General features: G+C 38.7%; 104 protein-coding genes, 2 tRNA genes, 1 other RNA gene and 1 pseudogene (2 of these 108 running past the window's edge). 40 read left to right on the forward strand and 68 right to left on the reverse strand.

Going from position 1 to position 115,343, the window contains the following annotated elements; genetic code table 11:
• From R3F25_01570 to R3F25_01585, 4 genes are all read left to right on the forward strand, one after another.
• A protein-coding gene (locus R3F25_01570) for an FHA domain-containing protein (protein ID MEZ5495514.1) crosses the window boundary here: on the forward strand, positions 1-363 show its end. The gene continues 438 nt to the left of window position 1, outside the view; the window shows 363 of its 801 coding nt (coding positions 439-801); its start codon lies beyond the left edge, outside the window; it ends in the stop codon at positions 361-363.
• 47 nt (positions 364-410) lie between these two features.
• Positions 411-2,513: a prolyl oligopeptidase family serine peptidase gene (locus R3F25_01575; protein MEZ5495515.1), complete on the forward strand. Its 2,103-nt coding sequence runs from the start codon at positions 411-413 to the stop codon at positions 2,511-2,513.
• Entirely contained in the window at positions 2,495-3,025 is a 531-nt protein-coding gene (locus R3F25_01580) for a peroxiredoxin (protein ID MEZ5495516.1), read from the forward strand. Before R3F25_01575 ends, R3F25_01580 begins: the two co-directional genes overlap by 19 nt.
• Before the next feature lie 274 nt (positions 3,026-3,299).
• Positions 3,300-5,576, forward strand: a complete 2,277-nt coding sequence (locus R3F25_01585) for an ATP-binding protein (protein ID MEZ5495517.1) — start codon at positions 3,300-3,302, stop codon at positions 5,574-5,576.
• Here the strand turns inward: R3F25_01585 and R3F25_01590 are convergent.
• From R3F25_01590 to R3F25_01600, 3 genes are read right to left on the reverse strand one after another with little or no spacing between them, the layout of a single operon-like run.
• The gene (locus R3F25_01590; GenBank protein ID MEZ5495518.1) at positions 5,568-6,041 is read right to left on the reverse strand and encodes a chorismate pyruvate-lyase family protein; all 474 of its coding nucleotides are present in this window, start codon (positions 6,039-6,041) and stop codon (positions 5,568-5,570) included. The genes R3F25_01585 and R3F25_01590 overlap by 9 nt on opposite strands.
• Positions 6,042-6,045: 4 nt before the next feature.
• Positions 6,046-8,265 (reverse strand): patatin-like phospholipase family protein, encoded by a 2,220-nt coding sequence (locus tag R3F25_01595; GenBank protein MEZ5495519.1) that lies wholly within the window; start codon positions 8,263-8,265, stop codon positions 6,046-6,048.
• Positions 8,262-9,596, reverse strand: coding sequence for an MATE family efflux transporter (locus tag R3F25_01600; protein MEZ5495520.1), 1,335 nt, complete (start codon positions 9,594-9,596; stop codon positions 8,262-8,264). Before R3F25_01600 ends, R3F25_01595 begins: the two co-directional genes overlap by 4 nt.
• 128 nt (positions 9,597-9,724) lie before the next feature.
• On the opposite strand from R3F25_01600, the gene R3F25_01605 reads away from it, so the two are divergent.
• The 3 genes from R3F25_01605 (at position 9,725) to R3F25_01615 (ending at position 13,464) form a co-directional block, all read left to right on the forward strand.
• Entirely contained in the window at positions 9,725-10,693 is a 969-nt protein-coding gene (locus R3F25_01605; protein ID MEZ5495521.1) for a DUF2333 family protein, read from the forward strand.
• Positions 10,694-10,713: 20 nt separating this feature from the next.
• A complete protein-coding gene (locus R3F25_01610; protein MEZ5495522.1) occupies positions 10,714-12,186 on the forward strand; it encodes a S8 family serine peptidase in 1,473 nt (490 codons plus the stop codon).
• An 87-nt stretch (positions 12,187-12,273) separates the two neighbouring features.
• On the forward strand, positions 12,274-13,464 hold the full coding sequence (locus R3F25_01615; protein MEZ5495523.1) for a PQQ-dependent sugar dehydrogenase: 1,191 nt from the start codon (positions 12,274-12,276) through the stop codon (positions 13,462-13,464).
• Between the two features lie 384 nt (positions 13,465-13,848).
• Here the strand turns inward: R3F25_01615 and R3F25_01620 are convergent.
• From R3F25_01620 to R3F25_01665, 10 genes are all read right to left on the reverse strand, one after another.
• Positions 13,849-13,924 (reverse strand) — tRNA-Lys (locus R3F25_01620).
• Positions 13,925-14,024: 100 nt separating this feature from the next.
• Positions 14,025-14,834, reverse strand: a complete 810-nt coding sequence (locus tag R3F25_01625) for an MOSC domain-containing protein (protein MEZ5495524.1) — start codon at positions 14,832-14,834, stop codon at positions 14,025-14,027.
• Positions 14,827-15,510 (reverse strand): 7-cyano-7-deazaguanine synthase QueC, encoded by a 684-nt coding sequence (queC, locus tag R3F25_01630; protein ID MEZ5495525.1) that lies wholly within the window; start codon positions 15,508-15,510, stop codon positions 14,827-14,829. The genes R3F25_01625 and queC overlap by 8 nt, the downstream gene beginning before the upstream one ends.
• Before the next feature lie 3 nt (positions 15,511-15,513).
• Entirely contained in the window at positions 15,514-16,161 is a 648-nt protein-coding gene (gene queE, locus R3F25_01635) for a 7-carboxy-7-deazaguanine synthase QueE (GenBank protein ID MEZ5495526.1), read from the reverse strand.
• Entirely contained in the window at positions 16,162-16,992 is an 831-nt protein-coding gene (gene ybgF / locus R3F25_01640; GenBank protein MEZ5495527.1) for a tol-pal system protein YbgF, read from the reverse strand. It abuts the gene before it with no gap.
• 159 nt (positions 16,993-17,151) lie between these two features.
• Positions 17,152-17,700 (reverse strand): peptidoglycan-associated lipoprotein Pal, encoded by a 549-nt coding sequence (gene pal / locus R3F25_01645; protein MEZ5495528.1) that lies wholly within the window; start codon positions 17,698-17,700, stop codon positions 17,152-17,154.
• Between the two features lie 171 nt (positions 17,701-17,871).
• Positions 17,872-19,647: a hypothetical protein gene (locus R3F25_01650; protein ID MEZ5495529.1), complete on the reverse strand. Its 1,776-nt coding sequence runs from the start codon at positions 19,645-19,647 to the stop codon at positions 17,872-17,874.
• Between the two features lie 51 nt (positions 19,648-19,698).
• Positions 19,699-20,142, reverse strand: a complete 444-nt coding sequence (locus tag R3F25_01655; protein ID MEZ5495530.1) for an NfeD family protein — start codon at positions 20,140-20,142, stop codon at positions 19,699-19,701.
• A 1-nt stretch (position 20,143) separates the two neighbouring features.
• Positions 20,144-21,085: an SPFH domain-containing protein gene (locus R3F25_01660; GenBank protein ID MEZ5495531.1), complete on the reverse strand. Its 942-nt coding sequence runs from the start codon at positions 21,083-21,085 to the stop codon at positions 20,144-20,146.
• Positions 21,086-21,169: 84 nt separating this feature from the next.
• A complete protein-coding gene (locus R3F25_01665) occupies positions 21,170-22,297 on the reverse strand; it encodes a GGDEF domain-containing protein (protein ID MEZ5495532.1) in 1,128 nt (375 codons plus the stop codon).
• Positions 22,298-22,507: 210 nt separating this feature from the next.
• Here R3F25_01665 and R3F25_01670 point away from each other — a divergent pair, with 210 nt between their 5' ends.
• The 6 genes from R3F25_01670 to R3F25_01695 all read left to right on the forward strand — a co-directional run bounded on the left by R3F25_01670 (position 22,508) and on the right by R3F25_01695 (position 29,247).
• Positions 22,508-23,161, forward strand: a complete 654-nt coding sequence (locus R3F25_01670; GenBank protein MEZ5495533.1) for a hemolysin III family protein — start codon at positions 22,508-22,510, stop codon at positions 23,159-23,161.
• A gap of 1 nt (position 23,162) precedes the next feature.
• Positions 23,163-23,735, forward strand: coding sequence for a TetR/AcrR family transcriptional regulator (locus R3F25_01675; GenBank protein MEZ5495534.1), 573 nt, complete (start codon positions 23,163-23,165; stop codon positions 23,733-23,735).
• Positions 23,732-24,781, forward strand: a complete 1,050-nt coding sequence (locus tag R3F25_01680) for an efflux RND transporter periplasmic adaptor subunit (GenBank protein ID MEZ5495535.1) — start codon at positions 23,732-23,734, stop codon at positions 24,779-24,781. Before R3F25_01675 ends, R3F25_01680 begins: the two co-directional genes overlap by 4 nt.
• 2 nt (positions 24,782-24,783) lie before the next feature.
• Positions 24,784-27,813 (forward strand): efflux RND transporter permease subunit, encoded by a 3,030-nt coding sequence (locus tag R3F25_01685; GenBank protein ID MEZ5495536.1) that lies wholly within the window; start codon positions 24,784-24,786, stop codon positions 27,811-27,813.
• A 90-nt stretch (positions 27,814-27,903) separates the two neighbouring features.
• Positions 27,904-28,107, forward strand: coding sequence for a hypothetical protein (locus R3F25_01690; GenBank protein ID MEZ5495537.1), 204 nt, complete (start codon positions 27,904-27,906; stop codon positions 28,105-28,107).
• Between the two features lie 48 nt (positions 28,108-28,155).
• The gene (locus R3F25_01695; protein MEZ5495538.1) at positions 28,156-29,247 is read left to right on the forward strand and encodes an alkane 1-monooxygenase; all 1,092 of its coding nucleotides are present in this window, start codon (positions 28,156-28,158) and stop codon (positions 29,245-29,247) included.
• Here R3F25_01695 and R3F25_01700 read toward each other — a convergent pair.
• From R3F25_01700 to tpiA, 20 genes and pseudogenes are all read right to left on the reverse strand, one after another.
• Positions 29,241-32,972: an HsdR family type I site-specific deoxyribonuclease gene (locus tag R3F25_01700; GenBank protein ID MEZ5495539.1), complete on the reverse strand. Its 3,732-nt coding sequence runs from the start codon at positions 32,970-32,972 to the stop codon at positions 29,241-29,243. The genes R3F25_01695 and R3F25_01700 overlap by 7 nt on opposite strands.
• A complete protein-coding gene (locus R3F25_01705; protein MEZ5495540.1) occupies positions 32,969-33,409 on the reverse strand; it encodes a GxxExxY protein in 441 nt (146 codons plus the stop codon). The genes R3F25_01700 and R3F25_01705 overlap by 4 nt, the downstream gene beginning before the upstream one ends.
• Positions 33,410-34,573: 1,164 nt before the next feature.
• Positions 34,574-36,144: pseudogene (locus R3F25_01710) on the reverse strand (class I SAM-dependent DNA methyltransferase).
• Between the two features lie 172 nt (positions 36,145-36,316).
• Complete coding sequence (gene nuoN, locus R3F25_01715) at positions 36,317-37,762, reverse strand: NADH-quinone oxidoreductase subunit NuoN (protein ID MEZ5495541.1); 1,446 nt, start codon at positions 37,760-37,762, stop codon at positions 36,317-36,319.
• Positions 37,763-37,764: 2 nt separating this feature from the next.
• A complete protein-coding gene (locus R3F25_01720; protein MEZ5495542.1) occupies positions 37,765-39,270 on the reverse strand; it encodes an NADH-quinone oxidoreductase subunit M in 1,506 nt (501 codons plus the stop codon).
• Positions 39,264-41,219, reverse strand: coding sequence for an NADH-quinone oxidoreductase subunit L (gene nuoL / locus R3F25_01725; GenBank protein ID MEZ5495543.1), 1,956 nt, complete (start codon positions 41,217-41,219; stop codon positions 39,264-39,266). Before nuoL ends, R3F25_01720 begins: the two co-directional genes overlap by 7 nt.
• Before the next feature lie 5 nt (positions 41,220-41,224).
• Positions 41,225-41,527, reverse strand: coding sequence for an NADH-quinone oxidoreductase subunit NuoK (gene nuoK, locus R3F25_01730; protein MEZ5495544.1), 303 nt, complete (start codon positions 41,525-41,527; stop codon positions 41,225-41,227).
• Positions 41,524-42,171, reverse strand: a complete 648-nt coding sequence (locus R3F25_01735; GenBank protein ID MEZ5495545.1) for an NADH-quinone oxidoreductase subunit J — start codon at positions 42,169-42,171, stop codon at positions 41,524-41,526. The genes nuoK and R3F25_01735 overlap by 4 nt, the downstream gene beginning before the upstream one ends.
• The gene (nuoI, locus tag R3F25_01740; protein ID MEZ5495546.1) at positions 42,171-42,656 is read right to left on the reverse strand and encodes an NADH-quinone oxidoreductase subunit NuoI; all 486 of its coding nucleotides are present in this window, start codon (positions 42,654-42,656) and stop codon (positions 42,171-42,173) included. Before nuoI ends, R3F25_01735 begins: the two co-directional genes overlap by 1 nt.
• Before the next feature lies 1 nt (position 42,657).
• A complete protein-coding gene (gene nuoH / locus R3F25_01745) occupies positions 42,658-43,680 on the reverse strand; it encodes an NADH-quinone oxidoreductase subunit NuoH (protein ID MEZ5495547.1) in 1,023 nt (340 codons plus the stop codon).
• Positions 43,680-46,025 (reverse strand): NADH-quinone oxidoreductase subunit NuoG, encoded by a 2,346-nt coding sequence (gene nuoG, locus R3F25_01750; protein MEZ5495548.1) that lies wholly within the window; start codon positions 46,023-46,025, stop codon positions 43,680-43,682. Before nuoG ends, nuoH begins: the two co-directional genes overlap by 1 nt.
• On the reverse strand, positions 46,025-47,305 hold the full coding sequence (gene nuoF / locus R3F25_01755) for an NADH-quinone oxidoreductase subunit NuoF (protein ID MEZ5495549.1): 1,281 nt from the start codon (positions 47,303-47,305) through the stop codon (positions 46,025-46,027). The genes nuoG and nuoF overlap by 1 nt, the downstream gene beginning before the upstream one ends.
• Positions 47,305-47,838, reverse strand: coding sequence for an NADH-quinone oxidoreductase subunit NuoE (gene nuoE / locus R3F25_01760; protein ID MEZ5495550.1), 534 nt, complete (start codon positions 47,836-47,838; stop codon positions 47,305-47,307). Before nuoE ends, nuoF begins: the two co-directional genes overlap by 1 nt.
• Positions 47,838-49,091, reverse strand: a complete 1,254-nt coding sequence (locus R3F25_01765; protein ID MEZ5495551.1) for an NADH-quinone oxidoreductase subunit D — start codon at positions 49,089-49,091, stop codon at positions 47,838-47,840. The genes nuoE and R3F25_01765 overlap by 1 nt, the downstream gene beginning before the upstream one ends.
• Positions 49,091-49,804, reverse strand: a complete 714-nt coding sequence (locus R3F25_01770; GenBank protein MEZ5495552.1) for an NADH-quinone oxidoreductase subunit C — start codon at positions 49,802-49,804, stop codon at positions 49,091-49,093. Before R3F25_01770 ends, R3F25_01765 begins: the two co-directional genes overlap by 1 nt.
• Positions 49,805-49,809: 5 nt before the next feature.
• Positions 49,810-50,382 carry an NADH-quinone oxidoreductase subunit B family protein gene (locus R3F25_01775; GenBank protein MEZ5495553.1) on the reverse strand — a complete coding sequence of 191 codons (573 nt, stop codon included), beginning with the start codon at positions 50,380-50,382 and terminating at the stop codon, positions 49,810-49,812.
• Positions 50,352-50,708: an NADH-quinone oxidoreductase subunit A gene (locus R3F25_01780; GenBank protein MEZ5495554.1), complete on the reverse strand. Its 357-nt coding sequence runs from the start codon at positions 50,706-50,708 to the stop codon at positions 50,352-50,354. Before R3F25_01780 ends, R3F25_01775 begins: the two co-directional genes overlap by 31 nt.
• A gap of 120 nt (positions 50,709-50,828) precedes the next feature.
• Positions 50,829-50,914 (reverse strand) — tRNA-Leu (locus tag R3F25_01785).
• 64 nt (positions 50,915-50,978) lie between these two features.
• Entirely contained in the window at positions 50,979-51,461 is a 483-nt protein-coding gene (gene secG, locus R3F25_01790) for a preprotein translocase subunit SecG (protein MEZ5495555.1), read from the reverse strand.
• A 30-nt stretch (positions 51,462-51,491) separates the two neighbouring features.
• Positions 51,492-52,259, reverse strand: a complete 768-nt coding sequence (tpiA, locus tag R3F25_01795) for a triose-phosphate isomerase (GenBank protein MEZ5495556.1) — start codon at positions 52,257-52,259, stop codon at positions 51,492-51,494.
• 236 nt (positions 52,260-52,495) lie between these two features.
• Here tpiA and R3F25_01800 point away from each other — a divergent pair, with 236 nt between their 5' ends.
• The 3 genes from R3F25_01800 to R3F25_01810 are packed head-to-tail and all read left to right on the forward strand — an operon-like array spanning position 52,496 to position 56,099.
• Positions 52,496-53,794 (forward strand): glycosyltransferase family 1 protein, encoded by a 1,299-nt coding sequence (locus R3F25_01800; protein MEZ5495557.1) that lies wholly within the window; start codon positions 52,496-52,498, stop codon positions 53,792-53,794.
• On the forward strand, positions 53,794-55,107 hold the full coding sequence (locus tag R3F25_01805; protein MEZ5495558.1) for a sulfotransferase family 2 domain-containing protein: 1,314 nt from the start codon (positions 53,794-53,796) through the stop codon (positions 55,105-55,107). The genes R3F25_01800 and R3F25_01805 overlap by 1 nt, the downstream gene beginning before the upstream one ends.
• Positions 55,104-56,099: a sulfotransferase gene (locus R3F25_01810; protein MEZ5495559.1), complete on the forward strand. Its 996-nt coding sequence runs from the start codon at positions 55,104-55,106 to the stop codon at positions 56,097-56,099. Before R3F25_01805 ends, R3F25_01810 begins: the two co-directional genes overlap by 4 nt.
• A gap of 15 nt (positions 56,100-56,114) precedes the next feature.
• On the opposite strand, the gene R3F25_01815 is transcribed toward R3F25_01810, so the two are convergent.
• From R3F25_01815 to R3F25_01825, 3 genes are read right to left on the reverse strand one after another with little or no spacing between them, the layout of a single operon-like run.
• Positions 56,115-56,681: an ECF-type sigma factor gene (locus R3F25_01815; GenBank protein ID MEZ5495560.1), complete on the reverse strand. Its 567-nt coding sequence runs from the start codon at positions 56,679-56,681 to the stop codon at positions 56,115-56,117.
• A 9-nt stretch (positions 56,682-56,690) separates the two neighbouring features.
• Entirely contained in the window at positions 56,691-59,237 is a 2,547-nt protein-coding gene (locus R3F25_01820; protein MEZ5495561.1) for a protein kinase, read from the reverse strand.
• A 34-nt stretch (positions 59,238-59,271) separates the two neighbouring features.
• Positions 59,272-59,499, reverse strand: coding sequence for a hypothetical protein (locus tag R3F25_01825; protein MEZ5495562.1), 228 nt, complete (start codon positions 59,497-59,499; stop codon positions 59,272-59,274).
• Between the two features lie 166 nt (positions 59,500-59,665).
• Between R3F25_01825 and R3F25_01830 the strand changes: the two genes are divergently transcribed.
• The 4 genes from R3F25_01830 to R3F25_01845 all read left to right on the forward strand — a co-directional run bounded on the left by R3F25_01830 (position 59,666) and on the right by R3F25_01845 (position 63,933).
• The gene (locus tag R3F25_01830; GenBank protein ID MEZ5495563.1) at positions 59,666-60,832 is read left to right on the forward strand and encodes an acyl-CoA dehydrogenase family protein; all 1,167 of its coding nucleotides are present in this window, start codon (positions 59,666-59,668) and stop codon (positions 60,830-60,832) included.
• A gap of 114 nt (positions 60,833-60,946) precedes the next feature.
• Positions 60,947-61,855 (forward strand): adenylate/guanylate cyclase domain-containing protein, encoded by a 909-nt coding sequence (locus R3F25_01835; GenBank protein MEZ5495564.1) that lies wholly within the window; start codon positions 60,947-60,949, stop codon positions 61,853-61,855.
• 76 nt (positions 61,856-61,931) lie between these two features.
• Complete coding sequence (locus tag R3F25_01840; GenBank protein ID MEZ5495565.1) at positions 61,932-62,768, forward strand: 5-bromo-4-chloroindolyl phosphate hydrolysis family protein; 837 nt, start codon at positions 61,932-61,934, stop codon at positions 62,766-62,768.
• 16 nt (positions 62,769-62,784) lie between these two features.
• On the forward strand, positions 62,785-63,933 hold the full coding sequence (locus tag R3F25_01845; protein ID MEZ5495566.1) for a toxic anion resistance protein: 1,149 nt from the start codon (positions 62,785-62,787) through the stop codon (positions 63,931-63,933).
• Positions 63,934-64,022: 89 nt separating this feature from the next.
• Here the strand turns inward: R3F25_01845 and R3F25_01850 are convergent, their stop codons facing one another.
• Positions 64,023-64,409: a hypothetical protein gene (locus R3F25_01850; GenBank protein ID MEZ5495567.1), complete on the reverse strand. Its 387-nt coding sequence runs from the start codon at positions 64,407-64,409 to the stop codon at positions 64,023-64,025.
• A gap of 75 nt (positions 64,410-64,484) precedes the next feature.
• A complete protein-coding gene (gene ssb / locus R3F25_01855) occupies positions 64,485-64,937 on the reverse strand; it encodes a single-stranded DNA-binding protein (protein MEZ5495568.1) in 453 nt (150 codons plus the stop codon).
• A gap of 204 nt (positions 64,938-65,141) precedes the next feature.
• On the opposite strand from ssb, the gene R3F25_01860 reads away from it, so the two are divergent.
• From R3F25_01860 to hutH, 3 genes are all read left to right on the forward strand, one after another.
• A complete protein-coding gene (locus tag R3F25_01860) occupies positions 65,142-65,627 on the forward strand; it encodes a winged helix DNA-binding protein (protein MEZ5495569.1) in 486 nt (161 codons plus the stop codon).
• Complete coding sequence (gene hutU, locus R3F25_01865) at positions 65,624-67,288, forward strand: urocanate hydratase (protein ID MEZ5495570.1); 1,665 nt, start codon at positions 65,624-65,626, stop codon at positions 67,286-67,288. Before R3F25_01860 ends, hutU begins: the two co-directional genes overlap by 4 nt.
• Positions 67,289-67,446: 158 nt before the next feature.
• Positions 67,447-68,973, forward strand: coding sequence for a histidine ammonia-lyase (gene hutH / locus R3F25_01870; GenBank protein ID MEZ5495571.1), 1,527 nt, complete (start codon positions 67,447-67,449; stop codon positions 68,971-68,973).
• Between the two features lie 49 nt (positions 68,974-69,022).
• Here hutH and R3F25_01875 read toward each other — a convergent pair whose 3' ends face one another.
• The 7 genes from R3F25_01875 to R3F25_01905 form a co-directional block, all read right to left on the reverse strand.
• Positions 69,023-69,940, reverse strand: coding sequence for a DnaJ C-terminal domain-containing protein (locus R3F25_01875; GenBank protein MEZ5495572.1), 918 nt, complete (start codon positions 69,938-69,940; stop codon positions 69,023-69,025).
• Between the two features lie 72 nt (positions 69,941-70,012).
• Positions 70,013-70,273 carry a DUF4404 family protein gene (locus tag R3F25_01880; GenBank protein MEZ5495573.1) on the reverse strand — a complete coding sequence of 87 codons (261 nt, stop codon included), beginning with the start codon at positions 70,271-70,273 and terminating at the stop codon, positions 70,013-70,015.
• A gap of 31 nt (positions 70,274-70,304) precedes the next feature.
• Positions 70,305-70,652 carry a histidine triad nucleotide-binding protein gene (locus R3F25_01885; GenBank protein ID MEZ5495574.1) on the reverse strand — a complete coding sequence of 116 codons (348 nt, stop codon included), beginning with the start codon at positions 70,650-70,652 and terminating at the stop codon, positions 70,305-70,307.
• Complete coding sequence (gene recR / locus R3F25_01890; GenBank protein ID MEZ5495575.1) at positions 70,649-71,236, reverse strand: recombination mediator RecR; 588 nt, start codon at positions 71,234-71,236, stop codon at positions 70,649-70,651. The genes R3F25_01885 and recR overlap by 4 nt, the downstream gene beginning before the upstream one ends.
• Positions 71,237-71,246: 10 nt before the next feature.
• Positions 71,247-71,570 carry a YbaB/EbfC family nucleoid-associated protein gene (locus tag R3F25_01895; protein MEZ5495576.1) on the reverse strand — a complete coding sequence of 108 codons (324 nt, stop codon included), beginning with the start codon at positions 71,568-71,570 and terminating at the stop codon, positions 71,247-71,249.
• A 7-nt stretch (positions 71,571-71,577) separates the two neighbouring features.
• Complete coding sequence (gene dnaX / locus R3F25_01900) at positions 71,578-73,212, reverse strand: DNA polymerase III subunit gamma/tau (GenBank protein ID MEZ5495577.1); 1,635 nt, start codon at positions 73,210-73,212, stop codon at positions 71,578-71,580.
• A 95-nt stretch (positions 73,213-73,307) separates the two neighbouring features.
• Positions 73,308-75,374, reverse strand: a complete 2,067-nt coding sequence (locus tag R3F25_01905) for a S9 family peptidase (GenBank protein MEZ5495578.1) — start codon at positions 75,372-75,374, stop codon at positions 73,308-73,310.
• 168 nt (positions 75,375-75,542) lie between these two features.
• Between R3F25_01905 and R3F25_01910 the strand changes: the two genes are divergently transcribed.
• From R3F25_01910 to R3F25_01920, 3 genes are all read left to right on the forward strand, one after another.
• Entirely contained in the window at positions 75,543-77,198 is a 1,656-nt protein-coding gene (locus R3F25_01910; GenBank protein ID MEZ5495579.1) for an amidohydrolase, read from the forward strand.
• 4 nt (positions 77,199-77,202) lie between these two features.
• Positions 77,203-78,804, forward strand: a complete 1,602-nt coding sequence (locus R3F25_01915) for an amidohydrolase family protein (protein ID MEZ5495580.1) — start codon at positions 77,203-77,205, stop codon at positions 78,802-78,804.
• 109 nt (positions 78,805-78,913) lie between these two features.
• Positions 78,914-79,408 carry an Hsp20 family protein gene (locus tag R3F25_01920; GenBank protein MEZ5495581.1) on the forward strand — a complete coding sequence of 165 codons (495 nt, stop codon included), beginning with the start codon at positions 78,914-78,916 and terminating at the stop codon, positions 79,406-79,408.
• Positions 79,409-79,465: 57 nt separating this feature from the next.
• Here R3F25_01920 and R3F25_01925 read toward each other — a convergent pair whose 3' ends face one another.
• Positions 79,466-80,053 (reverse strand): lytic transglycosylase domain-containing protein, encoded by a 588-nt coding sequence (locus R3F25_01925; protein ID MEZ5495582.1) that lies wholly within the window; start codon positions 80,051-80,053, stop codon positions 79,466-79,468.
• A 112-nt stretch (positions 80,054-80,165) separates the two neighbouring features.
• Between R3F25_01925 and R3F25_01930 the strand changes: the two genes are divergently transcribed.
• The 5 genes from R3F25_01930 to R3F25_01950 all read left to right on the forward strand — a co-directional run bounded on the left by R3F25_01930 (position 80,166) and on the right by R3F25_01950 (position 84,731).
• The gene (locus R3F25_01930) at positions 80,166-80,540 is read left to right on the forward strand and encodes a hypothetical protein (GenBank protein MEZ5495583.1); all 375 of its coding nucleotides are present in this window, start codon (positions 80,166-80,168) and stop codon (positions 80,538-80,540) included.
• The gene (locus R3F25_01935) at positions 80,537-81,523 is read left to right on the forward strand and encodes an OmpA family protein (GenBank protein MEZ5495584.1); all 987 of its coding nucleotides are present in this window, start codon (positions 80,537-80,539) and stop codon (positions 81,521-81,523) included. Before R3F25_01930 ends, R3F25_01935 begins: the two co-directional genes overlap by 4 nt.
• Before the next feature lie 27 nt (positions 81,524-81,550).
• Positions 81,551-82,930 carry a pyridoxal-phosphate dependent enzyme gene (locus tag R3F25_01940; GenBank protein MEZ5495585.1) on the forward strand — a complete coding sequence of 460 codons (1,380 nt, stop codon included), beginning with the start codon at positions 81,551-81,553 and terminating at the stop codon, positions 82,928-82,930.
• Complete coding sequence (locus R3F25_01945) at positions 82,927-84,093, forward strand: PLP-dependent aspartate aminotransferase family protein (protein MEZ5495586.1); 1,167 nt, start codon at positions 82,927-82,929, stop codon at positions 84,091-84,093. The genes R3F25_01940 and R3F25_01945 overlap by 4 nt, the downstream gene beginning before the upstream one ends.
• Before the next feature lie 263 nt (positions 84,094-84,356).
• Positions 84,357-84,731, forward strand: coding sequence for a hypothetical protein (locus R3F25_01950; protein ID MEZ5495587.1), 375 nt, complete (start codon positions 84,357-84,359; stop codon positions 84,729-84,731).
• Between the two features lie 262 nt (positions 84,732-84,993).
• Here the strand turns inward: R3F25_01950 and ssrA are convergent.
• The 3 genes from ssrA to pmbA form a co-directional block, all read right to left on the reverse strand.
• Positions 84,994-85,345: a transfer-messenger RNA gene (ssrA, locus tag R3F25_01955) on the reverse strand.
• A 115-nt stretch (positions 85,346-85,460) separates the two neighbouring features.
• Entirely contained in the window at positions 85,461-86,003 is a 543-nt protein-coding gene (locus R3F25_01960; protein MEZ5495588.1) for a cytochrome b, read from the reverse strand.
• Positions 86,004-86,049: 46 nt separating this feature from the next.
• Positions 86,050-87,369, reverse strand: coding sequence for a metalloprotease PmbA (gene pmbA / locus R3F25_01965; GenBank protein MEZ5495589.1), 1,320 nt, complete (start codon positions 87,367-87,369; stop codon positions 86,050-86,052).
• An 11-nt stretch (positions 87,370-87,380) separates the two neighbouring features.
• Between pmbA and yjgA the strand changes: the two genes are divergently transcribed.
• The gene (gene yjgA / locus R3F25_01970) at positions 87,381-87,890 is read left to right on the forward strand and encodes a ribosome biogenesis factor YjgA (GenBank protein MEZ5495590.1); all 510 of its coding nucleotides are present in this window, start codon (positions 87,381-87,383) and stop codon (positions 87,888-87,890) included.
• Here the strand turns inward: yjgA and R3F25_01975 are convergent, their stop codons facing one another.
• Entirely contained in the window at positions 87,891-88,379 is a 489-nt protein-coding gene (locus tag R3F25_01975) for an N-acetyltransferase family protein (protein ID MEZ5495591.1), read from the reverse strand.
• A gap of 157 nt (positions 88,380-88,536) precedes the next feature.
• Between R3F25_01975 and R3F25_01980 the strand changes: the two genes are divergently transcribed.
• The gene (locus R3F25_01980) at positions 88,537-90,084 is read left to right on the forward strand and encodes a SulP family inorganic anion transporter (protein ID MEZ5495592.1); all 1,548 of its coding nucleotides are present in this window, start codon (positions 88,537-88,539) and stop codon (positions 90,082-90,084) included.
• A gap of 3 nt (positions 90,085-90,087) precedes the next feature.
• Here the strand turns inward: R3F25_01980 and R3F25_01985 are convergent, their stop codons facing one another.
• Genes R3F25_01985 through R3F25_01995 form a run of 3 tightly spaced genes read right to left on the reverse strand, consistent with a single transcriptional unit; the run spans position 90,088 to position 91,479 of the window.
• Positions 90,088-90,555, reverse strand: coding sequence for a nucleoside deaminase (locus R3F25_01985; protein ID MEZ5495593.1), 468 nt, complete (start codon positions 90,553-90,555; stop codon positions 90,088-90,090).
• Between the two features lie 27 nt (positions 90,556-90,582).
• Positions 90,583-91,209, reverse strand: a complete 627-nt coding sequence (locus R3F25_01990) for a TetR/AcrR family transcriptional regulator (GenBank protein MEZ5495594.1) — start codon at positions 91,207-91,209, stop codon at positions 90,583-90,585.
• A gap of 12 nt (positions 91,210-91,221) precedes the next feature.
• Positions 91,222-91,479 carry an acyl-CoA-binding protein gene (locus R3F25_01995; protein MEZ5495595.1) on the reverse strand — a complete coding sequence of 86 codons (258 nt, stop codon included), beginning with the start codon at positions 91,477-91,479 and terminating at the stop codon, positions 91,222-91,224.
• 86 nt (positions 91,480-91,565) lie between these two features.
• On the opposite strand from R3F25_01995, the gene R3F25_02000 reads away from it, so the two are divergent.
• Positions 91,566-93,548 (forward strand): SDR family oxidoreductase, encoded by a 1,983-nt coding sequence (locus tag R3F25_02000; GenBank protein MEZ5495596.1) that lies wholly within the window; start codon positions 91,566-91,568, stop codon positions 93,546-93,548.
• Between the two features lie 65 nt (positions 93,549-93,613).
• Here R3F25_02000 and R3F25_02005 read toward each other — a convergent pair whose 3' ends face one another.
• Both R3F25_02005 and R3F25_02010 read right to left on the reverse strand, forming a co-directional pair.
• Complete coding sequence (locus R3F25_02005) at positions 93,614-94,915, reverse strand: choice-of-anchor O protein (GenBank protein ID MEZ5495597.1); 1,302 nt, start codon at positions 94,913-94,915, stop codon at positions 93,614-93,616.
• Between the two features lie 27 nt (positions 94,916-94,942).
• Positions 94,943-95,776, reverse strand: coding sequence for a choice-of-anchor O protein (locus tag R3F25_02010; protein MEZ5495598.1), 834 nt, complete (start codon positions 95,774-95,776; stop codon positions 94,943-94,945).
• A 323-nt stretch (positions 95,777-96,099) separates the two neighbouring features.
• Between R3F25_02010 and R3F25_02015 the strand changes: the two genes are divergently transcribed.
• Together R3F25_02015 and R3F25_02020 are read left to right on the forward strand one after the other, a co-directional pair.
• Complete coding sequence (locus tag R3F25_02015; GenBank protein MEZ5495599.1) at positions 96,100-97,305, forward strand: efflux RND transporter periplasmic adaptor subunit; 1,206 nt, start codon at positions 96,100-96,102, stop codon at positions 97,303-97,305.
• A 5-nt stretch (positions 97,306-97,310) separates the two neighbouring features.
• Positions 97,311-100,448 (forward strand): efflux RND transporter permease subunit, encoded by a 3,138-nt coding sequence (locus R3F25_02020; protein ID MEZ5495600.1) that lies wholly within the window; start codon positions 97,311-97,313, stop codon positions 100,446-100,448.
• A gap of 58 nt (positions 100,449-100,506) precedes the next feature.
• Here the strand turns inward: R3F25_02020 and R3F25_02025 are convergent, their stop codons facing one another.
• The 5 genes from R3F25_02025 to R3F25_02045 form a co-directional block, all read right to left on the reverse strand.
• Positions 100,507-101,226 carry a hypothetical protein gene (locus R3F25_02025; protein ID MEZ5495601.1) on the reverse strand — a complete coding sequence of 240 codons (720 nt, stop codon included), beginning with the start codon at positions 101,224-101,226 and terminating at the stop codon, positions 100,507-100,509.
• Between the two features lie 325 nt (positions 101,227-101,551).
• Positions 101,552-102,055, reverse strand: coding sequence for a hypothetical protein (locus R3F25_02030; GenBank protein ID MEZ5495602.1), 504 nt, complete (start codon positions 102,053-102,055; stop codon positions 101,552-101,554).
• Positions 102,056-102,067: 12 nt separating this feature from the next.
• Complete coding sequence (locus R3F25_02035; protein MEZ5495603.1) at positions 102,068-105,115, reverse strand: C25 family cysteine peptidase; 3,048 nt, start codon at positions 105,113-105,115, stop codon at positions 102,068-102,070.
• Between the two features lie 152 nt (positions 105,116-105,267).
• Positions 105,268-105,897: an orotate phosphoribosyltransferase gene (gene pyrE, locus R3F25_02040; protein ID MEZ5495604.1), complete on the reverse strand. Its 630-nt coding sequence runs from the start codon at positions 105,895-105,897 to the stop codon at positions 105,268-105,270.
• Position 105,898: 1 nt separating this feature from the next.
• A complete protein-coding gene (locus tag R3F25_02045; protein ID MEZ5495605.1) occupies positions 105,899-106,552 on the reverse strand; it encodes a site-2 protease family protein in 654 nt (217 codons plus the stop codon).
• A gap of 90 nt (positions 106,553-106,642) precedes the next feature.
• Here R3F25_02045 and R3F25_02050 point away from each other — a divergent pair, with 90 nt between their 5' ends.
• The gene (locus tag R3F25_02050; GenBank protein ID MEZ5495606.1) at positions 106,643-107,410 is read left to right on the forward strand and encodes an exodeoxyribonuclease III; all 768 of its coding nucleotides are present in this window, start codon (positions 106,643-106,645) and stop codon (positions 107,408-107,410) included.
• 27 nt (positions 107,411-107,437) lie between these two features.
• Here R3F25_02050 and R3F25_02055 read toward each other — a convergent pair whose 3' ends face one another.
• The 7 genes from R3F25_02055 to R3F25_02085 all read right to left on the reverse strand — a co-directional run bounded on the left by R3F25_02055 (position 107,438) and on the right by R3F25_02085 (position 112,635).
• Positions 107,438-107,881 (reverse strand): hypothetical protein, encoded by a 444-nt coding sequence (locus tag R3F25_02055; protein ID MEZ5495607.1) that lies wholly within the window; start codon positions 107,879-107,881, stop codon positions 107,438-107,440.
• Positions 107,882-108,083: 202 nt separating this feature from the next.
• The gene (gene fabG / locus R3F25_02060) at positions 108,084-108,818 is read right to left on the reverse strand and encodes a 3-oxoacyl-ACP reductase FabG (protein MEZ5495608.1); all 735 of its coding nucleotides are present in this window, start codon (positions 108,816-108,818) and stop codon (positions 108,084-108,086) included.
• Positions 108,819-108,820: 2 nt separating this feature from the next.
• Complete coding sequence (gene fabD / locus R3F25_02065) at positions 108,821-109,765, reverse strand: ACP S-malonyltransferase (protein MEZ5495609.1); 945 nt, start codon at positions 109,763-109,765, stop codon at positions 108,821-108,823.
• A 42-nt stretch (positions 109,766-109,807) separates the two neighbouring features.
• Entirely contained in the window at positions 109,808-110,767 is a 960-nt protein-coding gene (locus R3F25_02070; protein ID MEZ5495610.1) for a beta-ketoacyl-ACP synthase III, read from the reverse strand.
• 3 nt (positions 110,768-110,770) lie between these two features.
• Positions 110,771-111,769 carry a phosphate acyltransferase PlsX gene (plsX, locus tag R3F25_02075; protein ID MEZ5495611.1) on the reverse strand — a complete coding sequence of 333 codons (999 nt, stop codon included), beginning with the start codon at positions 111,767-111,769 and terminating at the stop codon, positions 110,771-110,773.
• A 141-nt stretch (positions 111,770-111,910) separates the two neighbouring features.
• A complete protein-coding gene (gene rpmF, locus R3F25_02080) occupies positions 111,911-112,108 on the reverse strand; it encodes a 50S ribosomal protein L32 (GenBank protein MEZ5495612.1) in 198 nt (65 codons plus the stop codon).
• Positions 112,109-112,122: 14 nt separating this feature from the next.
• Complete coding sequence (locus R3F25_02085; GenBank protein MEZ5495613.1) at positions 112,123-112,635, reverse strand: hypothetical protein; 513 nt, start codon at positions 112,633-112,635, stop codon at positions 112,123-112,125.
• Positions 112,636-112,818: 183 nt separating this feature from the next.
• On the opposite strand from R3F25_02085, the gene R3F25_02090 reads away from it, so the two are divergent.
• Both R3F25_02090 and R3F25_02095 read left to right on the forward strand, forming a co-directional pair.
• The gene (locus R3F25_02090; protein ID MEZ5495614.1) at positions 112,819-113,382 is read left to right on the forward strand and encodes an N-acetylmuramoyl-L-alanine amidase; all 564 of its coding nucleotides are present in this window, start codon (positions 112,819-112,821) and stop codon (positions 113,380-113,382) included.
• A 20-nt stretch (positions 113,383-113,402) separates the two neighbouring features.
• Positions 113,403-114,278 (forward strand): acyl-CoA thioesterase II, encoded by an 876-nt coding sequence (locus R3F25_02095; protein MEZ5495615.1) that lies wholly within the window; start codon positions 113,403-113,405, stop codon positions 114,276-114,278.
• Positions 114,279-114,298: 20 nt separating this feature from the next.
• Here R3F25_02095 and R3F25_02100 read toward each other — a convergent pair whose 3' ends face one another.
• Positions 114,299-114,760 carry a GNAT family N-acetyltransferase gene (locus R3F25_02100; protein ID MEZ5495616.1) on the reverse strand — a complete coding sequence of 154 codons (462 nt, stop codon included), beginning with the start codon at positions 114,758-114,760 and terminating at the stop codon, positions 114,299-114,301.
• A 449-nt stretch (positions 114,761-115,209) separates the two neighbouring features.
• Here R3F25_02100 and gcvA point away from each other — a divergent pair, with 449 nt between their 5' ends.
• Positions 115,210-115,343, forward strand: partial view of a transcriptional regulator GcvA gene (gcvA, locus tag R3F25_02105; protein ID MEZ5495617.1) — the beginning only. The gene runs 805 nt beyond the window's last position; 134 of the gene's 939 nt are visible here — the first part of the coding sequence; it begins with the start codon at positions 115,210-115,212; its stop codon lies beyond the right edge, outside the window.

Here is a 115,343-nt window from a genome sequence, read left to right on the forward strand (position 1 = left end):
CAGGGTGACAGTGATGCATTTCGTGTCTCTTATGTTGAGGATAATCTGGCAATTCGATGTGCTAAAGGCAGCAATATTAAAATAAATGGTCATTCAACCAACAATGCAATCCTCAGAAACGGCGATTTTATCTCGACAGAACATTTAAAATACTGTGTTGAATCTCCCGGAACTTCTTCTTTTTCAAAATATAGTCCTTCTCACCCCAGAAACATTCAACTATCTGAAGAATATGTTTCAGGAATAGAAAAGAATAAACAATCTTCAAACACAAGTTTTATTAAAAATAATTTATGGTGGATAACACTGCTTGGTGGTCTTTGCATTATAATCATAGCAATGTATATTATTAAAAACTCTTAATCACCACACCAAATTCTAATATCAATAATTAATTCGGAGATGTTCGTATGAATAAATTCATGTTTTTACCTTTTTTGTTTCTCAGTTTAATAAGTACAACAATAAGAGCAGAAGAGGATGATAAATACCTTTGGCTCGAAGACATTGATGGTAAAGAATCCATGCAATGGGTCAACGACATGAACAAAGTGACTGAAGATAAACTTGCCACAACGGATTTGTATCAAAGCCTTTATCAGCAAGCATTAAAAGTTCTGAATAATGAATCCAGAATTCCTGATGTTTCACAAAATGGCAAGTGGTTGTACAACTTTTGGCAAGATAGTGAACATCCAAGAGGAATCTATCGCCGAACCACTTTAAAACAATTCAAAAAAAATAATCCAAAGTGGGAAACAATTCTGGATATGGATCAATATTCCAAAGACCATAATCAAAACTATGATTTTCATGGATTGTCCTGTGCCACAGAAAAACAAAAAAAATGCTTCGTCAGATTATCACCGGGTGGAACCGATGCTGTTGAAATCAGAGAGTTCAACCTCAAAAACAAACAATTTGTAGAAAACGGAATCTATATTCCATTAGCAAAAACTCGGACTTCATGGAAAGATGAAAACACTTTATTTGTTAGTACAGAATTTGGTGATGATTCGTTAACCGATTCCGGCTACCCTCGCATCATCAAGGTTTGGGATATAAACCAACCTCTGGAATCTGCAAAAACTATTTTCACCGCCGATAAAAAGTCCATGATGGCGACCGCTTTTTCAATGAAGGACGATGATGAAAATAACATTAATTTGATTTATGAGCTAACAAGCTTTTGGGCCAGCAACAAATATCAGTACATCAATGGAGAAAAGCATCTGTTAAACATTCCCCAAAGTGCTAATGTTTCAGGGCTTTATAAAAACAAACTGGTTTTATCACTGAAAGAAGATTGGGAAATTAATGGTAAGAAATTTGTTCAAGGAGAAGTTGTAATTGCTGATATTTCAGAACTCAATGGAGGAAAAGGAGATATACAGAGCGTTATCAAACCAACAAAACAAGCAATCATTGAAAATATAAACACGTCCAAACATGGAATACTCATCACCGTTTTGGAAGATGTAAAAGCAAGACTGTATAAATACGAGTTCAAAAAAGGTCAGTGGAAAGTTAAAAGTGTGAAATTCCCGGATAATGGAGCTTTACAAGTCACAAGCATTAATGATGAAAGCGGGGATTTCTTTGTCAAATTTGAATCATTTGTGACACCACCCAGCTTATTTCATGTAAAAAACAAATCGCTAAAACCAAAATTAATGAAACAACAAGACGAAAGTTTTGATGGTTCCAAATTTATGGTTCAGCAATTTTTCACTCAATCAGATGATGGAACAAAAGTCCCTTACTTTGTGGTGATGAATAAGAAAACCGAGTTCAATGGTAAAAATCCGACTCATATCTTTTCGTATGGCGGTTTCAGAAACTCACTGACTCCCTCGTACTCCGGGAGCTACGAAGCACTATCCGGAGCTTATGGAAAACTATGGTTGGAGCGTGGTGGTGTATTCGTACTCGCTAACATTCGTGGTGGAGGAGAATACGGCCCGGCATGGCACAGTGCTGCACTATTAAAAAACAGACATAAAGCTTTTGAGGACTTCGAAGCTGTAGCCAAAGATTTATTTGCCAGAAAAATCACCTCATCTGAACATTTAGGCATTGAAGGTCGTTCCAACGGTGGATTGTTAGTAACAGCAACAATGACCAGAAATCCTCAACTTTACTCAGCAGTTGTCTGTGGTGCTCCTTTGATTGATATGAAAAGGTACAATAAACTTCTGGCCGGAGCCAGTTGGATGGGAGAGTACGGCAATCCGGATGAACCTGAAGTGTGGGAATATATCAAGACCTATTCGCCCTATCAAAATCTGAAAACAAATGTGAAATATCCACCGGTGTTCTTTTATACTTCAACAAGAGATGATAGAGTGCATCCGGGACACGCAAGAAAAATGGCAGCAAAGATGTTGGAGAATGGATATAGCGTTGATTATTTTGAAAATATCGAAGGCGGACATCACGGATATAGCACCAATGAGCAGCTTGCGCACAGAATCGCTTTATCGTATACACATTTATGGCAAAACTTAAAATAATACTATTTTTACATTTAATTTCATTAAGCAATTACAATCTATATGCTGAATCAATCCGGGAGGGACAAACGGCTCCCGGGTTTGATTTACCGGATCAACAAGGTCTGTTTCACAATCTCAATGATTATAAAGATCGTTGGCTGATTATTTACTTTTATCCTAAAGATGATACACCCGGATGCACGACTGAGGCACAAAATTTCACCGAAAAATATACAGAGTTTAAGAACCTAAATACAGAAATTCTTGGGGTTTCAATGGACTCAATAGAATCTCATAAAGAGTTTGCAGAAAAATATAATATACCTTATCCATTGTTGTCAGATAAGGATGAAATCATGTCAACAGCCTATGATGTGGTCCGAGAAATTCCGTTTATGCATCATTCAAAAAGACAATCGTTTATCATCAACCCCAGTGGAGTGATTGTTAAACATTACCCGGATGTTTCTCCCTCGAGTCATACTTCTGAAGTTTTAAGTGATTTAGTAACTCTTCAATCAAGTTTATGACCATCAAAGACCCCACTAATTCACAAGTTCAAGCCAATCTACTCCAACTAGCATATCGTTCCTTACCAACGAGCCAGATTGGAATGGTTCTTGCGGGTATAGTTTTAGTTTTTCTTTTGAAAGGCCAAGTTGATGGGACAATTTCGGCAATCTGGATTCTATTGCTAATTGTCACAGTCGTTTTTCGTTTGATTACATTCCAGATATCAATTACAAAAACCATTCAACGGAATATCTCAAAAAGATATTCTTAATTGGTTCTATCTTATCAGCAATGGTTTGGGGAGGCGCTGGTTATGTCCTTTTTCCGCAAGATTCGGCTATCCACCAATCATTCCTAACAATTACAATAGTCGGCATTGCAACTGCAACGGTTGGTACCTTGACGCCTTATCTTGCCGCACTCAATAGTTTTATTCTAATCACAATACCTCCAATCTTATTTAAATATGTAACACTGGAGGATAGCATTGGACAACTGATGTCATTTGGACTTGCAATTTACACTAGTGTGTTGTTAATTGGCTCGAGAAGATTTCATGACTACTTATCCGAAAATACCATACTGAGAATTGTCGCCAGACAAAGAGAGATGCTCATTCAGGAAAATGAAAAGCGCTATCGCTTACTTTATGAAAAGTCTGAAGACGCAATGCTTCTGGTAAGTAATTATCAAATCACGATGGCAAATTTAGCTGCAATAAACATGTTGGGTTATGAAAATGAAAATGAAATCATAGGTACATCAACATGGGAACACATGCCACTCAGTCAGAAAAACGGTGTTTCTTCGGAATACAAAGTCAAGTTGATTAAACACGATTTAAAGATGTCCGGTTTTGGAAGGTTTGAATGGATTTGTAAACGTAAGAATGGTGAAATTTTTCCTGTTGAAATGGCAGTAACATTAGTTACATTGAATAACCAACAATCTCTATTTTGCGTTATCAGGGACATTTCAAGGACAAAGAAAATTCAACACCAGCTTATTAAAGCTCAAAGAAAAGCAGATGCTGCTAACAAAGCAAAGTCAGATTTTCTGGCAAATATCAGTCACGAAATCAGAACGCCTATGCATGCTGTGATTGGATTAACAAAAGTACTTTTGTTGAATCCACTTTCAATAAAGCAGCTTGTGCGTGCGCAGTCGATAAAATCGAATGCGGAACTGACATTATCCATACTTAATGACATCTTAGATTTTTCCAAAATTGAAGCCGGGAAGCTAGAGTTAAGAAAACAAAATTTTAACTTAAAGTCTTTAATGGATAGTTTAGGTAGTTCTCTTCATAGTCGGTTCAACGCCAAAAAGTTATTCTTACATATAAACGCTCCCGATGAAATCAATCAGAATCTTTCAGGTGATCAAAACAGAGTCAGACAAATTCTGAATAATTTAATAGACAATGCATACAAATACACAGATTCCGGCGGCATCACCATCAATTGTAGAATCATTGAATCAGATGAATATTATTCAAAAATAGGTTTTGAAGTCATTGATACCGGTATTGGAATTAACAGAGAAGACGCTAAGAAACTATTCCATAGATTTAGTCAGGCAGATGACTCTACAACTAAAAGATACAAAGGTGTGGGTTTAGGACTCAGCATTTGTAAGCAACTCATTAGTTTGATGGATGGGGATATTAGTTTTACCAGCGAACCGGGGAAAGGCTCTGTTTTCAGCTTCTATATAAAACTTGAAAATGCTCAGGTAATATCTCAAACAGAACCAAGTGAATTTATAAGCGTAGAAACTATTAAAAAGATTAGTGCCAAAGCATTAGTCGTCGATGATATTGAAACCAATCAATATGTCACAAAGGAAATGCTGGAAATTTTCGGCGTAGAAGTCGTTACCGTCGGTAGTGGATTTAAAGCTCTTGAAAAATTGCAAAATGAGGATTTTGATATTGTTTTCATGGATTGTCAGATGCCTGATATGGATGGATTTGAAAAAACACTGAGAATCCGGCAATTAGAGAAACATGAAAACATTCCAATTATTGCTCTCACAGCAAATGCATTATCAGAAGCCAGAGATAAGTGCATAGTCTCAGGAATGAACGATTATCTTTCTAAACCAATCAGCTTAGAATTACTACAAAATGTACTTCATCAATACATCAGAAATCAAGATTATTCCAAATTAACAACATCACCAAAACAAAGCAAGCTCAGTTTGATAACTAACAAATATCCCATAAAGAAATATTTTAATTTTTCAACTCTTTATGAGAGGCTGGGTGGTAATCTGGAAGTGATTCATAAAATCATTAATCAATTCAAGTACAGTATGAAATCTCATATTCAAAATATTTCTGACAGTTTTGAAAAGTCAGAAATATCAAACGTCATTAGTATTTCACATAAACTCAAAGGCTCTGCCGCTAATTTAAGCTGTGAAAACTTATCAGAATTAGCGCATCGGATCGAAACGTCATTAAAGGATGGAAATATTGATGATGCTTCTGAAATGATTAAGGATTTATATCCATGTTATGATGACACTATTTCACAAATTGAAAAAATCATGTCCTCAAAATAGCAACTGATTATAAAGCTCGCATGGAAAGTTTTCAGTAATTCTCATAATTCGCTTTTTATTGTTGAAAACATCATAAGTTCGGCTCAGAACTTCCATTCCTTTGATAAATCCTGTCGATTCCAGCGAATCAGAAATTAACATCTCCTGCTTAACCATTTCTTTAAATGTTTCCATTTTATAATCTAACCATAAGGTTCCGATTGGCTTTGATTTTTCTAATAAATCACTGACAAACTCTTCAGAAAGATGATTCAAATAAACTTTAGAATTTGCAAACAGCCAATTTTTATTGCTATGTTCACCTTGTAAATAAATTTGTCGGATTAAGAGGCTGTCACTGACTTCGCTGTGAATTTTAACAACTTTAATAGATTCGCCTGCTAGAAGTTTTATTAGCTCTGTAACTGTTCCATCAGTTTGCATCAAAAGCTGTAAGGCTTTGGGGTATTCAGAAAGTGAAATCATATATTTAGAATCCGGTTCCTAACCTAAAGTAGAACCTGAAATCACCACCATCTGTGTAACCACTGCCTAAAAACAGCACTGTATTAACCACGTCAAGCGAAACTCCGGCAGAATAACCATAGAGCATATCTTCGACTTGTATGTGGTGTTGCCAAACATTTCCGTAATGCCCTTTGATAATAAACTTTGGCGATCCAAAGATTGGTAAATTAATTCTATCCAAGTCGGTAAATGCTCCCAGTTCAAAAACCACTGCATTTAATCCAAGTAAAGAGTGTTGCGGATAACCGGCAAAGTTATCCAAGCCACCATAGGCAAATAAAACCTCTCCGTCTTCCGCATGATTTGTAAAATCACCTTGGAAACCCAAATGAATGGCAGTATTGTCTGAAATAGGAATCCTTTTAAAAACATCAACTTTGGCAATTTGAACATTATCGAACAAACCAATCTCGGCTTTTAAATCCATACCTGAACGCGAATAAACAGCTTTGTTTAATGTATCAAGACCATATCTCAAACGTAAACCGGCTGAACGATCAATAGCTGTTTCAAATTCTGAATCATTAATAACTGATACCACATTTTGATCGAGAAACCATAAGCCGGCTCTGAATTCACTGTTTTCAGTAATATTTGCACCCCAATCAATCCCAAAACCAAAATCCTTGATATCGTACTCTCCGGTTGCTTCGATATCAAATTCATCTTCAATATCTTGCCCGGCTAAAGAGGGGTTGTAAATATTTCCATAAAATCTGCGACTATCTTTTGCCATCAGAAGGTTGGCGCTGAGAAAATACTTATCAACAAAATCAATAGGCTGATTAAGCTCTGATTTCCACTGCAATAAACTTCCAACACTGACATCGTTAATCCACTCTCCCCCTTTTCGGTTGATATTGTAGCGATGATGTCTGGCCAGCATCGAAATCCTTGTGTTGGAATCAAAATCTCCGGCGACTTTTAAACCAAATTTCAGATAGTCCGGCCCCCAGTTTTTTTCCTGAATGTGAAAATCAATTCCTTGCTGATTGGTTTCATTGCTTATCACTTTATAAGTTACAGTCAATATATCATTATCTACCGCTAACTCATCGGCTAAATCTTGAATCTCCGAAACCACAAAAGGGCGATTTAAGATATGTTTGGTTTTATTAGTTAGACGCTCAAGCGATGTTCTTTTGTTGCCGGAGAAACTGACAAACTCAATCACTTTGGGAATTTCTTGTATCAGTAGTTTTCTGGAATCTATACTGGTCAGATAATCCTCATCTGATAAACTCAAATGTTCAAGGACTAATGACTTACTCTTAACCCCATCAATTCCGGCACTGACAAATTCTTCATATTTCTCAAAATCCGATGCTGTTAATTCGCCAAGCTCAGGTGCTATAACAATATCTGCCAAGCCTAAAGAACGAATTGTATTTTGTACCAAAGCTACGTCCACACTTTGATAAGAAACAGTGATAATTGATGAATCTTCATTAATTTCACTGAGCGGTGATGAAATATTAACCGCTATCACAATATCCGCTCCCATATCTTTCACAACATCGACAGGTAGGTTATTCAGAATTCCACCGTCCGCCAGAAACTTACCTTGGTGACGTACCGGGCCAAAGACTAAGGGAACTGCCATTGAAGCTCTTAATGCCATTGCTAAATCACCATGATCAATGACATACGGTTCAGCAGCATTCAAATCAGTAGCAACAGCACGAAAAGGAATCGGAAAATCATCAAACTTCTCAGTTTTAATCGAGCCTACAATTCTTTGTAACTCCAACATCAATTGCTGACCACCGGCAAAACCTTTACCACTCTTTGGTCCTGATTTGGATATACCTAACTCCAAATCAACAAAATAATCTTTATCCGCTTGTCTGGCACTGTATTGTTGTTTTTTCCTGTCCGTCGATGGTCTGAACACCCTCTTCCAATCAATGGATCTGACAACCCAATCCAAATCATCAGTGCTCATTCCAGTCGAATATAAACCACCTACGATCGCACCCATAGAAGTTCCTGCGATATAGTCAATCGGGATTTTTTTCTCTTCCAATGCTTTTAATACACCAATATGAGCCAAACCTCTGGCTCCTCCACCGGAAAGTACCAATCCAATTTTAGGACGATTGGAATTATAGGCATTGAGATTGACAGAGATAAAAGTCAAAATTATCAATACAAACAATTGAGTTTTTAATAAGGGCTTCATTTAAGTTCTTGTCGCCAATTCTTAATCCAAATTCGGTAATAAAAATATATAACTGAGGTTCTGACCACGAAAAATCCTAAGAATGCCATCCACAATCCATGATTATCATAAGGTCTAAGCAAATACCATAAAGGAATATAACAAAAAACGGTCGCTATCACCATAGAATTTCGCATTATTTTCGCTTCTGTAACCGCCACAAACAAGCCGTCATAAACAAAGCTAGGCATTGCAACGATTGGCACAATAATTAACCAGATCATATAATCGCTTGAATAATCCCTGACTGCTGGCAAAGAGGTTAACAATGAAACTATTCCATCACCATAAAGCAGGTATAGCAAAGTGAAAAGAACCGCAATTACAAAAGAAATCATAAAAACGCGCCTCAAAATACTTGAGAGTTCCTTTTCATTTTTCGCTCCAAAGGATTTCCCGCATAATGACTCGACAGCATGAGCAAATCCATCTAAGCCATAAGACATTAAATAGAAAAAGTTTAATAACACGGCATTTGCTGCTAATGCTAATTCTCCGAGTCGGGCACTTCCTTTCGTCATCATTGCAAATACAGCCATCAAAGCCAATGTACGAATAAAAATATCACGGTTGAGTGAAAAAAACTGTTTAATATTTGCCTCACTCAACAACCAATCTTTAAACTCGAAAAATTTGGGAATACTGTATTTTCCTTTTAATAAATAGAATGATCCCAACGCTAATGCGGCATACTCTGAAATAATTGAACCATAGGCAACACCTGCAACTCCCCAATGAAATTGCATGACAAAAATATAATCAAGGATCATGTTTCCAACCTGATTCAACAGCATTAAAGCCAGCACCTTTCGAGTTTCCTGAATCGCCAGAAAGTAGCCAAACATTACATAGAGAATAAGAGTAGCAGGCGCAGACAAAATACGAATCGAAAAGTATTGCTGTGCCAACTGGGACGACTCGCCACCCTCACCTACCAAATTCACAGCAAATTCTCCAATCCAAGGACTGAAAACAACCAAAATCAAAGAAATACTGAGTGCAATCAACAAAGACAAACTAAGTTGCTGATTGATTTTATTGAGATTGTTCTCGCCGAATGCTTGGGCGACTAAGCCGGTTGTACTCATTTTTAAGAAGGCAAAGCCCCAAAACAGCACATTAAATATCGTGGCTCCTATATTGATAGATGCCAAATAAACCGGAGAATCCAAATGCCCTAAAATTGCTGTATCAACAATTCCAAGCATAGGAATACTAATAGCAGACAGAATCATTGGAACTGCTATTGCAAAAATTCTTTGATACGAATCTGTTTTTATATTTTCCTGCATCCTGACTTTTAGCACATGCTTTTACTATTGAGCTTTGCTACAATGATTTAGTGTTTTTTGAGATGAGAATCATGACAGATAACAGATACCCTGTAAACAAACAAGCAAAGAAATTCGGCAAATTGAAAATGATTAAATGGTCACTGATAGTCTTCCTATTGCTGAATGTTGTTTTGATGTTTTATTACGACCGTGAACCTGAATTATTCGATGTCAAGAAGGTGGCAGCTAAACGAGCTGATCTGCACGGACATAGAATGGTTACCGGCTTTACAACCACAGTCACACTCATTGAAGTCGCTGATAAGTTAATTAACAAGCCCGGAGGTTATTTGACTAATGACAAACTTCCTCCCTCTGTATTTATGGACAACATTCCCAATTGGGAGTATGGTGTTTTGGTTCAAACACGTGATTTGGCTCGGGCCCTTCGTAATGATTTTAGTCGCTCACAAAGTCAGTCATTGGAAGATGATGACTTGAAACAATCTGAACCTTTATTCCATTATGACAACAATCATTGGATACTGCCACGAACAGAATCTCAATACCGTGATGCGATTCATTATATGCATAATTATCTGCAAAGATTGGGCGATGAAAACGATGAAGATGCTCAATTCTATGCCCGAACCGACAATTTAGTCGCATGGCTGAATCTGGTTGAAAAAAGGCTGGGTGGATTGTCACAAAAACTCAGTGCCAGTGTCGAAAGAGAAAGATTGAATACTGACTTGAGCGGCGATACCGCAGCCACTCAATCAACCTACAAACCCAGCGAACTGAAAGTCAAAACCAGTTGGTTTAAAATTGACGACAACTTTTATGAAGCCAGAGGTTCAACATGGGCTTTAATTCACTTCCTTAAAGCGATTGAAGTAGATTTTGCTCAAGTGCTAGAGAAAAAGAATGCACTTATTAGCTTGCGTCAGATTATTCGTGAATTGGAAGCCACTCAGGAGCCAATCTGGACACCGATGATATTGAATGGTTCAGGATTTGGATTTTTTGCCAATCACTCTCTGGTCATGGCATCCTATATTTCCAGAGCCAATGCCGGAATTATCGACCTCAGACAACTCTTGGAAAATGGCTAACTCAGTATTATAATCCGCTAATGAAAAAGACAATTAGCCTATTTTTTGTGATGACATCACAACTTTCATTAGCGGATGATATTCGGATTTCTTCTCAGCTCGAAAAAGATTTATCCGAAAAACAAACTGTAGAATTGTATGTGCTTTTAAAAAATCACAACAAAACAAATACATACAAATCCTCCGGTTCTTTGGAAAAACGTCAGAATCATATCCGGTTTTTGAAAGAAAACTCGACATACTCACGCCAACAAATAGAACAAACGCTTAAAAACTTTACTGAAAATTATAAGTTTTACTGGATAAACAATTCGCTCTGGGCACGAATGGAAAGCTCAAAAGCCAGAGAGTTTTTGAAAAGTGAATTTATCGAAAAAGCCTACAGTGATGAAAAGCAAAAGTTAAAATTACCAAACCCAGAACCTGAAACCAAACAAATTCAAGCAACTGAATGGGGAATTGATAAAGTTAATGCTCCTGATGTTTGGGCACTTGGTATTACCGGTCAAGGAATCCTCATTGCCGGGCAGGATACCGGTTATCAATGGGATCACCCGGCAATTAAGGACAAATATGCCGGTTGGGACGGAGTCAATGTTGATCATAATTATCATTGGCATGATGCTATCTCCAATCCTTTTGTTGTATGTGAAGATGCCCAAAATAATCCTGCAAGTTGTGATGATCATGGTCATGGAACTCATACCATGGGAACTATGGTTGGTGATGATGGAGCAGGAAATCAAGTGGGCGTTGCACCGGGAGCTAAATGGATTGGTTGTCGGAATATGAATCAGGGAGACGGACACCCATCTACATACGCAGAATGTTTTCAATTTTTTCTTGCACCGACAGATTTGAATAATCAAAATCCCGATGTTAGCAAAGCTCCTCATGTTATTAACAATTCGTGGGGATGTCCTGAATCAGAAGGTTGTACACAACCGGATGTGCTTGAAACCGTGGTCAACAATGTTGTTGATGCCGGAATTCTAGTCGTTGCATCTGCCGGCAACAGTGGTTCTGGATGTAATTCCGTTAATACTCCGATTGCAATTTACAACAACACACTAACTATAGGCTCAACGACATCGACAGATTCTATTTCTGGATTTAGCTCTCGTGGTGGTGTTTCAATTGATGGAAGCAATCGTTTAAAGCCTGATTTAGTTGCTCCCGGAAGTTCAATACGCTCAGCAAGATTAGGTGGAGGATATTCCCTCTCTAGTGGAACCAGCATGGCATCTCCGCATGTTGCAGGAGTCGCTGCACTTATGATGTCAGCAAATCCCGATATGATTGGCAAGCCCAAAATCCTAAAACATGTTTTGCAAAGAACAACAGCTCAATTAACCACAACATCACAGTCATGCAGTGGTGTTTCGGGTTCTGAAGTACCAAATAATACATTTGGATATGGCAGAATTGATGCTTTAGCCGCCGTCAATTTGATTCAGGATATAATTTATTTGGATAATTTTGAGGACTTCTAACTTCAAACTTTTGAAGCATTTAACATTAATATAATGCTAACATTGTATAATTGCTATCAAATATAATAAAAGCTCCCGAGAACAATTATGAAAAAGTCATTCATTTTATTGCTAATTATTGCATCATTTTCACAGGCACAAATCCCTGCAAACTTAGATTTACAACAGTTATACACATTAACTGACCCGTTGACTGTGAGACATGCAGGAGACGGAAGTGGCAGAATCTTCACTATCACCAAAGCTGGGACAATTCGAATTTATGATGGTTCTTCACTTCTTGCCACACCTTTTTTAGATATTACATCGAAAGTCAGAAGTGGCAACGAGCGCGGTTTATTAGGCTTGGATTTTGATCCGAATTATTCCAGTAATGGATATTTTTATGTCTATTACACACAAGAAACTCCGAATACCGGTGATACAATTATTGAAAGATATCAAGTGAGTTCAGGAGATCCAAATGTTGCAGATGCTAATAGCGGGCATATCATACTCAGAATAGACCAACCTGCATCCAACCATAATGGAGGTGACATCCACTTCGGACCAGACGGTTATTTATACATAGGAATGGGGGATGGCGGTTCTGGAAATGATCCATGGAATAATGCTCAAACACTTGATAACTTACTGGGCAAAATGTTGCGTATCAATGTCAATCCCGATATTATTTTTACAGATTCCATCGAACTGAATGAGACCTGTGGTTTGGATCAAGGACATTATTTTGTTCCATCTGACAATCCTTTTATCTCTAATAGTGGAGAATGTTCAGAAATTTGGACTTATGGTTGGCGTAACCCTTGGCGTTGGAGCTTTGATAGTCAAACCGGAGACATGATTGTCGGTGATGTTGGACAAAATGCCTATGAGGAAGTCAGCTTTCAGTCTGTATCCAGTCCTGGTGGTGAAAATTATGGTTGGAGTTGTCGGGAAGGTGCACACGACAACCCCAATACTAGTGAACCCAATTGCAATGATGGACGAGTATTTATTGAACCTGTAATAGATATAGATCGTACAATTAATGGTGACTGTTCTGTCATGGGTGGTTATGTCTATCGTGGACCAATCTCCGGATTGCAAGGACTATATGTTTTCTCAGATTATTGCGGTGGAAATATCAATTTTGCCACTCCTAACGGTCAAAACACCTGGTCATTCACAACATGGCAAGATGTTGGTTTTGGCATCCAAAGTTTTGGAGAAGACGAAGACGGCAATATTTATGTCTTACAAAACAGTTCGGTTTATAAATTTATTTTAACGCCTTAAATGAAATCCTTCGTTTTCACACTTTTTGAACGATGCAATCAAATTTGAAAATGTTATTCTTTAGATTGCCTGAGAAATGTGAAAGGTTAGTTTTTAAAAATATGAGCCTATAAAGGCATAAATGATTATTTTAGAACCCGTTTTTTGTGAGTTAGTTTTTTTCTTTAGATTGCATTAGAAATGCGAAAGGTTAGTTTTTAAAAATACGAGTTTATAAATGCATAAATGATTATTTTAGAACCCGTTTTTTGTGAGTTGTTTTTTTCTTTAGATTGCATTAGAAATGCGAAAGGTTGGTTTTTAAAAATATGAGTTTATAAATGCATAAATGATTATTTTTAAGAGCCAAGATTGAGCATTTATAAGGTAATATAAAGAAAAAAATGGTGGGTCGTGAAGGATTCGAACCTTCGACCAATGGATTAAAAGTCCACTGCTCTACCGACTGAGCTAACGACCCATTGTCTTTCTGTGAAACGAAACCAGAACAGTACCGCTTCAAAATAACGAGGTTGCGAATTTTAGGGCAACTTGGGCATTATGACAAGATTTTTTTATAATTATTTAAGATTTATTAAATCTCCGCATGAAATACTTGGACAAGATATTTTTTCAACATTCTGACAAATAACATTCTGTCCAAAATATATCTTTTTATCGACTTTTCTGTATTGATTTAACACTGCAATAATTTCTTTTCGATCTTGCACACCTGATGTTTGGTTAATACTGGGAATGATGCAACGAGAGCATTTTTTAACGGCTCTAAAATTTAACTCATTGACACTAAATTCTGACCAATCATCTTCTGCGTAAGCATTTGTTCCGGTCACAACTATGTTTGGGCGAAAACGATTAATGTTGACTTTGTGAGTTAATCTTGAGTTTAAATCATCGAGACTTTCCTGTGAAACCAATAATATCGGATAACCATCTGCAAAACTGACAAATTGATTTTTCTCAGCAAAATCCATATTAATTTGACGTTGTGTATTTTCCGGCATATAAACCAATCTGCAACTCATATTCAATCTTTCAGAAAGCCATGAGTCAACTTCATGACTTACCAGACTAGCTTTAAAGCTATCTTTCCAAATTGTAACTTCTATTTGTTCAGCATTTTTCTCATCAACATCTGGTACTTGTATTTCTAAGTTTTGATAGGAAAGAATCAGTTGATTATCCTGAATTTGAGTTTGAATTGTCGCTAAATCTGCATTTTCACGTTGAGTTATGAACCTTCCGTTGGCATCAACCAACATCCAGCGCCGATCATATTTTAGTCCAAATGGGGTGAGTTCTGAAGTTTGAATTTGAATCCCGGATAATGACTTAACCGGATAAATGTATAACTCTGATATCTTAATCATGTAAATATCGGGTTGGATCTTTTACATTGGCATCCTTAAATCCCTGCTTACGATAATAACAGGAATCACAGACTCCACAGGCTTGGCCGTCTTCATCCGCATTGTAGCAAGAAACAGTAATACCATAATCAACACAAAGCTCGACGCCCAGTTTGATGATTTCCGCTTTGGTTAAATCAATCAAAGGAGTATGAATGGTAAATTTCTGCCCTTCAACCTGAGCTTTCGTCGCCAGATTCGCCATTTTTTCATAAGCCTGAATAAATTCCTTACGACAATCCGGATAACCGGAATAATCAACCGCATTCACACCGATAAACATATCGTTTGCACCGATGGTTTCGGCATATCCCAAAGCGATACTCATAAACATAGTATTACGAGCAGGAACGTAGGTTACAGGAATTTCACTTTGCTTGTTCATATCATGCTCAGGCACCTCAATATCTGCCGTCAATGCAGAGCCACCAATCGCTCTCAAGTCAATATTTATCACCTTATGATCTTTGGCATTGAAGTACTCAGAAACTCTCTGAGAAGACAACAATTCAGAGCGATGTCTTTGCCCATAGTCGATTGCCAATGTGTAGCAATCATAACCTTGAGATTTAGCAACTGCCAAACAAGTTGTTGAATCCAGTCCACCGGACAACAATACGATACATTTTTTTTTCATGATTTAACGACCTTGACTGTCATTCCATAGTATTTTGTGCATTTGTAATTGCAACCGTGCCAAAACATTATCATCCAGCATCCATTGTGCCAGATTTGCAGGGTCAATTTCTCCGGCAACCGGTGAGAATAAAATTTCACACATATCGGTGAGATTATAGCGTTCAATAATTTCTAACGCCCAATGATAATCCGTACGATCTTTGATGACAAATTTCACTTGGTCTTTAGAATCCAGATAATTGATATTCTCAAAATTGTTACTCTGTAATTCACCGGATCCAGGCGCTTTCAGATCCATGACAATAACAACTTTATCATTCACTTCAGAAACTGGTAATGCACCGGAGGTTTCCAACGACACGGTAAAACCGTGTTCTACCAGCAAATCCAACAAGTTTAAACAACGCTTTTGCGATAAGGGTTCGCCACCGGTTACGCATACATAGGGTGTTTTGTACTTTCTGACTTCTTGTAAGATTTCTTCAATCTCAAACCACTTTCCGCCACTAAAAGAATACTCGGTATCACACCATGTACATCGTAAAGGACATCCTGTTAATCTGATAAATACTGTTGGCAATCCCGAAAAAGTGGATTCGCCCTGAATTGAATGAAAGATTTCAGTAATTTTAAGTCCGGTTCTTTCCACTTAATGATCTCTTTGAATTTGTCTCAAACGATTTTTTGCTAATACGGCAATACTGCTTTGTGGATAAGAGGAAATGACTTTTTGCAAGTTTTCTTCGGCCTGAATTAAATCATCCATCTCGTAATAACTGTATCCGATTTTTAACCATGAATCAGGTGCTTTGCGACTTTGAGGAAACTTCTCTTTCAGCGTTTTAAAAGCAGCCAATGCCTGAGGATATTGGCGTTTGACATAATAGGACTCGCCCAGCCAATAATAGGCATTATCTGTCAATTCACTCTCAGGATGTTTTTGGATAAAGTCTTCAAATGCTCTGGCAGACTCTGTGAAACGCCCTGCTCTTAAATGTGTAAATGCCACATCATAATCATCCTGAAAGGATGAAATCTGAGGCTCATCTTCAACTTGAGAAGTCGTTGCCTGAGAGTTTCCATAGTTTTCATCAACCTCAACTGTCATATTGCTTATATCCACATCTTGAGAGGTACTAGTGTTATTTTGAGTGGTTGCAGCAGGTTTTGTTGATGCTTTAGTTCCTCCTTCCAACTCTGTCAGACGTGAATCCACATCCATATACAGAAGCTTTTGCTTCTCCTGCAAATTGTTGATTTTAAAGTTTTGTTCTTCAATAACACCTTTCAATTCAGCAATTTGTTGCTGGAGTTTTTGATTCTGGATTACTAAATCGGCAACATTGCTTCGTTCTTGTGATGTTTGTTCGACAATTTTTTCCAGTTTTGCCAGTCTTTGTTGAATAGACAAGTCTTTCTGAGCATATACATTGGCTGATAAAAAGCTCAAAACTATTAGGGTTAATATTCGATATTGCATAAAACTCTCCTGTATTTTGGGTTGCCTTTAATAGTTATAGATTATTTTAAATTTAAACCCGATATAACGACATTCGCATTTTCAGCATAAAAAACCCGACTTTGAGCCGGGTTTTTCAGATTTTGACAAACTATCAGTTTGATAGTTCGGTTTTGTCACTTATTTGGCAGTGTAAACGATTCTGACTCTTCTGTTTTCTGACCAGCAAGATTCATCGTTACAAAGAGCAACCGGCTTCTCTTCACCAAAACTCACCACTGAAATTTGGCTGTCAGAAGCACCTTGTGCTTTCATCAAATTAGCAACGGATTGACCACGTCTTTCACCCAAAGCCAAGTTATATTCCGGCGTACCACGTTCATCAGCATGACCTTCCAGAACCATTTTGGCAGTTGGATTCGCACTTAAATAACGTGCATGGATGTTAATCAAGTCTTGGTACTCAGCTTCAACCGTTGATTGATCATAAGCAAATTTGATAATTCTTTGTGAGAGCAAACTTTCAGCATTGTTTAAATCTTCAGGATCGCAACAAATATCTTTAAACGATTGACCATTAAACATATAGGTTGTTAGATTATCAGTATCATCTGTTTCAATCACTTCCGGCTTATCAGTAGGATCTTCAGGCTTGACTGTATCTTGTTTACATGCCGTTAAAGTCATGCCTAACAATGCCAACAGAGCTAACTTATTTATTAATTTCATTATTTTCTTCTCCAGGGAGTTTTCTTTTATTGCAGGTTAAGCGGATAGTTTACAATATTATTTTCCACTAAGAAAATGGTTTATATAAATTTTTTAAATATGCAACAAAAAAGGCTATCTTTAGGTTTAAAGACAGCCTTTTTTAATAAAAATGCTATTTATCAGCTGTATTTAGTACTTAATTTCCGCACTAATTTCCAGACCTTTATCATTGAAACCAATGCTCGCATCTTCTCTTTGCCACCAAATCAAATCTGACATCAGAGTCTTTTGAATTCTGAGTTGCTTCTGCGCATCCGGTGGTAATTTATCCGAAACCGTATCAATTCCGGCAAACATTTTTTGATAAAAATCGGCATTGATACCTATAGTGAATAAACTGGCTTGTCCACCTTCTTTGACGTCTTGGGTCAGCACTTTATCAGTTCCTTCACCTAAAGAAGCACCAATCGTTTCTTTACCCATTGCCATAAATACATGGTCTAAATTCACAGGAATTTGTGTCCCTGAAACCGGCATCATACTGGAAATGTTAACTGCTTCTCCACCAATATCCAATCCTAAATTATTCAATTCTGGCAGAGCCATAGTAGCCATTCCTTTGATTGCTTCTGGATTATCAACTGCCAACAATACTTTTGCTTTCAAATCTTTTATCATTTTATCCGGATCGGTTTGTGTGAAATCCAAATCCAATGTATCAATAATCAAATTAAAGCCTTTGAAGTTTGAAACAAAAGGTGGCAATGGTTGGCTTAACTGAGCTTTCAAGCCGGCTGCTTGGTCATTGAGTGATTGCAACATATCACACTTGTATGGGTCTTGCTCGATATTAGTTACAAATTCCAAAGCTAATGTTTTTGCAGCTTCAATATCAAAACTAAAACCATAAGACAAGGATGATGGAGAACTACTTGCAGGAATTCTTCCGGTCATTTTAGATAGTTTGCTACCCAAACCATCAGTCATTTCAAGAACCAGATTGGATGCCATCATCGTATCTGTCAACTGAGTAGTACCACCAACCATTCTTGGGAATTTATCAAACATGCCCAAAATTTCAGCTTTACATTCCTGAGACATTTGCTTGTCTTGGACTTTCATCAAATCAAGCATTGGCGAGTTGTACTGCGCCGGATTGATGAAATAGTCAGCAATCTGACGAATATCAAACCAGTACATGCTATTGCCCATGTAGTTGTATTTTGCGATGGTATCGTGATACTCATTGGATTGAGTGATGTTTTTCACCGGTTTCTCAAAACCTAACAACTTAGGCATTAAATTATCAATTTCTCTGGTTGGAGATAAACTCACAACAAGTTCATTGCCATCAAGGGATACCAGAATTTTCATTTCTTTGTCACCGAAGAAATAAACCATCCTGCCATTTATACTCTTAAATTCAGCAGTATCTGCTTTGGAGTCATTCGCTTTGTGCATTAACTCTGTTAAAAGCTCATCAAAAGAATGTCCTTTCGCCAATGTCATTCTCAACACAGGAAATAAATCAACTGCATAAAGAGCAAATTCGTTTTCTTCAATGGATAACCCTAATTTCTTAATTCCATCTTGCGAAAACCATTTATCGAAAAATGCATCAACTTTTTCTGTATCTGAACCAGGATCTGCTTTGTCATGATATTTCTTGAAAGAATCGGTAAACATCTCTGACAGTAAAGTACCAACACTGGCATAAACTTTTTCAGTAATTTCAACCAATCTTTGTGGTAACGGATATCTGTCATCTTTGACATAAATCGCCAAAATTGCTGTGTCTGCCGGAATATAGCTCAATACGTTTGACTTCGTTTGAGCCTGTGTCACTTTTTGCACAACTGTATTTTCAGTTGAGCTTTGCTGGGCATTCTTTTCATCACCACCGCAGGATGTCAAAGCTAATGACATTCCAAGGGCAATTGCCAAACTTAATTTATTTTTTTTCATGATTTTCCTCATACTTCTAATTTTTGATTTTTAATTTATTTAAGAATTTATTTATGCTTTTTCTACTTTGAGAACAGTTCCTTCAATCGCTATGACTTTCACTCTGGCCCCTTGTGGCAAATCTTCTTCGCCTTCTACTTTCCAAGAACTGTCATTGACGTTAATTTTTCCGACACCGTTCTCTATAGCATGTGAAAGGTTAAAAGTTCTTCCAATATGCTGATGGCCTCGTCGATTCAAATTTGGCAAAGGATCTTTATCCGGGTTGTTCTTGGCGTAATAATGCCAAGCAACTACAGAAACCAGTGATAATACGAAAAACACAACCATTTGAACCTGCCAACTAATACCAAGAACCGCTTGAACCAATGCTGTCGTTGCTGCTGCAAACCCAACCCAAAGCAGGAAGTAAGTTCCCATCGTCATCTCAATGACAATTAGGACAACTGCAAATGTCAGCCAATGCCAAGGTGTTAAAACTTCAAACCAACTCATATTATTTCCCCTTATTATCGGATTCTTTTAGAGCTTCTTTGGCAATTTCAGTAATACCGGCGAGCGAACTCAATACACCAGTGGCTTCCATCGGAATGAATAATGTCTTCGTGTTCTCAGATTTGGCAAATTGTCCGAAAGCCTCTAAGTATTTCGTTGCCACAAAATAGTTAATTGCATGTGTACTACCGGATTCAATCGCTTTGGAAACCATGTGTGTCGCCTTAGCTTCTGCTTCTGCCAGCCTTTCACGGGCTTCTGCTTCAAGGTAAGCCGCCTCTTTTTTACCTTCTGCTTCCAAGATATTAGATCTTTTATCACCTTCTGCTCTCAGAACCATAGATTGTCTCACACCTTCTGCCTCCAGAATTTCTGCACGTTTGTCCCTTTCGGCTTTCATCTGTCTTGCCATTGATTGAACCAAATCATGCGGAGGCTTTATATCTTTAATTTCTATCCGTGTGACTTTTACACCCCAAGGTGATGTGGCTTCATCAACAACTGCCAGTAATCGATGGTTAATCTGATCTCGTTTGGATAAAGATTCATCTAAATCCAAACCACCAAGGACCGTACGAATATTAGTCATAGTTAAATTTAAAATCGCATATTCAAGATTATTAACCTCATAAGCGGCCTGTGGAGCATTCAGAATCTGGAAAAACACAACTCCATCAACAGTCACTACCGCATTATCTTTGGTAATAACTTCCTGAGACGGAACATTTAAAACCTGTTCCATCATGTTTATTTTGCGTCCGATGGATTCAATCCATGGCACTTTCATTCCCAAACCGGGATCAAATGTTTTTTTGTATTTTCCGAATCTTTCAACTGTGTATTGATAGCCTTGTGGTACAAAACTGAATGTTTTCTTAATAGTTAAAATTGCAAGAATTCCGATAACTAAAAAGAAAATATTTTGTGGATTGTCTAAAAACATGGGTTCTCCTCCAATTGGTTATTTCAATGACTACATATTTTAATTCAAATGATGTCAATATGTCATGTGCCAGAAGTTATAAAACTAAAACACCACACAGTTTCTGCCTTTTTGCTTGGCTTTGTATAACGCTTTATCCGCTTTTTTAAGGACATCTGTCGAAGAATTTATCTGAACTGAATCTGCGGCTCCTATTGAAATTGTAATTGGAACACTTTTTTTAGCTTTAGAGTCTTTTCCTCTATTCACAATAAATTTGGATTGTTCAATCTGTTGTCTGACATTTTCCAAAATTTCTTTAACTAAAGATAAATCTTTATTTCCAAATACAATACAAAACTCTTCTCCTCCAAATCGATAAACTATTCCACCATTGATTGAAGACTTCAATTTGGAAGCCACCATTTTTAACGCATCATCGCCAACGTCATGTCCGTATTTATCATTAAACTTCTTAAAAAAGTCGATATCCACCATTGCAATGGTGTAAATTCCCACCAAACCGGCTAGTTTCTCGTTTAAAGCTCTACGACCAGGCAATTGTGTGAGTTCATCCAGATACGCCATGCTCCATGAGTCTTTCAGAATACTAAAAAGATTCAGCAACATCGTACCACTCATAAAGATGACTATATCTTTGCCTTGTGACTGCATGTAAATTGCGAGTAGCAAAAAGATATAAATCCCCAAAGCATTTGCAAAAAGCGTATCTTGTTTGTATATCCAGATTGAAAAAACAAATAGAAAAACAAAAAGATGTAGAATAACTAATAATTGTGGAAGAATACTCCAATCAAAATATTTTTCAGGCAATATCGAAGTTTGAATAAACTCTGTAACCCACATTGGAGAATTCTTATCAATCCACATAAATGCAAGTACCGAAACCAGATAAATCACATAAAGCGGAATTGATTTCACCGAAAATATTCCGTAAACCGGCAACAAAACAATTGTAAGAATCAATACCGGAATCAATAAAGACAATAAAACCAATTGCTGAGATGAACCATTGATATAAGGTTGCGAAAAAAGATATAAAGCGACTGTGAAAGTCAAAAGTAAAACTTTTGCCTTATTAAAATACACAGAAACCAAAATTGTGATACCAATTAACAAAACCGGCAAATATGGCAAGGCGTTTTTCAAATCTTCTGAAACTAACTCGTAATTCATCCTCGAATAAGTCATCAAAGCAGTGACAAATAACATTGGAATTGATGATTTGAATAGTTTCAAAGTTTTAATTGGACTGAACTGTTCCGGATTATAACCAAATCATCCGAATATTTTTGTGAGCTATCTGAAAAAAACCAATTCTCTATCTATTTTCTCATCATAAAAATCAAAAGAAATAAACTTTTATTGACCGAACGGTCAGTCAGTGTATAATTTCGGAAAATCTAACAACTTGAGATTGCCATGACAAAAGATTTAACAGTCAAATACTATTCACCTGTAGAGGAAAGAATCAACATCACTTCACATGCAATTGGTTTCATACTTGCAATTTGGGCATTAGTTTATCTTGTGATTAAAGCCTCGATTCATGGTAATGCATGGCATATTGTCAGTTTTAGTATTTATGGTACCAGCATGATGCTTTTGTATGCGGCTTCGACTTTTTATCACATGTCAAAAAAGCCGATTGTACGCAAACGATTGAAAGTGTTTGATCATGCAGCAATTTATCTGTTGATTGCCGGAACATACACACCTTTTACTTTGGTGACATTGAATGGAGCTATGGGCTGGACTTTATTTGGAATTGCTTGGGGTCTGGCTGTTGTGGGTATTATTCTGAAATTATTTTATACCGGGAGATTCACTTTAATTTCAACATTAGCCTATGTGATTATGGGTTGGTTGATTGTTATTGCCATTAAACCGCTAGCAAACAATTTACCCGAAGGTGGATTGTTCTGGTTGATGGCAGGAGGAATATCTTACACAGTCGGCGCAGCTCTTTATGCGATTCATAAATTGAAGTTCAATCACGCCATATTTCACATATTTGTTCTGATAGGCAGCGTATGCCATTTTATTACTGTGTATTTCTACGTTTTGGAGAAATAATATGATTTCAAATAAAGAAAAGATATTAAATTCAGCATTCGAACTTTTTGCCGATAAGGGTTTTAGCCACGTTTCAATTGCTCAGATTGCCAAACATGCTGATGTTGCAAAAAGTCTTATTTTTCATCATTTTGCGAATAAGCAAGATCTCTGGGAAGAAGTCAAAGATACTGTCTTTATGGATTATGCCTCACAGCAAATGGATTTGTTTGAACAAGCTGAAAACCCAGTAGAATTGATTAGCCAATCTATATACAAATATTTTGAATTCCTTAAAAATAATCCGAAAATGCTCAGAATGTATTCCTGGAGCAACCTTGACAATGATACAAACTGTGGGCTTCATGACAAACCGCTTATCGACAGAGGAACTGAATTGATACGTCAAGCCCAAAAAGCAGGAATCTTTCGTGATGATTTCGAACCGGTAAACCTGATTGTTTCATTTATTTCAGCGATAAATTCATACCTCAATGCTCAATCTCATTTTTGCCAATGGCATGACGAGCTCTATAAAAACGAAAAGTTTGTCGATGATTTTGTCAGTTTCATTATTAACGGAGTCAAAGCATGAACATCACAAAAAGCATTTTGATTTTTACTTCGGTATTTCTACTTAATAGTTGCACAAACAATCCATCGGAAGAGCAGAAAAATATAGCTACAAAAGTGACAACAACCATTGCCACTTCCCACGAAATCACACGTTTTCATAACGTTCCGGCAGTTTTAAAAGCTCAGAATCGTGCCGATTTATCTTTTCAGTTATCCGGGACCATTAAAAGCATCAATGTGAAAATTGGTGATTCTGTTGAAAAAGATGACGAATTAATTCATTTGTACAACCCAAATATCGACCCTGCTCTGGCAGCCAACGAAGCCAAACTCGAATCCATTCTCACTCAAATCAGACAGGTTGAAAAGGATTTGGAGAATTTAAAAACTCTGAGAAAGAACAACTCCGTCAGCAAAACAACTTATGAACATAAAGAAACGGAATTGAAAAATCTTTTGGCACAACAGAAATCTGTTGAGTCTGAAATGACTCTCTCACAAGCCAACCAACAAGAAACGATTATCAAGGCACCTTTCACCGGAATAATTTCACAATTCAGCAAGCAACCCGGAGAATTTGTCTCGGCCGGTCAGCCGGTGATTTCTATCTATCAAAACAAAATATTGGAAGTTGAAACAGAAATCACCAAAGAACTTTGGTCAAATCTCAAGTTGGGCGATGTTATAGAGGGGTATCTTGGAGATGAAAAACTTGAGTTTGAGTTGGTTGAATTAGCACAAAGTGCAAATCCTCTGACACATTTGTTACCTGTAGTTTTACAGCTGAAGAATAGTCTACCGGAAGCCATTGGACAAAACGTAAACCTCTCTTTTCCACAGAAATATCAAAACGTCTATCAATTACCTCTGCAAACTGTTATTGACGATGGAATCAACCAGCCTTATGTGTTTGTAACTGAGAGAAAAAAGGCTCAAAAACACATCATTAAACCATTATTTATCAATGGAAATGACATTATCTTTGAAGTTGATAATGTCATTGATAATCCCGTGATTATTGAGGGGCAAAGTAAAGTCGCATCAGGAACTCCGATTGAGGAATAGTCATGAATTTAGTCAATTTGCTGGTCCATCAAAAAAGATTAATTCTCACAACTGCGATTTTATTTGCAATTGCAGGCGTTTATTCATGGCTCAACATGAATCGCCAGGAAGATCCTTTTTTTCCCTATCGTAATGGTTTTATTCTGACCCAATATCCGGGAGCCAGTGTCGAAAACATCGAGAATCTGGTTCTTGAACCATTGGAAAAAGAAATCTCCCAAGTTGAAGTAGTTGATGAAATCAGGGGAATAGCCAGAGCCGGCTTTTGTCAGATTACAGTCAGAATGAAAGAATATGTTTATGATACCGATTCAGCGTGGAACCGTATCCGAGATGCTGTTGAACGAGCAAAAACTCAGTTTCCTGAAGGTGTAATGACTCCTCTGGTCGAAGACAGAGTGATTGATACACCGCTGGTTGTTTATTCTTTATCCGGTCATAATGATGTGATGTATATGCGAAAAGTCGCTGAGGAAGTCAAATTAAAACTTCTTTCAGTTCCCGAGCTTTCTAAAATCAAACTTTACGCCCAAGCCGAAGAGGAAATCTCCATTGAACCGGATTCAGATAAGTTAAAACAATTGGAAATCAATTCCGATTATTTGGTTAAACAAATCACTTCGAAAACTAAAGTCGTTCCATTACAAACCTTACAAGCAGACAGCAGACAAATCATCCTGAATGCAAAAACCGAATATCAATCCATTGATGAAATCAAATCGACACTGATTATGCTTCCTGACGGCACAAATATGCCTTTGGAACTATTGGCAAAAGTCAAATACGGAGCCAAACAAGATGCCGGTTCAGTATTTTGGAAAGATGGAAAAAGAGCCATAGGCATTGGAATGTTTATTCCCGAAAATCAGCTTAATGTGGTTACCTTTGGTGAAAAAATCAAATCCATCATGAATGAAATTGACAAGCAATATCCTGACATTGAATTTGAACCGATATTTTTTCAACCGAATCGAGTTTCTGCCAGAATATCAGAACTCGGCAACTCTTTGCTGATGGGAATGATATTGGTTAGTATCGTTCTGACGGTTTTTCTGGGAATGCGTCCCGGGTTGGTTGTTGCCAGTATTATTCCTCTAGTGACATTCACATCACTGGCAATTTATAACTTTTCCGGGAATGTGCTGCACCAAATGGCGATTTCAGGTATGGTGATTGCCTTAGGAATGCTAGTGGATAACGCCATCGTCATGGTTGAAAACATCCAATATCATATCGACAAAGGCATGCGTAAATCTGAGGCATCAATCACCGCTGTCAAACAATTATCATTTTCATTGTTTTCTGCTACCGGTACGACTTTAGCGGCTTTTATTCCAATGCTGATGTCGAAAGGCAATACGGGCGATTTTACTCACGCAATTCCGGTAGTCATTATGCTATCTATTGCTATCAGCTATGTCTATTCTATCTTTGTCACACCGGCATTCAGCCACTTGTTTTTGAAACCAATTGATACATACAAGGATTCAAAAATAATGACTATGGGAGAGAAGTTTGGCAAACTCGCGACTCAATCACCAAAGAATATTCTTCTCATGGCATTTGTCTTTGTGATTTTATCGATGTCTTTATTTACACTGGTTAAAAAAGATTTTTTCCCTAGTACAGACCGCAATCAGGTAATTATTGATCTCACTTTTTCGGAAGGAACCAACCTGCGTTACAACTCAGCAATAGCCAAAGAAATATCGCTAAAAGTGTTAAAACAACCGAATGTCACTCATGCGTATTCGTTTAGTGGCAATTCAGGACCGAATTTTTATTACAACTTAATTGAAAAACCACAGTCTCCGAATATCAGCCGAATTGATGTCGAACTCACATCATCAGAACACAATGATGCTTTTATCGAATGGGTCAATACTGAAATTAAGCCCAAATATAAAAATGTCGAAATTATTGCTAATAAACTCGGGCAAGGACCACCTGTAGCAGCACCTATTGAAATCAAAATATTTTCACAGGATCGTGAAAAACTCAGCCAGGCCATTCATGACATTCAACAAATTGTGACTGAAACTGATGGAACTAGAGATGTAAGAAACAATCTGGGAATTGGATTGCCAAGCTATCAAATTTCATTCAAAGATGAAATTCTCAACAAATACAATGTCACCCGAGAAGACATTGCAAAATCCATTGGATTAGCGAGTGGAGGGCTGATTATCGGTCAGTATCGAAAAGCTAAAGACCCGATAAATATCGTGGTTCGCAATGAAAATGGCATCAATTATCCTTTGCAACAATTTGAAAACATCACTTTGCATGTTGCAGATAAAAGCATTCCAATCAAACAACTTGCGGATATTAGTTTGCAATGGTTACCGGCTTCCATTCATCATTATGATTTACAACGGACGGCTTCTGTGTTTTCAGAAACACAGTCTGATACCACATACAGTAAAATTCTAGAAACATTAAGACCGAAACTTGAAGAAATGCAACTTCCACAAGGAGTAAAAATAAAAGTCGCAGGCACCTCACAAGAATCAGAAAAAGCCAATAAATCTCTCGGAGGTGCATTGCCTATTGGAATTATTTTGTTGTTGGTATTCTTGCTGATTGAATTTAATTCATTTACTAAAGTTGGAATTATATTGATTACCATTCCTTTGGCATTTGCCGGAGTTCCAATTGGGTTATTGCTGACCAATACCACGTTCGGTTTTACTGCAATACTTGGCACATTGGCATTAGTTGGAATTGTTGTCAACAATGCCATTGTTTTGCTTGATCTAATTCAAAAAAATCTAAATGATAATTTTGATTTTGACAAAGCGATTATTGAAGCGGTCAAGAGAAGAGCCCGTCCAATTCTTTTAACCACAATCACCACAGTTGCAGGACTATTTCCATTGGTCATGACTAAGAGTACATTGTGGCCACCGCTGGCATGGACTATTATTTCAGGTTTAATCGTTTCAACCTTTTTATCTCTGATAATTGTTCCCGCGTTATACAAAATTTTACTCAAAAACAAGGAATGTAAACTTTGTGAACCCGACCAATGAAAACATGATGACAGTCACATTTTTGTATCTGACAGGATAATAAAATAAGCACATGGTTAGCTAATATTATGTATTTTGAGGTCAATAATCGTGAACAACGCACTCTCCCAAGCACAAAAAATTCATAGTAGAAAAATCATAGATGCTGATAAAAACGCCTTGATTAAAGAGTATCAAAAGCGTTTAGTGGAACTCAGTTTTGCCAGAAAAAATAAGGACGATGTTTCTGAAGAATACGACCAAATCGTTAAGAAAATCCAAATTCTCCGACATGGCGTTGATGAGATTCATTAAATTCTAACAATTGTTTCATTGGGTTTGTCCATGCTAGAATAAATCCAAATGCAAACATATAAAGACAAAAAAAAGTATTTATGGGTCTTATCAGCTCTGCTTCCGCTGGTTTCAATCACGGGAGTTATCGCCTTTCAAATCACTTCTAATGCTTTATCGCTATTCATTCCACTGATTTTTATATACGTCTTTATCCCGCTTCTGGATCTGATATTTGCTGAAGACAAATCCAACCCACCCGAATCCGAAGTTCCGAATCTGGAAAAAGACTCGTATTATTCATACGTTTGTTATTTATTGTTACCGGTGCACATATTCATTTTTTTGTACCTGATTCACTTCATTGTCACCACAGATTTGAGTGTATGGATGTATATTTGCCTGATTCTCACTATGGGAATCTTTGGTGGTTTGGCAGTAAATCTAGGTCATGAACTCGGTCATAAAACCAAATCTTTGGATAAAAATCTGGCTAAATTTGCATTAGCATTTTCAGGCTATGGGCATTTTAATATTGAACATAATATCGGACATCATAGAGACGTTGCTACACCTGAAGATTCAGCCAGTTCGCGTTTTGGAGAAAGCATTTATAAGTTTGCTCTGAGAGAAATCCCCGGAGGTTTAATCCGGGCATTCAAGATTGAAAAGCGTCGCTTATACCGAAAAGGATTATCATTCTGGTCCATTAACAACCAAATCCTACATTCGTATTTCATGACTCTGATTATTTATACCTCTGTCACAATATGGTTGGGATGGGAAGCCTTGTTGGTTTTAGTTTTACACATTCCAATTGTATGGTGGCAGTTGACAAGTGCGAATTACGTCGAGCATTATGGTTTGTTACGACAAAGGCTGGACAACGGGAACTATGAAAGATGCAAGCCTCATCATTCATGGAACTCCAATCATCTGGCATCTAATCTGGTGCTTTATCATTTACAAAGACACTCCGATCATCACGCCAATCCTGCCAGACATTTCCAAAGCCTGCGACACTTCGATGATGCTCCTCAACTTCCAAATGGTTATATGGGACTGTTTGTCATCGCATACTTCCCTCCTTTATGGAGGAAAGTTATGGATCACAGAGTTTTAAAACTTGCCGATAATAATTTTGATTTAATCAATCAATAATCATTTAATTCCTTCGCAATTATTTCCGCTTGTTTCAATACCGTTTCTGTTGCCAGTTTTTGCATATCTGGTGGATAACCGAATTGTCTCAATGTCCGCTTGATGATTACTTTCAATTTTGCTCTAACACTTTCCTTAATTGTCCAGTCGATAGATGCATTTTGCTTTACACGTTCAGTCAATATCACCGCCAGTTCTCTCAGCTTGTCTTGCTGCATGAGTTGTTTGGCTGAATCGTTGTTCGCCACTGCGGTGTAGAAAGCATATTCAAAGTCAGACAATCCAAGTTTTTTGGCTTCACTGTCCATGTTCACGATTTCCTTACTCAACTTGATGAGTTCTTCCATCACTTCGGCAGCCGTCAAAATCTTGTTGAGGTATTTCTTGATGGAATTCTCCAACATTTCTTTGAGTGACTTACTCTTGACCAAGTTCTTTTTGGAACGTGCTTTTATCTCGTCATTGAGTAATTTTTTCAAAACTTCTAAAGCCACATTTTTGTGCTCCATTCCTTTGAGTTCCATCAGGAAGTCTTCTGAAAGAATGGAAATGTCTGGTTTCTTGATTCCTGCGGCATCAAAAACGTCAATTACTTGTTCAGAAACCAAAGCTTGGTCTATGACCTGACGAATTGTTGTTTCAATTTCTTCATCGGTTCTACCTGAACCGGTACCATCAAACTTAGCTAAGCGTGCTTTTACGGCTTGAAAAAATGAAACTTCATCTTTCACGTCCATGGCCTGCTCATGCGGAACGGCAATCGCAAAGGCTTTGGATAGGGCAGTTACTTCATTGATGTATCGTTTCTTGCCATCTTCCAGTCCGAGAATATGTTCTTCGGCTGCCAGAATCATAGATAGTTTTTGACCCGTTTCGGCTTGGAAATAGTCTTCATAAGGAAATCCGCTGTACATCTGAGAAACCACTTCCAGTTTTTCGAGCATCAATTCAACTGCTTGGGCTTGGGCAATGGTTGGGTCGCCTTTTCCACCTGCATCTGAATAGAACGAAAGTGCTTTTTTCAAATCCGAAGCAATGCCCAAATAATCGACGACTAAACCACCTGGCTTGTCTTTGTACACTCGATTTACCCTTGCAATAGCTTGCATCAGGTTATGACCTTTCATCGGTTTGTCGATGTAAAGCGTATGCATGCTTGGTGCATCAAAACCTGTAAGCCACATATCCCGAACAATCACAAGTTTCAGTTCATCATCCGGGTCTTTCATTCGGTCGGCAAGCGTTCTTCTTTGTTGCTTGGTGGTGTGGTGTTTGGCGATTTTCGGGCCATCCGAAGAGGACGAAGTCATCACGACTTTAATCACGCCTTTGTCTAAATCATCTGAATGCCACTCGGGTTTTAGCTTGATGATTTCCTCATACAAGTCAGCGGCAATCCTTCTGGACATGGCGACAATCATTCCTTTGCCTTCAAAAACTTCTTGGCGTTGGTCAAAATGCTGAATGATGTCATTGGCTACATTCTTGATTCTGTTTTCACTGCCGATTAAGGCTTCCAACTGAGTCCATTTGGCTTTGGCTTTTTGAGTTTCAGTGAGTTCTTCGCCGTCCAACTCATCATCCAGTTCCTCAACCAGCTTTTTGCCTTCTTCACTCAGGTTCACTTTCGCCAATCGGCTTTCGTAATAAATGCGAACCGTTGCTCCGTCTTCTACTGCTTGAGCAATGTCATAAACATCAATGTAGTTTCCGAAAACGGCAGGGGTGTTTACATCCGTGCTTTCAATGGGTGTTCCTGTAAAACCAATGTAGGTGGCATTGGGCAAGGCATCACGCATGTACTTGGCAAATCCATACACCGTTTTCTTACCAATCACATTTCCATGCTCATCCTTTTCATCAACTGTTTTGGCTTTGAAACCGTATTGCGTTCGGTGGGCTTCATCGGCAATCACCACAATGTTTTCTCGTTCCGAAAGCGTTTCATACACATTGCCTTCTTCGGGTGAGAATTTTTGAATGGTGGTAAAAATCACACCTCCTGAAGCAACTTTTAGTTTTTCCTTTAAGTCGTTTCGGTTTTCTATCTGCTTCGGTTCTTGTCGTAATAGCTGTGTGGAAGAAGCAAAGGTGTCAAAGAGTTGGTCGTCCAAATCGTTTCTGTCGGTAATGACAACAACGGTGGGGTTGTCCAAGGCCAACACAATTTTACCAGTGAAGAACACCATGGAAAGCGATTTACCGCTTCCTTGGGTATGCCAAACCACACCGCCTTTACGGTCACCTTTCGGTTGAGACTTCACACCTGCCACACCATAACTTTCAGGCGATTCCTGCACAAAATTCCCCTCCTCTGGAGGGGTGCCTGAAAGGCGGGGTGGTTCTTCTACTTGTAATGCAGGATGTCTATCAAGCATCTCCATCACCTCATCCATCCGTTTCATAACATCATTTACGAGAATGTGTATGACCGTCAATCCGAGTGATTCCAAATAAGCATCTCGCTCCGCATCATATTCCACTTTATCATCATGACTACTGCCATCAATTTCAATGACTACATTACAATTGGCACAGTAGAAGTCTACGATATAATTACCGATTATTTTTTGACGGTCAAAGTCATAGCCTTTGAATTGTTGACGTTTAACCTGATTCCAGAACAGCACCTCGGAAAGGTTTCCAGCCTTTCTCAGTTCTTTGGCGCGTTCTTTCAATTTGGGGTTGTAAGGAAGGCTTAAGTAGTTCTTGGAGTTTCGAGATATTTCTTGGACTCTTGGGTTTGGGACCACCCCGGTCTGCGACCACCCCTCCTTGGGAGGGGAATTGACTACACCGTCAGACTGCGTCTTCCACCCCTTCAAAGAAGGGGAATAACCTGTCGCTCTCATAGCAGATTCCACCGCTCGGTTCACGGCATAGTATTGATGATAAGCGGCTAATTTTTTGACTGTTGAAATGGTGGTTACGCCAGTTTTCGCATCTTCCTTTTTCGATTTTTCAAACACAATAAAATGCCGAATCAAATCCAGCAAGGTTTCTTTGTTGAGCATGCCATTGATGAGCGTTTCCATTTGGCTCACCAAGTGTGATGCTTCTTCTTTGCCGTCTGCCGATTTCCAGGCCATAAAACGGCTCATGCCCGAAGAGAGTGTTCCTGCTCTGGCTTCTAATCCGTCTGAGATAATCGTAAATGCATTATAAGTAAACAGACTTGGAATGACTGCTTTGTAGGTTTCTATCTGACGGAAAGCCGATTTGATGGTAGCGTTTTCATCGGCTGCATTTTTGAGTTCGATGACCACCAAAGGAATACCGTTGACAAACAGAATCACATCAGGACGTTTGTTTACGCCATCTTCTACTACCGTAAACTGGTTGGCTACAATAAAATCGTTGTTTTCGGGTGTATTGAAGTCGATTAACCACACCAAATCACCTCTTTGCTGTCCGTCTTTCTGATAGCTGACTTTGATGCCTTCGGTCAATAGGCGATGAAAGCTTTCATTGTTGGTTAATAACTCTGGCGAATGGATACGCTGAATCTCTTTGATAGCTTCTTCCTGTACAGCGGGTGGTACGGTGGGGTTGATTCTTCGCACTGCTTCTGCCATGCGATGAGTGAGCAGGATTTCTTCGTATGAACTCCGCTCGGGATTTTCGCCATCATGGGCAATGCTTGGGGCATAGATGTATTCATAGCCCAAATGCTCCAACAATTTAATGGCAAAATCTTCTATGGTATTTTCGGTTATTCTTGTCATTTGTCTGAACTATGATTTTTTTTGATTTTGGGATTGCCTTGATTTTGCTGTTTGAATGATTTATTGCTTAGCCTTTTAAACTGTAGCGACTTAGCACCAAAATTGATGAGCAAACCCACCTCTAAATCATAGGCTTCAAGATAATTAATGGCTTGTGCTAAGTGTACATCTTCTAATTGTATGATGGCTTTTAGCTCTACAGATACTATTCCTTCCACCAAAAAATCAACACGCCTAGTACCTATTTGCTGCTCTTTATAAAATACAGGCATTTCATACTCACGGCTAAAAGAGATGCCTTGAAACGCCATTTCAATCTCCAATGCCCGTTGATAAATAACCTCTTGAAATCCATTACCCAATTGCCGATGCACTTCCATTGCAGAGCCAATGATTTTGCTGGTCAGGTCTGAATATTTGTATTGCTCCTTAATCATAGCGAATCATTTAATCATAAAAATCATAGTTCAGACACTTTAACCTCACCACTCATCAACTTCGGCAGCAGCGTATCTCTCATTTTGGTATGCGGATTTGGGTTTGCTTGGTTTATTTTTTTAAATATGTCTTAAGAGCTTTCTTTCGTTGCAATTCATTGGCGTATAAGTATTTCACTTTTATTGATGCTGTTGACAAATTAACTTGAACTCCACTGTTGGCTTTGCTCTGTAATTCAGCAATAAAATCGGGTCTTTAAGTTGCACATAAACAGATACTATTTAGTTGTCTCTTTTTTAAATAGATTGCCACACGTTGATTAAGAACGTATCTGTCACTCTCTCATCAATCATGGTGGCACCTATATGACAACATTATCTTTCATGTCAGTCATTCCATAATGTCCCCTTTATCTAAAATATACCTTCAAGTCGTTCTTCTGGGATAATCTCTTTGGGCAGTCCGCAATCTCCACCTCTTTCGATAAGGTCCCATTTTTAATACTTCTAAATGCTCAGTGAATAATCATGATTTGCTACTGAACAAAGCCATTTTTCACTTCTGCAATTCTTGTAACGCCTTTCTTCCAATCTCATCCGCTTCTCCACAAACCACTGCCGAAACAGCGTCTCTGCCATTTGCTCCAGGGTTTGGTTTTGGCGGTGCAGCAGGTCTATTTTGTCGTCTAAGCTGGAAAGGACTTCGTTATTGCGTTTTGTTCTAAACTGGGTAATAAGTCAATTAATCCTAACTGTTTTGCATTGTTCCAGGCTGTCTGAACCTCCAGCAATCATCTACATAATCGCTCCAACTAGAACGAGTAAAGATCTGGCCGATAAAAAATGGGTTGGCTATTGTTTTATCATCTATAACGAATTAATAATGCATACACCACTTTCTTCGGGTTTTCTTTGATTGCATAATTTGCTCCAGTTGTCCAGTTCTGCAATTACTATGTCGCCTTGGAATAATTGGTATTTCTTGAAATTGTCTTCTCGTGATTGGACAATATGGAACCGAATCCCAGTTTAATCTGCCAGGTGATATCAGTGATACGTAAGAACTTTGGTGACCTTTGCCAGTTTAACACTTTCTGTATAGCCATAGGAAATATCAGTGCATAGTTCAGCCAATGTTGTTTCCTTCCACTCACTCATCAATTTTCACTTTTTGAAGGTTAGCGGCAATGTGTCGTTGAGTTCAGCTTCTTCTTTGAGTTGGGCTTCAAACTCGGCTTTCAGGCTGGTAAAGCGTTCGGCAAAGTCAAAGTCATCTTCTTCCTCCGCAAGACCCACATAACGGCCTGGGGTGAGTACATAGTCCAGTTCGGCCACCCGTTCTTTAGTGGCAGAAGCACAGAAGCCTTTTATGTCTTCATAACCACCCCGCCCTTCGGGCACCCCTCCATCGGAGGGGAATTTGTTGCGCCAGTTGTGGTAGGTGTTCGCAATGGTTTGGATGTCTTCTTCAGAAAGCACTTTGGTTCTACGGTTTATCAAGTGTCCTAAGTTGCGGGCATCAATAAAGAGAATTTCGCCTGTTCGGTTTCGTTGACCACCCCGCCCTTCGGGCACCCCTCCAGTGGAGGGGACTTTTCCCGTTTTGTCGCGGCTCATAAACCACAGCGAAGCAGGAATTTGGGTATTCAAAAACAACTTGGCAGGCAGGTTTACAATGCAGTCAATCAAATCGGCTTCCACCAGTTCTTTCTAATGTCGCCTTCACCGCCACTTTTGGAAGTCAAAGCTCCTTTGCCAAAACGAATCCCGCTTGTCCGCTTGGTGCTAAGTGGTACATGAAATGTTGAATCCAAGCATAATTGGCATTTCCTGTGGGTGGTGTGCCGTATTTCCAACGGCCATCGGTACGCAGCAAATCACCGCTCCAATCGCTCACGTTAAAGGGTGGGTTGGCAATGATGTAATCGGCTTTCAGGTCTTTGTGGGCATCATTCAAAAATGAGCCTTCGTTGTTCCATTTCACTTGCGAACTGTCAATGCCTCTAATGGCCAAATTCATTTTTGCCAGTCGCCAGGTGGTTTGGTTGCTTTCCTGTCCGTAAATGGAAATATCATTGATGTGTCCTTGGTGCTGGTTACAAATTCCTCAGATTGCACGAACATTCCACCAGAGCCACAGCAAGGGTCAAAAACTCGCCCTTGTAGGGCTCGAGCATTTTCTACCAAAAGTTCAACAACGCTTCTTGGCGTGTAGAACTGTCCGCCCTTTTTACCTTCTGCCAAGGCAAATTCACCCAAGAAATATTCAAATACATGACCCAAAATATCGGCGCTTCTGGCTTTGGCATCACCTAAGGCGATGTTTCCAATCATGTCTATGAGTTCTCCCAAACTGGTTGGGTCAAGGTTTTGTCGGGCATATACTTTGGGTAAAACACCTTCAGCGAAACGTTTTCTGCTTCAATGAAGTCCATGGCTTCATCTACCGACTTTCCAATGGTGGGTTGCTTGGCTTGTGAGAGCAAGTAAGACCAACGGGCTTTCTCTGGTACGAAGAAGACGTTCTCGGCTTTGTATTCGTCTTTGTCCTCTGGGTCGGCTCCTGCATATTCACCTTCGCCAGCTTTTAGTTTGTCGTAGAGTTCTTCAAACGCATCTGAAATGTATTTCAGGAAGATTAGTCCAAGAACTACGTGTTTGTATTCCGCAGCATCAATGTTTTTTCTCAGTTTGTCAGCCGATTTCCAGAGTTGTTTTTCTAGTGGTTCCTGCATTAGTGTTTTCTTTCTTGAGTGTGTTTTTCAAAATCTTAACAATGTTACAATAGTTTTAAATTTCTTTCTAGCAATTGTCAAGTTGTATATAGACTAACTGAATGATATTTTTTGCAATAAAAAAGCCTCTGTAAGTCAGAGGCTTTTTTTAATAAAGATTTAGTTATCGTAATTACAACAACTCAACAGCTTTGATACAGAAACTCAGAATTGACGGTACAAACAATAATAAAGCCAGTTGTAATAAAGCATTAAAGCTCAGAATGGATTTGACGTCATAACCGGCTGTGATTTCTTGATCGCTTTCGGATTCATCAAAATACATGGTTTTAATCACGCGCAAATAATAGAACGAACCGATAACTGCAAAAACGACTGCAATCCCTGCTAACACATAGAAACCTTGATCAACAACTGCTTTAATTACATACAGTTTTGAGAAGAAACCAATTAACGGAGGGAAGCCTGCCATTGAAGCAATAATCAGCAACATCATGAATGCGAACCAACCATTGCGTTGATTTAAGCCTTTGAAGTCAGAAATCTTTTCAGCTTCAAAACCTTTGCAGGATAACACAATAATCATTCCAAAACCGGCAACACTCATTATTGCGTAAGTGATAATGTAAAACATAGATGCCGAATATCCTTCGTTTCCACCAAGAAAGCCAAGTAGCATAAATCCAATGTGTGAAATTGTGGAATATGCGAAAAGACGTTTGATATTGTCTTGTTGAAGTGCAAACAAATTACCGATAATAATTGAAAGCATTGCCAATACAGCGACGATGTGCTGCCAGTTGACAAACAAACCGTCCAAACTTTGTCCTAAAATTCTCACCGCAAATGCAAACGCCGCGATTTTCGGAGCTGATGCAATGAATAAAGTTGTTGCTGTTGGAGCACCTTGATAAACATCCGGTACCCACATGTGAAATGGAGCTGCACCTAATTTAAAAGCAACCCCAACCATGATAAACACCAAACCTAAAACAAGTAGCATTGAGCTTTGAGTGTTGGCAATTTGAGTTGAAATAGCATCGAGTTGCAATGAACCAGTCGCACCATAAACCATTGACATCCCGTACAATAACATACCTGATGCAATCGCTCCGAGAACAAAGTATTTGATTGCCGATTCATTGGAAGTCATGTTTTCTCTGTCATAGGCAACTAAGGCATAAGAGGACAAAGCTAATAATTCCAAACCCAAGTAAAGCGTGATGTAATTATTTCCGGAAATCATTATCATGATTCCAAGCATTCCAAACAGAGCCAGAGCGTAAAACTCGCCTTTGAATATTTTTTTATTACGCAAATATTGTTTGGAATAAACGATAACAAATATCATCGTCAGATAAACAGCAATTTTAAGAATATCACCCATGTAATCACGGACAAAATTACCGTTGAATAAGACTAATTTTGAATAGTCATGTGCACCCATGTGGCTCTTTGCCGTAGCAATTGCAGCAAACGCGATACCAACAATGGAAAGCATAACCAACAGTCCGCCTTTCTCATTCGAAAGAAATAAACTTAAAATCAGTACCAAACATGCTGTACCAAGAATAATCAGTTCCGGTAAAACCGGAGTTAATTCAGACCATCCAAACATAGTTAAACCTTAATTATTTTAATTTGTTCGATAAGATTTTCCACAGAAGCTCTCATCACATCTATCAATGGCTCGGGATAAATACCCACAAATAAAACCATAATTACCAGAATTGCTAAAATAAAGCCTTCTCGTTTATTCACATCATTCAATTGAGAAACCGCTTCGCTTTTGACTTCCCCAAAAACAACTCTCTTAACCATCCATAACGAATAAGCAGCGCCAAGAATCAACGTCATAGCAGCCAGAAATGCAAACCAGAAACTCGCTTGGAAACTGCTGAGAATAACCATAAACTCCCCAACAAATCCTGAAGTGCCCGGCAACCCGGCATTACTCATGGCAAAAAATACAAAGAAAGCACCAAAAAACGGCATTGTGTTAATCACACCGCCATAATCTCTTATCATTCTTGTATGCATGCGATCGTACAAAACACCAACGCACAAGAATAAAGCCGCTGAAATGAAACCATGAGAAATCATTTGCATCATCGCTCCTTCCAGAGCCATATTGGTATCTCCGGAATTCATCACCAATACGAATGCAACAAAAATACCCAAAGTCACAAAACCCATGTGTGAAATTGATGAGTAAGCAATGAGTTTCTTCATATCTTTCTGTACCATCGCAATCAATCCAATATAGGCAATTGCAATCAATGAAAGAACAATGACGAATGTCGCTAATTCACGACTGGCATCCGGTAAGATTGGTAATGAGAATCTTAAAAATCCATAACCACCAATTTTCAACATTATTGCTGCCAACACCACTGAACCGGCTGTCGGGGCTTCAACGTGAGCATCCGGCAACCATGTATGAACCGGAAACATTGGAATTTTTACGGCGAAAGCCAAGAAGAATGCGAAGAATATCCAGACTTGTTCTTTCATCGTCAATGGCATTGCCACCATATCGGCAATGGCAAAACTTCCGCCTTTGAAATACAAGTAAATCAAGGCAATCAGCATGAAGACTGAACCGAAGAATGTGTAAATAAAGAATTTGATTGTTGCGTAAACACGATTCGGACCACCCCAAATACCGATAATTAAAAACATCGGAATCAACATAGCTTCAAAGAACACATAAAACAATATTGCATCCTGAGCACAGAAAACACCTATCATCATCGCTTCAAGCATCAAAAATGCCGCCATAAACTGATGGACGTTTTTCTTAATCACTTTCCAAGCCGATAATATCGTCAGAACGGAAATAAATGTCGTCAACACAACCAAAGGCATGGCAATCCCATCAACTCCCAGATGATAGTTGATATTTAACGATGGAATCCATGCAATTTTTTCTTCAAACTGCATGCTCGCTGTCGTTTTATCAAAATGCATCCAAAGCGGTAAACTGATGACAAACGTAACAATAGAAGTAACGATTGCCAATAATCTTGCCAATCCGGCTTTCTGAGAACCTAATGCCAATATTGCAAAGGCTGCAACAATTGGAAGCCAAATGAGTAAACTTAATAAAGACCAATCATTCATAATACATAAGTTCCTATAAAGAAGATGACAGCTACTGCCATGACCAGGGCATAGTGATAAATATATCCTGATTGCATGCCACGAATCGCTTTTGAAATCTTATTCACAAATTTCGCAGAGCCATTGACAACGAGTCCATCTATAAATTTGCTGTCGCTCCATTTCCACAAAGCATTTCCGAGTTTAACAAATCCTCCGGCAATGTATTTCTGGTTGAAATCATCAAAGCCATATTTATTGACTAATAATTTGTGAATTGGAGCAAAAGTTTTCTTGGCATTCTCAGCAATTGAAATTTTCTTTAGATAAATCCAACTCGCCAGAATGAAACCGCCCAATGCTAAAAAGAATGGTAATTGTGTTAAACCATGTAAAGCAAAACTTCCGGCACCATGAAATTCGTATTCACCGATATGCGCCACAACATCATTCGTTGATTTGACGTGAATCGCATCCTTCATAAAATCACCAAATAGCATCGGTTCAATCGTCATCCAGCCAATTACAATTGATGGAATTGCCAATAAAACTAATGGTAAAGTCACAACCCAAGGCGATTCATGCAAATGTTGTTTGGTGTGATTATCCATGCGCTCTTTTCCGTGGAAAGTCAGGTACAACAATCTAAAACTATAGAGAGCTGTTACAAAAACACCAAGCAATACCGCAGCATAAGCTACTGATGAACCCCATCTTTCAGAAAGGTGGGTCGCTTCGATAATAATATCTTTTGAGAAAAATCCTGAGAAACCCGGCAAACCGGTCAAGGCAAAGGTGCCTATCCACATCGTGATAAATGTGATTGGCATATATTTTTTCAAACCGCCCATTTCACTCATATCCTGCTTGTGATGCATTGCGATAATCACCGAACCGGCACCCAAGAACAATAACGCTTTAAAGAACGCATGAGTCATTAAATGGAATATCGCTGCTGAATAAGCTGAGACTCCGAGTGCAACTGTCATATATCCCAACTGTGACAATGTAGAATAAGCAACAACTCGCTTGATATCGTTTTGCACCAAACCAATCAATCCCATAAAGAATGCTGTAAATGCACCCACCAACATTACGAAACTCAAAGCTGTATCTGACATTTCAAAAATTGGTGACATTCTTGAAACCATAAAAATACCGGCTGTAACCATGGTTGCAGCATGAATCAATGCAGAAATTGGTGTCGGACCTTCCATCGAATCAGGCAACCACACATGTAAAGGTGCTTGTGCTGATTTACCCATTGCTCCAATAAACAGACAAATCGCAATGAACGTCAATAACGACCACTCAACTCCAGGGAAAATAGAAATCGTGTTTTCAGAAAAATTCGGAAGCTGATTAAATACTTCAACATAATCCAATGTTCCGAAAAACATCAAAACGGCAGCAATTCCTAATAAAAATCCAAAATCACCAACACGATTGACCAAGAATGCTTTCATGTTTGCAAAAATTGCGGTTTCTTTTTTATACCAAAAACCAATCAACAAATAAGACACCAAACCAACAGCTTCCCAACCAAAGAACAGTTGTAAAAAGTTATTCGACATTACCAGCATCAGCATTGCAAAAGTGAATAAGCTGATATATGCAAAGAATCTTTGATATCCCGGATCATCATGCATATAACCAATTGTATAAATATGCACCATCAGTGATACAAAAGTGACCACAGACATCATCACCGCAGTCAGTGAATCCACCATAAAACCAACATTCAATGTGACTTTACCGCTCACCATCCAGGTATAAACATTTTCGTTAAAAGCCTGATATTCGCCGTTTACCAAGCCCATCAACACCATAATTGACAGAACACACGAGACAGCAACTGCAGCAATTGTTACCAAATGAGAACCAACACGACCGATTTTTCTTCCAAAAAAACCTGCTATGATTGCTCCCAATAAAGGTGATAATGCAATTATCAATAAAGTATTCATTTCCATCATCTTTACCCCTGTAACTCGCTTAAATTATCAGTTTCAAGAGTCTTACGCTGTCTGAATATAACAACCAAAATTGCCAGACCAATCGCTGCTTCAGCAGCGGCAACCGTAAGAATAAAGAACACAAAGACTTGTCCCTGAATATCATTGAGATAAGTTGAAAACGCAATGAAGTTAATATTCACCGATAACAACATCAGCTCAATCGACATGAGTAAAATCAAGATATTGCGACGATTGATAAAGATACCGGCAATACTAATGACAAATAAAATTCCGGCAACAACCAAATAGTGAGCTAGACTCATTGTTCTCCTCCTATTTCGTTCCCTTTTTCCGCTTTCATTTTTACAATTCTCATTCTGTTTTTATCAGCTTTCACATGAACCTGAGACTCAGGATCAACGTGTTTGTAATCTTTTCTCTTTCTCAGAGTCAGTAAAATAGCTGCAACAATCGCAACTAATAGAATCACCGATGCCAATTCAAACGGCAATACATATTGAATATAAATACTTTCCGCAACTTCTCTGACGTTGCTATAACCCTGCTCATGTCTGATTAAGTCATCTTGTGGCAATGAATCATGCAATTTGCTACCAAACAACATGACCATTTCCAAAGCCATCAGTAAAGCAACAAAAAGACCTGTTTTGGTATAAAGACTCATTCCTGATTTTGGTTTGACTTTGATATCCAGCATCATCACCACAAACAGGAATAACACCATAACCGCTCCGACGTAAACCAGAACTAGAGTTAATGCGAGGAATTCAGCTTCAAGCAACATCCACAATGCCGCAGCACTAAAAAAGGACAATATCAAAAACAAAGCCGAATAAACTGAATTACGCATTGTGACAACTAACAATGCGGCTCCCAGTAAAACCCCGGAGAACACATAAAACAACATCACTTGATAAAATTCAGCTGATAACAAATACTCTAACATTATCTATACTCCGCATCATTTTCACGACATTCAGCGATTTCCTTTTCACGCATATCACCAATAGCCAGTAATTGTTGTTTATCCAATACGTTTTTGCCTTCACTTTCAAAGTGAAATTCATGGATATCTGTCAAAACAATCGAATCAACAGGACAGGATTCCTCACAAAAACCACAATAAATACACTTGAATAAATCAATTTCATATTTTGTTGTTCTGCGACTGCCATCTTCTCTTTGCTCGGAGTCAATAGTAATTGCCAAAGCCGGACAAACGGCTTCGCACAATTTACAAGCAATACAACGCTCTTCACCATTGGGATAACGTCTTAATGCATGCAGACCTCTGAATCTGTCAGATTTAGGAGTTTTTTCTTCAGGATAACGTATGGTAAATTTACGTTTGAAGAAGTATTTCCCCGTTACGGACATGCCTTTGAGAAGTTCCCAAAGAGCTAAACTTTTGAAATATCTAAATATTTTCATATTAACTAAACCAAGGTCCGATGTTATAAACTTTCAGCACTGCAACAACCATAATCCAGACGATTGTTATCGGAATAAACACTTTCCAGCCCAGACGCATAATCTGGTCGTAACGATAACGAGGGAAAGTCGCACGGAACCATAAATACAACAACATAAAAATTGAAGTTTTAGCCAGGAACCAGATAATACTTGGCTGACCCCACCATGATTCCGACGGGAATAATGGCAACCAGCCACCCATGAACATGACTGTCGATAACACCGAAATCATAATCATGTTGGCGTATTCACCAAGGAAAAATAGTGCAAATGCCGAACCGGAGTATTCCACGTGGAAACCGGCAACAATTTCTGATTCCCCTTCTGCCACATCAAATGGTGCACGGTTTGTTTCAGCTACACCTGAAATAAAATATATAATCCATAATGGAAATAATGGAATAAAGAACCAGTTCAGAATCCCACCTTGCTGTGCATTGACGATTTCTGACAAATTCAATGAACCGGCAGCAATCAAAACACCAACTAAAGCAAATCCCATAGCAATTTCATAAGATACAATTTGTGCCGCTGAACGCATCGCACCCAATAACGCATATTTGGAATTGGAAGCCCAACCGGCAATAATCACACCATAAACACCCAGAGACGTCATTGCCAGAATATAAACCAGACCGGCATTGATATTCGCTAACACCAACCCATCGCTGAACGGAACAACCGCCCAGGCTGCAAAAGCCGTTGCCAGAGTGATAATTGGTGCTAACAGGAATAAAAACTTATTGGCATTCGCCGGAAAGATAATCTCTTTTATCAATAGTTTGACTACATCAGCAAATGGCTGTGCCAATCCCCATAGTTTGTAACCTAAAATTCCCACACGATTCGGACCCATACGACCTTGCATGAAACCAATCACACGGCGTTCTGCATAAGTGTAGTAAGCAACTGTTAAAATTAAAGGCAATACAATTGCGACAATTTTCAACAGAGTCCAGATGACTAACCAAATTTGTTCCATCATATCGCTTCTCCCACAGTAATTGTGACTTGCAGTTGATCAGCATTCAGGTTCAGCGTCGTTGAATTATGCACAAAAACATGAGCTGAACCATCAGGAACACTATCATCAATATTCGCAAACAAATGACAAACATTCTCGCCTTGATTCAAAATCACACTCATGGCATTTTCAATACCGTATTTCTTCGCTTCTGATGGATTAACAGACAAGCATCCCGAGCTTGCGTGAATAGTTTCTTGCAATGGCTGACTACGTCTGGTAAGCATATCCACATCATAAATTGCTGTATCTGCATGCAAGACCAAATCTGAAGATTGAATTTCATGAACTTTACAGTCTGTTTTCACATGAGCTTTGTGAACTTTTAATTTGCTCACTTGCTCAGTAATCTGATTGATAGTTTCGTAATCAAATCCATCAACTTTTAACAAATTACCCAGAACTCTTAAAACTCTCCAACCTGGTTTGCTTTCACCTTTAAGTTTGGCAGCAGGAGTGGAAGTCTGGTTTTGCATAAAGTTATTGAAGTAAGAACCTGCCACTTCAGATGCTAAACCAATCGGTAGAATCACATCTGCAATTTCTTTCACGTCTGCACTTGCAAAACTGCTCATCACAACAACTGATTGAGCTTCTTGTAATGCTTTACGAGCTTTTGCTGAATTTGCAAAATCTTCAAGTTCTGCTTGATACAATAAAACAGATTCCGGTTGGCTGTTTAATATTTGATTAACGTTATGCTGAGCTGACATCTCACAAATTTCTGCACCAACAGCATTTGCTCCACTCGCCATTTCATAAACTTTTCCGGAAGTTTCATGAGCCAACCATGAAACCAAAGTTTTAATCAATTCGGCTTGTGGATGTGAATTTGAAACCTGACCAATGATAAACAGACAGTTATTATCGTTATTGATCAAAGTCTTAGCTAAATTATTTAAGTTTTCATCAGTTCTTTGAGCTTTAATCCATTGACCCAAATCACCATCCAATTTTGCTTTGCTCAAATCAGCCACACAATGTGCTAATGAGCCCAAGGCTTTTACCCAATCGACTTGATTCGCTGTTACAGAGTGCCAGATATCAAAATTGTATGAGTAATCTTTAGGATTAAATACCGAAACTTTGCTGCCTTTCTTCAACCAAGCTTGTCTGATTCTGTGATTCAAAATCGGTTGTTCATGTCCAATATTGGAACCGGCAATCACAATTTGATTAAAATCAGCAATTTCAGAGAGAGATACATCCACTCTCGGCAAACGATGTTGCCCTGAGAAGTCGGTTTGTCCTAAACGATAATCAATATTTTTACAACCTAACGATTTGAACAGTTTGTGTAACAAAAAGTACTCTTCATTGGTTGATTGCGAACCTGCTAATACTGCTGTTTTAGTTGCATCCGCACTTTGAAGTTTACGAACCGCAAAATCCATGGCTTCATCCCATTGAACCTCTTTCCATTCACCTTTTTGTTTAATCATTGGTGATGTTACACGATCTTCAGCTTTGGACGCCAAAACACCAAAACGGTCACGATCGGAAATCCATGCTTCATTCAGTTCGTCATTATCACGAGGAACTGTCCGCAAAATTTCACCGTGACGAGTGTGGTAAAACAAATTAGAACCAATCGCATCATGCATTGAAACGCCCGCAGCCGACATCAATTCCCAGGCACGGGCTTTGAAACGGAATGGCTTGTTGGTTAATGCTCCAACCGGACATAAATCAATAATATTTCCTGACATTACCGAATCAATCGAACGTCCGATAGCGGTACCAATTTGTGTACGATCACCACGACCAATTCCACCGAGTTCATCCGAACCGGATATTTCATTCAAGAATCTCACACAGCGAGTACATGTGATACAACGTGTCATATCGGTTGAAACCAAAGAACCGATATCTTCATCAACAGCCACTCGTTTTGAGTCCACATAACGTGAAACACCACGTCCGTAGCCCATGGAAACATCCTGTAGCTCACACTCACCACCCTGATCGCAAATCGGACAATCCAACGGGTGATTGATGAGCAAAAATTCCATAACATTTCTTTGTGCGTCTATGGCTCGTTTCGACTTGGTATAAACCTTCATATCAGGCATAACCGGTGTCGCACAGGCTGGAAGAGGCTTAGGAACCTTTTCCACATCAACCATGCACATTCTGCAATTGGCAGCGACTGATAATTTCTTGTGATAACAGAATCGAGGAATTCGTATGCCGTTTTTATCTGCGGCTTCAATCACCATTGAACCTTTCGGTACAATCATTTCCACATCATCAATTTCGATGCGAACCATGTTTTCAGGAATTGTTTTAGTCTCAGTAGTCATTATGCAACTCCCTCCACCATGGATTTTTTATGTTCAACATAATATTCAAATTCATCCCAAAACTTAGCCAGTAAACCTTGCACCGGCCAAGCTGCGGCTTCACCAAATGCACAAATTGTGTGTCCTTCAATTTGTCCGGCAACAGTTCTCAGCATCTCAATATCATTTTGAGTGCCTTTACCATCAATAATGCGGGTAAGAACCCGATACATCCAACCGGTACCCTCACGACATGGCGTGCATTGTCCGCAAGATTCCATGTAATAGAAACGAGACAATCTTTGGCAAACTTTAACCATACAAGTGGTGTCATCCATCACAATAACTGCACCTGAACCCAAACCTGATCCTGCTTGACCAATCGAATCATAGTCCATCGTCAAGCCCATCATGGTATCAGCCGGTAATACTTTCATGGATGAACCACCGGGAATGACTGCTTTTAATTTGCGTCCCGGACGCATTCCGCCAGCCATTTCCAGTAAATCTTTAAACGGTGTTCCGAGTGGTATTTCATAGTTCCCCGGTTTAGCAACATGTCCTGATACCGAAAAACACTTCACACCGCCATTATTTGGCTTACCCAACTCTAAAAACCATTGGGCTCCCTGAGTCATAATTGACGGAACCGAAGCAAATGATTCGGTATTGTTAATTGTTGTTGGTTTGCCATATATTCCAAAATTGGCAGGAAAAGGAGGTTTAAAACGGGGCTGTCCTTTTTTACCTTCCAAAGATTCCATCAATGCGGTTTCTTCTCCGCAGATATACGCTCCGGCACCGATAACTGCATAGCAGTCAAAATCAACGCCGGAGTCCTGAATATTTCGTCCTAATAAACCGGCTTTATATGCATCCTTCAGTGCTTGTTCAAAGGCTTCAAATGGTTCGTGGTGAAACTCACCACGCAAATAATTGTATCCAACAGTAGCACCCATGGCATAACCGCCAATTGCCATTCCTTCAATCACCGCATGGGGGTTATATCTGAGAATATCACGGTCATGACAAGTTCCTGGTTCGGATTCATCCGAGTTACACAGAACATACTTTTGACCCGGTGCTTTGTTTGGCATGAAACTCCATTTCAACCCGGTCGGGAATCCGGCACCGCCACGTCCTCTGAGTGCTGATGCTTTGACTGTATTGATAATATCGTTCTGTTCGGTTTTTTCCGCCAGAATCTTTTTCCACGCCTGATAACCACCTTTTTTCAGATAGTTTTCCAGGCTTGGATCTTTATCAGGATTTAAACTGACATTTACTGTTGAAACAGACATTATTTACTATCCTCCAGTTTCGCAAGTATTTCATCAATTTTTTCTTTTGTGAGGTTTTCGTGATAATGACCATCAACCAAAAGAACCGGAGCTCCGACACAAGCAGCCACACATTCTTCTTCTTTGACCAGAGTGATTCTGCCATCACTTGTTGTCTCACCCAGCTTAATTCCAAGTTTGCTTTCAGCATAATCAACAATTTCTTCTGCACCATTGAGCATGCAAGAAATGTTAGTACAAATTGAAATCTTGTGTTTTCCGCAAGGTTCAGTAAAAAACATACTGTAAAATGATGCAGCTTCATAAGCCCAAATTGCAGGAATTTCCAGGTACTGAGCCACCGCTTGCATGATTTCTTTACTCAACCAACCGCCATTTTGCTCTTGTGCGGCATGCAATGAACCAATAATCGCCGAGCGTCTTTGATCATTCGGATATTTACTAAGCCAGTAATCAATTGTTTCTTTGGTTTTCTGAGTCAATAACTCTTCAGCCAGAGTTTTATCATTATTTTGTGGATTTACTTGATACATTATCTATCAATCTCCCCGAATACAATATCCATAGTACCGATAACGGCAACAACGTCAGCCAGCATGTGACCTTTGACCATTTCATTCATAGCTGAAAGGTGTGCAAATCCCGGTGCTCTGACCTTCATTCTGAATGGTTTATTGGAGTCATCAGCAACCAGATAAACACCAAACTCACCTTTTGGAGCTTCGACAGCCGAATAAACCTCTCCTTTAGGAACGGTGTAACCTTCGGTAAATAATTTAAAGTGATGAATCAATGATTCCATATCATTTTTCATCTCATCACGTTTTGGTGGTGCGACCTTGTGATTACCAAGCATCACAGGACCCGGATTTTCTCTCAACCATTTAACGCATTGTTTGATTATTTTGTTGGATTGAAGCATCTCTTCGACACGAATCAAATAACGATCGTAGCAATCGCCATTAACACCGACAGGAATGTCGAAATCAACTTTGTCATACGCTGCATAAGTTTGCTTTTTACGCAAATCCCATTCAATTCCTGAACCACGTAATAATGGACCAGTGAAACCCAGTTGTAAAGCTCTTTCAGGGCTGACTACACCGATACCGACTGTTCTTTGCTTCCAGATTCGGTTATCTGTCAACAAAGTTTGGTACTCTGCTACTTTCTCAGGAAAATAATTGGTGAAATGATCCAGAAAATCCAACATTGAACCTTCACGCCAGGCATTAGCTTCTTTTAAATTTTTGCCTTTAGTCCATTTACTTTCTTTATGTTTAGGCATGTAATCCGGCAAATCACGATAAACTCCGCCCGGACGATAATAAGCCGCGTGCATTCTCGCTCCGGAAACCGCTTCATAACAATCCATTAGGTATTCGCGTTCGCGGAATGCGTATAAGAATAATGTCATTGCACCCAAATCCAGACCATGCGTACCAATCCACATCAAATGGTTAAGAATTCGAGTAATTTCATCAAACATGGTGCGGATATACTGAGCTCGGATTGGTGCTTCGATGTTCAATAATTTCTCAATCGCACGAACATAACCATGTTCATTACACATCATTGAAACATAATCCAGTCTGTCCATGTATCCAATGCTATGGTTGAATGGCTTGGTTTCTGCCAGTTTTTCTGTTCCCCTATGCAGCAAACCTATGTGTGGATCAGCGTGTTCAATCACCTCACCGTCCATTTCCAGAATCAACCTCAAAACTCCGTGTGCTGCCGGATGTTGAGGGCCGAAGTTAACGGTATAGTTCTTAATTTCTGACATTAACTTTCTTCCTCCAATTGTTCCTGATTATCGGCATATCTGGCATCTTTTCTGACTGTTTTTGGAATTGTGACACGAGGTTCGATAGAAACCGGTTGATAAACCACTCTTCCCTGCTCTTCATCGTATTTAACTTCAACATTTCCAACCAAGGGAAAATCTTTTCTGAAAGGGTGACCAACAAAACCATAGTCAGTCAAAATTCGTCTTAAATCAGGGTGGCCAACAAAGATAATTCCATACAAATCAAAGGCTTCTCTTTCAAACCAATCAGCTGACGACCATATCTTTATTAATGAAGGAACAGCTAAAACACCAGAGTCAGGAGCAAAACATTTCAACCTCAATCGAACATTATGTTGAATTGAAAGTAAGTTCACCACAACAGCAAAACGCTTTTCCATTAGCTCCGTTTTTCTTTCTTCCCAGGAGAATCTTCCCGGTCCTTTATTGGAAATTCCGCGACTGAAGCCAGTACTAGTCACATTCTCAGTTTGCCATTCAGACTCACCAAACCCCAGATAATCCACTCCGCACAAATCAATCAGTTGCTCGAAGGAAAATTGGGCATCATCACGCAGTTGCTGACAAACATTTTGCCAATTTTCAGGAGCAACTTCGCAATTTAACTCTCCATGTTGGCTTTTGACAGATATAATCTGATCCCCAAAGTGAGAAATCAGCTTATTCTCCAGACTAACATTGTTATTCATAATCTTTATCTTGCGATTGTATTAGTTCTTTTAATTTTTTTCTGAAGCTGCAATAAACCGTAAATCAATGCTTCAGCAGTTGGAGGACATCCCGGAACGTAGACATCAACAGGCACAACGCGATCGCAACCTCTGACAACCGAGTAAGAATAGTGATAATAACCACCGCCATTAGCACAGGAACCCATAGAAACAACATATTTCGGATTCGCCATCTGGTCGTAAACTTTTCTCAGTGCCGGAGCCATTTTATTAACCAGAGTACCTGCAACTATCATAACGTCCGACTGACGAGGTGAAGGTCTGAAAATAATTCCGAATCGGTCCAAATCATATCGTGCCGCACCGGCTTGCATCATTTCAACAGCACAACAAGCCAAACCAAAGGTCATAGGCCACATCGAGCCTGTTCTAGCCCAGCCGATCACATCATCCAGTCTTGCAGTGAAAAATCCTTTGTTGTCAAAACCTTGCTCAGTATAAGGATGCGTGATGTTATCGACGATTCCCAATTCCAGTTTTGAAAAATCTTCAGAAGTGTTTTTTGTTACTCCCATTCCAATGCTCCTTTCTTCCATTCATAGATGAAACCGACAACAAGTATAAAGAGGAATATAAACATGGAAACCAGTCCGAATACACCAATTTTATCCAGCACCACAGCCCAAGGAAAAAGAAAGGCTATTTCCAAATCAAATATAATAAAAAGAATTGCGACCAGATAAAAACGAATATCGAATTTCATGTGAGCATCATCGAAAGCCTCAAAACCACACTCATAAGCGGATTCTTTCTCTTTATCTTTAGTTCTTGGACCAAGAATATAGCCTATTGAAAGCAAAACAATTGCCAATCCAACAGCCACACCCAGAAACATTAATACCGGGAAATATTCAGCCAGCATATTTTAACCCCTTTGTTGTGATGCATATTTTTATGCATTTTGAATTAACGAGATTTAAATCTCAAAAAACCTGTTTTTTGCTCTTGTTTTATAATTATTGTATGAGCAAGTTATTGTTACTGGTGCCGACGGCCGGAGTCGAACCGGCACAGCCTTAGGCCACTACCCCCTCAAGATAGCGTGTCTACCAATTCCACCACGTCGGCAATGTAACATATTTTACCTTTCAAACACTTGACCTGCATCAATAAACAAGTCATTGATTCGCAATTATCCTTCGCCACCAGTTGAAGCTTCTGCCGAATCTTCACCTGTGCCTTCTGATTCTTCCGAAGCTGTATCATCAGATACAGCCGGAACATCTGTTTCATCTGAATTAACTGATTCATTGACATCCATAGCAGGAACATCACTTTCCTGACTTCCACCAACAGGTGTAATTTGCGGAACATCTGAATCAGAAGTATTCAATGTGCCAACCACACCTAAATCAATTTCGCCGGCATCCTGCACAGCAAAGTCTTTACTCGCCTGCACAGCCATAAATAAACTGATTGCAAAAAACAAGAACGCTAATGTCATTGTACTTTTCGTTAAGAAATTACCGGAACCTTTCGCTCCGAATACAGTAGCAGATGCTCCTGATCCAAAAGCCGAACCGGCTGTAGCCCCTGCTCCTTTTTGCACCAAAATAAATGCAATCATTGCCACAACGACCAAAACAAACAAAATTAATAATAGATTAACTGTCATTTTTTTAACTCTCTGTTTGAAAAAAGCATTCTATTTCCTCGATACTTTTTCCGCTTGTTTACATATAGCAAGAAAATCGTCTGCGGTTAATGAAGCTCCTCCAATTAAACCACCATCAATATCCTGCATCGAAAATAATTCTTCAGCATTACTGCCTTTCACACTTCCGCCATATAAAATTGGCACAAGATTTGCAATTGTTTCATTTTTCTCGCTCAGAAGACCTCGAATAAACTCGTGAACTTCCTGTGCTTGTTGAGAAGTTGCTGTTTTGCCCGTTCCAATTGCCCAAACCGGCTCATAAGCAATTATTGCGTGCTCAAAAGCACCAATACCGACTTCTTCAATAACAGCATTAATCTGTTCAGCAACGACAGACTCAGTAACACCGGCTTCTCTTTGTTCCAATGTTTCGCCACAACATAAAACCGGAATTAAACCCGACCGTATGGCAGCAGCAAATTTCTTCGCAACGTCCTCGTTGCTTTCATGGTAATACTCACGTCTTTCAGAATGTCCGGCTAACACTAAATCACAACCCAATTCCTTAATCATCGTTGCCGAAACTTCACCGGTATACGCTCCATTTTCGTACTCACTGACAGTCTGCGCACCTACAGATAAACTTCCACTTGCAACCGCGACAGCCTGAGCTAAATAAGGAAATGGAGGAAAAACAGCGACATCAAAACCTTTATCAACCGACAATTCTTTTGCAACTTGCGAAATCAAATCATTAGTCATAGCTACAGAACCGTTTAATTTCCAGTTTCCTGCAACCATTAACTTCCTACTCATTCGACATTACCATAAAAATTAGCGTGCGGATTATAATACAATATTGTAAGCACTTGAACCAAAATTTATTTCAAAGTGTAATTTAGCTCATTTTCAATCCGATTGAGGATTGTTTTCAAAAATTATGCTCTTTAAAACCCAATTATAGCAAACACGTTGTTATCTGATTATAATGGCGATTGACCGCAAATGGTCGTAATCACGTTTAATGAAATTCATAATAATACAGGTAAAAAATGGGCAAGCCCAATATTTTAGTTGACAGTTTTAATCTTGGACTCAAACACGGTTCCGGAATCAAAACATACGGTGCAACTCTTCTGGATGCGTATAAAAAACTTAATTTTGACGTAGGTATTTTTGCTGACAACAAATTTGTTCAAGGGAAGAATCCCATCCTTGATGAGGTCATGTTCTTCGACCAGCAATTCCAATTACCCAAACAAAGATTTAACTCCAAATACTGGGAAGTATTGCGTGACTCCATACAATTAATTAAAAGCAAACCGGTATCCTCTTTCCCTGTGAATGTGACCAGCCCTGATATCAACAATTATTTATCGAGAGCAGCAGCAGAAAATAAATACAGCTATATTTGCAATGCTCATGATACATTTCATTCAGCAAATCGTTTTTTCTATGTTTTTAAAAAACCGGTAAAATTTAAACTGGCAAAAAAACCGGATATATGGCACATGACCACTCCTTTGCCAATTAGTGTTAAAGGAACCAAGACCGTAATTACTGTTCATGATTTGATTCCGTTAAAAGTTCCTTTTACAACTTTGGACATAAAAAACAACTTCTATTATTTGTTCAAATGGGCCTGTAAATCGGCTGATTTAATTTTATCCGTTTCTGAACAGACTAAAAAAGACATTATTGACATTTATAAAATCCCTGAAGAAAAGATTAAAACAACCTGGCAATCTGTTAAAAAAATCAAATCTTATACTGATGGAGATTTGGAATTTGATGAAAAATACCTGAAAAGCAACAAAATCAAAAAAGAAAAGTATGTCCTTTTCGTTGGAAATATTGAACCTAAAAAGAATATAAAGTCGCTTATTACTGCCATGTCATTCGTCAACCCAAATATCAAGCTGGTCATTGTCGGAAAAAAAGCATGGCTCTGGGAAGAACAATTGAAAAATGTCAAAAAATACCTCGATGATGAACGAGTCGTATTTATGGATTTTATCGACGATGACGAATTATCAGTGCTTTATCGCAATGCCAGTTGTTTAGTTTTTCCATCTCTGTACGAGGGCTTTGGGCTACCTGTTCTTGAAGCAATGCAACATAATTGCCCTGTTATTTGCTCCGGAATTACATCTTTACCTGAAGTTGCAGGTGATGCCGCACTTTATATAGATCCTTACGACTACAAAGATATCAGAAATAAAATATCGGCAATATTACATCATCCCGAACTACGACAAGATATGATTGAGAAAGGCAAGAAAAGAGTTGAGTTTTTCAGCCCTGATAATTATGCCCGAAGACTTGAAAGCGCATACAGTTCTTTGATTTAATGTTCGGATTTCTTAGAAACATTTTTAAACTCAAAAAATCTGGACATTATTTTATCCATATTCCTAAAACTGCCGGTACCAGTTTTATAAACATTCTGGATAATTGTCATGAGTTTGATTCAATCTTTCCATGCCAACTCTGGAGAGAAATCAACCAGGAAATCATCGACAATAAAGATCATTACAATTTGATTCGTGGGCATTTTGGGGGCAATTCTTATCGGTTTTTATCTTCAAGAAACCCACACTTGTTAACCATACTCAGGCATCCGCATAGCCTTACAGTTTCGACTTATCACTTTATAAAAAGAGAAAAAAACACCGCTGTTCATGATTTGGTAACCAACTCACAAATGTCGCTGAAAGAGTTTCTGCAACACCCACAAACATCGGTTAAAATCAATAACCGAATGGTGAGGCACCTATCCTTTGATTTGAAAGACGACCCTGAGGCTCAAGAGTTGTTTCTATCCGAAGAAAGCATCAAAGTTATCAATCAATGGCTTGAGCCCGGTAAAAAGATTGATAATGAAGCTCGTTTGCAAAGAGCGATGAACCTACTTAACAAATGCTCATGGTTTGGAATTCAGGAACAGTTTGACAAGTCCATGCAATTGTTTGCATATACTTTCAACTTACCGCCAACCGGTGACTCCCCCAATCTCAATGCTTTTAACCCGAAACAGTCCATTGACGATGAGTGCATAAACATTATCAATGAAGAAAATGAGTTTGACTTGAAACTTTACAACTATGCTCTCCAAAGGTTTGAAGATAAATATGCACAAATGTATAAAAAGTTAAAAAGCGAATTTCATACCGAATCATCGGAAGATATCAACCATCTGATTGACTTGAACTATAGAAAACATCACAAAACCGAAATTCTTGAAAGTGTAGATTATGATTTTTCGATGAAACTCTTGGGAGGAGGATGGCATCGCAGGGAAATTACTCTGCCTGAAAATGACTTTTTTCGTTGGACACAAAGATCTGATTCATTTATTGATTTTTGGTTGAGACCCGGCAATTATGAATTAAGCATTCGTATCATCAATAGTATTAGCAAAGAACATCTTGAAAACCTCGTCGTTTCAGCGAATGAATGCTCGCTCAATTATCAATTTGATACCTCAACCGGAGTCGTAAGAGTTTTAAGTGCGCAAATAAATAAAGAAATGTTCTGTGATAATCTTTTAAGAATTCGCTTTAAACAACCGGAAACTAAAAGACATTCTGAAATTTTTGGTAGTAACGACAATAGACACTTGGGTATTGCAGTTCATTGGATTAAACTAGTCCCATGCCAATGAAAAAACATAAAATTATATTTATTAGTGGGAGATTTCGTTCCGGGACAACTATGCTTTGGAATATTTTCAATAACCTTCCTCAATATATGGCTTGGTACGAACCACTCCACACCAATTTAATTAGCCAGATTGAATACGTCAAACCTAAAGAAGATCACATTGGTGTCTATGATTACTGGAAAAATTATCGTCATTTAGAAAACCTGAAAAAATATCATAGTCACAAGTTTGGACAAGACAGGTTGTTTATGGAGAAGCATGAAAACTGGACTGAACTTGAGGAGTACATCAGCTACTTAATTAAAAATTCAGAAGATAAAATTCCTGTATTACAATTCAATCGAATGGATTTGCGGTTATCATGGCTTAAAAACAATTTTCCAAATAGTATTATCATTAACATTCAAAGACACCCCTATCCTCAATGGATTTCATGCAGGAAGCACATAAAAAATGAGATTTTGAAGAACAAAGAAAGCTACGAAGATGCTTACGACTTGATGCAATGGGCTGTTGACTTATCCGAAAAATTTCCTATGCTGCAAAAATCCGGTTCTCGTAATGGTTATTTTCGCCATTATTTTATTTGGAAACTTTCACAATCAGTCGCTGATAGTCATGCTGACCTAAAACTCAAACTTGAAGAGGATTTTTTTGACAGCCACAACGGGATCGAGAAATTATCAAGTCTACTCAACTGGGAATCAGAGGACATTCAAATTGCCGAAAAATTAATTCATAAACCAGAGTCTGTACAAACAAAAACCGAGATTCCGGATAGTTTTATCGAGATTGAGAATAAAGTTGATAAAATGTTTAATAAACTGGGTTTAAGCAAGCAATTTCCATCGAGCAATCTCGAGTCTATTAAACAGGATTTCTCCAAAGAATGGTCTGAATATTCTTTTGATAGCTCTATTTGTAAAAATGAGTTGCTTGATGCGATTAAATCAATGAATGACCGACTGACTGAAATCCAAAGTAATCGTTAATAATTAGAGAAAAAGCTAAATAATTTCTTTTATTATTTTCTTTGCTACCAACCAGTCTCGATTGACAGTAGCAACACTGACATTCAACACTTCACTGATTTCCGGCTCACTAAAACCTAAAAAATACTTCAATTGAAAAACATCAGCCATTCTGGAATTCTTTTTTTCTATTGCTTTTAATATTTTATCTAATAACAACATCCATTCAGCTTCTGATTCAATGTTTAATGAAGAGTCATCAAAGGTCACCAATTGAGCATTTCTTTTTTGTGTGAGTTTTTGAGTGGCCGAATTGATAAGAATTTGTCTCATGGCTTTTGCAGCGATACAAAAAAAGTGCTTTCTGCTTTCAGCCTGAATTCCCCACTTATGAAGTCTCAACCATGCTTCATCAACTACCGAAGTCGTGTTTAAAGTTGAGGAAGAATTGAATTGCTTATGACGCAAGCCGGATGCAATCAATTTAAGATCCTCATATACCAATGCTATCAAGCTATTCAATGCTTCCTGATTTCCGGATGAAGCTTGAGAAATCAATAATGTGACCTCTTGTGGACTGTTATGAGTGAAACCGCTAAACATTTTTTGACGTTATTTTTCAAATTGACACTCGGGAAAGCGATTCATAGTGTCAATTCCAAGTTTGGTGTAAGAATCAATAATATCATCAATTATATACCAATGCAGTTTTTCAAGATAATCAAACCCACAGATTCGATTGACAAAAGCAAAGTATTCATCAAGCAAATACTCGTATTCCTGCTGATTCTCAACCAACGTCTCAATTTTTTCATAATGAAATTGCATGGTATTATTATAAACTGCAAATTTTGCTTGTGTAATATCAAGCACTTCTTGATTCGTTTCAATGGCTTTATCCAGAAAGGAAATACTTTCACCAGGCTTACCTTGCAAATTCCTTAATAATGCTTTGTTGTAATACATCTCCGCAATATTTCCGATGCTTGCAATCTTTCCACCCAAGTCCTGCATTTTGGTAAAACTATCTATCGCCTGATCATAATGAAAGTCTGCTTTATCATAATTCTGAATTTGTTCTTCGTAATAAATTCCCAATGAACGATGAACCTCCGCATGTTGTTTTCTTGAATTTAACGATAACGGGTTCTGTTTCAAAGAGAAGTCGATATTTTTTAGAGCTTGCAGAAATATAAGCTCAGGAATTTTTTTTTCGTGATTTATGCCTGAATCAAAAGTATTTAAAACTGGTTCCAATAATTCAAAATCTTTACTATCAAAATTATTGGCATTAACTGCTAAACTGAATAGTGGCGAAACAGAAGTCGCAAGCAATTCAGCATCATCAGGAAAAATATTTAATCCATGTATTACTGTAAAATATGACTCTGTATCCATTTGCATAAAAGGCTCTTTATTTAGTTTGAGATAATGCGACATATCTGCATAAATTCGTCCTAAATTGATATAGGTCTCTTTAGAATTCGGCGCCATATACAATGCATCTTCACAAACTTGAATTGCTTTTTTAAAACTTTGATCAATCTCATTAGTTAGTTTATTTAACCCCATACGAACTTCCGTTGACATGTTTTCACAATAATGAACATAGTTCTCCGGGTCTGAATCACCGATTTCTAAAGCCTGTTGTAATCTTAAATCACTAATTTCTTTGTATTGAACCACATTTTCATATCCTGAAGTCTCTCCTGTTTGGTTATACTTGGCATTATAAATTGTTGCAGCAAAAGACATTGCTTCATAGTGCCAGGGATTTACCTCTATTTCTTTTTCAATTGCTATAATCGCTTCATCATATTTACTCTCAATATACGCCAGTTTTGCGGACAAGTAATTTGAAATTGAAGATGCGCTTTGGGATTCTTTTAAATATTGAATCGCCTGATTGTAATAAACTTCCCTTTTCTCATTCAAAAACTGTTCCTTTCTTTGAGGATTATCTATTGAGTTGGATTCCTCAAGAGCTTTTTGCCAAAAGTGGGCATAAGTCACTCCTAAAGCCGCTGATAAATCATTGGATTTCCATCCTTTGGCTTCTGCATCATTTAGTAGCTCAAAAGCCTTTTCATAATTCTTCATTGACAAGTATGCCGAACCTAGTGCAAAACTACTTAATCCGGTAACACTACTATTATCCGCTACAATTTCTTTATTTAACTCATTGATTTCATTATTTAATTGCTGATATTCATTTTGAACACGGTGCTTTGGCATCATGTGTGTTCGCCGAACTTTGGCTTTAATTTCCTGAGCTTTAGAAAGATGTTTTTCTGCCGCTTGTATTTTTTTTAAAGATTGATAGGTCTGATAAACTCCAAAACTAATGCTTGCAATTAAAGCAAAGACAGCCAAAAAAACCAAACTGCTGATAACAGGATATTTGATGATTTTTTTTCGCAGGCGCAATAAAGCAGTCACTTTTCTGGCACTAACAACATCTCCGTTTAACCACGCACTCAAATCATCGGCTAATTTTTTCACTGATGAATAACGATTCTCTACTTTCTTCTCCAAACACTTGTAGATGATAGATTGTAATTCAGGAGAAATGCTGCGATTTAAAGTAGCGGGTTCAGCGTGAATGGTTTTATAGCTGATTTCTGAAATACTATCGGCCTCAAATGGCATGTGATTTTGAACCAGCTTATAAAGCAATACGCCTAAAGAAAAGACATCGCTCCTGCGATCAATATCATGTGTTAAACCCTTTGCTTGTTCCGGAGATAAGTATCCAGGCGTTCCAACCACAACTCCGGTCATTGTTAATGACATATTTTCTTCAGCAGAAGCAATACCAAAATCAAGCAACTTGACATTTCTTTCTTCATCGACCAGCAAATTACTGGGCTTGATATCACGATGAATCACCCCTTTGGAATGGGCATAGTTCAACGCTTCGCAGACTTGCCTGAATAAAATCACTCTTTGTTCAATGCCCAGATTATTCTGCTCTGCATAAGAGATCAAATCCTTGCCATTAACATGTTCCATTACAAACCACGGCAGTCCTATTTCTGTGACACCAGCATCATATAATTTTGCAATATTGGGATGATTTAAGTCGCTGAGTATCTGCCTTTCCTGCTGAAATCTTTGTTTTAAAGAAGAATTGGCTAAACCTTGAGGAATCACTTTCAATGCAGCTTGTGCATGTATCAGACCATCACTGCGTTCAACCAGATAGACATCTGGTCATCCCTCCTTTGCCAATGTGTTTGATAACTTTCCAAACACCAAGAACATCTCCGTCTTGTAAATCCGATTCATCTGTAATATCAGATAATAAGTCTGAATACCCGGGGATTTCTTCATTATCATCCGGGACATCAAGCTCATCAGATTGCTCTGAAATCTCAAGTAATTTCAGAACACGATCCTCAATATCTTTATCAGTCGTCACACGCCACCATTGGCATATCATAAAACAAAAATACTATAACAAACATTTACTAACTTCAATATTCAAGAAAATTATTCCGAAATATCCGCAAATACATATTTAAACAAACGCTAAACAAGGTAAAATACGCACCGAAAAAAATTTATGAATTTTGGGGAAAATAACAATGAAACAAAAGTTAAATCCACTTGATCTTTTTGATGTTCGCTCTGAATTAAGCGAAGATGAAATCATGGTTCAGGACAGCGTCGGTCGCTGGGTTGATGAAAGGGTTTTGCCAATAATTGGTGACGCTTTTGACAAACACGAATTTCCAATGGATTTAATTCCTGAAATGGCGGACTTAGGGCTTTTCGGCAGTACTATTGATGGATACGATTGTGCCGGACTGAGTTACACCAGTTATGGTTTAATTTGTCAGGAACTGGAACGCGGTGACTCCGGCTTACGCAGTTTTGCGTCGGTGCAAAGCTCATTGTGTATGTTTCCTATTTATGAATTTGGCAGTGAAGAACAAAAACAAAAATGGCTTCCGCCAATGGCACGAGGTGAGGTTATTGGTTGTTTCGGTTTAACTGAATCTCACGGGGGTTCTGATCCGTTATCGATGAAAACACATGCCAAAAAAGATGGTGATGACTGGATTCTTAATGGTTCAAAAATGTGGATTACCAACGGCTCAATTGCCAATATTGCGGTAGTTTGGGCAATGACCGACGACGGTGTTCAAGGGTTTATTGTTGAAAAAGGCATGAAAGGTTTTTCAACAGAATTGATTAAACGCAAAATGTCACTGAGAGCATCCGTCACTTCAGCCTTATTTTTCGATGATGTCAGAGTTCCCGACTCCAATCGTTTACCAAAAATTAAAGGTTTAAAAGGACCTTTAACTTGCCTGTCAAACGCCAGATACGGAATTTCTTGGGGGCCGATTGGCTCTGCACAAGCTTGTTTACAAGAAGTTCTAAGTTATACCGAGGACAGAGTTCTGTTTGGCAGAGCATTAAACGAAAACCAAATTGTGCAATTGCGTTTAGCCGAAATGGCAAGAAAAATCACGACCGCACAACTTTTAGCACTCCGATTAGGGCGTTTAAAAGACCAAGGTTTACTCCAACCAACACAAATATCAATCGCGAAATGGAATAATGTTCGCATGGCGATTGATATTGCCAGAGATTGTCGCGATTTATTAGGTGGAGCGGGAATTACAACTGAACACACCGCTATCAGACATGCTTTAAACCTGGAAAGTGTCATCACTTATGAGGGAACGGAAACAGTTCATCAATTGGTTGTCGGACGTGAACTTACCGGCAAAAATGCTTTTTAAGCATTAAAGAACAAAGCGACTATAAATTAAGGATTTTTTTTGCTACAATTTTGAAGTTCTGTTGAATTGTGCAATTGAATGAATCAACACATCTGTGCTTTCAGGTGTGCGTTTGTGAAAAATAGAGGAAAAGAGGAAATCCAGATGCCTGAATTGACGGTATTATTTGCCGATATCGCTCAAAGCACGTCGTTATTTGAAAAATATGGCGATGATAAAGCACGTTCCACGATTTCCGTAGTTCTTGATAATCTCGTAAATGTTGCTGAAAAATTTCAGGGAAAACTTATCAAAACGATTGGCGATGAAATCATGTGTACTTTTCCATCGCCAAAGTTTGCCATTAAAGCGGCTATTGGCATGCAGGAAAAGACCCGTGAAGGATTTATCATAGGAGATCATTCGATTGGCATTCGGATTGGTTTTCATCACGGAGCCGTGATTGAAGAAAACGGCGATGTTTACGGTGACACTGTCAATGTTGCCGCAAGAATGTCCAGTCTCGCAAAGAAAGGACAAATCATTACCAACGCAATGACATTTGATGATTCTTCATTAAATTCAGCAATCAGTCATCGCCATTTAGGCAAAACAAAAATCAAAGGCAAACTCCTTGCTGTTCGTATTATTGAAATCTTCTGGAAAAAAGATGATACACAGGTCACTCGTATTTCATCAGCAATAGACTTGAAACTTCCCGAAGCTGCCTACACCATGTCAATGTCGATTAACGGCAGACAAATTAAAATGACCGAAAAATCACCGAATAAAATTATCGGACGTGGCGAAGAATGCGATATTCAGATTCTGGCTCCTATGGCATCTCGTTCACATGCCGAGATTGAGTTTTCCGATGGTAATTTTAAAATTGCCGATCACAGCACTAACGGTACATGGATTGAAATGGGTGGTAATTCATTGAGATTACACAGAGACAAAACAGTGCTTGTCGGTTCCGGTAGAATTGCACTTGGAAGTGCCGATTTTTCAGATTTATCCATGATTATTGAGTTCAAAGTATGAAAGACTTTATCAAAAGCCTCAGTGGCTTCTTACTGTTAACCTTTTCGGTTCTTTATATCGGAATTAGAGTCATATAATGGCAGCAAGATACAGAAAAACACATATTCAGAGCAACAAAAGTAATAGCGCTTGGTTGTTATATCTTTACTCACTGCCTTATTTATTCAGCATTCTTTCCAAACTAATCAATGGTGAGCTTATCAATTTGGTACTGACTTCGGCTGTATTTGTTGCAATTGTTGTAGCAGCCACTTGGATGAGTACCGGTTTAAAGAATAGAAGTTTGTATTTATCACAAAAATTTGCCAACTCCAAACCGTTTCCGATGATGTTTTTATCATCGCTTGTTCTTGGAGCCGCCAGTTTTGTTGCATCGTGGCTCTTAGCCGAATTTAACTTATTTGCCGCAATTGGCTTTGGAGCAGCAGCAACAATTGGCTGTTGGCTTTGGTATGGTCTGGATCCTATCAAATCCAAACACATTGGCTTTAATGATATCAACGACGCTGAGAAAGCCTTAGAAATATTACAAGAAAGCGAGGCTTTGGTTTTAAGTATTGAGCAATCTGCTAAAAAAATTAAAAACCGTGAAATGAATTTTTCTCTGGAGAAAATTACTACATTGGCACGAGATGTTCTGAATGTATTATATGAAAATCCGGGGAAAATAACTAAAGCCAGAAGGTTTCTCAACACATATCTGACAGGTGCGGAAAGCGTTGTTGAGCGATATTCTTCTGCAAACAAAGACGATTCATATAAGAAATTGGATGAAAACTTCAAAGAAGTATTAGGGAATATCGAAACTGTCTTTGCAGAGCAATACGAGAAACTCATTTCCAGTGACGTATTTGATTTAGATGTCGATATCGAAGTTCTCAATACATTACTGAAAAAACAAGGAATCAATTAACCATTGAGGAAAAATTATGACTGATACCAAAACAAAAACTCAAGAGGAAATCACTCTATTGAATGACGAAATTGTACCGGGTGTAAAAAACGAATTAGCTCCATACAACCAAGCCGATGATAGCGAAAAACAGGAAATTGACAAGTTGATTGCAGAAATCAATATGAAGGATAGTAACTCCATCATCTTTTTTGGTTCAAAAGCACAAGAGAGTGTTACTGAAATCTCTGACAAAATGCTTGAAGGTGTCAGAAACAAAGATTTAGGTGGCTCAGGTGCTGCATTAAACGAAATGGTTGCTACAATCCGAGGTTTTGATGTTGATGAATTAGATCCAAACAAGAAACCGGGGTTTTTTGCCCGTTTGTTTGGAAAGATGAAACCTCTGGCAAAGTTCCTGCAAAAATACGAAACCGTCAAAAAGCAGATTGATTCCATTACTAACAAACTGGAAGATCATAAAGTCACTCTGTTGAAAGACATCACCAGTTTAGATCGTCTCTATACTGCCAATCTGGAATATTTCCACACACTGGAAAATTACATTCAGGCAGGCGAAGAAAAAATTCGTCAGGTTGATGAAGAATTATTACCGGCCCTTCAACAAGAAGCCGAGTCATCAGAGGACATGCTTAAAGCTCAGGAACTCAGAGATTTGAAAAGTGCCAGAGATGACCTCGAACGCCGTGTTCATGATTTACGCTTGACTCGTCAGGTTACGTTGCAAAGTTTGCCGAGCATTCGTTTAATTCAGGAAAATGACAAAGGTTTAATTAATAAAATCAACTCAACCATTGCTAACACTATTCCTTTATGGCGACAACAACTGGCGCAAACAGTTACCATCTGGAGAAGCGGAGCTGCTGCAAAAACAATTAAAGATGCTTCGGATTTAACCAATGAATTACTCAAAGACAATGCTGAAAATCTGAAAATTGCCAACAAACAAGTTCGCGAGCAACTGGAAAGAGGTATTTTCGACCTAGAAGTGATTAAACAAGCAAATAACACTCTCATCGAAACCATCGAAGACAGCATTAGAATTTCAGCCGAAGGCAAAGCTATGCGTAAAAATGCCATTGCTGAACTGGAAGAAAGTGAAAACAAACTCAAAGAAGCTTTGGTTAGCAACAAAGTGAAAGCTGAAGCACAGACTGAAGAATAATTTTTTCAGCGCTCTGTAAGCAGCCCAAAAACACCATTCTTATCATTGAATGGTGTTTTTTTATCAAAAAAATTTATGAAGTTGCAGGTTTATTTAGGACTTTTAGAACGACAAGTCATTGGCATAGCATAATCACTACCCTTAAAAACAGCAACATTATCCATTTTATCAATTGCTAGAAAAAAGTCTTCTTTGTTGGAAGCAGAGTTAGAAAACTCCAATTCTTTAGCAAACACAACAATCAAGTTTCCGTGTTCAGTGATATTCGCTGTTCCCTTCCAAACTCCTGAATACATACCCACAGAGATTTCACCATTTTCTGTATTCAAATAAACATCCAAAGGAGTAAATGAATCACTTGAACGACATTCGCTGCTATCGCATTGAATCTCGAGTTGCTCATTTCTGCAATTCCATTCAGCGGAAACTGCAACTATGGAAAAATGTAGAGCAATTATCATTAATATCTTTTTCATTATTTCACTCAATTGGTTGTATCACATTTAATAAAAAGCCTCAAATTGAGGCTTTATAGATTTTATTTACAATCCTCAGAACGGTATATCATCATCAAAGTCATCAAAAGACGGCCCATTATTATCGTGGTGCATATTCGGTGGCGATGATGGTGGTTGTGAAGCAAAAGGAGCTTGAGAGCCTCCGCCTTGGCGAGCACCGAGCATTTGCAATTCGTTTGCTATGATTTCAGTGGTGTATCTGTCTTGGTTGTTCTGATCCTGCCATTTACGAGTTTGCAATTTACCTTCAATGTAAACTTGTGAACCTTTTTTTAGGTATTCACCGGCTATTTCTGCCAAACGACCAAAGAAAACCACTCTATGCCATTCCGTTTTGGTGACATCTTCATTGGTGTTTTTATCTTTCCAGGTTTCGGATGTCGCTACCGAAATATTGGTAACAGCACTGCCAGATGTGGTGTAACGAACTTCAGGGTCTTGTCCCAGGTTTCCTACGATGATTACTTTATTTATACCTCTTGCCATCTTCCGTACCTCCTATATATTTTACTGCCGAATCGATGTTTAATTTGTTGAAATTAAATTAAGTGAACAAAATTATACTCTAAAATTTCAGAGTGTGAATACTTTTTTGTATTCAACCGATATTTTTAAAAAGACCAAGAAGAATTGACACAAAATAAATTTTAGGTAACATATTGCGCAACATATTACTTAAATACTATTACTGTGGTAGAAAGCAGCTTAAAGAGACCTGAAAACTTCAGCAAATCGTTTATTGGCAAGCAGGCTGAAGACTTGGGAAATTTAATCCGAGAACAAATCAAGCCGGTTTATGAAATGGTTGGCATTATTGTTCCTGTTAAGTCTTGTTCGATTATTCACAGTTTAAAAAAACTAACCAATGCATCACTTGCTGATCTGGCAAAATCACTCAACCAGTCTCACCAGCTTATCAAACAAAAACTTCCCAAGTTAAAGTCTTTGGGATTGATTGATGATACCGATGACCCAAATGATAAACGCCGAACTCTGTATTTTTTAACTGATAAAGGTAAACAGCAAGCGACATTACTGGAACAAAACTCCATGTCAGAGGTTTACCAAAATCTATCAAAAGAAGTGAATGCCAATATTTATGAGGTTCTGACACAAACGATTAATAGTTTGAAACAAAAAAATTTATATACAAGATTTATTGAGAATAAGAAATGACACGAATTGACAAAAGCAGAAAAATCAAAGCTCCAACCGGCACAAAGCTCAATGCCAAATCATGGCTGACAGAGGCTCCCTTACGAATGTTGATGAATAATTTAGACGCTGAAGTTGCCGAAAGACCTGAAGAGTTAGTTGTTTACGGAGGAATCGGCAGAGCTGCCAGAAACTGGGAATGCTTTGATAAAATCGTTGAAACTCTGAAAACTCTCGAAGAAGACCAAACTTTACTGGTGCAATCGGGCAAACCGGTTGGTGTTTTTCAGACTCATAAAGATGCACCAAGAGTTTTGATTGCCAATTCTAATTTAGTTCCGGCATGGGCGAACTGGAAACATTTCAACGAATTGGATAAAAAAAGTCTGATGATGTACGGACAAATGACTGCCGGTTCGTGGATTTATATCGGTTCTCAGGGAATCGTTCAGGGAACTTACGAAACTTTTGTGGAAGCCGGAAGACAACATTTTGGCGGCAATACCAAAGGCAAGTGGATATTAACCGGAGGACTCGGAGGCATGGGCGGCGCTCAACCTTTGGCAGCCACCATGGCCGGATACTGTATGATTGCGGTGGAATGTGATGAAACCCGAATTGACTTCCGCATGAAGACTCGTTATGTGGACAAAAAAGCCTATACGGTCGATGAAGCCATGCAAATGCTGAATGAAGCACTGGAAAAAGGCGAAGCGATTTCTATTGGATTGCTGGGAAATGCCGCTGATATATTCCCTGAACTTCATAAAAGAGGAATCAAACCCGACTTGGTCACCGATCAAACCTCTGCACATGATCCAATAAACGGTTATTTACCACAAGGCTGGACAGTCGAACAGTGGCGCAGAGAAGCTCAGGATAACCCGGACTTGGTTGCCAAAGAAGCACGAAAATCCATGGCCGTTCAGGTTCAGGCGATGCTGGATTTTTATCATGATGGTATTCCAACTGTAGATTATGGCAACAACATCCGTCAGGAAGCATTCGATGAAGGCGTTAAAGACGCTTTTGATTTCCCCGGTTTTGTTCCTGCTTATATTCGCCCCCTATTCTGCCGCGGTGTAGGACCTTTCCGTTGGGCTGCTCTATCGGGAGACCCCGAAGACATCTACAAAACCGATGAAAAAGTCAAAGAAATCATTGCCGATGACCCGCATTTACACAACTGGCTGGATATGGCAAAACAACGCATCAGCTTTCAGGGATTACCGGCAAGAATCTGCTGGGTCGGTTTAGGATTAAGACACAAACTGGGATTGGCATTTAACGAAATGGTACGAAACGGCGAACTCAAAGCTCCTGTGGTGATTGGTCGTGATCATCTGGACTCCGGCTCCGTGGCTTCACCCAATCGCGAAACCGAAAGTATGATGGATGGCTCAGATGCCGTTTCCGATTGGCCGTTACTAAACGCTATGCTTAATGTTGCGGGTGGAGCGACTTGGGTTTCCCTGCATCACGGAGGCGGTGTCGGCATGGGATACTCTCAGCATTCCGGTGTGGTCATCTGTTGTGATGGCACTAAAGAAGCTGATGAAAGAATTGCCAGAGTCCTTTGGAATGACCCCGCAACCGGAGTCATGCGCCATGCTGATGCGGGATATGAGATTGCCAAGGAATGTGCTAAAGAAAACGGCTTGAATTTGCCGATGATTGATTGAAGATAGTTAAGTAGAAAAATGATTTTACTGAAGTATAAATATTAAAATATCTGCGATTATCTGCGTTAATCTGCGGACAAGAAAAAACTCTGTGTAGCTCCGTGATTCTCCGTGAATCTCTGTGTTACTTTACTAACTAGATAACGGAAGTTATTGATATGAAAAAAATAAAACTAACAAAACAAGGCTTAACTCTTGCGGATTTACGCCATATCTGGGAGAACCCGATTCAGTTTTCTATTGATGATGAGTTAATGGAAGGAATCAAGGCTTCACGGAAAACGGTGACTGATATTGCTGATTCCGATCAGACTGTTTATGGGGTCAATACCGGATTTGGTTTACTCGCCAGCAAAAAAATCGCCCGACAGGATTTGGATACTTTGCAACGGAATTTAGTCATTTCACATGCAACCGGCGTGGGTAATGCCATAGACAAAGACACTACTCGTTTGATTATGACTTTAAAGTCAGTCAGTTTGGCACAAGGCTTTTCCGGGATTCATCCGAACACCATCAATCTGTTGATGGATATGATCAATCATGAGATTTATCCAATCATTCCTGAAAAAGGCTCGGTGGGTGCTTCCGGAGATTTGGCTCCCTTGGCTCACATGAGCTTAACCATGATAGGATTAGGTAAAGCATGGTATCAGGGAGAAGTGATTGATTCCTCATTGGCTTTACAAAAAGCAGGATTAAATCCCATCAAACTGGGACCGAAAGAAGGGTTAGCTCTTTTAAACGGTACACAGGTTTCAACCGGATTGGCATTGAAAGGCTTGTTTTTAACTGAGAACAGTTTCAATGCCGCTGTCTTAGCCGGAGCTTTGTCGGTTGATGCCGCCAAAGGTTCGCTCAGTCCGTTTGATATGCGTATCCATGAGGCACGTGGACAAATCGGGCAAATGAAGCTGGCTAAAGCCTATTGTGGTTTATTACGAGACAGTGAAATTCTAAAATCACATGAGGATTGCGGACGTGTGCAGGATCCTTATTGTTTACGCTGTCAACCTCAGGTTATGGGAGCAATCTGGGATTCGATTCAATATGCAGCTAGCCGATTATTGATTGAAGCCAATGCGGCAACCGATAATCCTTTGATTTTTTCAAAAGAGGGCGATGTGCTTTCCGGTGGAAATTTTCATGCTGAGCCAGTCGGGTTGGTTGCTGATTTCATTGCAATTGGCTTGGCGGATATGGGTAATATGTCCGAACGTCGAATCGCCATGTTGATTGATCCAAATATGTCCAGACTACCAGCATTTTTGGTTCCGGATTCAGGAGTTAATTCAGGCTTTATGATTGCGCATGTGACAGCTGCTGCTTTGGCTTCGGAAAATAAAACACTGGTACATCCTTCAAGCTCAGATACCATTCCAACTTCAGCCAATCAGGAAGACCATGTTTCCATGGCAACTTTTGCTGCCAGACGCCTGACTGATATGTCGGAAAACACGGCAACTATTGTAGCGATTGAGATTATGGCAGCTTGTCAGAGTATTGATTTTCATGAGAACCTGAAAACTTCACCTCAGCTTTATTCGGTTTATCAACAAGTTCGTGAAAAAGTCGCGTTTCTGGATAACGACCGTCTGATGACCGATGATTTGCATTGCTTACGCAATATGGTTCTCAGAGGAGAGTTTAATCGTCATTTATCGGGTTTGTGTCCAAGTTTCTAAATAGAAAAGAGGTGGAAAAATCCACCTCTTTTAATTCTGTGTATAAAGTCTATACTCTTGGATTAAAATCAAACTGTTTTGCCAGTTCCTGCCATTGTTTTTCGGCTTTTGAACTATCCGGTGGATTCACAATTTTAATGACTGTATAAAGATCACCGGCTCCATCAGCAGCCGGCAGACCTTTCCCAGTCAGACGCATTTTTTTACCGGTTTGCATATTCTTTGGAATATTTAAACCAACCGAACCCGCAGGAGTTTCGACATTTACTTTTGCTCCGAGTGCAGCTTCCCATGGAGTCACCGGCAAGTCCATGTAAACATCTTTGCCTTTAAGCTCGTATTTGGAATGAGCATCCAGCTCAATTTTTAACAACAAATCACCCGGCGGACCACCATTCAATCCCGGCTCACCTTTATCTTTTAGCCTGATACTTTTACCCGGCTCGATGCCTTTAGGAATTTTGACATTGATGCGCTTTTCAACCATATAGGTTTGTCCGGAGGAGTGTTGTTCCGGTTGTTTGATAACAAAAGTACGGTTCACACCTGTATACAAATCCTGCAAAGGAACTTGAATGGTTTGTTTAATGTTTTGGCCTTTGCGTTGAAAATGTTGCTGTCCCCCAAAACCTTCAAAACCCGAATGCGAAGAACGCCCTGCTCTTCCTCCAAAAATCGATTCAAAGAAATCAGCAAAATCAGCACCTCCACCAAAACCGCCTTGTCCTCCAAAGCCTTGCTGTCCGGCTTTCCAGTTCGACCCTAATTGATCATAGGCAGCCCGATTTTCATCGCTTTTAAGCACTTCATAGGCTTCATTGACTTCTTTAAACTTATCTTCAGCATTGGGTTCTTTGCTGACATCAGGATGATATTTTCTCGCCAAACGCTTATAAGCCTTTTTAATTTCGGCTTTATCGGCTTTGCGGTCAACACCTAGAATTTTGTAATAATCTTTATATTCCATCGAATATTTTTAAGTTTAAACTTCGATATAAATGGTGATTTTTTGGTTAAATTTCAAGGCTATGATGTCCCTCTAAATTCCGGCTTTGCTGAGAATATCAATGATTTGTCTGATGATTCCCGAAGCCATTGGATGCTCGTTGACAAACTCGTACTCTTTTTCCACAATGGCATCGTAAATATCTCTTTCATGAACATCATCGGCACTAAGCATTTGATGAATATTGGCATCAATTTCATCAATTTGCTGTTGGGTTTGCTCATCAACCTCTGATGTGTTTTTCAACTCTTCCTGAAGTTCTTGCAATAGTTCTTTAACTTTTTCTAAGCTCATTTTTATATCCTGTTTTATTCAATATTTTTCATCAACCCGGAGGCCAGGTCATCTGACGTCCTGCCAAAAAATGCAAGTGAATATGAAACACCGTTTGTTGACCATTTTCGTTACAGTTCATTATCACTCGGTAACCATTTTCATCCTCACCAATTTGTTTGGCATAATCACGGGCCGCCAGATACAAATCACCAACTAAATGTTTTTGTTCATCCGCTAAATCATTAATGGTTGGTATTCTTGTTTTGGGTATAAACAGCACATGAACCGGTGCTTGTGGATTGATATCTTTGAAACCCAGCACGCTATCATTTTCAAATACAATTTCTGCGGGAATTTCACGATTGATAATTTTGTCGAATATAGTTTCTGTTGTCATAAGGTTTCTCTACTCCCGAATGCATGAGCAATGGTGCTTGCATCCACATATTCCAACTCACCACCCAATGGCACACCATGTGCTAATCCGGTGGCTTTGATCTCTGCTTTGGCACACATTTGGGCAATGTATTGAGATGTTGTTTGCCCTTCTAAAGTCGAACTGGTCGCCAAAATGACTTCTTTTATCGGTTCATTGGATAATATATCTACCAGTTTCGGGAAACCCAATTCATTCGGTCCTAAGCCATCCAACGGACTGAGTTTTCCGTGCAAAACGAAGTATGTTCCGGAATAATCAGTCGATTGCTCAATCTGCATTAAATCTGCCGGAGTTTCCACAACACAAAGTTGTTCGGCGTTGCGTTTGCCACTGGAACAAATGCGACAAAGTTCGTTTTCGGTTAAGGTTCTGCATCTTTTACATTCACCGATATTCTCACACGCTTGTTTGAGGATTTCAGCCAGTTTTAATGCACCGTCTTTGTTTTTTTGTAATAAATTAAAACAGATTCTCTGAGCGGATTTAGGACCCACTCCGGGAAGAATCTGAAAAGCATTCATTAATTGAGAAAGCAAAGACATCTATTTAACTTTAAAACGGCATTTTAAAACCAGGAGGAAGTTGCATTCCGCCCATCATATCAGCCATTGAATTTTGCTGTTCCTGAACAATTTTGTTTTGTGCGTCATTAAATGCGGCAACAATTAAATCTTCCATCATTTCCATATCGCCATCGAGCATATCATAGTCAATTTCTATCCCCTTGACCTGACTTTTACCATTCATGGTAATTTTAACAATTCCCGCTCCGGCCTGTCCGACAACGGTTTTGTTTGCCATTTCTTCCTGTTGTTTCTGCATTTGCTCCTGCATTTTCTGAGCCTGTTGCATGAGATTTCCGAGTTGTCCTTTCATTGTTTTTTTATACCTCTAAAAAGTTTTTACCTTGTTTAATCTGAATCACTTCCGCATCAAAATTTTCCTGCATATGTTTGACAAAAGGGTTGTTCTCAACCTCGTTAATCACATTTTGCACGTTCTTTTCTTCTTTTTTGATTTCGACCTTGGCAATCGTATCAAATGATTCGGTACTTTGCTGTATTTTCACACCGATTCCATCAACTGAGATTGCTGCGATTGCATCTTTTAAATCATTTACAGCTTTATTGCTCATTAAGTTATGGGCAACTTCTTCAATCATCAATATCAATGTGTTGTTATGTGATGAAATTTTTGCATTTCTGGCCAGTTCTCTGGTCATTCCTTTAATTGGTAAATTTGAAAGTATTTCTGCCCAATTGTCGTTGTTGAAATCTGTCAAGGTGTATTTTCCGAGATTTTCAGATATTTGATTATCTTCTAAGTGAACTTCAGATTGATTTGATGGAATTGTCGAAGAACTAGTCTCTACTTTTGATGGATTGGTTAAGTTTGACTCAATAGCTCGTTTTTTTGCCGTGCCGGAATCCGGAGAACCAATTTTAAAAGCAAACATGCGGATAATCGTCATCTCAAACCCGGTTTTGCTATCCGGTGCCAGTTTGATTAAATCCTGCCCTTTACTGACTATTTCATAATATAATTGAACTTGTTCCGGATTGGTTTTTGATAACAATACTTGCAGATTGTTTCTGTCGAATCTTGAGTTTTCCACATACGAGTTCAAAATCTGTACCAGTGATAATTCGTGCAATAACAACGCCATATCATGCAGAAAACGTGAATAATCCGGTGAAAATTCATGCAATTGTTTGAGTTTGTCAGACACCATGGATTGATTGCCATCAATCACACATTCAAGCAATTCAACCACACTATTCTGATGAATTGTCCCCAGCATGAGTTGTACATCTTTGTCGGTTATCTGACCGGCTCCAAATGCCAGTGCTTGATCCAGTAAACTCAAGCCATCACGCATAGAACCGTCTGCTGCTCTGGCAATTTGTTCCAGAGCCGGTTTTTCATACGAGATATTTTGCAAATCCAGTAACTTGGCTAAATGATTGCTGATTTGAGATAAATTCAGACGTTTTAGATTAAATTGCAAACATCTTGATAAAACCGTCACCGGAAGTTTTTCAGGTTCGGTTGTTGCCAATAAAAATTTGACATGTTCAGGCGGCTCTTCGAGAGTTTTCAGCAAAGCATTAAAACTGCTTCGTGAAAACATGTGAACCTCATCAATCAAATAGATTTTGTAACGACCATAAGTTGGCGCATATTGAACATTCTCCAGAAGCTCCCGAGTGTCATCAACTCCGGTTCTCGAAGCTGCATCGACTTCAATTAAATCCACAAATTTGCCTTCGTTGATTTCACGGCAGGCATTACAAACTCCACAAGGTGAACCCGTCACCCCTTTTTCACAATTGAGGGCTTTTGCGAGAATTCGGGCAATTGTGGTTTTACCAACGCCTCGGGTACCGGTGAATAAAAAAGCATGATGCAGACGATTATGCTCTAAACCATTGATCAGCGCTTGAGCCACATGTTCCTGACCCACAAGTTCGCTGAAATCTTTAGGTCTGAATTGCCTCGCCAGTACCTGATAACTCATAAAAACTTATCCTTGAGAAATTTATCTAATAAAACGGTCATCATATCACAAACAATTTTATCATTTAATAAATTTTAAGAATTTAAAAAAGCCTGTTAGTCGCTAATCAGTTTTATCAAAAAGCCATATTCTTCAGCGACTTCCTTATATTGTTGATAGCGACCTGAAGTGCCTCCGTGACCGGCATCCATATTTGTCCGTAACAACAAGAGATTATTGTCAGTTTTCATCTCCCTTAACTTGGCAACCCACTTTGCCGGTTCCCAGTACTGCACTTGTGTATCATTCAAACCGGTTGTTACCAACATATTGGGATAGTTCTGTTTTTTGACATTATCATAGGGCGAATACGACATCATATAATCGTAAAATTCTTTGACTTTGGGATTCCCCCACTCGTCAAATTCACCGGTTGTCAGCGGAATATCTTCATCCAGCATTGTAGTTATTACGTCAACAAATGGTACTTGGGCAATAATACCCTTATAAAGCATGCCATCTGTATTCGCAATGACGCCCATAAGCAAACCACCTGCTGAACCACCGACTGCAAAGACGTTATTTTTATCGCCGTAGTCTTTTTCTAATAAACCTTTGGTAACATCAACGAAATCAGTAAAAGTATTTTTCTTTTTCAAAAGTTTACCATCTTCGTACCATTGTCTGCCCTTGGCTTGCGAGCCCCGAACATGGGCAATGGCATAAATAAAACCACGGTTGAGCAATGAAATTCGTGAATAAGAAAAAGTTGGATCAACAGAGCTTCCATAAGAGCCATAACCATATACCAATAACGGACGCAGACCTAATGGAATGGCTGATTTTTTATAGACCAAAGAGACCGGAACCATTTCTCCATCTCTGGCTTTGACTAATAGTTTTTCACTATGAAAATCATCCGGATTATATTCTGTTGCAATCTCATCGCGTTTCAGAATTTTTTGTTTCTCTGTTTGCATATCATATTCATAAACCGTAAATGGAATCGTCATTGATGCATAGCTGTAACGAAGCACATCGGTGTTTTGTTGTGGATTATAATCCAGCCACATAGTGTAGGTTTGCTCTTTGGATTGAATCAGCTTTGAACTTCCATCGCTTCTATTAATAACTTTGAGATGAAGAATCCCGTCATTGCGTTGCTCAAGAACAATGTAATTACTAAAAACATTCAAATCATAAATTAGAGTTTCTTTATCATGCGCTATGACTTCCTGCCACTTTTGTTTGTTGTTTGAATGTTCCAGTGATGTTTTCATCACTCGGAAATTCTGTGCTTGCCAATTTGTCAGAATATAAAACTCATTGTTAAACTCTTCAACTGAATATTCATGATTGCTTTCGCGAGGGTGAAACGACTTGAATTCTCCATTCGGTTTATTGGCATGCAGATACAATACTTCTGACGAAGTCGTGCTTCCTGCCATGATATACAAATAATTTCTCGAAGTGCTGTTTCCTATTCCCAAATAAAAACTATTGTCCTTTTCTTCATAAACCAGAACATCCTCTTCATTACTTCCTAATTTATGACGATATACTTGATACCCTAGCAAAGTTACCGGATGTTTTTTAATATAGAAGATGGTTTTATTATCCAGAGCCCAAACCACCTCGCCACTGGTATTCTCAATCTTATCTTTGTAAAGCGTTCCGGTATTTAAGTCCTTGAAGTACAGAGTGTATTGCAGGTCTCCTGATGTATCTTCGGAAAATGCTAAAATTTGATGATTCGGTGAAATCTCCTGATAGTTGGAATAATAGTAGGCTTGGTTTTCTGCTCGAAGATTCATATCCAGTATGATTTCTTCTTCGGCTGTCAATTCATGTTTTTTTCTGGCTAAAATTTCGTATTCGTTACCGGTATCATATCTGGAATAATACCAATAATCATCAATCTTTGAAGGAACCGTACTTTCTTTATGAGGCAAGCGAGCAATAATTTCGTGATAAATATTTTCAATCTCGGTTTTATGGGATGATAATTGAGCATCGGTGTATTTATTCTCAGCGCTCAAGTAATCCAGCACTTTTTTATCAGCACGGTCATCGTCTCTTAACCACTGGTAATTATCCACTCTGGACTCATTGTGGTATTGATGACTATGTTCCACTTTTTCTGCTTGTGGAACGATACTATTGTTAGGTTCAGATAGATTCATAACTGCAACTGAGTGATTTTGAAAAACAATAAAAATTAGAAAATAGACTTTTTTCATAATAAAGGGGAACGCCCAAATTTTAATTTGGTTTGAATAAATACTGCCTGTTTTTTGCCGTGAAAAAGAGTTACAATGAGAATTATTCTATTCAACCAACCAGTTTCTAACATGATTAAAAAAGCATTAATACTAATTATCCTGATTGTAACATGTAACCCGACTTTTGCCAGGGTGACAATTATTCATAATATCCAAGGTAATACAATTAATAATGGTAAACATGTCAGTTTTCAGGCAATTGCATTTGAGAATGACAAAATTTTGGAAGTGGGAGCCAGTAAAAACTTATTGGAAAAATACCAAGAAGCTGAATTGATTGATGGAAACAATAACTCGATTCTTCCCGGGCTTAACGATGCGCACGGGCATGTTCTCGCACTAGGAAACCTTAAGAATGAAGTTGATTTAATGGGTGTAACCTCTCTTGAGGAATCGTTAGAAATCATTCAAAAATTTATTGATGAGCACCCTAATAATTCATGGATTCTTGGACGTGGTTGGAATCAGGCTCTTTGGGAAGAAAACAAATTTCCAACATTCAAAGATTTAGACAAACTCAAAACTGACAAGCCAATCTGGCTCAGACGAGTTGACGGTCATGCCGGTTGGGCCAACTCTAAAGCAATGGAAATTGCACAAAGCGGAAATCACTTAAAAGATATGCCGGGTGGCGAAATCATCGTTGATGCCAATGGAATCCAAACAGGAATATTTGTAGATACAGCGATGGGCATTATTGGAAAGCATCTTGAAAATGAAAGTCAGGAGCAAGTAACAACCATTATTCACGAAGCTCTCAACTATCTTGCCTCACTTGGATTGACTTCAGTTGATGATGCCGGAGTTGACTGGACAGAATATGATTCCTATATCACTCTTTCAGAACAGCGCAAACTACCAATTCGTGTTAATGTCATGCTGGCATCCGGCTCGTCCCTGCTGGATAAAATGATTGATAATGGCCCGGTTCACAGCAAAGATGGTTATTTACAAGTTCATGCCATTAAGTTTATGGGAGATGGCGCATTGGGTTCCAGAGGTGCTGCGATGCTCGAACCTTACAGCGACAGACATGATACTTCGGGTAAGTTAGTGCAACCAAAAGACTTTTTAGAAAGTTTAATTTACAAGTATTCAGATAAAGGTTGGCAAGCCAATATTCACGCCATCGGTGATCGAGCAAACCGTGTTGCGATTGAAGTCTTATCCAATGAAAAAGCCAATACCAAACAAAACAGAAACCGTATCGAACACGCACAAATTATCGAATTTGAAGACTTAAAGAAACTGAAAGAGTTCGACATTATTGCCTCCATGCAACCCACTCATGCGACATCTGATATGAACATGGCTGAAGATCGAGTTGGTCGCGAAAGACTCAGAGGAGCTTATGCCTGGCAAACCCTTTGGAAAAAAGGAGTGATTATCGCATCGGGATCTGATTTCCCTGTCGAACTTGCCAATCCTTTTTATGGTCTTCATGCAGCAGTCACTCGCCAAGACCGAAACAATCAACCGAAAGATGGTTGGATACCAATTGAAAATCTATCCGTTGCTCAAGCATTGGCGTCATTCACAATTAATGCCGCTTACGCCAACCGCAAAGATCAGGTTCAAGGAAGTCTTGAATCCGGAAAATACGCCGATTTTATTCTGGTTGATCAAAATATTTTCGAAATTCCCAAACAGGAAATCTGGAAAACGAATGTTTTGCAGACTTGGGTTGGTGGTAAAAAAGTCTATGACAATGGAGTTGTAAATTAAATTTATGAGTAGAAAAACCCAACAACATATTTGGTTAGTTTTATTCCTGATTCAATGTAGCATCACATTTGCTAAACCGACAATTATTCACAATATAAAGGGGTATAGCCTCTCTCAAGATTCCAAAATTCAATTTCAAGCCATCGCTTTTGAAAATGATATGATTTTGAAAACCGGAAATTACGATCAACTCATTCAAATGTTTCCTGACAGCAAAGTCATAGATGGGCAAGGGAAGACAATGCTACCGGCTTTACAGGACGCAATGGTGCATTTACAAAGACCGATTCAAAACGAATTAATGTTGGATTTAAGCCAAACAAAATCCAAACAAGAAGTTTTGGATACTATAAAAAAACATGCTGAAGAATATCCGGATGACGAGTGGATTAAAGGTTATGGATGGGATTACACTCAATGGAAGAATAAAACTCTTCCCTCATCAAAGGATTTGGATGATTTGGAAGTCAAAAAAAACATCTATTTGTTGAGTAAAGATTATCGAGTTGTTTGGTTGGGCAAATTCGCAATAAACAAAACACGCATAAGAACTCTGAGAGACAGCCCGTATGATGGTTTGATACTCGTGGATGAACAAAAGAAACACACCGGTATCTATGTAGATTCAGCAATCAATTATATTGAAGATAATCTTCAGGTTAACCGTCCTCAAGAGTTTTATCATTCAATGCTTGAGTCGCTGAATAAAATTGCATCAAATGGTCTGGGTACAATTGTGGAGTCAGAAATTGAGTTTAAACCTCTGAATATTATCAAATCCTTTTTACGACAAAATAAGCTACCAGTTAGAGTCAATTCAAACATCCTGTATTCAGACCATAAGTTTAAATGGTCGATGAAGTATACTCCCTACCATGATGAGCAAATGTTTCTTCATACCCATGATATTAAATACATTTTGAAAGACCGTTTTCTCGCTGAAGGTTACAACCTGCCTCTCCGCCCGGATAACAATCACGATATCATTGTTAAAATGATTGAAGACAATCTGGACAATAACTGGCAAGCATCATTTCAAGTTAACAATGAAAAAGAATTAGCAAATGCTTTAAATATTTTAAATAATATTGAAATTGGTGACAGAAATATTCGCAACAAACTGGAATTCTCAAAAACATTCACCACAAAACAATTTCCCAAACAAAAGAACCCGTTGGTTCTAGCAATGCAACCGGAAATGATTTTGAAAGCACTCAAAACAAATCAGTCAGGAAAACTTTCAGGGTGGCAAAATTTACAAAACAAAAATATCAAACTGGTTGCCGGGTCAAACTATCCCTATTCAGACTCCATCAATCCGTTTGCAGGATTACACAAATTGGTAAATCCTCCTCAATCATCAGAAAAGTTGTCAAGAGTCCAAGCTCTTTCGCTTTATACGTTGAATTCAGCTTATGCGAACCGACAGGAAAATTATTTGGGCAACCTTGAAGCTGACAAATTAGCTGACTTTATCCTCATAGATAATGATTACTTTGAAGTCAAATCATCCGAAATCAAGAACATCAAAGTCTTAGAAACATGGGTCGGAGGAAGAAAGGTATTTGATTCATCCGAAGGAACTAACCCTACTCTTGAAAAATAATCTAAAGATACTATATTAATGTTGTCGGTTGCCGATTGGGACTGACAATTAGAAACCTGAACTCATTGAGTTAGGTATATTATTAAATATTGCTTCATAGGAGAATATTATGAATTTAGATTTAACACCATTATTTCGCACATCCGTAGGTTTTGACCGCATGGCTCAACTTATGAATCAGGCTCACCGTATGGATCAGGCAAATGTCTCTTATCCGCCTTACAATATAGAGAGTCTGGATGAAAATCAATATCAAATCACTTTGGCACTGGCGGGATTCACAGAGAATGATATCGAAATCACCAGTGAACAAAACACCCTTGTCATTCGTGGAAAAGTTCAAAATGATGTTGAACGTAAGTTCCTTCACAGAGGAATTGCAACACGCTCTTTTGAAAGAAAATTCCAGTTAGCTGATCATGTCAGAGTGACAACAGCAACCATGGAAAATGGATTGTTGCATGTTCAGTTGGTTAAGGAAATCCCCGAAGCCATGAAACCCAGAACCATTGAAATCAATGGCAACAATAAAGCATTGGAATCAAGCAAAGAAACTGACAGTTCAGAGACAAAGGTAAAAGTTGTTAAAAATCACGTTGCTTAATTAGCTAAACCATTAATAATTGAACAAAAAGCCGGTGTTAATTTTACACTGGCTTTTTTATTGATATCTTTTGTGTAAAGTTTGAACTCGATTGATATAGTTCTCAGTCTCTTTATAAGGTGGAACTGTATTTCCAAATTTCTTAACGGCTCCCTCACCTGCGTTATAAGCCGCTAAAGACAACTTTAAATTATTGTTGTAAGTATTTAGCAAATGTTTCAGATACGCTACTCCGGCATTAATATTTTGTTGGGCATTAAAAGGATCATTAACAGAATATATTTTCTGTGTTGAGGGCATTAATTGCATGAGCCCCTGCGCCCCTGCACTGGATTGCGCATCCGCTTTAAAACTAGACTCCGCATGGATTACCGCTTTAATCAATGCTGCATCAATGGACCATTTTTTGGCAGCTTCAAGAATCTCTTTTTCATATTTACCGGTAATCAGAGGAGTTGTTTTCCAATTAACACTGTTTTTCCAGCTGCATTCCGGGCAACGAATATTAAGTATCTTATAGTTTTTCACATTCGGTTTTCTGGATGAATAATGAATCACGCCTTTGCTATCAATGTGTTTATAAACTTTCATTGATTTGGCACTTACAGAACCGGCAACAGATATTAATAAAATTGTTAAAAACATGACTTTCATGGCGATTCATTTTAATAGATATTTCCGCGAATTGAATTTTTATGCTTGAAATATATCTAAATAAACAAGAAAATAAACCGTTTTTGGAATCAAAAATCAATATATGAACATCTTTAGACACATACTTCCGGCTTGCATCATCATAATAGTTGCAACTCACTCATACGCCAAAAAAGAAGAAGTCGACGAAGTTCAAGAAGTGCAAAAATTATTAGGTAAGGCCTACGAGCTCAACTATGTTGATGCAGCTCCGGTCGAAATCAGCTTCATCGAGAAAAAGATTATTCAGGCAAAAGAATTTAAAGAAAAGCGCAAAAAAAGAGACTTTAGCCAGATCATTGCTGAAATTAAAGCTGACTTGAAAATTGTTAAAAAACGATATGAAATCAATCAATTGCAAAAGCAACTCTCGCAATTAAAACAAAGTAATATTGAATCACAAAGGATTCTGGACGACTTACAAGGACAATTACAATGAAGTTTAATAGTCATTTGATTTTATTAGTATCTGCTTTCTTTTACACATCGAACTTACTGGCAGGAAAGCAATCAACAGAACTGGATTACGCCAGCCTTGAAAAAGACTATTACAACCTTGTTGATAATCAAACTTATAAGCCTTTTGCCAAAAAAGAAAAACAAATAGCTAAAACCAGCGTTGAAGATCTCATCAACAATAAAGTCAAACGCAAGGAAAGAGAAATGGCTTTGTATATGGCAAAACACAATATCGCTTATGCCCGACTGATCGCAGAAGAGCAATGGTTACAAAGCCAAATTGAACAAGAAGAAGAAACAGCACATAACCTTGAGGTGGATATTTCTAAAACTGAGGCAGAAATTGCTCGCCATGATGCCGAACTCGCTCGTTTAATGCTAATAGCCCAGCAAGAAGAAGCTAAACGGGCTTACGATCGAGCCAATGAAGCAGAGAAACTGGCTGAACAAAGTCAAAAAGAAGCCGACCTTGCCAAACAACAAACTGAAGCCGCAAAAAGATACGCTGAGGCTCAGGCTGAAGAAGCTGACCTTGCCAAGCAAGAAGCAGAGCTGGCATTGGAGGAACTGGAATCTCTTAAACGTAAACTCAATTCTATTGCCTCCAAACAAACTGACAAAGGATTGGTTATGACTTTGGGAGATTTTGTTTTTGATTCCGGCAAATCATCCATTAAACAACAAGCCATTGATAATTTTTCCAAAGTTGTTGAGTTTATAAACACTCATCCGGACAAAAAAGTTCGTATCGAAGGGCATACCGATAGTAGTGGTTCTGCCAAACTCAATTTAAGACTATCACAGGAACGTGCCGAAGCTGTTAAGGCTTTACTGATTAAAAATAGAATCGAAGCCAAACAACTGGAAGCTGTTGGGATGGGAGAGGATTTTCCGGTTGCTGAAAACACAACTGAAGACGGTAAAGCAAAAAACCGACGCGTAGAAATAATCATTCTGCAATAAGTCATCATAAATATTTAAGGGGAAATCATGAGAATTGTAAACTCAGTACTTGAGCTGATTGGCAACACGCCAATGCTCAAAGTTCATCAATTGGACACGGGATTATGTGAGTTGTATCTGAAACTGGAAAACCAAAATCCGGGTGGATCAATCAAAGACCGTATTGGCTTATCCATGATTGAAGCCGCTGAAAAACGCGGTGACATAAAACCCGGAGACACATTAGTTGAAGGAACAGCGGGAAATACCGGAATTGGACTGGCATTGGTTGCAGCACAGAAAGGTTACAAGTTGATTCTGGTGATTCCCGATAAAATGAGCAAGGAAAAAATATTCAACCTCAAAGCTATGGGAGCAGAAATTGTTCTGACTCGATCCGATGTTGCCAAAGGTCATCCACAATATTACCAAGACCTTGCAAAAACCATCGCTGATGAAACCCCCAATGCATATTTTATTAATCAATTTGGAAACCCTGATAATCCGGCAGCTCATGTTTGCACAACTGGACCTGAACTTATGGAACAAATGAACAACAACATAGATGCCATCGTTTTTGGTGTTGGATCGAGCGGAACCATGTCCGGATTGACACAATATTTCAAAGAAAACGCACCCAATATCGAGATGATTCTCGCAGACCCTGTTGGAAGCATTTTGGCAGAATATATCAATGAAAAGAATCTTTCGGATAAGAGCGGCAGTTGGAAAGTGGAAGGAATTGGTGAAGATTTCCTACCGAGCATTTCTGATTTCTCTTTAGTCACCAAAGCCTATGCTGTATCCGACAAAGAAAGTTTTGAATCAGGACGTGAATTACTCGCAAAAGAAGGAATTTTGGGTGGCTCATCAACTGGAACCATCATGACAGCAGCTTTAAAATACTGTCGTGAACAAACCGAGAAAAAACGGGTTGTTGCACTGGTACCGGATACCGGCAATAAGTATTTATCGAAAATGTATAATGATTACTGGATGATGGATAATGGATTCATTGAAATTCCACAATACGGAGATTTACGCGACTTAATCACTCGCCCTTATCAGACCAACGATTTAATCGTAATGAGACCTAATGAGACACTCAGCACTGTTTATCAACGCATGAAATTATACGATGTCTCGCAACTACCAGTGATTGACGGTGATGATATTGTTGGTATCATCGACGAGTCCGATGTCATGATGTACGTCTATGACAACAATTCAAAATTTGAAGATCCGGTTAAATCAGCTATGACAACCAATCTGGAATTTATGTCAGTAACCAGTCCTTTGGCAAAATTATTACCAATCTTTGACCAAGGGAAAGTCGCAATAGTCAAAGATAAAGATGATAAATTTATAGGTCTGATTACACGAATTGACCTGTTGAACTACCTCAGAAGAAGAGATCAAAACCAATGAGCAAAAAATTAGAAAAAAAATATTCCGGATTGCAAACTCGTGCCATTCACGCCGGACAAGAAGTGTGTGAAGTCACCGGTGCCATCATGCCACCGATTTATGCAACATCAACTTATGTGCAATCCTCTCCCGGAGTTCACCAAGGTTTTGAGTATTCAAGAACACACAACCCAACTCGTTTTGCTTACGAACGAGCCGTTGCCAATCTGGAAAATGGTTGTAATGGTTTTGCATTCGGTTCAGGTATGGCAGCTACATCCACAATTCTTGAACTGATAGATTCCGGCTCTCACATCATTTGTATGGATGATTTGTATGGTGGAACCAATCGTCTGTTCAATCGGGTTCGTAAACGCTCTTCAGGGTTAGAATTTACATTTACTGATTTGACAGTTGAAGGAAATATGGAAGCTGCATTGCGAGACAACACCAAAATGATTTGGATAGAGTCTCCAACAAACCCAATGCTGAAATTGGTTGACTTACAAAAAGTCGCTGATTTCGCTAAAAAACATGATTTAATTGCTGTTGCAGATAATACATTTGCATCACCTTACTTACAAAATCCTTTGGATTTTGGTTTCGACATTGTTATGCATTCTGCAACAAAATACATCAATGGACATTCAGACATGGTTGGAGGAGTTGCAGTTGTAAAAACACCAGAAATGGCAGAACGCATGGCATTTCTGCAAAATTCTGTTGGAGCCGTTCAAGGGCCATTTGACAGCTATCTGGCACTTCGTGGTTTAAAAACCCTCCCACTTCGGATGAAAGCCACCTGTGAAAATGCCCTTAAACTCGCTCAATGGTTAGAAACGGACTCAAGAATTGAAAAAGTCATTTATCCAGGACTATCATCACATCCTCAACACCAATTAGCAAAAAAACAAATGCGTGGTTTTGGCGGAATTGTCACTATTCTGGTCAAAGGCGGAATCGATGAAACTCGTGCCATGCTAGAGAAATGCAGCATATTTGCACTCGCAGAATCACTCGGCGGAATCGAAAGTTTGGTCAATCATCCGGCAATAATGACACATGCATCAATCCCATACGAAGAACGCCAAAAAATTGGTATTTACGACAACCTCGTGCGTTTGTCTGTCGGTATCGAAGACTATGAAGACCTGAAAGCTGATTTGGATTTTGCTTTGGGTTAATAACTACGATAGTGTTATCCAGATATTATTCTCCAAGGAGATGAATGCCAGTTTATTAAAATTATTTTAGAAGTGGTATCGTTGATGAATGAAACAGAACTGAATCAATTTACTCTTTCAATTGAATGTTTGAAACTTGCTCTGAGGCTTTCTCATGCAATAAATAATGAAACAATTGATCTTAATATATTAAAAAAAGATATAGGATTGACAATCCAAATGGCCCGATAATTCCGCATGAATATGAATTATCAAAAAGCGACTTGTACCAAGATGCACAAAACCTACAAGTTTCAGCATTAGGTACATGTATACTATTTTTAGATAAAACACTTGAAAGTTTTGTTAAGAAAAACCCATCCAGCGAAGTCAATTTTGATAAAATAAGAAGTATTATTTTTCAACTAAGAAATGCCTATGCACATAACCCTCTTAGACCCACATGGTACTGTTGGACAAAGTATTTAAGAAAATATAAAATAGAGTTGAGCAATAAATCAATTTTGATTGACTTATCTACATTAAATGGTCAGGAATTTGATATCAATCAAATAGGTGGCTTTGGAAATTTGTTTAGTATGATTGAAGAGTGTAAGAATTTTATCGCAAAAAACCCGAAACTTGACAGAAATAATTAGTATGAGTTTTTGGGTGTTTATTTACTTAATGCTCGCACAGAATCTTGATTTAACTACCAATTGATGTATTAAATTGTTCCCGAATTTATCAAAGTGATTTTTTGCGGTGGAAGTATGAAAAGGCTCCTGCCTTTTCACCTTTCAGGCTGCCATTCTGGCATTCAAAAGTGCTATCCTGCACTTTTAGTCGAACCGTCACTTCGTGAAGTTCAACTCCAGACTCATTAAATTAAAAAAGCAGCCATTGGCTGCTTTTTTAATTTGGTGGAGGCGGGGGGAGTCGAACCCCCGTCCGCCAGTCCTCCATTTGAGGATCTACATGCTTAGCTTTGTCTTTTAGTCTCGTCGTGCCAACTCCGACAATCAGGATTTGGTTTGACCAGTTCAGATAATTTTAACCCGAGACCGTCCAAACACCGGTTCAAGCGATCTTGCTAATCGACCCTTGTTCTGAAACCGCAAGCTGAATCAGAAAAGGGCTAGCTATTAAGCAGCTAGAGCGTAGTTATCGTCGTTTGCAACTATAACATTTGAAACATTTTTTACGAGGCTAGCTTCATCCTCGGCATGCACCTACAAACTTTGTAACTCACGTCGAAACCAATGACGCCCCCAAGTTCGTAAGAAGTGACTGTTTCAAAAACAGCACATGATTGGACATTTTATGCCTTAATTAGTTCAATTCAAAGCTCTTTAGGATATTTAAAGAGCTTTGTTTTCTTGCGCCAACTATTTTTTGCCAAGCATTCTTTTTAATGTAGCGTCTTTAGCAATGAAATGATGTTTCAAACTGGCTGCAATATGCAGTAAAATCGCAATTCCCATAATAATCATGAGATATCCATGAGCATCATGTCCTAACTTCGCCATATCTTTATTGAGAGGAACCGCTTTTCCATCAACAATGTTGGGAGCAAGCAATTCAAATCCAAAAACATTCAATCCATGCCCTGCTGCACCAGACATCATCATTCCTGAAATTGGGAACAATAAAGTACCAATCAATAACACCCAGAGTACTGCTTTGGATGCGAATTTTTCCATTGAATTCATATCAGCAACATATTCAGGAAAACCTCTGATTAAACGTCTGATAACTCGATAGAGAATGAATACAAACAATATAATTCCTATTGATTTATGGATTGGATATAAACTACGCAGCTTAAACTCATCCATGCTATAGCCAACAATAATCATCGCAATTATTGCGAGACCTATAAACCAATGAAGAAAAATGGTTGTTTTAGTTAGAGATTTATCTGAGTTCATATTCGCTCCTGTTTATTAATATTTATGAGTATTATAACAAATGATTTTAATCCCCTGCAATGGTCATTTCTTCTATTAACCATGAGCCGGTTTGAGTTTTACTGCGTTTATCCACATCGTTGGCAACCAATACCAGATTATTGTACATATCTTTGAGATTTCCGGCAATGGTTAATTCTGAAACCGGAAATTGAATCTCACCATTTTCAACCCAATATCCCGATGCACCGCGTGAGTAATCTCCAGTCACTGTGTTAATGCCCTGCCCCATAACGCTGGTGACAAATAGTCCGGTTCCCATTTTCCTCAAAGCCGCTTGTAAGTCATCTTTTCCGGTCTTAACAAACAAATTATGAGCACCACCTGCATTTCCGGTGGCTTGCATATTGAGTCTTCGAGCGGAATAAACTGAAAGCAGAAAACCTTTTAAAACTCCTTTGTCAATCAATTGACGTTGTCGGGTGGCTACACCATTGCTGTCAAAGTTTCGTGATGCCATGCCTTGTTTGACAAACGGATCTTCGTTGATTTCGAACCAATCCGGAAAGATTTGCTTATCCAAATCATCTTTTAAAAAGCTGGCTTCCTGATACAAACTACTGCCTGAAATTGCCGATAACATGTGCCCTACCAAGCCCTGGGCAACAGGAGCTTCAAATAATACCGGTGCTTTGGTGGATTTCACTTTCTGCGCACCAATCCTCGATAAAGTTCGTTCGGCGGCTTTCCTGCCTAATTCTTCCGCATTCATCATTTGGTAAAAATCACAAGAAGCATCCCACCAATAATCTCGCTCCATATTGCCGTCTTTTTCAGCAATGGCAACCACACTAATTGAAGAATTTGTTCCTTGCTTATGACCGATAAAACCATTGGAATTGGCATAAATAGAACTTCCCTCACCGATTGAAACATTCGATTCATCAACAACCAAACCCCTGCTCTCCAAGGCAGCTGATTCAGCTTGCTTTGCCATTTCAATCAATTCATCGGCTGTCACATCAGCAGGATGATAAGTATCTAACTCTTTAAAGTTATCAGGATTCGCTAACAACTCAGTCTCAGCAAGTCCGGCATATTCGTCTTCTTCTGTCAATTTCGAGATTTCAATCGCTTTCTTAATGGTTAAATCGATACTTTCCTTATCCAAAACAGCCGTCGAAGCCGAACCTTTGGCTTTACCACTATAAACGGTGATAATTAATGAGCTGTCATTGGAATTTTCAATGGTATCCACATCATGATTGCGGACGCTGACAGCTAAACCGCTTCCCTGTGAATAAACAACTTCCGCCTGAGTTGCCCCGTTTTTCTTTACTGTTTGTAAAATATTTGTAACAATCTGTTTGGTTTTATCTATATTCATATTTTTATCTGATGGTTAATCAAACTGACGAACCGGAATTCGAAAGCAAAACTCAAAGAAAGCATTATGCACATTCTATGGTCGATTTGGCACATAAATTGGCAGAAATGAAACATTCTTTACTGATTGAATTACCAATTAACGAACAAATTATCAATGCCATTGTTGAATCTAAAAAGATCACCAGTCATATTGCTCGTAAGCGCCATTTTCAATATCTGGGTAAATTATTATTGAAAGACAATCACGAGGAGATTGTCGATGCCATTGAGTCCAAAGAGAAAGAAAAAGAAGCCGGATTGCTTCGTCAGCCATTAATCAATTTATGGCTGGAAAAGACACTCGAAGACATGGAAATCATCAATGAATTGTATCCCACACACGATAACGCTGATATTCAAACATTACGCCAACTGGCTCGTTCTGCTAGTAAAGAGAGTGCCAATTCCAAGAAGAACCGTAGAAAACTTTTTGAACATCTGCGTATGATGGATCTACAACACGCTTTACCAATGATTTAATCATTTAAGGACTTTTTGCCAAAAACCAACATTATACCAGCGGTTAAATTTATATCCGGCATCTTTAAATTCACCAACTTTCTCAAAACCCAGAGACTCATGGAGTCTAACACTGGATGGATTGGGTAAAGTTAAGCAAGCAACTAGAAGTCGGAAATTCTTTTCTCTTAATTGTTCAATCAATTCTTGATAAAGAATTTTTCCTAAACCTCTATACTTGTGTTTTGGGTTGAGATAAATCGTTGTTTCCGCAGACTTGTCATAGGCATTTTTCTCCCGCCAGCGGGAAGCATAAGCAAAACCAATGACTTCATTACCCTCTTCCATCACAATGTAAGGATAAACTTTTGTTATTTCAGCAATCTTCTCCGAAATTTCAGAAATTGAGTATGTGTTAATCTGAAAAGTGCAACTGTCATTCCTTACATAGTGATTTAGAATTTCAACAACTTGTGGAATATCAGAATTCAGAACATTACGAATAATCATTTTTTTGATTGGTTTATACAAAAACTAAGAATAATTAAAAAAACACTTGATTTACCAGAATATTTTTCTTATTTCTCATTATAAATTCCATATATGGAAAATGTGAATACAATAATTCATTTGCACAATTTTATTACTCATATTAACTCCAATAAACATGTTACCAAGCAATAAATATAATTTTAAAAATAACATAATTGGTGGTTTTACTGCTGCGGTTATCGCTTTGCCATTAGGTCTGGCTTTTGGTGTTGCCAGTGGTATGGGAGCCTCTGCCGGAATCAACGGTGCGATTATTTTAGGGTTTATTGCAGCACTGTTTAGTGGAACACCCACTCAAATATCGGGACCAACCGGACCAATGACAGTGATTATAGCATCGACAATCATTACATTGCATAATGATATTCGCTTAATCGCTACGACTATTATTCTTGCCGGTATTTTTCAAATTGTATTCGGCATTTCCCGTATTGGACAGTTTGTTAAGTATATTCCATATCCGGTCGTTTCCGGTTTTATGAGTGGAATCGGAGTAATAATAATTGTTTTACAGATAAATCCTTTTTTCGGAGTGCCCAGTGAAGCCTCGGTGATACAAATATTTTCCTCTCTGGCTCAAAATATAGCTAACATTAATTGGGATTCGGCAGGAATTTCAATTGCAACTTTGTTGATAATGTTTTTTACACCTCGCAAGATTGCACAAATAATTCCATCGCCCTTGATCGCTTTGTTCTGTCTTACTCCGCTTTCTATTTATCTGGGTTTGGATGTACAAACCATCGGTGAGATCCCTCAAAAGTTACCCGATATAATTACTCCTGCTATTTCACTTGAGAGTTATCAGCAAATTATAGTTCTTGGCTTTACGTTAGCAGTATTGGGAAGCATTGATACATTATTGACATCAGTAGTCGCAGATTCTATCACTCACACCAAACACAAACCGAATAAAGAACTAATCGCACAAGGCTTGGGTAATAGTGTTTGCGGTTTATTTGGAGCCGTTCCCGGTGCCGGAGCAACCATGCGGACAGTTATCAATATTAAAAGCGGAGGAACCAATAAAATATCAGGTATCACACACAGTGTCGTTATTTTTCTTGTGGTTGTGTTTTTTACACCGATTGCGGAGAAAATTCCAATGGCATTACTGGCAGGAATTCTGATTAAAGTCGGAATCGACATTATTGATTACAGATTCATCCGTGTTTGGAAAAGCAGTCCGGGCCATGATTTAGCAGTTATGCTGGTTGTGTTTTTTGTCACTGTATTTATAGATTTAATAACAGCTGTGGGCGTAGGCATAATTCTTTCTTCCCTGCTCATTGTTTACAGAATCACTCGAGAAACTCAAATTACCTTGGTTAATGAACCATTGAATTCATTATCAGATGATTTAGGTTCATCAACTCGAATTTTGAGTATCAATGGTGTGTTCTTTTTCGGCTCAAGTATTGCATTTGAAAGAAACGTCAATGAAACTTTAGATATTAAACGTTTCGTAATTGATATTTCCAATATCCCCTTCATGGATTTAACTGCAATATTTACCCTTAAAGATATCATCCTAAGACTCAAGGAATCGAATATTGATATCATAATTGTTGCAAAAAAACGCGAAAAAATACAACTCCTGAAATTCAACAAAACCGGTGTATTTGATGATATCCGCTTCCTTGAGAATATTCAGCAGCTTTGAAAATCAATACTCCACTTTTTCCATGCTATTTTTCCACAATTCAAAAGCCTCAATGGCCTCTTCGGGAAGTAGCTGTGTCATTTTCAGGTTGCGTTGAGTGAGCGGCAAATCCAACTCGTCATAAATAAACTGGTCATCAAAGTTGATTTTAGCAGCATCTTTTTTAGTGTTACCGTAATAAACAGCTTTGGGTCTGGACCAATAAATAGCCCCCAAACACATAGGGCACGGTTCGCACGAGGTGTAGATTTCGCAATCATCCAATTGAAATGTGCCTAAGATCTGGCAGGCATTTCTGATGGCTTCGACTTCGGCGTGAGCTGTGGGATCATTTTTATTAGTTACAGAGTTTGCACCAGTTGCAATGATTTCCCCATTTCTTACAATCACAGCTCCGAATGGTCCGCCGGTGTTGTTTTTGACATTCGCAATCGAAAGCTCTATGGCTTTACGCATAAATTTTTCATTCATAAGTATTTGTTATAATTCGTATTATTGTTATAAATATTGAGCAGAAAGCTGATTCAGATTTTCCTTGTCTTCTTCATTCAGGAATGGCGCAACAATCCGAATGACTTGGAAAATTCCGTGAGATAATTTTTTCTCTTCATCAAAATTATCATCATAAATAGCTATCGAATAGTTCAACCAGAATGTGGCTGTTAATGCCACCTGATCAGCAAGAGATGCAATGGTTTCGTCATCGGCATTGAGTGATCCGATTTCAGCCAGATGTTTCATGATGTTGAGAGCTGTTTGTGATTTTCTTGCCAAAATACGGCGAAAATGTCTTTTCAGGAATTCAATCCGATTCATCAACTGAATAAGATTTCGATACAAAAAACGATATTCCGATATCACTTCAAAAATCATGTGAAGATAAAACCACATATCCTCCATTGAAGTGTAATTTAAGTTTTCATCCGGTGTCAAAACCTGATTGATTTTCTTTTCATAATCCAGAAAAATCTGCCAGATAATGTCGTCCTTAGAGCGATAGTGATAATAAAGATTGCCGGGCGAGATATCCATCTCATCAGCAATGTGGTTGGTTGTCACATTAGGCTCACCTTCTTCATTAAAAAGGCGTAATGCTGTGGCAATAATTCTATCCTTGGTTTTCACAAGATTTAAAAGCTAGCCTAACAAACCTTTGACGGTATCAATGTATTTCTGCATGGCATCATCCGAACTCATGCCTTTGAGAGCTTCTCTGGCATCGTATTTCGCACCACCAACAAAATCAAAAAAACCGGGACGAACACCAGTGACATCACCTACGGTAGCTTGCTTGTATAGCGAATAAAGAGTCAACATCATATCATCATTGGGCTTTTCAGATAGCGTTTTAACATCGGCGAGAGCCTGATCGAATTGTTGCTTTAAATCACTCATCAATATTTTCCTGTAGTTTTAACTTCAAAGTTTAATTTTGCCATGTATAATAACAATCGTCAAATATTTATTAAAGGGTGGAGATTATGGCATATTTTGTTACCGGAGCTACAGGATTTATCGGTTCGCATTTCTTAAAAAAATTATTTAACCGCAAAGGCAAAATCTATGTTCTTGTGCGTTCGGGTTCAAAAAAGAAACTCAAAGATTTATTGGAAAGAATTGATGCTCCAAAAGACAGAGTGATTGCCATTACCGGTGATATCGGTAAAACGAATCTGGGTATCAGCAAAAAAAGCAAAGACGAGCTTAAAGGTAAGGTGCAGCATTTTTTCCATCTGGCTGCCATTTATGATATGAAAGCCTCTTATGAGGAGCAAGAGATTGCTAATATCGAAGGCACCAGAAATGCCATTGGACTCGCTGATGAAATTGATGCAAAATGCTTTCATCATGTTTCTTCGATTGCAGCTGCCGGTCTGTATAACGGTGTTTTCCGTGAAGATATGTTTGATGAAGCAACCGGTCTCGAGCATCCCTATTTTCGTACCAAACATGACTCTGAAGGTGTGGTTCGACGTGAATGTAAAGTTCCTTTCCGAATTTATCGTCCGGGCATGGTTTTGGGACATTCTGAAACCGGTGAAATTGATAAGATCGACGGCCCCTATTATTTCTTCAAATTGATTCAAAAAATGCGTCGCCTTATGCCTCGCTGGATGCCAACTCTTGGACTTGAAGGTGGTCGTTTGAACATGATTCCGGTCGATTATGTGGTTAATGCAATGGATCATATTGCTCATGTTAAGGGACAAGACGGTAAATGTTTTCACTTGACTGATCCAAATCCCCTCAAGATAGGCGAGGTTTTAAACATCTTTTCACGAGCGGCTCATGCTCCTGAAATGACTATGCGAATTGATGCCAGAGTTTTTAATTTCATCCCTAAAGCAGTGAAATCCGGTTTGATGATGTTGTCACCGGTACGCCGGATTAAAGCTCAGGTGATGAAAGAACTCGGCATACCTGAAGGTGTTCTCAGCTTTATCAACTATCCGACCCGATTTGATAATCGTGAAACTGCAAAGCTCCTCAAAGGAACCGGAATTGAAGTTCCAAAATTGAAGAAGTATGCCTGGAGACTTTGGGATTACTGGGAAAGAAATCTAGATCCGGATTTATTTATTGATCGCAGTTTAAAAGGAAGAGTTAAAAATAAACTGGTTGTTGTTACCGGCGCTTCTTCCGGTATAGGACAGGCGACGGCAATCATGCTGGCAAGAGCCGGTGCACATGTCATTCTGGTTGCGCGCGGGGAAGAAAAGTTACTGGAAACTGCGACAATTATCAAAAAAGAAGGTGGCAAATCATCGCACTACACCGCTGATTTATCGGATATGACTTCTTGCGATAAACTGGTAGAAAATATTCTGAATGATTTAGGACCGATTGATATTCTGGTTAACAATGCCGGTAGATCCATTCGTCGTTCCATTGCATTAAGCTACGATCGTTTCCATGATTATGAAAGAACCATGCAGTTAAATTATTTTGGTTGCTTGCGTTTAATCATGGGCTTCTTACCCGGAATGACATCGAAAAGACATGGTCAGGTGGTGAATATTTCATCAATTGGAGTATTAACTAATGCCCCAAGATTTTCAGCTTATGTGGCATCCAAAGCGGCATTAGATGCGTTTTCTCGTTGTGCGGCTGCTGAATTCAATCATAGCAATGTCGCATTCACTACAATCAATATGCCACTGGTGAGAACCCCAATGATTGCCCCAACCAAAATTTATGACAATGTTCCAACCATTTCACCGGAACAAGCTGCCGATATGGTCAAGGATGCAATTATTCGTCGTCCGCAACGAATTGCAACGAGACTGGGTATTTTTGGTCAAGTCATGCACGCAGTTGCACCAAAATCCATGGAAGTTGTAATGAATACTGCATTTAACATGTTCCCGGATTCTGCTGCTGCAAAAGGCGAGAAACCTTCTGGCAGACCAACATCGCCGGAGCAAGTCGCATTTGCGTCATTAATGCGAGGAGTTCACTGGTAGTTTTTTATCACTCAAGCCAAAGGCGGGAATTCACCCGCCTTTTTCATTTGAAGTTAGTATTTTTACTATTCAAATCCGTTTTTAAAGATAATATCAATCAATTCCAGTTCACGGAATGCAACATCATCTGTAACAACAGGAGCTGAAGTCCACACCACAAATGCTTGCTGGCCATCAGGTCGAACTTTTAGTTGAGTTTCGAAATCAGGAACCGCATCAGGCATTCCTCCAATCACATTACCAGCAGTAATGTGTTGTATAGGACTGTAAGAAAGACCTCCGTTATGAGTCACTCCCATATAAATATCAACATCTTCAGTCACATCAATATTTGTCACATTGGTCTGTAACCCGAATCCTATATACATGATTTGAGCATTTTGACAATCCGTAATATCAGTAATATTATTCGGATCAGTACAACCCGGACCGGTACTGGATGTGCCAACGATTCTTGGTTCCCTGACACTGACTCCGCTTTCCTCGGTTAGATTTGAGAAGTTAATAGCAGGAGACCATGTCGCACCACCATCTTGTGAACTTTTAATGTAAAAATTGTATGGAACTGAATCCGAAAGAAAATCGAATCTCGCTTGATCAGGTGTGTGAGAAAAACCAATGACGACATTCTCACCTTTCATCTGACCACGATGAGCAAGAGCGTTTTCATAAGGATTCAAACCAGTAGTTGCGGATTCTGCCATCCCCGGATAACCATTGTAAATTTCTGAGCCACTGAAATTTATTGCAGGACTATTTGTTACATCATTCAGAGGATCATCAACCAACTCATCATCTCCAATATTGTCCTCATCCTGATTATTCACATGAGCACGACACTTTTCACCATACACTCCAACAACCGTACTGTCTACAGCAGGTAGAATATGAATCGGATCAAAACCACCTACTGCTCGACGAATCATAATATCCGAAGGACCTCCTTCAGAATATTCTCCTTGTTTATAGGCGAAAACTATACCTGTTTGTCCACTGGATAAGGCTTGAGTCAGCACTCTGACACGGCGACCATTTTCATCTGGTTTACTAATGATACAACCATTTATAGGGAAGTCAGCAGTATTTGTAAATTCAGGCCATGAGTGATAACGAATATACTTCCCATCATCAATTCCGGTTGTACTTTTTCTTTCTTCCCAGGCAATTAATGCTCTTCTGCCGATGAGACGAATATTTGCACGCGATGCTGAAGCCTTACCTGTTTCATAAATCCCAGGGCCGTGAGATGTTCTATCCGGACCATTTAACTCTCCGTTTGACTCTTGGTTTTTGGTAAATCGAACCGGAGTTGACCAGTCATTAGCAATAAAGTCAACTGTACTATTGTTGTTAGTATCTAATGCCATATAGAACAAGTCAGTTCCTCCGGTTGTTTATGCGCCTGATGCACCGGAACCCGGACCATCCGAACCACCGAGTTGCAATCCTAACGGATCTTCCTGCCAAACAACTGCAAAACCAGTCTTTTGAGGAATTGGAACATCTTGTTTCACATCACGAAAACCACTGGTAAGCTGTTCTGTCTTATAGAGTTCGCCCAAATCACCAACTGCATTAAACTGTTGTATTGAAGAATTCCATTGCAATCTTGAGACCCAAAGACAGGCGTAAGGGATTGTGATGCCGTTCAACTCCAAATAAGTTATGAATCGTTGTTCACCCGGCGGTAGCGTCGGGTTAGCAGGACAATACTTACTATTCCAAGTGACAACAATGTTATTACCCGAATTAAAAACCTGAGGTTTATCTGAATCACCGGGATAACTGACGGCTCTGGGATCAGATGATAAATCAACATAACCTTCATTGGCACTTCCGGCTGGAAACAATGGAGGAGGACCGCTACTCTCAATAATTCCCAAGGCTGAACTGAACATCGCTGTATTATCGAAGTTCATAGGAGAAGACCAAGTTTCCCCTTCGTCAATCGAATATTGAACAACCAAATCCCAAGGCTTCCTGACCTCTCTTGATTTCACATCATAAGCATCATTCGCCATGAATTGGGACTGTCCGTAAACGCTAATTAAAGTCTTATCAGGAAGTCGTAATATTTTTACTTTATTGGTGTCATCAATCCCATTTGAAATCACAGAAGGCCCGACTTGCGGGGTAAGAGTAAATACATCTGCTAAGCTATAGCTTGTAAAACCACAAAAAGTGGATCCGCAGATGATAACAAACATTAATTTGCTAATTTTTTTCATAACTGCACCTATCATTTACCGAGAATAATTACATACACCGACCATCAACCGGATATACAACTCATAACAGACAGGCTACAATCCCGGATTCTCATAACCCATCCGGTGTCCCCTTACAATCAACATAGCATGTATTCAGGAAAATTTATTTGATAGTTATCAACAAATTCGTGACTATTGGCTCATGAAAACAGTCTTCTAAATATGTTGTAATGTAAAAGAAGGGGTTAATTGGTTTTCATAACTTTGTGTAACAATTTTTATCCCTGTTCGTTTATCAAATATTAATACCAAAACTGAATTTCTTGTTTGGGGAAAACATTATGAAAAAGATTGTGAAAATATTTATACCGCTTTCAATTTTGGTTGGAAGCGTCTTTGCGGTTCAAGCTCTGGTTGCATCAAAACCGCCGATTGAAAAGAAACCCAAAGAACAACGAGTGGTTTCTTTATTTGTTGATGAAGTCAAAGCTGAAACAGTTAATCTGTCAGTTTCAACTTATGGAGAAGTCAATCCTAAAACCGAAATTGACTTGACATCTATGGTGTCCGGTCAAGTTGTCGAGATCTCAAACCAATTTGCTGAAGGTGGAATATTCACCAAAGGAGATGTTTTGATGAAAATTGATGACACCGAATATCAGGCAGCTGTCACTCGTGCAAAAGCGAATGTGGCTTCCGCAAAAGTAAAAGTTGAAGAGGAAATTGCCAATTCTAAAATCAAAGAAGATCAGTGGAAAAGAAAAGGTCATGCAAATCCAAGTGATTATGCCTTAAATATTCCCCAAATAAAAGAAGCTAAAGCATTGCTTGAAGCTGCTCAAGCCGACTTAAAAAATGCAGAATTGAACTTACAAAGAACTCAAGTTACAGCTCCTTTCGATGGAAGAGTGTTATCAGAGAATATTGGTCTGGGACAATATATCTCAGCGAATACCGTTCTTGGTCATATTTTTGCAACAGATGTTGTTGAAGTCAAAATGCCTTTAACAGACAGCCAGTTACAAGAGCTGAACCTTCCCATTGGTTTTGTTGCCAATATAGACAATGCTCCCAAAGTGACATTTACTGCAAAGAATAGTAAAGAATCCAGTCAATGGGATGGAAAAATTGTACGAACTCAAGCTGCTATTGATAATCAAACACGTTTGATTTATGCCATTGCAGAAATAGCGAATCCTTACAATACCAGTGAATCAAGCTCAATGCCAATGGCAGTTGGTTTGTATGTCGATGCCAATATCCAAAGCAAAAAAAGCCAGGACACCTTGGTCTTTCCAAGAGTTGCATTACACAATAACGAAAAAGTTTATGTTATCAATGATGATGAAGAGTTAGAAATCAGAAAAGTTGAAGTTTTATCAACATCCGCTGACCTTGTTCATGTTTCCAATGGTGTAAAAGCAGGTGAAAAAGTGGTTGTTTCAACCACTCCAACGGTTATTGATGGTATGAAAGTTAAAGCTATCAGCCGTGATGAAGAATTACAAGCACAAGCTGTTTTATCTCATTCTGAAAAACAAGGTTAATAATCATGAATAATTTAATCGCATGGTGGGCAAAAAACTCAGTTGCAGCTAACTTGTTGATGGTTGGTTTGTTGATTGCGGGCTTTATTGGCTTCAATAATATGGAACGCGAGATGGACCCACAAGTTCGCTTTCCGGGTTTGCAAATTGGAGTTTCATGGCCGGGTGCTTCGCCACAGGAAGTTGAAGAACAAATTGTCGCAAGAATCGAAGAGTCGGTTCGTGATTTGGATGAAATTGAATGGGTTCGCTCTTCCTCAAATGAGGGTCGCGGTGAAGTTTATATTTTAGCGAATCAAAAAGCAGATTTCACACAGTTTATGAATGATGTGAAAATCAGGGTGGATTCCATTACTTCATTCCCAGGTGATATTGAACAACCGGTAGTTCAACAATGGGTTAATCGCAATGAATTCATCCGAGTTGCCGTTTCCGGTGATTTGAACGAGCAAGAATTGAAAGAACTTGCTGAACAACTTCGTCGCGAGGCTGCTAATTTACCGGCTATCAGTATCGTTCAATTATTCGGCATTCGTTCTGAAGAAGTTTCAATCGAAGTTGGTAAAGAGTCGTTAAGACGTTATAACCTGACCTTTGATGATGTTGCTAGTGCCATCAGAAAAAGTTCTATCAATCAATCAGCCGGAGCAATTCGGACAGAAGCCGGTAGTTTTCAGTTAAAAGTCAGAAATCAAGCCAATCATGAAAAAGATTTTTCGGACATTATCATTCGCCAAACCTCTGATGGGGGCACAATCAGAGTGGGTGATGTTGCAACAGTTATTGATGGTTTTGAGGATAATCCAATATTAGCAACACTTAACGGCGAACCTACTATTCTGCTTCAGGTAATGACAACTGAAACTATGGACATAGTAACGGCTTCGCAATCAATTAATCAATGGATTGCTGAAAGGCAAAGCACACTGCCGAAAGGTGCCAAGTTGACTTTGTGGACCGATCAGGCAGAAGACTTTAACGGTCGAATGACAACAATCGGTAGTTCTGCTTTCATGGGATTGATTCTGGTATTGATTGTTCTGATGTTGACACTCAGACCGAAAGTGGCGTTCTGGGTGGCTTTCGGTATCGCAACAGCTTATGCCGGTGCTTTTGTATTGCTACCGTCAGTTGGTGTTTCACTCAACATGTTATCGACTTTCGCATTCCTGCTCGTTCTTGGAATTGTGGTTGATGATGCTATTGTTGTCGGCGAAGGAATTCATAGCGAATCCGATCGAATGGGTGGAGGAATCAAAGCTGCCATTTCAGGAACTCAGATGGTTTCTAAACCGGTCATCTTCGGAGTCGTAACGACGATTATGGCATTCTTACCTTGGTTGTTTTTAAGCGGTTCAACCAGTGAATTCACCAAGCACATCACTTGGGTTGTGATTTTAGCTCTGGCTTTCTCACTGGTTGAATCATTGCTAATATTGCCATCCCATTTAGCGAATATGAAACCGCGTGAATCCAAATCATGGTTTACCAGATTTCAAAAATCCATAGCAAATTCCATTACATCTTTTGCACAAAATTATTATCGCAAAATCGGCAATTGGAGCCTCAAATACCGTTATGTAACAACCAGTTTGTTCATTGGAATTATTATTGTTGGATTCGGACTTTTTGGCAGTAGCTGGGTGAAGAAAAGTTTTATGCCGGAAATTGAATCCGATGAACTGATTGTCAATGTGGTTTTACCTGAAGGCGCACCCTACTCTCGTGCTTTGGAGATATTGAAACAGCTACAAGTTGCTGAACAAAAACTGGTCGATGAAGTCAACCAAAAATCAAATGGTGAAGATCAATTGATTGAAAACTGGTACACACGTTCACGTCGTGACAGTGTCTTGGCAATCGTTAAACTCGTACCACCTGAGAAAAGAACCTTAAGCAGTAAAGAAGCATCAATTCGTCTTCGTGAACTTTTAGGTGATGTTCCGGACGCCAAAGAAGTGAGCGTGCGTTATACACACGGAAACAACGAACCCGGTTTTGAGTTATCAGTCCGTCATCCAGATTTAGAGTTGCTAAGAGCCGCTACCGCAGAATTGGAAGAGCAATTAAGAACTTACGATACACTTTATGATATTCGTAACAATATGATTGGTGTCTCCGATGAAATCAGACTAACCATGAAACCGGGAACAACAAAACTAGGATTAACATTGGCAGATGTCAACAAACAAGTCAGACAAGCCTATTTTGGTGAAGAAGTGCAACGCATTCCTCGAAATGGTCAGGATGTTAAAGTGAAAGTCAGATATCCTTTGGAGTCCAGACGTTCGATGGAAAGTCTGAAAGATTTCCATGTAAAAACATCCGACGGCAGAGAGATACCATTGCTAGCAGTTGCGAACTTAGAATTCGCACCCGGAATCAAAAGTATACAGCGCTGGAATGGAAGTCGTGCCGCCAGAGTGAGTGCCGATTTGAAAGAAAATGTTTCTGATGAAATCATGAAAGATCTGAAAGATAACTTCTTCCCGCAATGGAAAGAAAAATATCCCGGAATCCAAACCGGTTCTGTAGGTCAGGCTGATGGTGAGAAACGCTTTGTTAAAGAAGTAACCGGGCTTTACTTCATGGCAATATTTGCGATGTATGCTCTGCTAGCAATCGCTTTCAAAAGTTATTCTCAACAAATCCTCATCCTCGTTGCGATGCCATTTGAATTTGTCGGTGCGATTTATGGACATATCTTTACCGGTTTAACAATGGCAATATTCAGTTATTTTGGAATCGCCGCGGCTGCCGGTGTTGTTGTGAATGACAACTTGGTATTGATGGATTATTGCAATCGGCTGAGAGAGCAAGGCATGAAACCTTATAAAGCCATTGTTGAAGCCGGTGTACAAAGATTCAGACCCATCTTTTTAACAACTTTAACAACGGTGATAGGACTTTTACCTATGATGCTCGAACGCTCGACTCAAGCCGCATTCCTGCAACCGGTTGTGGTTTCTTTAGCGGCAGGTGTGATGCTGGCATTCTTCGTGACATTATTATTAGTTCCTGCACTCTATGGTATTGGTATTGACATCCGCTCAGGAACAAAAAGGCTTATTGCCCGAATCAAATCATGGTTTGTTAAAGCCGATAAAAACGAAATAATTATAGGTCCAAATCAATCAAACTAACTCGGGCAAATTTATTCACAACATGAAAAACCTCCTCCTTTTCATGTTGTGAATTTTTTTATTGATCAGTAGATTTTTTTTCTTCTGTATCATGTATCTTAATTTCACCTTGTTCAACCAAACCATCTTGCAACCTGAAGTCTAATTTGTATTCATAAACAAAGTTTCTTAAGGATTTTTTTAGTGTCTCAGATGAAGCATTTGAAACTGTCATATTTCCAACATTTCCATATCCAATTTGTGGTGTCGTAATGATTGCCAAATGGTTCGGCACCCGACCTTTTAGATGTGTTCCTGTGAGTTTGAAATCCTTACTCCACGCCAAGCGTCTTTCAAAAGTATTTGCAACATCATAGGTTTCAAGCAACTTTGCTTTCAACTCTTCTGCCCGACTCAGTTCATCCGGCGACAGAGTTTGATTCAGCTTGTCCAATAAAGCTGAAGTTTTTTCAGCATAAGGACCTTTATTTGTGGGAACCAGAGACAACCACGCATAACCTCTCACATTATCGTTTTCCTGAAGATACAATAGCCCGACAAAATGCATCGCAAAAGTATTGCCATAAGATGCTGCCCTTTTAAAATTGTTGATTGCGCTTTTATTTAAACCATCATAGTGGTCTTTTGCCCCCAAATAAGTGTAATACTCATCGGGATTAACAACCTCTCCGAGCTCATTAAAATGCAAACCATAGCTTCCAACTGATATTTCATCATCATTTTTACTATGTACAGAAAAAGCTAAAAGAAAAGCAAGAAAGAAAATAGATTTATTCATAATGGTCTCATCTCGTGTAAATGATTTCATCATAATATCTCCGCATCCTGAATATTAACTGAATGAAAAATGAATATCAAATTTGGAGTCACAAACCAATCGCTCAGGTTCGTAATCAAAAGATTCTGAGTCGTTGATTTACAGTACATTAGGATTGACTTAGCCAATATTCGGTTATATTTGATAGGCAGAGCCCATCTCACAAATTTCTACCATGAAGGTCATGAGGTTCATGAAGGTAATTTCAGTATCTCTACCAAACTTCATGTTCTTCAATCACTTTATGGTTTATTTTTCTTCAAGCAATTTAACGATTATGTTTCGTTCAAGAATGATTATCTAAATTTCTCGACATAGCCAATCGAGTTCCGGCAATATAACAGATAAAAACAACGCAAATCCAAACCAGATACGAACCAATGGGCAAGTATTTAAACCAGTAAACCGGCCACAAGAATGCGTATAAAAAGTTAATAATTGAATCCACAAAAAACTCTACGAATAGAACCAATACAGATTTGATAATCAGGCTCTCTGTTCCGATAAAACTTTGCACAAAGTCGATAACTTCGTAAATTTCAATATGCAGGTAAGTGATAAAGGTCAACACACCATAAAAACCGCCACCAAATTTCATCCACTTTTTATACAGAAATGCTTTCCAAAACTTTTGCTGTTTGATTTCGGTGTTTTTAAATTCCTGTTTCAGCAATTTGGTGTTTTTAGCGGTCGCTCCTGTTTCTTTTCTGGCGACCAGAACCAAAAAATAGGATATAAGCCCGACCGGCAAACCTGCAAAGAGTATGGATTTAAGAACATCATTAATCATTCCGTTTGTTCGCTATCTCACAATCATAGTTGGATCACCAAGCAATTGATATCCTAACAAAATATCTTTCCTCTCAGGATTGGTTTGTGCATATTGTTTTAACGCATAGTTGAATGCTTTGCCTAATGTCGGATTGCGGTTGGAATTGATATATTGTTTGAAGTATTTAACAAACTCAGTTTCACCATCACTCTTTGTATATGTCGATGAACCAATGGTAGCCACAGCTCCGTAACTTGGAGATTGCAGTAAGGCTCCGGACAGGTATTGTTTGATCGGATCAACAAAATACGAATTCCAACAACCCAATTGCATAAAGACTGTCGGTGGATTTTGCAGTTCAGCAACATTATTAACATCAAAAACATTGTCCTGACTCCATCGTGTTGGTGATGAATGCCCTATCCAGTTGACAAATGCCGATCCACTATTTAAGTTCTCAATTAATTTTTGTCTGGCTTGTTCAATTCCAAGTTCATCAATTCGGATGAGATTCGATTGTAGAGGACTTTGCAATGACAAATCTGCGGCTATGGCATTAAAACGATCGCTGTCCTTGTTATCGGTGATAAATATTTCTGAATTAAAATTTTGGTAATTGTAAGTGCTGATTTTATTCAACAACTGTTGCAATTCGGTTGTGTTATTGGCTATCAATCGACCGAGAGGGATGTCTGCAACATCATCGTTATCGAAATCAACAAACGGAACATCTGTTGGTGCATGATGAATGCCATCTCCGGTATTGCGATAAAAAGTCGGAACAATACTCACTGCGTTGGTGTTGAGATAATTTTTATAATCATACTGATCAGAGCCAACAATCATGACATATTGCAGGGGATTTTTTCTGTGCAATTCGGCAATAAATTGTTTGAGTGCATTTGGATTGTTATATGTGTCAGAGAATGATGTTATCACTGATTCCACATCAAATACACCAACATTAAATCCTTGTGCCTGTTTTTCGTTGATATAATTCTGCAAATAAGGAATAAAATCACTTCGCGTCAAAATCAAAAAATCGGTTTTAGAGTATTGCAAACTGCTCGTTGCCAGCAATTTTGGAGAATGTGTTTTGTTGAGTTCGCTGATATAAATTTGCGAAGACTCAAACGGATTACTGAAATGCAATTGCAAAGACCATCGCAAATAGCGAATCTCAGCATCTTTCAAAACGTATGTTTTATTTGCTGTTTTTGAAAAAACAAGTAAATCATCACTATTAAACCCTTCAATTTGATAATGTTCACTCGCTACACCTTCAAAATCAATTTGTCCTTCATTAGCAATAAAACGACGAGGATAAGTTACATTAAATTTATTAAGATTCACCAAGTCATAATCGTAACCGCTATCGCCGGGCTGAAAGAGTTGAACTGATAAGGAGTTATTCGTTACATTTGAGGCATAGTTAAAAATATCAACTTCCTGTTGTCCATCAAATGTCTGGAATACGGTTTCGCTATCATTAATTTGCAAGCCAATATTATGGTCATCATTTGTTCCCGGAAAGTCCGTTACGCCAACAATATTGGCAGAAACAGTCACAGGATTGGTTGGACTGACATATTCTTCAGCCAGTGCTGAAAGCTCAAATTGCCAGGATGTAGTTTTTGGTTCTGTATAAACTAATAACTTTTTCATCATCCAAGGATCAGATGAGGAACTGGAAAACTCGTAATGATTATTTTCTTCAATCGTTTGATTAGCAACATAAAACTTAGGACTGTCAGAACTATAGTTCGGTGCCGCTTTCGCTTCTTGAATTCTATTTGTATTATTTTGAACAATCTTCAGTGTGTAAATGGCTTCATCACTGTAAATGGAATTTGCTTTATCACCCAAAAAATAGATGGCATCATTTTTCGAGATTGATTTGGAATTTGAATCTAAATAAAGTGGAATAGTTTCGTTATTGCGTGTGAGTTGAAGGTTTTTTATCGACTTTCCAACAACATTGAAGTTTTGTGATAATAAGTCCGAAACTAAAACCCGTTGAATTCCTGAATCACTGACCAGAACCTTAATTTGAGTTTGATAAATTCTAGCGCTGCTTTCCAGTATTTTTTCATGCTTAGATTGACTCCAATCGATGTTTACATTTTTTTCTTCAATTCCATATTGTGTATTTTTCAGTACATAGTCCAAACGATGTTCAGTACCATCAGTATCAACCGAAGCGAGAATTACAGCATCGGGATTAATTTCCTTCAATCCGAAAGAGTAGTTGTTCGGTTGATCCGAAATGATGAGTTTTTGATTCAGCTTGTTGCCATTGGAGTCGTAAAGATTAAATCCCAAATGCTTAAATTCAAGGCCTGTTTGCCAAGAAACAATATTATCATGGTATTTGACTGTATTCACATACACAGGTGTTGCGATGGTACAGTTGGCCGAACCGGGCGTTGGAACATAAAAATTCCCAGACCCATCATCATAAAATCCGAGGGGACTAACTCCATCTGTGAAACAACGCAACCATGATTCTCCATCAGAACTTGTTGGATAATCGTGAGACCATATAACTGTTTGTACTCCACTTGTGCAATCACCCAATGTGGTTGGTTCATATAAAGATGCCCAAGTATTTGTTACAGAGCTGTTACTGAATTGAGATACTTGATTACCACTTGAATCCGCAATACTGAAACCAAATCCACGCCCATCATCTTCACCACAAATATGGTAAAACCCTCCGGCGGGAACTGTAACGCCTGGTGGAATCAGCCAGCTATTGTTTGTGCCTACTGATGGATCTCCGTTTTGTACCTGATTATTTGATATACAATAACCTGATAAATCAACATCGGTGGCACCATTGTTGTAAAACTCAATAAATTCGTCATCTGCGTTGTTTCCATTTGAAGACCCATCTTCACCGTAAACACCATCTCCATCACAATCTTGTCCCAAATTCGTGACCGGAGATATGTCTCCCGGATTAAAAAGAACTTCGTTCAGAACAATATCAGTAATATTAGGGTCAGGTGGTGCAGAGATCGAAGAAATAGATACACACAACAAAACAGCAGCCACAGGTGATTTTAGTAGTTTCATAACAATTTTCCCATCCAATTCCGACTCCATTATATTTGATTATGAAGAGAAAACAAATTACGTAACGGTTGAGTTTACAATATCTTACATATTGAAAGGAAAATCAGGCGAAATTCATAGTTCTGTAACACTATGACTTTAGAGTTCAACGACTAAACACCGTACTGCTTTTTGTAATTTTGTACTTTTTTCAGCTTTTCTTCATCATCTGCCAAAAATCGAATCAAATCATCCAAAGATGCAATGGCCACGGTTTGAAGTCCGAATTGTTTTTGAAGCTCTCCGATTGCCGATAACTCACCCTGCCCTTTTTCCTGTCTGTCTAATGCAACGGCAATTCCGGCAACTTGTGCTTGATTGTTTTGAATCATTTCAATAGATTCTCGAACCGATGTTCCAGCAGAAACCACATCATCGACAATCAAAACTTTGCCTTTGAGTGGAGCACCGATGAGAACGCCTCCTTCGCCGTGATCTTTGGCTTCTTTGCGATTGAATGCCACAGGTATGTTTTTACCAAAAAGTTTGAAATATGCCGTTGCAATCGTTGTTGCAATTGGAATTCCTTTGTACGCCGGTCCATACAGCATATCAAATTGCAAACCGCTTTGTTCAATGCTTTGAGCATAATACTCGCCTAAAAGAGCTAATGATTCCCCATCATCAAAAAGTCCGGCATTAAAAAAATAAGGTGAAATCCGACCTGATTTCAGAGTAAATTCTCCAAATCTCAACACCTGTTTTTTTAAAGCCAGTTGAATAAAATCTTTTGCAATTATCATTTCACACTCCCGAAGCCATTGAAAACAAACCATAAGTTATGGACATTATGGGTGACGAAATAATATGCGATAAAACTCCGGACGCCAATAAGGCGACAATAATGAACATTCCATACATCTCAGTTTTCGCAAATTTATCGCCGATTTCTTGAGGCAAGAATCCATGCAGAACTCTGCCTCCATCAAGCGGTAAAATTGGAATCATATTGAAAATCATCAATACGACATTAATCATAATCCCTCGGAATGCCACACCAACCAAAAACATCAATGTACTGGATTCAGTCATCACCATCAATACGACTTTTGCAAAAATAGTCCAGAATATCGCCATCAAAAGATTAGAAATCGGTCCCGCTAATGCCACCCAAATCATATCTTTTCGGGGATTTCTCAAACGATGAACCATTACCGGAACAGGCTTTGCCCAGCCAAACAGAAACGGTGCTTTGGTCAACAGTAATAATCCCGGAACGATGATTGTACCAACCGGATCAACATGGCTGACCGGATTTAAGGTTAAACGCCCTAAATCTTTGGCTGTGGGATCACCAAAATAATTCGCCACCCAACCATGAGCCACTTCGTGAAGAATAATTGCCAATGACAGCGGCACAACCCACATTGAAATATTTAAAATCAGATTTTCATCCATATTGATTCTCGGAAAAATATTCCAGAATTTTATCATATTCAACAACCAGATAAGTATAATATGACACCATTAAAAACAATTACGACCCGAATGAAAATTACAACTGCCAACACCAATGGAATCCGTGCTGCTCAAAAGAAAGGCTTTTTTGAATGGTTGCAAAAAGCCAATCCTGATGTGGTTTGTATACAGGAAACCAAAGCTCAGGTGCATCAGCTTAAACCTGAAATTTTCATGCCCGAGGGTTATCATTGTTTTTATCATGATGCCGAAAAAAAAGGCTACTCGGGAACTGCTATCTACAGCAAAATTAAACCACAATCCGTTAAAACCGGCATTGGCTGGGATGAGTTTGATAACGAAGGTCGCTGGCTGGAAGCGGATTTAGGCAATCTGACCGTTGTTTCACTCTATCTTCCATCCGGAACTTCGGGAGATATTCGTCAGGATTTCAAATATCAATCGATGGAACGACTGGAACAGGAATTTGAACGACTGAAAAACTCCGGCAAACCATTTGTTATTTGTGGTGACTGGAATATTGTTCATAAGGAAATTGACATCAAAAACTGGAAAGGCAATCAAAAAAATTCAGGCTGTTTGCCTGAAGAAAGAGCCTGGCTGACAAAGCTACTTGATGAAATTGATTTGCTCGATGCATTCCGTGCTGTTAACCAAGAACCTCACAACTACACCTGGTGGTCCAATCGCGGACAAGCTTATGCCAACAATGTCGGATGGAGAATCGACTATCACATCACCTCTCAGGATTTGAAAGATAAAATCATCTCCGCAGAAATTTATAAAGACGAAAAATTCTCCGACCATGCCCCACTGACGTTAGAGTATCAGTTGTAGAAATTTGTTGAAATTTTTGATTGGTAATCAAACAAATGCGGAGTTGATATCCCAACTCCAGGCGTAGTATTTTTCCTCATCCTCAAAAACCATATACACATCATTATCATCTTCCCATATGACATGTGTCCATTTTGGATTAGGAATGAGATTTTGATTTTCTTCAAACCAATCGGGACAAATTTCTTTAATTTTCTGTTTGGCATGTGATAACTCAACGTCGATAAACTGAGTTGCTGTAAAGATTTCTTCGGCTTCATCCAAACTCTTCACATCCCGTTGATGAAAAACCGTCTGCCAGAAGAAATGCAAAACAGACTGAAACTGCTCTAATCGACACGAATAAAATACAACCGATTCACCAAAATCAATCGGCCAGATTTTCTCAAAAGAATACTCAATTTCAATCGGCGGAGTGAAATTCAAAACTCCTTCCCGAATTAATTTTTTACCGTAGTTTTGGATAGACATTAACTATTTCAATTAGTAAAGTGCAATTAGTAAGGGATATTGCAGGAAAAATGTATCAAATCAAGGCTTAAAATGTGAAAGTTCAATTAGCAGTTAGATTGAGGTAGAAATTCTTTCTATCAAGGCTTGAAATACGAGCATACAAGCAGTATGTCAGTATTTTATAACGCAGAGAGAAGGAATTTCTACCCCAATATCATTGCTAATTCATTAGCATTCCGCCGTTTATGTGCAACGTCTCGCCCGTGATATACTTACCCATATCCGATGCTAAAAACAAAACTGCATTGGCAATATCCTGAGCTTCTCCCAATGTTCCAAGTGGTACATCTTTGATAAGTGCTTGTTTGGCATCTTCGTTCATGTCTTTGGTCATGTCGGTTTGGATGAAACCGGGGGCAATGACATTGACGGTGATTCCTCTGGAACCAATTTCTTTTGCCAGAGACTTGCTGAATCCAATCAATCCTGCTTTAGCAGCCGCATAAGCACCCTGTCCGGCATTTCCCATGCTACCGATAACTGAACCAATGGTGATAATTCTTCCGCCTTTGGCTTTCATCATTGGACGAATACAGGCTTTGGACAGACGGTATACAGATTTTAAATTGGTATCCAGAACCATATCCCACTCATCATCTTTCAGACGCATGAGCAAATTGTCTTTGGCGATTCCGGCATTGTTAACCAAAATTGTTGGCAACTTATCTTCTTCTTTAAGTTCATTCATCAAGTTGTCAATACTTTCTGCATTGCTCACATCCAGAACTTTACCACAACCTTGAGCGCCAAGTCTTTCCGATATTGCCTTAGCTCCGGCTTCGCTTGTAGCGGTTCCGATAACATAAGCTCCTGCTTCAGCCAAAGTGTCAGCAATAGCAGCACCGATACCACGGGATGCTCCGGTTACTAATGCAATTTGATTCTCGATTGATATTTTCATGATTCCTGATCTCCCGCATTGACAGCTTGATTGAAACCATCAGCTGTATTCAAACTATAAATATTCCACGTACGATGAGTTCGTTTTGCCAAGCCTGATAAAACTTTTCCGGGCCCACATTCAGCAATGTTTAAAATGCCTTTATCAATGAAAAACTGATTGGTTTGTGTCCATTGTACGGATTTGTATAATTGCTCAACAAGAGCTTTTTTGATGTTTTCAGGTGAGATATGAGGCATGACATCGCTGTTATGAACCACCGGAATTTCCGGAGATTTGATATCAATGGTGACTAAATCCTCTGCCAGTTTATCGGCTGCCGGTTGCATTAATGCACAATGTGAAGGCACGCTCACAGGCAAAGGCATGACTCTTTTGGCGCCGGCTTCTTTTGCCAGTTCAGCTGCTTTTTCCACAGCTTCTTTACTACCGGAAATCACCACCTGACCCGGAGAATTGAAATTCGCTGCCGTTACATTTCCACCGGCATCGGCTTGCTGGCATATTTCCACCACTTGCTGGTCTTCCAAACCAAGAACTGCCATCATTGCTCCTGTTCCTTCAGGAACTGCTTCCTGCATGTACTTACCGCGTTTATGAGTCAGTAAAACGGCATCTTCAAAATTTAATGCTCCGGCACAAACGAGCGCAGAATATTCGCCCAAACTATGCCCTGCCATAAAAGTTGGTCGTACGGGTGATTTTTCTTTCCATAATTCCCAAATCGCAACCGAGGAAGTGAGCAATGCCGGCTGAGTGTATTGTGTCAGATTGAGTTGATTGTGAACATCTGATGCCACCATTTCCATCAAATCGAGTTCCAATACGTCGCTGGCACGAGCGAAAATATGTTGAATTTGAGGAAAAGACTCATACAAGTCGGCAACCATTCCAACTGCTTGAGAGCCCTGCCCCGGAAATACAAAAGCAAGATTTTTCATCTTTTTGTCCCCTTTTGAAATTGATTTTAAAACTGTTTGAATTTAGAGCTTCAGCAAAGCTGAACCCCAAGTGAAGCCGCCACCAAACGCTTCAAGCAATACTGTTTGACCCGGTTTAATTTTTCCTTCACGAATTCCAATATCCAATGCCATTGGAACTGAAGCCGCAGATGTGTTTCCTGTATCTCCGACAGTTACAATCACTTGATCCATGCTCATTTTGAGTTTTTTGGCAGTTGCTGTAATAATTCTTAAATTGGCTTGATGAGGAACCAACCAGTCGATATCCGATTTGTCCAGATTGTTGTACTCTAATGTTTCATCAACAATACGACCCAAAGTTGTGACTGCAACTTTAAAAACTTCATTGCCTTTCATGGAAATAGCAATTTCTTCATTCATACCAACCGATGGACCAACATTGGTTTTCAGCAAATCAGCATAATTTCCGGTCGCATGAATGTGTGTTGAAAGGATTCCCGGTTCATTACTTGCCGTCAAAACCGCAGCTCCGGCTCCATCGCCAAATAATACGGCTGTAGTACGATCTTGCCAGTTGACGATTCGAGTTAAAGTTTCGGCTCCAACAACGAGAACATTTTTATGAGTTCCTGATTTAATGAAATTATTCGCAACGCTTAGAGCATAAATAAATCCACTACAAGCAGCATTAACATCCATAGCTCCGATTTTTTTCATGCCTAATTTACTTTGTAATAAACATGCTGTGCTTGGAAAGACCAAATCAGGAGTTGTTGTTCCGACAACAATTAAATCAATATCTTTTTTGTTTAAACCAGATGCTTTCAGAGCTTTTAATGAGGCTTCATAAGCCAAATCAGAGGTGTATTGACCTTCGGCTGCGACGTGTCTTTGTTTGATTCCGGTGCGTTCCTGAATCCACTGATCACTGGTATCGAGTGTTTTTTCCAAATCAGCGTTAGTGATGATTTTTTCAGGCAAATATCTGCCTGTACCGATAATTTTCGAATAAATTGTCATGTATTAATTCTCCAGTGATTTTCTCATGCTTGCAATAACATCATGCTGAGAAATATTATAGGCTTGCCGGATAGCAGAGGTAAACGCCAAGGCATTACAATTGCCATGACTTTTAACAACAAGACCGTCCAGACCAAGTAAAAGTGCACCATTATACTCATCTGGCTCAACGATACGCATCCCTTTTTTAATTTTTTGCCACAATGAAGTTTTCGGTGAATCGCAACTTTCGTTTTTGATATAGGATGCCATTGCTTCACAGGCTTTGATGGTGATATTGCCGACGAAACCATTGCAACAAATCACATCGGCATAACCATTGAACAAATGCGTTCCTTCGCAGTAACCAATATAATTGATATCAGATTCGTTGAGCATAGCATCTGCTTGTTTGACCGTATCATCACCTTTGTTGTCTTCAATTCCTACGTTAAGCAATACCACTTCTGGATTGTTTTTTTGATAAACAGCTTTTTGATAGGCACAACCCAATCGTGCAAAATTATATAAATCGAAAGCCTTGGCATCCGTTGTCGCACCAACATCCAGCATTAATGCTCTTTTCGAACGACTGGGCAGCAATCTTGCCAATACCGGTTTATCAATCTCTCCTAACATGTTCATCCAGTGCTTTGCCAAAACGACCATCGCTCCGGTATTTCCTGCGGTCACGCAAATTGCTGATTTCTTTTGTGCCACATCTTTGATGGACATCGACAAACTGGAATCCCGTTTCTGACGTAGTGCCATAAAAGGTGATTCAGCCATGGAAACAGAACGCCCGCAAGCAATGAATTCAATCCGGGTTTGATCAATTGATGGCAAACGATGTGAAATTGTGTTGAGATAACTATTTGAAGCAAACACCCGGAAAACAACATCTTCCTGTTGTTTCAACATATTTATTAATGTGTCCAGCCTTTCATCAGGATAAGAGTCACCACCCATCAAATCTACGGCAATGATTATCTGTTCAGTTTTGGCTGGTAATTGTTTTTGCATAGCTGAAAGATTTTACAACGAAATCCGGAAAGACACAAAATCAACAATGGTTTTTCTTGATTCTGAACCCATAAAAAAACGAAGCCTGAAATTGAATTTCAAGCTTCGCTTCAATTGAAATAAATAATTTTTAAGACTGAATTATTCTTCGTCTTCTACAAAATCATCAGCCAAGTCAATGACTTTTTGACCTTTGTAGTAACCTTCAGCAGTTACATGATGACGAATATGCACTTCACCGCTCTCAGAATCAACTGATAAAGTACGGGCTTTCAAACTATCATGGGCACGTCTCATGCCTCTTCTTGATGGTGTTTTACGACTTTTTTGTACAGCCATGGTAATTCTCCAAATTATTTTAAATCTTGTTTTAAACTTTCTAATACTGAAAATGGATTTTCTTTTTCAGCAGGTAAATCATTATCATCCTGCTGGTCTGAATCATCACCGTCTGTTGCTGTTTCATCAAAAGGAACATCCGGGACAACCAGTATCAATTCATCTTCGATAATTTCCGGCAGGTTAATGTATCCATCCTCAAACCAGGAGGCTTCCATACCTACATCCAGTAACTCCTCATAAGCTAAATCATTAATAAAACCTATGCTGGAGTCGATATCCACCGGCATTAAATATCTTTTGCGACTAATCATACAAATCAATGGTAAATTAGTCTTAACTTTTACCTGAGCTTTTCCGGGTATTCTGTCAGCTCTTTCAAACTGAATTGAGAACTCGACTATTCCTTCACAATCTGCCAACATATCGACCAGCCTGGTCATTTGACACAATTCAATCTGTCCTTGATAGAGCCTCTGCCCGTTTATTGCCTTATCCAGAGCAACTTTCTCAGGTAACTGTTTCATAGCCGGCGGATTTTACTTGCTTTGCATCTGCATTGCAAATAAAAAAGTTCCTCAAAGCTATTAAATCAACCATAAACATTCCTTACAGACATTTTTTGTATGCTTGTTGGATTTAATTGGTAAAAAAATATTTCGCATGATGTGATACCAATAGTATTTTTTTGATAAAATGACGTTTTTTATATGAGCTATAACGTGCCTGAAAGCCTTAATTCTCTGCTACCATACAATGACAAACTCGAAAACAGGCAGCTTAATGAGATTGAGTTGTTAGTTATTCATTGCACAGAGCTCCCTGATATTAAAACCGCTCGAATTTATGGTGAAAAAGTCCATTACAGCTCAGGAACAGGAAACAGCGGACATTATTATATTTCAAAGAAAGGAGAGTTGTTCCAATGGGTTGAGTTAGACAGAGTAGCACATCATGTTAAAGACTTTAACAGAAATTCGATTGGAGTCGAATTGGATAATTTAGGACGTTTCCCCAACTGGCACAAAACCACTCATCAATATTTGCATGATTCTTATCCAAAGGAACAGATTTCAGCCTTGATTCAACTTATCTTGAAATTACAGAAAAAGTTACCAAATCTAAAGTTCATTGCCGGACATGAAGAGTTGGATACTCGATTGATGCCTTCTGAGAACAGTCCGGATATTTATATTCGTCGTAAAATGGATCCGGGATATTTATTCCCTTGGGACGAAGTATTAAAAAATATTAACTTAGAAAAATATAAATAATCAGGTGATTTATGGAGCCGATGCAACATTTACTTAAGTACTTTGAGCTGGAAAAACTGGAAGAGAATCTCTACCGAGGTCAGTCTCTGGATATTGGAACCGGTCGGATTTTTGGCGGACAGGTTTTATCCCAGGCACTTGGTGCAGCTTATCGGACCGTCGAGGATAAACATGCGCATTCTTTTCATGCGTACTTCCTGCGTGAAGGTGATGTCAAAAAACCGGTTGTTTTTCAGGTAGATCGTGCCAGAGATGGTCGAAGTTTTGATAACCGACGTGTGGTAGCCATCCAACATGGTCGTCCTATTTTGAATTTGGCTGCTTCATTTCAGATTGAAGAATCCGGATACGAACACCAAGTGGATGCACCTGATTTACCGAAACCTGATGAGTTGGATGAAAAACCGTTTCTAACTGCCAAACAAATGCAAAGTCTCACTCCAAGAATGCGTCGTTTGATGACGACTCAAGGACCGTTTGAATTTCGGTTTGCTGATGATATTGATCCTTTTGACCTGAATGCCAATGAGCCCATTCGTCAAATTTGGTTTAGAGCTCGAACTGAAGTTCCTATGAATCAAGCATTACACCGTCAACTGATGGCATTTGTCTCGGACTTTCATCTGGTTGCAACATCAACTTTCCCTCATCCGGTTTCATACCTTGATCCGACTCTGCAAATTGCCAGTCTCGATCATGCGATGTGGTTTCACCATGATTTGAATGTCAATGATTGGTTGTTATATGATTGTTTCAGCCCTGTTGCTAGTGAGGCACGAGGATTTGCACAAGGGCGAGTTTTTACTCTGGATGGAAAGTTAGTTGCACACACATCTCAGCAGGGATTGATACGCCAACGTGATAAAGCGAGAGATGGTTTTAAAAAACAACTCTGATTGTATTTCAATAAAGTTTATTACTCGGAAAGCTGAATCGTCATAAAAACACTGTTTGAATCTTTTTTGTAATTTGCAAAAGGTTCGCAAATTTTAAATCCGTGTTTTTGATAAAGTTTTCTGGCAGGGATAAAAAAATCCATCGAACCGGTTTCCAATTTAAGTGAAACATAACCACGTTCTTCTGCAACATCAAATATATATTCCAGCAGCTTTGAACCAACTCCCCTGCCTCTGACCGTTCGACTGACACGCATTGATTTGATCTCACCAGTGTGATTATCTAATTCTTTCAAAGCCGCACAACCTACTAGCTGATTATTATCATAACACGACCAAAAAGTGATTTCGGGAGATTTCAACCCTTGCAAATCCAATGCATGTTTACTTTCCGGAGGGGATACCGATAGCATATCCTCAATGTGCTCCTCTAAAAAAGAAATAATTTCTTCGCTAATTAGCTCGTCAATTTTGATAATCATTACAGAAACACACTTAGTTCTAAAAATTGGTTTTACCCAGAAGAAATTTAATAGAACAACTAATATAGTTCAACAAATATAAACATTGCAGACAAAAAAAAGCCTCCTGAAGACCAGGAGGCTAAAAAGGTCGCTGCCTGTATTTATCAATACTTGGTTACAAGGAAGAGGGAGGAAAAACCTTAATAACCGACAGCTGTATTACCATAGTTGCCAAACAAAGTTTGGCGGGAAATAAATAATGAAATTAAATTTCAACGACTATTCTTTCAAATAATCTGTTTTCTTTGACTTTAATAACTCAAACTAGTTCCATACCAGTTGTTGAAAAAAGCGTTTAATTTGAAAACATGTGCATTGTAAGCATTTCAAAATAAATTACAAACGAGTTGTTTTTATGGCTCGGATAAATTATACTAATGTGAAAAACATCCAAAATTATTATTTTAATGAGAAAATACAATAACATACCTCCACTTCGAGCATTAAAAGCATTTGAAGCATCAGCCAGACATCTGAGTTTTACTAAAGCTGCCGAAGAACTTTTTGTAACTCAGGCAGCCATCAGCCACCAAATCAAATC

Source organism: Gammaproteobacteria bacterium, from assembly GCA_041395445.1.
Lineage (GTDB): Bacteria > Pseudomonadota > Gammaproteobacteria > Xanthomonadales > Marinicellaceae > NORP309.

Excerpts from the sequence above, each read along its gene's own strand:
- R3F25_02090 (MEZ5495614.1), top strand. The coding sequence starts at position 112,819 with ATGAGCTATAACGTGCCTGAAAGCCTTAATTCTCTGCTACCATACAAT.
- R3F25_01995 (MEZ5495595.1), bottom strand. The coding sequence starts at position 91,479 with ATGAGTGATTTAAAGCAACAATTCGATCAGGCTCTCGCCGATGTTAAA.
- R3F25_01910 (MEZ5495579.1), top strand. The coding sequence starts at position 75,543 with ATGATTAAAAAAGCATTAATACTAATTATCCTGATTGTAACATGTAAC.
- R3F25_01585 (MEZ5495517.1), top strand. The coding sequence starts at position 3,300 with ATGGTTTGGGGAGGCGCTGGTTATGTCCTTTTTCCGCAAGATTCGGCT.
- R3F25_01670 (MEZ5495533.1), top strand. The coding sequence starts at position 22,508 with ATGACAAAAGATTTAACAGTCAAATACTATTCACCTGTAGAGGAAAGA.
- R3F25_01660 (MEZ5495531.1), bottom strand. The coding sequence starts at position 21,085 with ATGTTTTTAGACAATCCACAAAATATTTTCTTTTTAGTTATCGGAATT.
- R3F25_02000 (MEZ5495596.1), top strand. The coding sequence starts at position 91,566 with ATGGCATATTTTGTTACCGGAGCTACAGGATTTATCGGTTCGCATTTC.
- R3F25_01895 (MEZ5495576.1), bottom strand. The coding sequence starts at position 71,570 with ATGAAAGGACAACTCGGAAATCTCATGCAACAGGCTCAGAAAATGCAG.
- R3F25_01765 (MEZ5495551.1), bottom strand. The coding sequence starts at position 49,091 with ATGTCAGAAATTAAGAACTATACCGTTAACTTCGGCCCTCAACATCCG.
- nuoN (MEZ5495541.1), bottom strand. The coding sequence starts at position 37,762 with ATGTTTGGATGGTCTGAATTAACTCCGGTTTTACCGGAACTGATTATT.
- nuoI (MEZ5495546.1), bottom strand. The coding sequence starts at position 42,656 with ATGAAAATATTTAGATATTTCAAAAGTTTAGCTCTTTGGGAACTTCTC.
- R3F25_02010 (MEZ5495598.1), bottom strand. The coding sequence starts at position 95,776 with ATGAAAAAAATTAGCAAATTAATGTTTGTTATCATCTGCGGATCCACT.
- R3F25_01805 (MEZ5495558.1), top strand. The coding sequence starts at position 53,794 with ATGTTCGGATTTCTTAGAAACATTTTTAAACTCAAAAAATCTGGACAT.
- R3F25_01780 (MEZ5495554.1), bottom strand. The coding sequence starts at position 50,708 with ATGCTGGCTGAATATTTCCCGGTATTAATGTTTCTGGGTGTGGCTGTT.
- plsX (MEZ5495611.1), bottom strand. The coding sequence starts at position 111,769 with ATGCAAAAACAATTACCAGCCAAAACTGAACAGATAATCATTGCCGTA.
- pyrE (MEZ5495604.1), bottom strand. The coding sequence starts at position 105,897 with ATGATAATTGCAAAAGATTTTATTCAACTGGCTTTAAAAAAACAGGTG.
- R3F25_02070 (MEZ5495610.1), bottom strand. The coding sequence starts at position 110,767 with ATGACAATTTATTCGAAAATTATCGGTACAGGCAGATATTTGCCTGAA.
- R3F25_01650 (MEZ5495529.1), bottom strand. The coding sequence starts at position 19,647 with ATGAAAAAAAATAAATTAAGTTTGGCAATTGCCCTTGGAATGTCATTA.
- R3F25_02035 (MEZ5495603.1), bottom strand. The coding sequence starts at position 105,115 with ATGAAACTACTAAAATCACCTGTGGCTGCTGTTTTGTTGTGTGTATCT.
- R3F25_01675 (MEZ5495534.1), top strand. The coding sequence starts at position 23,163 with ATGATTTCAAATAAAGAAAAGATATTAAATTCAGCATTCGAACTTTTT.
- R3F25_01685 (MEZ5495536.1), top strand. The coding sequence starts at position 24,784 with ATGAATTTAGTCAATTTGCTGGTCCATCAAAAAAGATTAATTCTCACA.
- R3F25_01615 (MEZ5495523.1), top strand. The coding sequence starts at position 12,274 with ATGAAAAAGTCATTCATTTTATTGCTAATTATTGCATCATTTTCACAG.
- R3F25_02100 (MEZ5495616.1), bottom strand. The coding sequence starts at position 114,760 with ATGATTATCAAAATTGACGAGCTAATTAGCGAAGAAATTATTTCTTTT.
- R3F25_01935 (MEZ5495584.1), top strand. The coding sequence starts at position 80,537 with ATGAAGTTTAATAGTCATTTGATTTTATTAGTATCTGCTTTCTTTTAC.
- R3F25_01815 (MEZ5495560.1), bottom strand. The coding sequence starts at position 56,681 with ATGTTTAGCGGTTTCACTCATAACAGTCCACAAGAGGTCACATTATTG.
- R3F25_01610 (MEZ5495522.1), top strand. The coding sequence starts at position 10,714 with ATGAAAAAGACAATTAGCCTATTTTTTGTGATGACATCACAACTTTCA.
- R3F25_02050 (MEZ5495606.1), top strand. The coding sequence starts at position 106,643 with ATGAAAATTACAACTGCCAACACCAATGGAATCCGTGCTGCTCAAAAG.
- R3F25_01830 (MEZ5495563.1), top strand. The coding sequence starts at position 59,666 with ATGAAACAAAAGTTAAATCCACTTGATCTTTTTGATGTTCGCTCTGAA.
- R3F25_02095 (MEZ5495615.1), top strand. The coding sequence starts at position 113,403 with ATGCAACATTTACTTAAGTACTTTGAGCTGGAAAAACTGGAAGAGAAT.
- R3F25_01925 (MEZ5495582.1), bottom strand. The coding sequence starts at position 80,053 with ATGTTTTTAACAATTTTATTAATATCTGTTGCCGGTTCTGTAAGTGCC.
- R3F25_01940 (MEZ5495585.1), top strand. The coding sequence starts at position 81,551 with ATGAGAATTGTAAACTCAGTACTTGAGCTGATTGGCAACACGCCAATG.
- R3F25_01930 (MEZ5495583.1), top strand. The coding sequence starts at position 80,166 with ATGAACATCTTTAGACACATACTTCCGGCTTGCATCATCATAATAGTT.
- nuoK (MEZ5495544.1), bottom strand. The coding sequence starts at position 41,527 with ATGAGTCTAGCTCACTATTTGGTTGTTGCCGGAATTTTATTTGTCATT.
- R3F25_01705 (MEZ5495540.1), bottom strand. The coding sequence starts at position 33,409 with ATGATTAAGGAGCAATACAAATATTCAGACCTGACCAGCAAAATCATT.
- R3F25_01580 (MEZ5495516.1), top strand. The coding sequence starts at position 2,495 with ATGGCAAAACTTAAAATAATACTATTTTTACATTTAATTTCATTAAGC.
- rpmF (MEZ5495612.1), bottom strand. The coding sequence starts at position 112,108 with ATGGCTGTACAAAAAAGTCGTAAAACACCATCAAGAAGAGGCATGAGA.
- R3F25_01810 (MEZ5495559.1), top strand. The coding sequence starts at position 55,104 with ATGAAAAAACATAAAATTATATTTATTAGTGGGAGATTTCGTTCCGGG.
- R3F25_01945 (MEZ5495586.1), top strand. The coding sequence starts at position 82,927 with ATGAGCAAAAAATTAGAAAAAAAATATTCCGGATTGCAAACTCGTGCC.
- R3F25_01915 (MEZ5495580.1), top strand. The coding sequence starts at position 77,203 with ATGAGTAGAAAAACCCAACAACATATTTGGTTAGTTTTATTCCTGATT.
- R3F25_01960 (MEZ5495588.1), bottom strand. The coding sequence starts at position 86,003 with ATGAACTCAGATAAATCTCTAACTAAAACAACCATTTTTCTTCATTGG.
- ybgF (MEZ5495527.1), bottom strand. The coding sequence starts at position 16,992 with ATGCAATATCGAATATTAACCCTAATAGTTTTGAGCTTTTTATCAGCC.
- R3F25_01700 (MEZ5495539.1), bottom strand. The coding sequence starts at position 32,972 with ATGACAAGAATAACCGAAAATACCATAGAAGATTTTGCCATTAAATTG.
- R3F25_01875 (MEZ5495572.1), bottom strand. The coding sequence starts at position 69,940 with ATGGAATATAAAGATTATTACAAAATTCTAGGTGTTGACCGCAAAGCC.
- R3F25_01770 (MEZ5495552.1), bottom strand. The coding sequence starts at position 49,804 with ATGAATAACAATGTTAGTCTGGAGAATAAGCTGATTTCTCACTTTGGG.
- pmbA (MEZ5495589.1), bottom strand. The coding sequence starts at position 87,369 with ATGAATATAGATAAAACCAAACAGATTGTTACAAATATTTTACAAACA.
- R3F25_01775 (MEZ5495553.1), bottom strand. The coding sequence starts at position 50,382 with ATGGAAGAAAGGAGCATTGGAATGGGAGTAACAAAAAACACTTCTGAA.
- R3F25_02030 (MEZ5495602.1), bottom strand. The coding sequence starts at position 102,055 with ATGATTAATGATGTTCTTAAATCCATACTCTTTGCAGGTTTGCCGGTC.
- R3F25_01665 (MEZ5495532.1), bottom strand. The coding sequence starts at position 22,297 with ATGTTATTTGTCACTGCTTTGATGACTTATTCGAGGATGAATTACGAG.
- R3F25_01595 (MEZ5495519.1), bottom strand. The coding sequence starts at position 8,265 with ATGAAGCCCTTATTAAAAACTCAATTGTTTGTATTGATAATTTTGACT.
- fabD (MEZ5495609.1), bottom strand. The coding sequence starts at position 109,765 with ATGAAAAATCTTGCTTTTGTATTTCCGGGGCAGGGCTCTCAAGCAGTT.
- R3F25_02020 (MEZ5495600.1), top strand. The coding sequence starts at position 97,311 with ATGAATAATTTAATCGCATGGTGGGCAAAAAACTCAGTTGCAGCTAAC.
- nuoG (MEZ5495548.1), bottom strand. The coding sequence starts at position 46,025 with ATGACTACTGAGACTAAAACAATTCCTGAAAACATGGTTCGCATCGAA.
- R3F25_01625 (MEZ5495524.1), bottom strand. The coding sequence starts at position 14,834 with ATGATTAAGATATCAGAGTTATACATTTATCCGGTTAAGTCATTATCC.
- queC (MEZ5495525.1), bottom strand. The coding sequence starts at position 15,510 with ATGAAAAAAAAATGTATCGTATTGTTGTCCGGTGGACTGGATTCAACA.
- R3F25_01880 (MEZ5495573.1), bottom strand. The coding sequence starts at position 70,273 with ATGAGCTTAGAAAAAGTTAAAGAACTATTGCAAGAACTTCAGGAAGAG.
- R3F25_01845 (MEZ5495566.1), top strand. The coding sequence starts at position 62,785 with ATGACTGATACCAAAACAAAAACTCAAGAGGAAATCACTCTATTGAAT.
- R3F25_01590 (MEZ5495518.1), bottom strand. The coding sequence starts at position 6,041 with ATGATTTCACTTTCTGAATACCCCAAAGCCTTACAGCTTTTGATGCAA.
- nuoF (MEZ5495549.1), bottom strand. The coding sequence starts at position 47,305 with ATGTCTGTTTCAACAGTAAATGTCAGTTTAAATCCTGATAAAGATCCA.
- R3F25_01600 (MEZ5495520.1), bottom strand. The coding sequence starts at position 9,596 with ATGCAGGAAAATATAAAAACAGATTCGTATCAAAGAATTTTTGCAATA.
- hutH (MEZ5495571.1), top strand. The coding sequence starts at position 67,447 with ATGAAAAAAATAAAACTAACAAAACAAGGCTTAACTCTTGCGGATTTA.
- secG (MEZ5495555.1), bottom strand. The coding sequence starts at position 51,461 with ATGACAGTTAATCTATTATTAATTTTGTTTGTTTTGGTCGTTGTGGCA.
- R3F25_01575 (MEZ5495515.1), top strand. The coding sequence starts at position 411 with ATGAATAAATTCATGTTTTTACCTTTTTTGTTTCTCAGTTTAATAAGT.
- R3F25_01885 (MEZ5495574.1), bottom strand. The coding sequence starts at position 70,652 with ATGACAACAGAAACTATATTCGACAAAATTATCAATCGTGAAATTCCC.
- R3F25_02055 (MEZ5495607.1), bottom strand. The coding sequence starts at position 107,881 with ATGTCTATCCAAAACTACGGTAAAAAATTAATTCGGGAAGGAGTTTTG.
- R3F25_01920 (MEZ5495581.1), top strand. The coding sequence starts at position 78,914 with ATGAATTTAGATTTAACACCATTATTTCGCACATCCGTAGGTTTTGAC.
- R3F25_01680 (MEZ5495535.1), top strand. The coding sequence starts at position 23,732 with ATGAACATCACAAAAAGCATTTTGATTTTTACTTCGGTATTTCTACTT.
- recR (MEZ5495575.1), bottom strand. The coding sequence starts at position 71,236 with ATGTCTTTGCTTTCTCAATTAATGAATGCTTTTCAGATTCTTCCCGGA.
- pal (MEZ5495528.1), bottom strand. The coding sequence starts at position 17,700 with ATGAAATTAATAAATAAGTTAGCTCTGTTGGCATTGTTAGGCATGACT.
- R3F25_02005 (MEZ5495597.1), bottom strand. The coding sequence starts at position 94,915 with ATGGCATTAGATACTAACAACAATAGTACAGTTGACTTTATTGCTAAT.
- R3F25_01735 (MEZ5495545.1), bottom strand. The coding sequence starts at position 42,171 with ATGTTAGAGTATTTGTTATCAGCTGAATTTTATCAAGTGATGTTGTTT.
- R3F25_01985 (MEZ5495593.1), bottom strand. The coding sequence starts at position 90,555 with ATGAATGAAAAATTTATGCGTAAAGCCATAGAGCTTTCGATTGCGAAT.
- R3F25_01850 (MEZ5495567.1), bottom strand. The coding sequence starts at position 64,409 with ATGAAAAAGATATTAATGATAATTGCTCTACATTTTTCCATAGTTGCA.
- R3F25_02085 (MEZ5495613.1), bottom strand. The coding sequence starts at position 112,635 with ATGAAACAGTTACCTGAGAAAGTTGCTCTGGATAAGGCAATAAACGGG.
- nuoH (MEZ5495547.1), bottom strand. The coding sequence starts at position 43,680 with ATGGAACAAATTTGGTTAGTCATCTGGACTCTGTTGAAAATTGTCGCA.
- dnaX (MEZ5495577.1), bottom strand. The coding sequence starts at position 73,212 with ATGAGTTATCAGGTACTGGCGAGGCAATTCAGACCTAAAGATTTCAGC.
- nuoE (MEZ5495550.1), bottom strand. The coding sequence starts at position 47,838 with ATGTATCAAGTAAATCCACAAAATAATGATAAAACTCTGGCTGAAGAG.
- tpiA (MEZ5495556.1), bottom strand. The coding sequence starts at position 52,259 with ATGAGTAGGAAGTTAATGGTTGCAGGAAACTGGAAATTAAACGGTTCT.
- R3F25_01840 (MEZ5495565.1), top strand. The coding sequence starts at position 61,932 with ATGGCAGCAAGATACAGAAAAACACATATTCAGAGCAACAAAAGTAAT.
- R3F25_01800 (MEZ5495557.1), top strand. The coding sequence starts at position 52,496 with ATGGGCAAGCCCAATATTTTAGTTGACAGTTTTAATCTTGGACTCAAA.
- hutU (MEZ5495570.1), top strand. The coding sequence starts at position 65,624 with ATGACACGAATTGACAAAAGCAGAAAAATCAAAGCTCCAACCGGCACA.
- R3F25_02025 (MEZ5495601.1), bottom strand. The coding sequence starts at position 101,226 with ATGAATAAATCTATTTTCTTTCTTGCTTTTCTTTTAGCTTTTTCTGTA.
- yjgA (MEZ5495590.1), top strand. The coding sequence starts at position 87,381 with ATGGTTAATCAAACTGACGAACCGGAATTCGAAAGCAAAACTCAAAGA.
- R3F25_01695 (MEZ5495538.1), top strand. The coding sequence starts at position 28,156 with ATGCAAACATATAAAGACAAAAAAAAGTATTTATGGGTCTTATCAGCT.
- R3F25_01905 (MEZ5495578.1), bottom strand. The coding sequence starts at position 75,374 with ATGAATCTATCTGAACCTAACAATAGTATCGTTCCACAAGCAGAAAAA.
- nuoL (MEZ5495543.1), bottom strand. The coding sequence starts at position 41,219 with ATGGAAATGAATACTTTATTGATAATTGCATTATCACCTTTATTGGGA.
- R3F25_01975 (MEZ5495591.1), bottom strand. The coding sequence starts at position 88,379 with ATGATTATTCGTAATGTTCTGAATTCTGATATTCCACAAGTTGTTGAA.
- R3F25_01605 (MEZ5495521.1), top strand. The coding sequence starts at position 9,725 with ATGATTAAATGGTCACTGATAGTCTTCCTATTGCTGAATGTTGTTTTG.
- R3F25_02045 (MEZ5495605.1), bottom strand. The coding sequence starts at position 106,552 with ATGGATGAAAATCTGATTTTAAATATTTCAATGTGGGTTGTGCCGCTG.
- R3F25_01655 (MEZ5495530.1), bottom strand. The coding sequence starts at position 20,142 with ATGAGTTGGTTTGAAGTTTTAACACCTTGGCATTGGCTGACATTTGCA.
- ssb (MEZ5495568.1), bottom strand. The coding sequence starts at position 64,937 with ATGGCAAGAGGTATAAATAAAGTAATCATCGTAGGAAACCTGGGACAA.
- R3F25_01980 (MEZ5495592.1), top strand. The coding sequence starts at position 88,537 with ATGTTACCAAGCAATAAATATAATTTTAAAAATAACATAATTGGTGGT.
- R3F25_02015 (MEZ5495599.1), top strand. The coding sequence starts at position 96,100 with ATGAAAAAGATTGTGAAAATATTTATACCGCTTTCAATTTTGGTTGGA.